At 71.1% G+C, this 109,840-nt stretch carries 109 protein-coding genes (2 of these 109 only partly in view); 40 read left to right on the top strand and 69 right to left on the bottom strand.

The features are described 5' to 3' along the window. From ASC67_RS10335 to ASC67_RS10265, 15 genes are all read right to left on the bottom strand, one after another. On the bottom strand, positions 1 to 1,355 hold the 5' portion of the coding sequence (locus ASC67_RS10335; protein ID WP_056319194.1) for a MacB family efflux pump subunit. It extends 631 nt beyond the left edge of the window; 1,355 of the gene's 1,986 nt are visible here — the first part of the coding sequence; its start codon is at positions 1,353 to 1,355; its stop codon lies beyond the left edge, outside the window. Further along, positions 1,355 to 3,091: an efflux RND transporter periplasmic adaptor subunit gene (locus tag ASC67_RS10330; protein ID WP_056319190.1), complete on the bottom strand. Its 1,737-nt coding sequence runs from the start codon at positions 3,089 to 3,091 to the stop codon at positions 1,355 to 1,357. Before ASC67_RS10330 ends, ASC67_RS10335 begins: the two co-directional genes overlap by 1 nt. Positions 3,092 to 3,324: 233 nt before the next feature. Beyond that, positions 3,325 to 3,744 (bottom strand): biopolymer transporter ExbD, encoded by a 420-nt coding sequence (locus ASC67_RS10325; RefSeq protein WP_011831293.1) that lies wholly within the window; start codon positions 3,742 to 3,744, stop codon positions 3,325 to 3,327. A 40-nt stretch (positions 3,745 to 3,784) separates the two neighbouring features. Then, positions 3,785 to 4,528, bottom strand: coding sequence for a MotA/TolQ/ExbB proton channel family protein (locus ASC67_RS10320; RefSeq protein ID WP_056320759.1), 744 nt, complete (start codon positions 4,526 to 4,528; stop codon positions 3,785 to 3,787). A gap of 23 nt (positions 4,529 to 4,551) precedes the next feature. Continuing rightward, positions 4,552 to 5,271, bottom strand: coding sequence for an energy transducer TonB (locus ASC67_RS10315; protein ID WP_056319187.1), 720 nt, complete (start codon positions 5,269 to 5,271; stop codon positions 4,552 to 4,554). A 199-nt stretch (positions 5,272 to 5,470) separates the two neighbouring features. Then, entirely contained in the window at positions 5,471 to 6,313 is an 843-nt protein-coding gene (locus tag ASC67_RS10310) for a 23S rRNA (adenine(2030)-N(6))-methyltransferase RlmJ (protein ID WP_056319184.1), read from the bottom strand. A 39-nt stretch (positions 6,314 to 6,352) separates the two neighbouring features. Further along, entirely contained in the window at positions 6,353 to 6,946 is a 594-nt protein-coding gene (locus ASC67_RS10305) for an MOSC domain-containing protein (RefSeq protein WP_056319179.1), read from the bottom strand. Next, positions 6,943 to 8,073, bottom strand: coding sequence for a molybdenum ABC transporter ATP-binding protein (gene modC, locus ASC67_RS10300; protein ID WP_056319176.1), 1,131 nt, complete (start codon positions 8,071 to 8,073; stop codon positions 6,943 to 6,945). The genes ASC67_RS10305 and modC overlap by 4 nt, the downstream gene beginning before the upstream one ends. Next, positions 8,070 to 8,756: a molybdate ABC transporter permease subunit gene (gene modB / locus ASC67_RS10295; RefSeq protein WP_056319172.1), complete on the bottom strand. Its 687-nt coding sequence runs from the start codon at positions 8,754 to 8,756 to the stop codon at positions 8,070 to 8,072. Before modB ends, modC begins: the two co-directional genes overlap by 4 nt. 81 nt (positions 8,757 to 8,837) lie before the next feature. Continuing rightward, positions 8,838 to 9,629, bottom strand: a complete 792-nt coding sequence (gene modA, locus ASC67_RS10290) for a molybdate ABC transporter substrate-binding protein (RefSeq protein WP_056319167.1) — start codon at positions 9,627 to 9,629, stop codon at positions 8,838 to 8,840. Between the two features lie 109 nt (positions 9,630 to 9,738). Beyond that, positions 9,739 to 9,963 (bottom strand): formate dehydrogenase subunit delta, encoded by a 225-nt coding sequence (locus tag ASC67_RS10285; RefSeq protein WP_056319164.1) that lies wholly within the window; start codon positions 9,961 to 9,963, stop codon positions 9,739 to 9,741. Next, entirely contained in the window at positions 9,953 to 10,822 is an 870-nt protein-coding gene (gene fdhD / locus ASC67_RS10280) for a formate dehydrogenase accessory sulfurtransferase FdhD (protein WP_056319160.1), read from the bottom strand. Before fdhD ends, ASC67_RS10285 begins: the two co-directional genes overlap by 11 nt. Before the next feature lie 4 nt (positions 10,823 to 10,826). Continuing rightward, a complete protein-coding gene (fdhF, locus tag ASC67_RS10275) occupies positions 10,827 to 13,754 on the bottom strand; it encodes a formate dehydrogenase subunit alpha (protein ID WP_056319157.1) in 2,928 nt (975 codons plus the stop codon). Positions 13,755 to 13,764: 10 nt separating this feature from the next. Further along, on the bottom strand, positions 13,765 to 15,357 hold the full coding sequence (locus tag ASC67_RS10270) for an NADH-quinone oxidoreductase subunit NuoF (protein WP_056319154.1): 1,593 nt from the start codon (positions 15,355 to 15,357) through the stop codon (positions 13,765 to 13,767). Next, on the bottom strand, positions 15,354 to 15,866 hold the full coding sequence (locus ASC67_RS10265; RefSeq protein WP_056319149.1) for a formate dehydrogenase subunit gamma: 513 nt from the start codon (positions 15,864 to 15,866) through the stop codon (positions 15,354 to 15,356). Before ASC67_RS10265 ends, ASC67_RS10270 begins: the two co-directional genes overlap by 4 nt. 183 nt (positions 15,867 to 16,049) lie before the next feature. Here ASC67_RS10265 and ASC67_RS10260 point away from each other — a divergent pair, with 183 nt between their 5' ends. Further along, positions 16,050 to 17,159: a substrate-binding domain-containing protein gene (locus tag ASC67_RS10260; protein ID WP_056319146.1), complete on the top strand. Its 1,110-nt coding sequence runs from the start codon at positions 16,050 to 16,052 to the stop codon at positions 17,157 to 17,159. Here the strand turns inward: ASC67_RS10260 and ASC67_RS10255 are convergent. Beyond that, positions 17,107 to 17,427 (bottom strand): hypothetical protein, encoded by a 321-nt coding sequence (locus tag ASC67_RS10255; RefSeq protein WP_156466727.1) that lies wholly within the window; start codon positions 17,425 to 17,427, stop codon positions 17,107 to 17,109. The genes ASC67_RS10260 and ASC67_RS10255 overlap by 53 nt on opposite strands. Positions 17,428 to 17,489: 62 nt before the next feature. Then, entirely contained in the window at positions 17,490 to 18,335 is an 846-nt protein-coding gene (locus ASC67_RS10250) for a substrate-binding domain-containing protein (protein ID WP_082535938.1), read from the bottom strand. A gap of 327 nt (positions 18,336 to 18,662) precedes the next feature. Between ASC67_RS10250 and ASC67_RS10245 the strand changes: the two genes are divergently transcribed. Beyond that, positions 18,663 to 20,540 (top strand): phosphoenolpyruvate carboxykinase (GTP), encoded by a 1,878-nt coding sequence (locus ASC67_RS10245; protein ID WP_056319135.1) that lies wholly within the window; start codon positions 18,663 to 18,665, stop codon positions 20,538 to 20,540. Between the two features lie 78 nt (positions 20,541 to 20,618). Here the strand turns inward: ASC67_RS10245 and ASC67_RS10240 are convergent, their stop codons facing one another. Beyond that, positions 20,619 to 20,831, bottom strand: coding sequence for a hypothetical protein (locus ASC67_RS10240; protein WP_056319132.1), 213 nt, complete (start codon positions 20,829 to 20,831; stop codon positions 20,619 to 20,621). 118 nt (positions 20,832 to 20,949) lie between these two features. Then, positions 20,950 to 21,348 carry a hypothetical protein gene (locus ASC67_RS20580; protein ID WP_156466726.1) on the bottom strand — a complete coding sequence of 133 codons (399 nt, stop codon included), beginning with the start codon at positions 21,346 to 21,348 and terminating at the stop codon, positions 20,950 to 20,952. Between ASC67_RS20580 and ASC67_RS10230 the strand changes: the two genes are divergently transcribed. Genes ASC67_RS10230 through ASC67_RS10220 form a run of 3 tightly spaced genes read left to right on the top strand, consistent with a single transcriptional unit; the run spans position 21,347 to position 23,415 of the window. Then, on the top strand, positions 21,347 to 22,111 hold the full coding sequence (locus ASC67_RS10230; protein ID WP_056320757.1) for a YecA family protein: 765 nt from the start codon (positions 21,347 to 21,349) through the stop codon (positions 22,109 to 22,111). The genes ASC67_RS20580 and ASC67_RS10230 overlap by 2 nt on opposite strands. Positions 22,112 to 22,160: 49 nt before the next feature. Further along, positions 22,161 to 22,940, top strand: coding sequence for a metallophosphoesterase (locus tag ASC67_RS10225; RefSeq protein WP_056319124.1), 780 nt, complete (start codon positions 22,161 to 22,163; stop codon positions 22,938 to 22,940). Positions 22,941 to 22,992: 52 nt separating this feature from the next. Continuing rightward, a complete protein-coding gene (locus tag ASC67_RS10220; RefSeq protein WP_056319121.1) occupies positions 22,993 to 23,415 on the top strand; it encodes a universal stress protein in 423 nt (140 codons plus the stop codon). Between the two features lie 10 nt (positions 23,416 to 23,425). Here the strand turns inward: ASC67_RS10220 and ASC67_RS10215 are convergent, their stop codons facing one another. Then, entirely contained in the window at positions 23,426 to 24,040 is a 615-nt protein-coding gene (locus tag ASC67_RS10215; protein WP_056319118.1) for a TetR/AcrR family transcriptional regulator, read from the bottom strand. Between the two features lie 142 nt (positions 24,041 to 24,182). On the opposite strand from ASC67_RS10215, the gene ASC67_RS10210 reads away from it, so the two are divergent. Genes ASC67_RS10210 through ASC67_RS10200 form a run of 3 tightly spaced genes read left to right on the top strand, consistent with a single transcriptional unit; the run spans position 24,183 to position 26,899 of the window. After that, complete coding sequence (locus tag ASC67_RS10210; RefSeq protein WP_162245627.1) at positions 24,183 to 25,901, top strand: thioredoxin family protein; 1,719 nt, start codon at positions 24,183 to 24,185, stop codon at positions 25,899 to 25,901. 27 nt (positions 25,902 to 25,928) lie between these two features. Beyond that, a complete protein-coding gene (locus ASC67_RS10205; RefSeq protein ID WP_082535990.1) occupies positions 25,929 to 26,396 on the top strand; it encodes a MaoC family dehydratase in 468 nt (155 codons plus the stop codon). Next, positions 26,393 to 26,899, top strand: coding sequence for a flavin reductase family protein (locus tag ASC67_RS10200; protein ID WP_056319108.1), 507 nt, complete (start codon positions 26,393 to 26,395; stop codon positions 26,897 to 26,899). The genes ASC67_RS10205 and ASC67_RS10200 overlap by 4 nt, the downstream gene beginning before the upstream one ends. Positions 26,900 to 26,972: 73 nt before the next feature. On the opposite strand, the gene ASC67_RS10195 is transcribed toward ASC67_RS10200, so the two are convergent. Together ASC67_RS10195 and ASC67_RS10190 are read right to left on the bottom strand one after the other, a co-directional pair. Further along, positions 26,973 to 27,233, bottom strand: coding sequence for a hypothetical protein (locus ASC67_RS10195; protein ID WP_056319105.1), 261 nt, complete (start codon positions 27,231 to 27,233; stop codon positions 26,973 to 26,975). 185 nt (positions 27,234 to 27,418) lie between these two features. Then, a complete protein-coding gene (locus ASC67_RS10190; protein ID WP_056319101.1) occupies positions 27,419 to 29,221 on the bottom strand; it encodes an ABC transporter substrate-binding protein in 1,803 nt (600 codons plus the stop codon). Between the two features lie 172 nt (positions 29,222 to 29,393). Between ASC67_RS10190 and ASC67_RS10185 the strand changes: the two genes are divergently transcribed. The 5 genes from ASC67_RS10185 (at position 29,394) to ASC67_RS20575 (ending at position 33,788) form a co-directional block, all read left to right on the top strand. Further along, the gene (locus tag ASC67_RS10185) at positions 29,394 to 30,332 is read left to right on the top strand and encodes an ABC transporter permease (RefSeq protein WP_056319097.1); all 939 of its coding nucleotides are present in this window, start codon (positions 29,394 to 29,396) and stop codon (positions 30,330 to 30,332) included. Further along, positions 30,329 to 31,387 carry an ABC transporter permease gene (locus ASC67_RS10180; RefSeq protein WP_056319094.1) on the top strand — a complete coding sequence of 353 codons (1,059 nt, stop codon included), beginning with the start codon at positions 30,329 to 30,331 and terminating at the stop codon, positions 31,385 to 31,387. Before ASC67_RS10185 ends, ASC67_RS10180 begins: the two co-directional genes overlap by 4 nt. Continuing rightward, a complete protein-coding gene (locus ASC67_RS10175) occupies positions 31,384 to 33,114 on the top strand; it encodes an ABC transporter ATP-binding protein (protein ID WP_056319091.1) in 1,731 nt (576 codons plus the stop codon). The genes ASC67_RS10180 and ASC67_RS10175 overlap by 4 nt, the downstream gene beginning before the upstream one ends. Positions 33,115 to 33,320: 206 nt before the next feature. Further along, positions 33,321 to 33,563, top strand: coding sequence for a hypothetical protein (locus ASC67_RS10170; RefSeq protein ID WP_056319087.1), 243 nt, complete (start codon positions 33,321 to 33,323; stop codon positions 33,561 to 33,563). A 39-nt stretch (positions 33,564 to 33,602) separates the two neighbouring features. Further along, positions 33,603 to 33,788, top strand: coding sequence for a hypothetical protein (locus tag ASC67_RS20575; RefSeq protein ID WP_156466725.1), 186 nt, complete (start codon positions 33,603 to 33,605; stop codon positions 33,786 to 33,788). 127 nt (positions 33,789 to 33,915) lie between these two features. Here ASC67_RS20575 and ASC67_RS10165 read toward each other — a convergent pair whose 3' ends face one another. Continuing rightward, the gene (locus ASC67_RS10165) at positions 33,916 to 36,414 is read right to left on the bottom strand and encodes an ATP-binding protein (protein WP_056319083.1); all 2,499 of its coding nucleotides are present in this window, start codon (positions 36,412 to 36,414) and stop codon (positions 33,916 to 33,918) included. A 164-nt stretch (positions 36,415 to 36,578) separates the two neighbouring features. Beyond that, positions 36,579 to 37,661, bottom strand: a complete 1,083-nt coding sequence (locus ASC67_RS10160) for an alkene reductase (RefSeq protein WP_156466724.1) — start codon at positions 37,659 to 37,661, stop codon at positions 36,579 to 36,581. Positions 37,662 to 37,764: 103 nt separating this feature from the next. On the opposite strand from ASC67_RS10160, the gene ASC67_RS10155 reads away from it, so the two are divergent. Then, a complete protein-coding gene (locus ASC67_RS10155; protein WP_056319075.1) occupies positions 37,765 to 38,607 on the top strand; it encodes an HDOD domain-containing protein in 843 nt (280 codons plus the stop codon). 123 nt (positions 38,608 to 38,730) lie between these two features. Further along, complete coding sequence (locus ASC67_RS10150) at positions 38,731 to 39,741, top strand: ABC transporter substrate-binding protein (protein ID WP_310731980.1); 1,011 nt, start codon at positions 38,731 to 38,733, stop codon at positions 39,739 to 39,741. A gap of 9 nt (positions 39,742 to 39,750) precedes the next feature. Here the strand turns inward: ASC67_RS10150 and ASC67_RS10145 are convergent, their stop codons facing one another. Next, positions 39,751 to 40,536 carry a response regulator gene (locus ASC67_RS10145; RefSeq protein ID WP_056319068.1) on the bottom strand — a complete coding sequence of 262 codons (786 nt, stop codon included), beginning with the start codon at positions 40,534 to 40,536 and terminating at the stop codon, positions 39,751 to 39,753. Between the two features lie 151 nt (positions 40,537 to 40,687). Here ASC67_RS10145 and ASC67_RS10140 point away from each other — a divergent pair, with 151 nt between their 5' ends. From ASC67_RS10140 to ASC67_RS10130, 3 genes are all read left to right on the top strand, one after another. Continuing rightward, complete coding sequence (locus ASC67_RS10140) at positions 40,688 to 41,179, top strand: glutathione peroxidase (protein ID WP_056319065.1); 492 nt, start codon at positions 40,688 to 40,690, stop codon at positions 41,177 to 41,179. A 112-nt stretch (positions 41,180 to 41,291) separates the two neighbouring features. Next, positions 41,292 to 42,488 carry an amino acid aminotransferase gene (locus ASC67_RS10135; RefSeq protein WP_056319061.1) on the top strand — a complete coding sequence of 399 codons (1,197 nt, stop codon included), beginning with the start codon at positions 41,292 to 41,294 and terminating at the stop codon, positions 42,486 to 42,488. A 32-nt stretch (positions 42,489 to 42,520) separates the two neighbouring features. Then, positions 42,521 to 42,946 carry a VOC family protein gene (locus tag ASC67_RS10130; protein WP_056319057.1) on the top strand — a complete coding sequence of 142 codons (426 nt, stop codon included), beginning with the start codon at positions 42,521 to 42,523 and terminating at the stop codon, positions 42,944 to 42,946. A gap of 18 nt (positions 42,947 to 42,964) precedes the next feature. Here ASC67_RS10130 and ASC67_RS10125 read toward each other — a convergent pair whose 3' ends face one another. From ASC67_RS10125 to ASC67_RS10080, 10 genes are all read right to left on the bottom strand, one after another. Continuing rightward, entirely contained in the window at positions 42,965 to 43,612 is a 648-nt protein-coding gene (locus ASC67_RS10125; protein ID WP_056319054.1) for a glutathione S-transferase family protein, read from the bottom strand. Between the two features lie 10 nt (positions 43,613 to 43,622). Then, positions 43,623 to 44,528: an EamA family transporter gene (locus tag ASC67_RS10120; RefSeq protein WP_056319049.1), complete on the bottom strand. Its 906-nt coding sequence runs from the start codon at positions 44,526 to 44,528 to the stop codon at positions 43,623 to 43,625. Between the two features lie 64 nt (positions 44,529 to 44,592). Then, complete coding sequence (locus ASC67_RS10115) at positions 44,593 to 45,315, bottom strand: enoyl-CoA hydratase/isomerase family protein (RefSeq protein WP_056319045.1); 723 nt, start codon at positions 45,313 to 45,315, stop codon at positions 44,593 to 44,595. After that, positions 45,312 to 46,484: a CaiB/BaiF CoA-transferase family protein gene (locus ASC67_RS10110; protein WP_056319042.1), complete on the bottom strand. Its 1,173-nt coding sequence runs from the start codon at positions 46,482 to 46,484 to the stop codon at positions 45,312 to 45,314. The genes ASC67_RS10115 and ASC67_RS10110 overlap by 4 nt, the downstream gene beginning before the upstream one ends. 74 nt (positions 46,485 to 46,558) lie before the next feature. Then, on the bottom strand, positions 46,559 to 47,263 hold the full coding sequence (locus ASC67_RS10105) for an ABC transporter ATP-binding protein (RefSeq protein ID WP_056319039.1): 705 nt from the start codon (positions 47,261 to 47,263) through the stop codon (positions 46,559 to 46,561). Beyond that, positions 47,253 to 49,160, bottom strand: coding sequence for an ABC transporter permease subunit (locus ASC67_RS10100; protein ID WP_056319036.1), 1,908 nt, complete (start codon positions 49,158 to 49,160; stop codon positions 47,253 to 47,255). Before ASC67_RS10100 ends, ASC67_RS10105 begins: the two co-directional genes overlap by 11 nt. Continuing rightward, positions 49,157 to 50,032, bottom strand: a complete 876-nt coding sequence (locus ASC67_RS10095; protein WP_056319033.1) for a branched-chain amino acid ABC transporter permease — start codon at positions 50,030 to 50,032, stop codon at positions 49,157 to 49,159. The genes ASC67_RS10100 and ASC67_RS10095 overlap by 4 nt, the downstream gene beginning before the upstream one ends. 108 nt (positions 50,033 to 50,140) lie before the next feature. Further along, positions 50,141 to 51,496 carry a substrate-binding protein gene (locus tag ASC67_RS10090; protein ID WP_056319029.1) on the bottom strand — a complete coding sequence of 452 codons (1,356 nt, stop codon included), beginning with the start codon at positions 51,494 to 51,496 and terminating at the stop codon, positions 50,141 to 50,143. A gap of 125 nt (positions 51,497 to 51,621) precedes the next feature. Further along, on the bottom strand, positions 51,622 to 51,795 hold the full coding sequence (locus tag ASC67_RS10085; protein WP_011831245.1) for a rubredoxin: 174 nt from the start codon (positions 51,793 to 51,795) through the stop codon (positions 51,622 to 51,624). Continuing rightward, positions 51,792 to 52,886: a Rieske 2Fe-2S domain-containing protein gene (locus ASC67_RS10080; protein ID WP_056319026.1), complete on the bottom strand. Its 1,095-nt coding sequence runs from the start codon at positions 52,884 to 52,886 to the stop codon at positions 51,792 to 51,794. The genes ASC67_RS10085 and ASC67_RS10080 overlap by 4 nt, the downstream gene beginning before the upstream one ends. Positions 52,887 to 53,229: 343 nt before the next feature. Between ASC67_RS10080 and ASC67_RS10075 the strand changes: the two genes are divergently transcribed. From ASC67_RS10075 to ASC67_RS10065, 3 genes are all read left to right on the top strand, one after another. Next, a complete protein-coding gene (locus ASC67_RS10075; protein ID WP_056319023.1) occupies positions 53,230 to 54,030 on the top strand; it encodes an IclR family transcriptional regulator in 801 nt (266 codons plus the stop codon). Positions 54,031 to 54,112: 82 nt separating this feature from the next. Next, positions 54,113 to 55,264, top strand: coding sequence for an NAD(P)/FAD-dependent oxidoreductase (locus ASC67_RS10070; RefSeq protein WP_056319020.1), 1,152 nt, complete (start codon positions 54,113 to 54,115; stop codon positions 55,262 to 55,264). Positions 55,265 to 55,394: 130 nt separating this feature from the next. Next, positions 55,395 to 56,360: a cyclase family protein gene (locus ASC67_RS10065; RefSeq protein WP_082535934.1), complete on the top strand. Its 966-nt coding sequence runs from the start codon at positions 55,395 to 55,397 to the stop codon at positions 56,358 to 56,360. Between the two features lie 35 nt (positions 56,361 to 56,395). Here ASC67_RS10065 and ASC67_RS10060 read toward each other — a convergent pair whose 3' ends face one another. From ASC67_RS10060 to glpK, 3 genes are all read right to left on the bottom strand, one after another. Next, on the bottom strand, positions 56,396 to 56,893 hold the full coding sequence (locus tag ASC67_RS10060; RefSeq protein WP_056319017.1) for a hypothetical protein: 498 nt from the start codon (positions 56,891 to 56,893) through the stop codon (positions 56,396 to 56,398). Positions 56,894 to 56,934: 41 nt separating this feature from the next. Continuing rightward, entirely contained in the window at positions 56,935 to 57,483 is a 549-nt protein-coding gene (locus tag ASC67_RS10055) for a VOC family protein (protein WP_056319014.1), read from the bottom strand. Between the two features lie 121 nt (positions 57,484 to 57,604). Beyond that, on the bottom strand, positions 57,605 to 59,104 hold the full coding sequence (gene glpK, locus ASC67_RS10050; RefSeq protein WP_056319010.1) for a glycerol kinase GlpK: 1,500 nt from the start codon (positions 59,102 to 59,104) through the stop codon (positions 57,605 to 57,607). 50 nt (positions 59,105 to 59,154) lie between these two features. Between glpK and glpD the strand changes: the two genes are divergently transcribed. Next, positions 59,155 to 60,735: a glycerol-3-phosphate dehydrogenase gene (glpD, locus tag ASC67_RS10045; RefSeq protein WP_056319005.1), complete on the top strand. Its 1,581-nt coding sequence runs from the start codon at positions 59,155 to 59,157 to the stop codon at positions 60,733 to 60,735. A 33-nt stretch (positions 60,736 to 60,768) separates the two neighbouring features. Here glpD and ASC67_RS21200 read toward each other — a convergent pair whose 3' ends face one another. The 8 genes from ASC67_RS21200 to ASC67_RS10010 form a co-directional block, all read right to left on the bottom strand. Further along, a complete protein-coding gene (locus ASC67_RS21200) occupies positions 60,769 to 61,089 on the bottom strand; it encodes a hypothetical protein (protein WP_156466722.1) in 321 nt (106 codons plus the stop codon). Between the two features lie 19 nt (positions 61,090 to 61,108). Then, positions 61,109 to 61,294: a CsbD family protein gene (locus tag ASC67_RS10040; RefSeq protein ID WP_056319002.1), complete on the bottom strand. Its 186-nt coding sequence runs from the start codon at positions 61,292 to 61,294 to the stop codon at positions 61,109 to 61,111. A gap of 167 nt (positions 61,295 to 61,461) precedes the next feature. Next, entirely contained in the window at positions 61,462 to 62,436 is a 975-nt protein-coding gene (locus ASC67_RS10035; RefSeq protein ID WP_056318998.1) for a helix-turn-helix domain-containing protein, read from the bottom strand. Between the two features lie 168 nt (positions 62,437 to 62,604). Beyond that, positions 62,605 to 63,003: a cytochrome c gene (locus ASC67_RS10030; RefSeq protein WP_056318995.1), complete on the bottom strand. Its 399-nt coding sequence runs from the start codon at positions 63,001 to 63,003 to the stop codon at positions 62,605 to 62,607. A 22-nt stretch (positions 63,004 to 63,025) separates the two neighbouring features. Beyond that, positions 63,026 to 64,693 carry a PQQ-binding-like beta-propeller repeat protein gene (locus ASC67_RS10025; protein ID WP_082535932.1) on the bottom strand — a complete coding sequence of 556 codons (1,668 nt, stop codon included), beginning with the start codon at positions 64,691 to 64,693 and terminating at the stop codon, positions 63,026 to 63,028. Between the two features lie 188 nt (positions 64,694 to 64,881). Next, entirely contained in the window at positions 64,882 to 65,316 is a 435-nt protein-coding gene (locus ASC67_RS10020) for a 2,4'-dihydroxyacetophenone dioxygenase family protein (protein ID WP_056318988.1), read from the bottom strand. Positions 65,317 to 65,522: 206 nt separating this feature from the next. Then, positions 65,523 to 66,251 carry a GntR family transcriptional regulator gene (locus tag ASC67_RS10015; protein ID WP_056318985.1) on the bottom strand — a complete coding sequence of 243 codons (729 nt, stop codon included), beginning with the start codon at positions 66,249 to 66,251 and terminating at the stop codon, positions 65,523 to 65,525. After that, positions 66,248 to 67,513: an iron-containing alcohol dehydrogenase gene (locus tag ASC67_RS10010; RefSeq protein ID WP_056318982.1), complete on the bottom strand. Its 1,266-nt coding sequence runs from the start codon at positions 67,511 to 67,513 to the stop codon at positions 66,248 to 66,250. Before ASC67_RS10010 ends, ASC67_RS10015 begins: the two co-directional genes overlap by 4 nt. Before the next feature lie 119 nt (positions 67,514 to 67,632). On the opposite strand from ASC67_RS10010, the gene ASC67_RS10005 reads away from it, so the two are divergent. From ASC67_RS10005 to ASC67_RS09975, 7 genes are all read left to right on the top strand, one after another. Next, positions 67,633 to 68,379, top strand: coding sequence for an alpha/beta fold hydrolase (locus ASC67_RS10005; protein ID WP_056318976.1), 747 nt, complete (start codon positions 67,633 to 67,635; stop codon positions 68,377 to 68,379). Positions 68,380 to 68,561: 182 nt separating this feature from the next. Then, positions 68,562 to 69,632 carry a TRAP transporter substrate-binding protein DctP gene (gene dctP / locus ASC67_RS10000; RefSeq protein ID WP_056318971.1) on the top strand — a complete coding sequence of 357 codons (1,071 nt, stop codon included), beginning with the start codon at positions 68,562 to 68,564 and terminating at the stop codon, positions 69,630 to 69,632. A gap of 70 nt (positions 69,633 to 69,702) precedes the next feature. Continuing rightward, on the top strand, positions 69,703 to 70,215 hold the full coding sequence (locus tag ASC67_RS09995) for a TRAP transporter small permease subunit (protein WP_056318967.1): 513 nt from the start codon (positions 69,703 to 69,705) through the stop codon (positions 70,213 to 70,215). Further along, positions 70,212 to 71,534 carry a TRAP transporter large permease subunit gene (locus ASC67_RS09990; RefSeq protein WP_056318964.1) on the top strand — a complete coding sequence of 441 codons (1,323 nt, stop codon included), beginning with the start codon at positions 70,212 to 70,214 and terminating at the stop codon, positions 71,532 to 71,534. The genes ASC67_RS09995 and ASC67_RS09990 overlap by 4 nt, the downstream gene beginning before the upstream one ends. Positions 71,535 to 71,539: 5 nt before the next feature. Beyond that, a complete protein-coding gene (locus ASC67_RS09985) occupies positions 71,540 to 72,862 on the top strand; it encodes an FAD-dependent oxidoreductase (RefSeq protein ID WP_056320750.1) in 1,323 nt (440 codons plus the stop codon). 108 nt (positions 72,863 to 72,970) lie between these two features. After that, positions 72,971 to 74,668 (top strand): dihydroxy-acid dehydratase, encoded by a 1,698-nt coding sequence (locus ASC67_RS09980; RefSeq protein ID WP_056318958.1) that lies wholly within the window; start codon positions 72,971 to 72,973, stop codon positions 74,666 to 74,668. A 48-nt stretch (positions 74,669 to 74,716) separates the two neighbouring features. Then, complete coding sequence (locus ASC67_RS09975; protein WP_056318954.1) at positions 74,717 to 75,571, top strand: oxaloacetate decarboxylase; 855 nt, start codon at positions 74,717 to 74,719, stop codon at positions 75,569 to 75,571. Between the two features lie 20 nt (positions 75,572 to 75,591). On the opposite strand, the gene ASC67_RS09970 is transcribed toward ASC67_RS09975, so the two are convergent. After that, positions 75,592 to 76,542 (bottom strand): recombination-associated protein RdgC, encoded by a 951-nt coding sequence (locus tag ASC67_RS09970; protein ID WP_056318950.1) that lies wholly within the window; start codon positions 76,540 to 76,542, stop codon positions 75,592 to 75,594. Between the two features lie 87 nt (positions 76,543 to 76,629). Next, a complete protein-coding gene (locus ASC67_RS09965; RefSeq protein WP_056318946.1) occupies positions 76,630 to 77,223 on the bottom strand; it encodes a YigZ family protein in 594 nt (197 codons plus the stop codon). On the opposite strand from ASC67_RS09965, the gene ASC67_RS09960 reads away from it, so the two are divergent. Continuing rightward, positions 77,222 to 78,271, top strand: coding sequence for a rhodanese-like domain-containing protein (locus ASC67_RS09960; RefSeq protein ID WP_082535988.1), 1,050 nt, complete (start codon positions 77,222 to 77,224; stop codon positions 78,269 to 78,271). The genes ASC67_RS09965 and ASC67_RS09960 overlap by 2 nt on opposite strands. A gap of 21 nt (positions 78,272 to 78,292) precedes the next feature. On the opposite strand, the gene ASC67_RS09955 is transcribed toward ASC67_RS09960, so the two are convergent. After that, the gene (locus ASC67_RS09955; protein ID WP_156466721.1) at positions 78,293 to 78,481 is read right to left on the bottom strand and encodes a hypothetical protein; all 189 of its coding nucleotides are present in this window, start codon (positions 78,479 to 78,481) and stop codon (positions 78,293 to 78,295) included. Positions 78,482 to 78,638: 157 nt separating this feature from the next. Here ASC67_RS09955 and ASC67_RS09950 point away from each other — a divergent pair, with 157 nt between their 5' ends. Then, on the top strand, positions 78,639 to 79,466 hold the full coding sequence (locus ASC67_RS09950) for an AraC family transcriptional regulator (RefSeq protein ID WP_056318932.1): 828 nt from the start codon (positions 78,639 to 78,641) through the stop codon (positions 79,464 to 79,466). Between the two features lie 34 nt (positions 79,467 to 79,500). On the opposite strand, the gene ASC67_RS09945 is transcribed toward ASC67_RS09950, so the two are convergent. Further along, on the bottom strand, positions 79,501 to 80,097 hold the full coding sequence (locus tag ASC67_RS09945; protein WP_056318928.1) for a hypothetical protein: 597 nt from the start codon (positions 80,095 to 80,097) through the stop codon (positions 79,501 to 79,503). A 183-nt stretch (positions 80,098 to 80,280) separates the two neighbouring features. Between ASC67_RS09945 and ASC67_RS09940 the strand changes: the two genes are divergently transcribed. Beyond that, a complete protein-coding gene (locus tag ASC67_RS09940; RefSeq protein ID WP_056318925.1) occupies positions 80,281 to 81,249 on the top strand; it encodes a DMT family transporter in 969 nt (322 codons plus the stop codon). Positions 81,250 to 81,295: 46 nt separating this feature from the next. Here ASC67_RS09940 and ASC67_RS09935 read toward each other — a convergent pair whose 3' ends face one another. Further along, positions 81,296 to 82,255, bottom strand: a complete 960-nt coding sequence (locus ASC67_RS09935) for an alpha/beta fold hydrolase (protein ID WP_056318921.1) — start codon at positions 82,253 to 82,255, stop codon at positions 81,296 to 81,298. A gap of 132 nt (positions 82,256 to 82,387) precedes the next feature. Here ASC67_RS09935 and ASC67_RS09930 point away from each other — a divergent pair, with 132 nt between their 5' ends. Next, positions 82,388 to 83,326, top strand: coding sequence for a LysR family transcriptional regulator (locus ASC67_RS09930; protein ID WP_056318915.1), 939 nt, complete (start codon positions 82,388 to 82,390; stop codon positions 83,324 to 83,326). Here the strand turns inward: ASC67_RS09930 and ASC67_RS09925 are convergent. From ASC67_RS09925 to ASC67_RS09875, 11 genes are all read right to left on the bottom strand, one after another. Further along, positions 83,304 to 84,419, bottom strand: a complete 1,116-nt coding sequence (locus ASC67_RS09925; protein ID WP_156466720.1) for a hypothetical protein — start codon at positions 84,417 to 84,419, stop codon at positions 83,304 to 83,306. The two genes, ASC67_RS09930 and ASC67_RS09925, sit on opposite strands and share 23 nt — an antisense overlap. 53 nt (positions 84,420 to 84,472) lie before the next feature. Further along, positions 84,473 to 85,465, bottom strand: coding sequence for a hypothetical protein (locus tag ASC67_RS09920; RefSeq protein WP_156466719.1), 993 nt, complete (start codon positions 85,463 to 85,465; stop codon positions 84,473 to 84,475). A gap of 13 nt (positions 85,466 to 85,478) precedes the next feature. Beyond that, a complete protein-coding gene (locus ASC67_RS09915; RefSeq protein ID WP_056318904.1) occupies positions 85,479 to 86,192 on the bottom strand; it encodes a hypothetical protein in 714 nt (237 codons plus the stop codon). A 66-nt stretch (positions 86,193 to 86,258) separates the two neighbouring features. After that, positions 86,259 to 87,500 carry a glycolate oxidase subunit GlcF gene (gene glcF, locus ASC67_RS09910; protein WP_056318901.1) on the bottom strand — a complete coding sequence of 414 codons (1,242 nt, stop codon included), beginning with the start codon at positions 87,498 to 87,500 and terminating at the stop codon, positions 86,259 to 86,261. Positions 87,501 to 87,514: 14 nt separating this feature from the next. Beyond that, the gene (gene glcE, locus ASC67_RS09905; protein WP_056318898.1) at positions 87,515 to 88,645 is read right to left on the bottom strand and encodes a glycolate oxidase subunit GlcE; all 1,131 of its coding nucleotides are present in this window, start codon (positions 88,643 to 88,645) and stop codon (positions 87,515 to 87,517) included. A gap of 43 nt (positions 88,646 to 88,688) precedes the next feature. Then, the gene (locus ASC67_RS09900) at positions 88,689 to 90,203 is read right to left on the bottom strand and encodes an FAD-linked oxidase C-terminal domain-containing protein (protein ID WP_056318893.1); all 1,515 of its coding nucleotides are present in this window, start codon (positions 90,201 to 90,203) and stop codon (positions 88,689 to 88,691) included. 265 nt (positions 90,204 to 90,468) lie between these two features. Beyond that, positions 90,469 to 91,047 (bottom strand): hypothetical protein, encoded by a 579-nt coding sequence (locus ASC67_RS09895; protein WP_056318890.1) that lies wholly within the window; start codon positions 91,045 to 91,047, stop codon positions 90,469 to 90,471. Between the two features lie 86 nt (positions 91,048 to 91,133). Next, positions 91,134 to 92,360: an FIST N-terminal domain-containing protein gene (locus tag ASC67_RS09890; protein ID WP_056318887.1), complete on the bottom strand. Its 1,227-nt coding sequence runs from the start codon at positions 92,358 to 92,360 to the stop codon at positions 91,134 to 91,136. Positions 92,361 to 92,380: 20 nt separating this feature from the next. Beyond that, positions 92,381 to 93,130 (bottom strand): PhaM family polyhydroxyalkanoate granule multifunctional regulatory protein, encoded by a 750-nt coding sequence (locus tag ASC67_RS09885; protein ID WP_056318882.1) that lies wholly within the window; start codon positions 93,128 to 93,130, stop codon positions 92,381 to 92,383. 113 nt (positions 93,131 to 93,243) lie between these two features. After that, positions 93,244 to 93,726, bottom strand: a complete 483-nt coding sequence (locus ASC67_RS09880) for a TIGR02281 family clan AA aspartic protease (RefSeq protein WP_056318878.1) — start codon at positions 93,724 to 93,726, stop codon at positions 93,244 to 93,246. Positions 93,727 to 93,742: 16 nt separating this feature from the next. Beyond that, on the bottom strand, positions 93,743 to 94,726 hold the full coding sequence (locus tag ASC67_RS09875) for a fumarylacetoacetate hydrolase family protein (protein ID WP_056318873.1): 984 nt from the start codon (positions 94,724 to 94,726) through the stop codon (positions 93,743 to 93,745). 146 nt (positions 94,727 to 94,872) lie between these two features. Here ASC67_RS09875 and ASC67_RS09870 point away from each other — a divergent pair, with 146 nt between their 5' ends. From ASC67_RS09870 to ASC67_RS09860, 3 genes are all read left to right on the top strand, one after another. Further along, entirely contained in the window at positions 94,873 to 95,697 is an 825-nt protein-coding gene (locus ASC67_RS09870) for an IclR family transcriptional regulator (RefSeq protein WP_056318870.1), read from the top strand. Further along, entirely contained in the window at positions 95,694 to 96,776 is a 1,083-nt protein-coding gene (locus ASC67_RS09865) for a DUF3108 domain-containing protein (RefSeq protein WP_056318866.1), read from the top strand. Before ASC67_RS09870 ends, ASC67_RS09865 begins: the two co-directional genes overlap by 4 nt. A 78-nt stretch (positions 96,777 to 96,854) precedes the next feature. Beyond that, complete coding sequence (locus tag ASC67_RS09860) at positions 96,855 to 97,133, top strand: DUF3567 domain-containing protein (RefSeq protein ID WP_056318863.1); 279 nt, start codon at positions 96,855 to 96,857, stop codon at positions 97,131 to 97,133. On the opposite strand, the gene ASC67_RS09855 is transcribed toward ASC67_RS09860, so the two are convergent. After that, positions 97,087 to 98,364 (bottom strand): putative zinc-binding metallopeptidase, encoded by a 1,278-nt coding sequence (locus tag ASC67_RS09855; protein ID WP_056318856.1) that lies wholly within the window; start codon positions 98,362 to 98,364, stop codon positions 97,087 to 97,089. The two genes, ASC67_RS09860 and ASC67_RS09855, sit on opposite strands and share 47 nt — an antisense overlap. A gap of 203 nt (positions 98,365 to 98,567) precedes the next feature. Between ASC67_RS09855 and ASC67_RS09850 the strand changes: the two genes are divergently transcribed. Genes ASC67_RS09850 through ASC67_RS09840 form a run of 3 tightly spaced genes read left to right on the top strand, consistent with a single transcriptional unit; the run spans position 98,568 to position 102,140 of the window. Continuing rightward, entirely contained in the window at positions 98,568 to 99,326 is a 759-nt protein-coding gene (locus ASC67_RS09850; RefSeq protein WP_056318851.1) for a class II glutamine amidotransferase, read from the top strand. Between the two features lie 16 nt (positions 99,327 to 99,342). Beyond that, a complete protein-coding gene (locus tag ASC67_RS09845; protein WP_056318850.1) occupies positions 99,343 to 99,852 on the top strand; it encodes a (2Fe-2S)-binding protein in 510 nt (169 codons plus the stop codon). Continuing rightward, complete coding sequence (locus ASC67_RS09840) at positions 99,849 to 102,140, top strand: molybdopterin cofactor-binding domain-containing protein (RefSeq protein ID WP_056318849.1); 2,292 nt, start codon at positions 99,849 to 99,851, stop codon at positions 102,138 to 102,140. The genes ASC67_RS09845 and ASC67_RS09840 overlap by 4 nt, the downstream gene beginning before the upstream one ends. A 30-nt stretch (positions 102,141 to 102,170) precedes the next feature. Here ASC67_RS09840 and pyrF read toward each other — a convergent pair whose 3' ends face one another. Both pyrF and purB read right to left on the bottom strand, forming a co-directional pair. Next, positions 102,171 to 103,007 carry an orotidine-5'-phosphate decarboxylase gene (pyrF, locus tag ASC67_RS09835; RefSeq protein ID WP_056318848.1) on the bottom strand — a complete coding sequence of 279 codons (837 nt, stop codon included), beginning with the start codon at positions 103,005 to 103,007 and terminating at the stop codon, positions 102,171 to 102,173. A gap of 12 nt (positions 103,008 to 103,019) precedes the next feature. Beyond that, positions 103,020 to 104,393 carry an adenylosuccinate lyase gene (gene purB / locus ASC67_RS09830; RefSeq protein WP_056318845.1) on the bottom strand — a complete coding sequence of 458 codons (1,374 nt, stop codon included), beginning with the start codon at positions 104,391 to 104,393 and terminating at the stop codon, positions 103,020 to 103,022. Between the two features lie 148 nt (positions 104,394 to 104,541). On the opposite strand from purB, the gene ASC67_RS09825 reads away from it, so the two are divergent. Beyond that, the gene (locus tag ASC67_RS09825) at positions 104,542 to 105,162 is read left to right on the top strand and encodes a glutathione S-transferase C-terminal domain-containing protein (RefSeq protein WP_056318842.1); all 621 of its coding nucleotides are present in this window, start codon (positions 104,542 to 104,544) and stop codon (positions 105,160 to 105,162) included. Between the two features lie 85 nt (positions 105,163 to 105,247). Here the strand turns inward: ASC67_RS09825 and ASC67_RS09820 are convergent, their stop codons facing one another. The 4 genes from ASC67_RS09820 to ASC67_RS09805 form a co-directional block, all read right to left on the bottom strand. Continuing rightward, positions 105,248 to 106,774: a sensor histidine kinase gene (locus tag ASC67_RS09820; RefSeq protein WP_056318840.1), complete on the bottom strand. Its 1,527-nt coding sequence runs from the start codon at positions 106,772 to 106,774 to the stop codon at positions 105,248 to 105,250. Continuing rightward, positions 106,771 to 107,508, bottom strand: coding sequence for a response regulator transcription factor (locus tag ASC67_RS09815; protein WP_056318837.1), 738 nt, complete (start codon positions 107,506 to 107,508; stop codon positions 106,771 to 106,773). The genes ASC67_RS09820 and ASC67_RS09815 overlap by 4 nt, the downstream gene beginning before the upstream one ends. Before the next feature lie 66 nt (positions 107,509 to 107,574). Next, positions 107,575 to 109,239 carry an FMN-binding glutamate synthase family protein gene (locus ASC67_RS09810; protein WP_056318834.1) on the bottom strand — a complete coding sequence of 555 codons (1,665 nt, stop codon included), beginning with the start codon at positions 109,237 to 109,239 and terminating at the stop codon, positions 107,575 to 107,577. 70 nt (positions 109,240 to 109,309) lie between these two features. After that, positions 109,310 to 109,840, bottom strand: partial view of an alpha/beta fold hydrolase gene (locus ASC67_RS09805; RefSeq protein ID WP_056318831.1) — the 3' portion only. The gene runs 375 nt beyond the window's last position; 531 of the gene's 906 nt are visible here — the last part of the coding sequence; its start codon lies beyond the right edge, outside the window; its stop codon occupies positions 109,310 to 109,312.

Genomic DNA, 109,840 nt, shown 5'->3' with positions numbered 1-109,840 from the left:
GTCATCACGCCGACCACCTGGAACAGCAGGTTGTTGACCAGCACGTACTGGCCCACCGGATCGCCGCCGTCGGGGAACAGCGCCTTCGCGACGGTCTGGCCCAGCACCGCCACGGTGGCATAGCTCGCCTCGTCCTCGGCGCTGAAGAAGCTGCCCTGGGCCACCGGCCATTGCCGTGCCAGCGGGAACTTCGACGAGGTGCCGTTGATGCTGGTGCTGTAGTCGGCGCCGCTGTAGCGCAGCGTCGCGCTGCTGTTCTGCTCGGGCACGGCGGCCAGCACGTTGGGGACCTGGTCGATCGCGGCCACGTCGGCGACCACCAGCGTCGCGGTGCTGTTGAAGCCGCGCTGGTTGGGCGCACCGGGGCGCACCAGCATCAGGTTCGAGCCCATCGCGCTGATGCGGTTGATGACCTCCTGCTTCGCGCCGTCGCCGATCGCCAGCATCGCGATCACCGAGCCGACGCCGATCACGATGCCCAGCAGCGTGAGCACCGAGCGGAACAGGTTGGCGCGCAGCGATCGCAGCGCCATCTTCGCGGCCTCCACCACGTCGGCCAGGTGCGAGCCTTCGTGCGTGACCGTCGGCGGCGCGTAGTCGGCCTGCTCCGGCGACGGCGGCGCCGAGCCGGGGTCGGCGACGATGCGGCCGTCCTTGATCTCGATCAGCCGGTCGGCGTGGTCGGCCACTTCCTTCGCGTGCGTGATCAGCAGCACCGTGTGACCACGTGCCGACAGGTCGGCCAGCAGCTTCATCACGTCGGCGCCGCTCTTGCTGTCGAGCGCGCCGGTCGGCTCGTCGGCGAGGATGATGCGGCCGCCGTTCATCAGCGCGCGCGAGATCGACACGCGCTGCTGCTGCCCGCCCGACAGCTGGTTGGGCCGGTGTTCCAGGCGGTCGGCCAGGCCCAGCTCGCCGAGCAGCGCCTTCGCACGCTCGTGCCGCTGCGCCGGCGGCAGCCCGGAGTACATGGCCGGCACCTCGACGTTCTCGGCTGCGTTGGCGGTCGCGATCAGGTTGTAGCTCTGGAACACGAAGCCGAAGTCGTCGCGCCGCAGCAGCGCGAGCTCGTCGCGGTCCAGCGAGGAGACGTCGCGGCCGAGGAAGCGGTAGCTGCCGGTGGTGGGCTTGTCGAGGCAGCCCAGGATGTTCATCAGCGTCGACTTGCCCGAGCCCGACGCGCCCATGATGGCGACGAACTCGCCCTCGTAGATCGTCAGGTCGATGCCGTGCAGCACCTGCACCGCGAGGTCGCCGTTGCGGTAGGTCTTGGTGACGCCGCGCAGCTCGATCAGCGGTGTCTCGCCGGCGCGCAGACCGGCGGTGGCGACGGCAGGTTCGGGGTCGCGCTGCATCAGCGGCCTCGCGGCGCCTGTCCCATGCCCGGCGGCATGCCGGCCGGCGCCTGCTGCAGGCCACCGCCTTGCTGCCCCGCGGCGCGCTGCGTCGAAGCCGACGTTTGCTGTTGCTTGATGCCCGCGACCACCTGCTCGCCCTCGTTCAGGCCGGACAGCACCTGCACCTGCACGCGGTTGCTCACGCCGAGCTCGACGCTGCGTTCTTCCAGCGTGCCGGCGGGCGTCAGCACCTTGACGGTCGAGCGGCGCGTGCCGCGCGGCCGTTCGATCGTCGCGAAGCCGCCGGTGGCGGGGATGGTCGGGCCGCTGGCAGCGGAGGGGGCCGCAGCGGACGCGGCGCGGGCCGCCGATGGCACCCTGGGCACCGCGGCGCGGACAGCGGACGATGGCGCGGCCGATGCGGCCGCAGCCGGTGCACGCGCGGCGTCGCCGCCGGCCCGTCCGCCCGTCGCTTGCCGTTGTTCGCGCAGGGCCTGACGTTCTTCGGGGGACATCGCCTCGAAAGCGGCACGGCGTTCTTCGCGGCTCATGTTGGCGAAACGCTCGGGCAGCGGACCGCCGCGCGACGGTGCCGAGCGGGACGCCTCTGCGGTCTCGGCGGCGCGGGTCATCGGGGCACTCGTGCTCGAGGCGCCGCGCTCGCCGACGCTGGCGCCTTCAGCCGGCGCCGAAGCGGCGCGCTCCGTCTCGCCGCGCTCGCGGCGCGCCCCACCGGCCCGTCCGGCACCGCCGCTGCTGCTGCCGATCGCCGCGACCGGCACGACCAGCGCGTCCTTGGCTTCGGCCGCGATGAAGAAGACCTGCGCGGTCATGTTGGTCATCAGCGCCTGGTTGTTGTTGGGCACGTCGAACAGCGCGTTGTAGAGCACCACGTTGTTGGTCACGGTCGGCGTCGGCTCCACCTTGCGCAGCGTGCCGTACCAGCGCCGGCCCTGGCTGCCCAGCGTCGTGAAATAGACCGTCATGTCCTGCCGCAGCTTGCTGACGTCGGCCTCCGACACCTGGGTCTGTACCGTCATCGTCGACAGGTCGGCGATGCGCAGGATGGTCGGTGCCGACTGGTTGGCGTTGAGGGTCTGGCCCTGGCGCGCGGTGACGCTCACCACCGTGCCGGCCAGCGGCGCGTAGATCTTGGCGTAGTTGAGGTTGGCCTCGTCGGCCCGCAGCGTCGACTCGGTCTGCTCGATGGTGGCCTTGATCGCGTCGATCTGCGCCTTCGCGGCACGCGACGTCGCTTCGGCCTGCTGCAGCGACTCGGTGGTGGTCGCGTCGTCCTTCATCAGGTTGCGCTGCCGGCTCAGCAGCAGCTGCGCCAGCGCGTACTGCGATTCACGCTCCGCCAGCGTCGCGCGCTGGTTGCGCAGGCCGGCGCGGCGCGCGTCGACGGTGGCGGTCAGCACCGTCGGGTCGATCTCGGCCAGCAGGTCGCCGGCCTTCACGATCGAACCGACCTCGACGTGCAGCCGTTTCAACTGTCCGGAGACCTGTGCGCCGACGTCGACATAGTCGCGCGGTTGCACGGTGCCGGTCGCCGTCACCAGATCCTGGATGTCGGCGCGCTGCACCGTCGCGAACTGGTACTGCTCGCGCAGGCTCGGCTGGCCATAGACCAGACGCCAGACCATGTAGCCGCCGCCGATGATCAGCAGCAGCGCCAGCAGCGCCCACACGGCTCGGTTCGCGAGAAAGCGGCGCCAGCGGGGGCGCGATGCGGTGTCGGGGGAGGCGGTCATGGGAAGGCGGGCCGGGGTCGTGAGGTGTCTGTGCCGCGTCCGGCGCGTGCCGGTGGCGAACGAGCCGCTAGTCTGCAGGCAGGTCGGTTAAGCAATGGGGCGCGATTGTGGCCGCTTTGTAAAGCCGAGGCGGGTGTCGGCGGCGCACGTCGTCGGCCAAGGACGATCGCGGCCCCCGACGTGACGAAGGCCGCACGCGGCGGCCTTCGTTCTCGGGCGATCGCGCTGCGCCGTCAGCGCGCGTCGGGCTCGCTGACGAAGCCGACCTTGCTGAGCCCGGCCTTCGAAGCATCCGCCAGCGTCTCCGCGACGTAGCGGTAGGCCACGGCCTGGTCGGCGCGCAGGTGCACCTCGGGCTGCGGCTGCTTCTGGCCCGCATCGGCGAAGCGCTGCGCGGCTTCCTCGCGGGTCACCGTCTCGCCGTTCCAGAAACGGACGCCGGCGCCGTCGATCGCGAACTCGATCTTGTCGGGCTTGAGCTCGTTGACCTGGCTGCTCGCCTTCGGCAGGTCGAGCTTGACGGCATGGGTGAGCAGCGGCGCGGTGACGATGAAGATCACCAGCAGCACCAGCATCACGTCGATCAGCGGCACCATGTTGATCTCGGACACCGGGGCGGACGAGGACTTGCGGTCGAAGCTGGCAAAGGCCATGGCGGGCTTGCTCCTGCGTGAATGAACGGGAAGAGGCGGCTCAGGCGCCGCGCGTGGCCGGCGTCAGCTTGCCGGGCATGGTGCGCACGTTGTCGCTGCCGTTCTTCGCGGCATCGGCCAGCGGCGAACCCATCGACAGGAAAGTCATCAGCTCGAAGGCGAAGGCGTCGAGCTTGGCATTGAGCACGCGGTTGCTGCGCGTGATGGCGTTGTAGGCCATCACCGCGGGGATCGCGACCGCGAGACCGATGCCGGTCATGATGAGCGCCTCGCCCACCGGGCCGGCCACCTTGTCGAGCGTGCCCGAGCCGCTCATGCCGATCGCCACCAGCGCGTGGTACACGCCCCAGACCGTGCCGAACAGGCCGACGAAGGGCGCAGTGGCGCCGATCGTCGCGAGCCAGGTCAGACCGTTCTCGAGCCGCGTGGTCTCCTCGTCGAGCACCTTCTTGATGGTGCGGGTGACGAAGTCCTGCGCGGTGCCCGCTTCCTCCAGCTTGGCCGCGCCGTACTTGGCGTGATGGGCCTGCGCGTTCATCGCGTGCGCGGTCAGGTGCGCGAACGGCTCCTGCACGCCATGGGTCGTGATCTCGGCGCTCACCTCCTCGAGCGAGCGCGCATTCCAGAAGAAGTTCAGGAACTTCTCGCTGCGGCGCGTGCGCAGCAGCTGGCCCAGGCCCTTGACGACGATCAGCGTCCAGGAGATCGCCGACATGGCCACCAGGATGGCCAGCAGCGACTTGCCGACGATGTCGCTCTGCGCGATGAAGTGGGCGAAGCCCATCGAAGTGTTCACGTCGGTCACGGTCATCTCTCCATTTCAAAGACCAGGGGCATCACGACCCAGAAAGGCTGGGCCACGCCGTTTTCGGTGTAGGGCTTGAAGCGCGTCGCCTTCACGGTGGCGATCGCGGCGTCGTCGAGGCGCGAGAAGCCCGAGGCGCGCTGCAGGATCATCTGGCGCGGCAGGCCCTGGTCGTCGACCAGCACGCGCACATGCACGCGGCCCGACTCGTTGAGCCGCTTCGATGCGGTCGGGTAGACCAGATTCGGTGGCGTCAGGTACTCGACCTGCGTGATCGCCACGGTGCGCGGTTGCGGCGGCGGGGCCGGTGGCGCGGGCGGGGCCGGCGGCGGTTCGACCGCCACGATGACGGGCGGCTCGGGCGGCGGCGGGGGCGCGACGAACACCGGCGGTTCCGGCGTCGGCACCCGTTCGCTGACGATGATCGGCGCGGGCGGGGGCGGCGTCTTGGGGATCGGCCGCGGCGGCGGCGGGGGGGGTGGCGGCGGGATCGGCACCGGCGGGGCCGGCGGCGCGATCAGGTCGACCATGATCGGCGCGGCCGCCTGCACCGCCTCGCGCACCGAATCGATCTGCAGCAGGCCCCAGCCGCCGGCGACGTGCGCCGCCAGCACGCCCAGCACCAGACCGCGCCGAGCGCCCGGCGTCAGGCCCTCCGACGAGGCGGTAGGCAGCGGTGGGGGCGCGACGCCGTTCGGCATAGGAGGAAAACCAGCGCTCATGAGAAGTCTTGTGGCCCGCAGGACCGGAGAAAAGGCGCCTCGGGCGGAGCCGGTGCGCTGAAGCCTCGGCGGGGGTGCCGAAGTCTGAACACGCCATTTTAATGCGAATCATTCGCATTATTCAAGAGACTTCGACGGCATTGCCGGTCTCTGCCGCCGCCCGCTGGCGGCGATCGGCGCAACGACCGCGCGACGGCGCTCAGGCCGCGCGCTGTTCGAGCAGGTGGCTCGGGGTGTCGACCTGCGCCAGCGCCTGGGCCAGGTAGGGCAGCGTGTCGCGCAGCTGAGCGTGCAGCGTCCAGGGCGGGTTGATCACCACCATGCCGCTGCCGGCCAGGCCGAAGCCCTGCACGTCGAGCGGTTGCACAGTGAGCCGCGCATGCAGCCAGCCCTTGGGCGCCAGGTTCTGCAGGCGCTTGGGCAGCTGCGCGGCCTCCAGCCGGCTGACCTGCGGGTACCAGACCAGGATCACGGCTTCCGCGAAGCGTTGCAGCGCCTCGCGCACGGTGGCGACGAGCCGGCCGTAGTCGGCCTTCAGCTCGTAGGACGGATCGATCAGCACCACTGCTCGGCGCGAAGGCGGTGGCAGCTGGCCGCGCAGGCCGGTGAAGCCATCTTCGTGGTGCACCTCGGTGTGCGGCCGGTCGGCGTGATGGGCGGCGAGTGTGCGCAGGTCGGCGGGGTGCAGTTCGAACAGGCGCAGCTCGTCGTGCGGACGCAGCAGCCGGCGTTCGAACTCGGGCGAGCCGGGGTAGCGGCCCAGGCCGCCGTCGGGGTTGAAGTCGCGCACCAGCTGCACGTAGTCGGCCACCAGCGGCGGCAGATCGCTGCGGTCCATCAGGCGCGCGATGCCGTGCTCGAACTCGCCCTTCTTCAGCGCCTCGGGCGTGCCCAGCGAGTAGCCGCCGGCACCGGCATGGGTGTCGATCAGGCGGTAGGGCTTGTCCTTCTGCGCCATGTGGCGCAGCACCTGCGTCAGCACGCTGTGTTTCAGGACGTCGGCATGGTTGCCCGCATGGAAGGCGTGTCGGTAGGCGAGCATGACCCGATTGTCGCGCGCCGGGCGACGCGCCTTCGCGCGTCAGCCGCGGCGGTGCTTTCCCATCACCGCGCGGAACAGCTCGGGAATGCCGACCTCGCGCGGACCCGGCTGCAACTCGCCCACCTCGCCGGCGGCGATCGTGCCCGGCACGCGCACCGCGAGGTAGTAACCGCAGTAGCCCGACTGCAGCATCATCTTCGTGGCCTGGTTGAAGCCCATCACCGCGTTGAATTTGTAGCAGGGCTGGCGCGGCGCGGCGACCGCCAGCTCGCAATGCGGGAAGCGCAGCACGTCGCCGATCCACACCTGGCCTTCCAGCAGGCCAGCGAGCGTGAGGTTCTCGCCCATGAAGCCGTGCGGCAGCGGCTCGTCCCACGGCGCGACGCGGGCTTGCGCACGCACCGTCTGCCAGAACGCGTAGTGCTCGCTCGGGTAGGCGTAGACGGCCTTGTCGATGCCGCCATGCACGGTGGGGTCGGCCTGCTCGTCGCCGGCGAGCCCGAGCCGGCCGACGGTCACCTCGCCGCTCACGCCGCGCTTGCCGATCGCGCTCATGACGCGGCGGTTCTCGCCGACCTCCAGCACGCGCGTCGTCGCGACGTTGACGCTCAGGACCCGCAGGGCGCTGCTCATGAGACCGGGGACTCCCTTTCCGTGTGGACCGCGGCGGCGCGCCCTTCGACCGCCACCGCCTTGAAGCTTGCCACCATCGGCTGCCCCGGCGCCACCGCAAGGGCATGCACCGAGCGCTGCGTCACCAGCGCCCACAGCCGCTCGCCCGGCGCGGCGCCCATGCTCAGCGCGAGCTCCACCGCCGCGTAGGGCGCCTCGCGCTCGATCACGCGCAGCACCGTGCCGGCGAGCTGGTTGCTGGCGCTCGACGCCAGCACCTCGCGCTGCAGCGCCACGTCGCGCGCGCGGATGCGCAGCCGCACCGCGGCGCCGGGCGTGGCGGCCACCTGCGGCACCGTCACGCGCTGGCCGGCGACCATCACGGTGGTGAGCTGCCAGTCCTCCAGTTGCTCGGCCACGGTGCCGGCCAGCACGCTGCCGGCCTCGAAACGACCGACCAGCGGGCCCAGTGTCAGGTCCGACAGCAGCTCGAGCGCCGGCCCCTCGGCGGCCACCCGGCCGTCGGCCAGCAGCACCACGCGGTCGGCCAGCCGCATCACCTCGTCCATCTGGTGCGTGACGTAGAGGATGGGCAGGTTCAGCCGCGCCGGCAGCGCGGCCAGGTAGCCGAGCAGTTCTTGCCGGCGCGGCGGGTCGAGCGAGGCGAGCGGCTCGTCCATCAGCAGCGCGCGGGGTTTGCCGAGCAGCGCGCGACCGAGCGCGACGCGCTGGCGCTCGCCGCCCGAGAGCTGGTGGGGGCGCCGCGCCAGCAGCGGCGCGAGGCCGAGCAGCGCGACCACCTCGTCGAGCGCCGGTCCGTTGGCGCTGGCCGGCGCGCGCTTGGCGCCGTAGAGCAGGTTGGCGCGCACGTCGCGGTGCGGGAACAGGCGACCGTCCTGGAACACGACGCCGAGACGCCGTGCCCCGGGGGCCAGATCGGTGCCGGACGCGGCATCGAACAGCGTCGCCCCGTCGATCGCGACGCGCCCGGTCGATGGCCGCAGCAGCCCGGCGGCCGCCTGCAGCAGCGTGCTCTTGCCGGCGCCGCTGCGTCCGATCAGCGCCGTGATGCCCTGGGGCGGCACGTCGATGCGTGCCGCCACGCCGTTGTCGCCGCGCGCCACGCTCACGTCGATCAGCAGGCTCATCGCTGCCCCAGCCAGCCGGCGACCCGCCGGTGACCCCACTGCGCCAGCGCCAGCGCGGCGAGCGCCAGCAGCACCGAGCAGGCCACCAGGCGCAGCGCGGCGGCCTCGCCGTCGGCGCTCTGCAGCGCGCTGTAGATTGCCAGCGGCAGTGTCTGTGTCTGCCCCGGCACGTTGGAGACGAAGGTGATGGTGGCGCCGAACTCGCCCAGCGAGGCCGCGAAGCCCAGCACCGCGCCCGACAGCAGCCCCGGCGCCGCCAGCGGCAGCGTCACGCTCGCGAAGGCGTCGAGCCGCGAGGCGCCGAGCGTGCGTGCGGCGTCCTCGAGGCCGCGATCCACCGCTTCGAGCGCCTGCCGCACGGCGCGCACCATCAGCGGCAGCGCCATCACCGCGGCGGCCAGCACGGCGCCGCGGAAGGTGAACACGAAGGTGATGCCGAACCAGTCGTTGAGCCAGCGGCCGAGCGGCCCGTGCCGGCCGAGGCCCACCAGCAGCGCGTAGCCGATCACCACCGGCGGCAGCACCAGCGGCAGGTTCACCGCGGCCTCGAGCAGCGCCTTGCCGCGCCAGCGGCCACGCGCCAGCGCGAGCGCGAGCAGCAGCGCCACGGGCAGCGTCAGCGCGGTCGCGCTGGCCGCGACCTGCAGGCTGAGCCACAGGGCCTGGAGTTCGAGCGGGGTCAACGGGTCGCCGCCGGCGTGGGCGGGGGCAGTCGGAACGGGCCTCGACTGTGCCAGACCGGCGCGTTCCCCAGGGCGCCGCGATCAGGGCGCCGAGAAGCCGGCGGCCTTCAGCAGCGTGCGCGCTTCGGCGCCGAACAGGTGCTCGTAGAAGCGCTGGGCAGCCGGCCCGGCGCCGGTCAGCAGCGCGGCGGGGTAGCGGATCGGCGGATGGCTGTCGGCGGGGAACAGCGCGACGACCTGTACCTTGCGCGAGGCCAACGCGTCGGTGCGGTAGGTGATGCCGAGCGGGGCCTCGCCGCGTTCCACGAAGGCGAGCGCGGAACGCACGTTGTCGGCGCGCGCGAGGCGGGGCTCGGTCTCGGCCCAGAGGCCGAGCGTGCCGAGCGCGGCCTGCGCGTACTTGCCGGCCGGCACGTGGGCCGGGTCGCCGGTGGCGATGCGGCTGTCCTGGCCGGCCAACGCGGCGCGCAGCAGGCGGGTCACCGCCTCGGCCGTCTCCGGCGGGGCCGTGGGCTCGGCGCCGCCCGGCGCCACCAGCGCCAGCCGGTTGCCGACCCAGTCGCGCCGCGTGCCGGGCAGGATGCGGCCGGCCTTGCCGACGGCGTCCATCCAGGGCTCGTCGGCGCTGACGAAGATCTGCGCGGTGGCGCCCTGCTCGATCTGCCGCGCCAGCGTCGAACTCGACGCGAACGAGAACCGGATGCCGGTGAAGCCGCCCTGCCGCGCGATCGCCTGCAGCACGTCGGTCAGGCTCGCGGCGGCGAACACCACCACCTCGTCGTCGGCCGCGCGGGCGGCGGGCGGGGCCGCGAGCAGCCAGGCGGCCAGGGCCGCGGCGAAGAAGGGGGTCAGGCGGCGGCGCAGCGAAGACATGAGGGGTCTTTCCGTTCGGAGTCGTTGGGGAAGGCGGAGCGGCGAAGCAGGGCCGAGTCTCGCCGCATGCGGGCGGGGCGTCGATGAGCAGCGGTGTGCCGAGGCGGCGTCAGTCCAGCACGGCTCGATGCCGCTCGAGCGCGACCTCGACCATCGCATTCAGCCCGTCGACGCCGTGGCGGTCGACGTGGGCCAGCAGCGCGCGCCGCATGCGCGGGTCCCAGAATTTCTTCAGGTGCTGCGCCACGTTCTCGGCCGCTTCGGTCGCGTCGGGCATGGCCTCGAAGAACTGGCCGATGCGGTTGGCCATGCGCACCAGGTTGTCAGCGTCCATCGTCGTGCTCCGTTCCCAGGTCGATCCGTTCCCGCCCGGCGTAGACCACCAGGTCCTGTCCGCGGGCAAAGCCCACCAGGCCGACCGACAGCTGCGCGGCCAGATCGATCGCCAGCGTCGTCGCCGCCGATACCGCGACCAGCAGCGGCACGCGGGCCGCCGCGGTCTTGTGCAGCATCTCGTAGCTGGCACGGCTGGTCACCGCGAAGAAGCCGTCGGTGCAGTGTGCCGCCCGGGGGCCGGCCAGCGCACCGGCCCGCGCCAGTGCGCCCACCAGCTTGTCGAGCGCGTTGTGGCGCCCCACGTCCTCGCGCAACAGCCGCACGCTGCCGTCGCTGCCGCACCAGGCGGCCGCGTGCACCGCGCCGGTGGCGTGCTGCAGCGCCTGCAGGCCGCGCAACTCGGCCTGCGCGCGCGCAAGCGCGGCACGCGGCACGGCCGGGCCGGGCGGCAGCGGTGCCAGCGGCCGGTCCAACTGGGCCAGGCTCTCGATGCCGCACAGGCCGCAGCCGGTGCGGCCGGCCAGCGCGCGGCGGCGCTCCTTCAGCCGGGCCATGCAGCGGGCGGCGATCCGCAGCTTCAGCGTGATGCCCTCGCGCGATTCGACGGTTTCAAGGCCGTGCAGCTCGCCGGGCACGTCGAGCAGGCCCTCGCCCAAGGCGAAGCCGAGCGCGAAGTCCTCCAGGTCCAGCGGCGTCGCCAGCATCACGGCCTGCGCGATGCCGTTGAACTCCAGCGCCACCGGCCGCTCCTCGGCCACCCAGTCGGGGCCCTCGAAGGCGGCACCGTGCCGCACGCCGGCCACCGGACGCAGCAGCGCACCGCCGGTGGCGTGCAGCGGGCCGTCGGGCATCTTCATCGGCTCAGGTCCTTGCGCCGGGGAGGCCGGCGGGAACGGGATCGGCCTTGCGGCGCTCGGCCAGCAGCCGCGCCTGCACCTCGCTGAAGCGGGTGTGCTCGCGCTGCCACTCCGACGGCTGCATCACCGGCAGCACCTGCACCGCGGTCACCTTGTACTCGGGGCAGTTGGTGGCCCAGTCGGAACTGTCGGTGGTGATGACGTTGGCGCCCGATTCGGGGAAGTGGAAGGTGGTGTAGACCACGCCCGGCTGCATGCGCTCGCTGACCACGGCGCGCAGCACCGTCTGGCCGGCGCGGCTCTCGATGCCGACCCAGTCGCCGTCCTTGATGCCGCGCTCCTCGGCGTCGTGCGGGTGCAGCTCCAGCCGGTCCTCGCTGTGCCAGCGGTTGTTCTCGGTGCGCCGCGTCTGCGCGCCGACGTTGTACTGCGACAGGATGCGCCCCGTGGTCAGCAGCAGCGGGAACCTGCGCGTCACCTTCTCGTCGGTCGCGACGTACTGCGTGATGAAGAACTTGCCCTTGCCGCGCACGAAGCCGCCGATGTGCATCGTCGGCGTGCCTTCGGGGGCCGCGTCGTTGCACGGCCACTGCACGCTGCCGAGGCGGTCGATCTTCTCGTAGCTGACACCGGCGAAGGTGGGCGTCAGCGCCGCGATCTCGGCCATGATCTGCTCCGGATGGGTGTAGTCCATCGGATAGCCGAGCGCGTTCGACAGCTTCACCGTCACTTCCCAGTCGCCCAGGCCGGCCTTCGGCGGCATGACCTTGCGCACGCGCGAGATGCGGCGCTCGGCATTCGTGAAGGTGCCGTCCTTCTCGAGGAATGACGAACCGGGCAGGAAGACGTGCGCGTACTTCGCGGTCTCGTTCAGGAACAGGTCCTGCACGACGATGCACTCCATCGAAGACAACGCATGCGCGACATGCTGCGTGTCCGGGTCGGACTGCACGATGTCCTCGCCCTCGCAATACAGGCCCATGAAGCTGCCCGACAGCGCGGCGTCGAACATATTGGGGATGCGCAGCCCCGGCTCGGCCTGCAGCTCGACGTTCCAGGCCTGTTCGAACAGCGCCCGCGTGGTGCTGTCCGACACGTGGCGGTAGCCCGGCATCTCGTGCGGGAAGGAGCCGATGTCGCACGAGCCCTGCACGTTGTTCTGGCCGCGCAGCGGGTTCACGCCCACGCCCTCGCGGCCGACGTTGCCGGTGGCCATCGCGAGGTTGGCGATGCCCATCACCATCGTCGAGCCCTGGCTGTGCTCGGTCACGCCCAGGCCGTAGTAGATGGCCGCGTTGGGCCGCGCCCCGCGGGCCTGGAGCGTGGCAGCCGTGCCGTCCGAGCGGCCGGTGGCGAACAGCCGGGCGGCGGCGCGCAACTCGGTGGCCGGCACGCCGGTGACGGCGGCGGTCGCCTCGGGGGAGTGGGCGTCGCGCGCCACGAACTCGCGCCACTCGCGGAAGGCCTTGTCCTCGCAGCGCGCGGCGATGTAGGCCTCGTCGAGCAGGCCCTCGGTGACGACCACGTGGGCCAGCGCAGTGATCACCGCGACGTTGGTGCCGGGGCGCAGCTGCAGGTGGTGGTCGGCCTTCACGTGCGGCGACTTCACCAGGTCGATCTTGCGCGGGTCGACGACGATCAGCTTCGCGCCTTCGCGCAGCCGCTTCTTCATGCGCGAGGCGAACACCGGGTGGCCGTCGGTCGGGTTGGCGCCGATGACCATGATCACGTCGGACTTCTCCACCGACTTGAAGGTCTGCGTGCCGGCCGATTCGCCCAGCGTCTGCTTCAGGCCATAGCCGGTCGGTGAATGGCACACGCGCGCGCAGGTGTCGACGTTGTTGTTGCCGAAGGCCGCGCGCACCAGCTTCTGGACCAGGTAGCCCTCCTCGTTGGTGCAGCGCGAGGAGACGATGCCGCCGATCGAGTCGCGGCCGTAGGTGGCCTGGATGCGCCTGAACTCGCTGGCCGCGTAGCCGATGGCCTCGTCCCAGCTCACTTCCTGCCACGGGTCGGCGATGCTCTTGCGGATCATCGGCGTGGTGATGCGGTCCTTGTGCGTCGCATAGCCCCAGGCGAAGCGGCCCTTGACGCAGGAATGGCCCTCGTTGGCCTTGCCGTCCTTCCACGGCACCATGCGCACGACCTCGTTGCCCTTCATCTCGGCCTTGAAGCCGCAGCCCACGCCGCAGTAGGCGCAGGTGGTGGTGACGCTGTGCTCGCCCTGGCCCAGCCAGATCACCGACTTCTCCTGCAGCGTGGCGGTCGGGCAGGCCTCGACGCAGGCGCCGCAGCTCACGCACTCGCTGTCCATGAAGGGCTGGTCCTGGCCCGGCGACACGCGCGACTCGAAGCCGCGGCCGCTGATCGTCAAGGCGAACGTGCCCTGCGTCTCCTCGCAGGCGCGCACGCAGCGGTTGCAGACGATGCACTTGCTCGGGTCGTAGGTGAAGTACGGGTTGGACTCATCCTTCGCGCTTTTCAGGTGGTTGGCGCCCTCGAAGCCGTAGCGCACCTCGCGCAGGCCGGTGACGCCCGCCATGTCCTGCAGCTCGCAGTTGCCGTTGGCGCTGCAGGTCAGGCAGTCGAGCGGGTGGTCGGAGATGTAGAGCTCCATCACGCCCTTGCGCAGTTCCTGCAGCTTCGGCGTCTGCGTGCGCACCTTCATGCCGGGCTCGGCGGGCGTGGTGCACGAGGCGGGGAAGCCGCGGCGTCCTTCGATCTCGACCAGACACAGGCGGCACGAGCCGAAGGGCTCCAGGCTGTCAGTCGCGCACAGCTTGGGCACCTGGATGCCGGCGTCGACGGCAGCACGCATCAGCGACGTGCCCTTGGGCACGGTGACCTGTTCGCCGTCGATCTCGAGCGTGACTTGCTCGGTCGACTCGCGCAGCGGTGTGCCGTGGTCGGTTTCTCTCAGGTGATCGAGCATCGTGGGCTCCTCAGGCGGCTTGGCGGTCGGGAGCCGCCAGGCCGAAGTCTTCCGGGTAATGGTCCAGTGCCGACAGCACCGGGTAGGGCGTCATGCCGCCCATCGCGCACAGGCTGCCGGCGAGCATCGTGTCGCACAGGTCCCGCAGCAGGGCGACCTGCTGCAGTCGATCGTTCGGCAGCTTCACCTGTGCAGGACGGTTCACGTTGGCGGTGATGCGGTCGATGACCTCCACGCCGCGTGTCGAGCCGATGCGGCAGGGCGTGCACTTGCCGCAGGACTCGATCGCGCAGAACTCCATCGCGTAGCGCGCCAGCTTCGCCATGTCAGCGGTGTCGTCGTGCACCACGATGCCGCCGTGGCCGACCACGCCGCCGAAGGCGGCATAGGCCTCGTAGTCGAGCGGCACGTCCCACTTCGACTCGGGCACATAGGTGCCGAGCGGGCCGCCGACCTGCACTGCCTTGATCGGCCGGCCCGACGCGGTGCCGCCGCCGAAGTCGTACAGCAGCTCGCGCAGCGTCACTCCGAAGGCCTTCTCGACCAGGCCGCCGTGCTTCACGTTGCCGGCCAGCTGGATCGGCAGCGTGCCCATCGAACGGCCGACGCCGTATTCGCGATAGTGCGCCGCGCCGCGCGCCAGGATCAGCGGCACCGACGCGAAGCTGATCACGTTGTTGATGACGGTCGGCTGGCCGAACAGGCCTTCGATCGCCGGCAGCGGCGGCTTCGCACGCACGATGCCGCGCCTGCCTTCCAGGCTTTCCAGCAGCGCCGTCTCCTCTCCGCACACGTAGGCGCCGGCGGCCTTGCGCACCTGCAGGTGGAAGGCGCGGCCCGAGCCAAGCACGTCGTTGCCCAGGAAGCCGGCGGCCTCGGCGCGTGCGATCGCCTCGTTCAGCGTGGCGATTGCGTGCGGGTACTCGGAGCGCACGTAGAGGTAGCCCCGGGTCGCGCCGACGGCCAGTGCGGCGATCGTCATGCCCTCGATCAGCATGTACGGGTCGCCCTCCATCGTCATGCGGTCGGAGTAGGTGCCCGAGTCGCCCTCGTCGGCGTTGCAGACGATGTACTTCTGCGCCGACGGCGTGTTCATCACCGTCTTCCACTTGATGCCGGTCGGGAAGGCTGCGCCGCCACGGCCGCGCAGGCCGGACTGCAGCACCTCGTCGACGACGGCCGCATCGGCCATCGCCAGCGCACGGCGCAGGCCGGCCCAGCCTTCGTGCGCCTCGTAGTCCGTCAGCGACAGCGGATCGGTGAGGCCCATGCGGGCGAAGCACAGTCGTTCCTGGCGGGCCAGGAAGGGGATCTGCTCGGTCGGCCCGTGGCCCAGTGCGTGCGGTGCGCCCTGCAGCAGGCCGGCGTCGAGCAAGCCCGGCACGTCCTCGGGCGTCACCGGGCCGTAGGCCACGCGGCCGGAGGCGGTACTCACCTCGACCAGCGTCTCCAGCCAGAACAGCCCTCGCGAGCCGTTGCGCACCAGGTTCAGCGCCAGGCCGCGCCGCGCGCACTCGGCCTGCAGCGTGGCGGCCACCGCGTCGGCGCCGACCGCGAGCGCGGCCGAATCGCGCGGGACGTGGACGGTGATGGCGGCGCTCATCGCGCGGCCTCCACGGTGTCTTCTTCCAGCGCGCCGATCAGGCGATCGAACGCCGCCGGGCTGACGCGCGCATGCAGGCGCTCGTCGATCACGATCGCCGGCGACGACGCGCACAGCCCCAGGCAGAACACCGGCTCCAGCGTGTAGCGGCCATCGGCGCTGGTGGCCTGGCTGCGGCAGCCGAGGCGGCGCTCGGCGTGCGCCAGCAGCGCATCGGCACCCAGCGCCTGGCAGGCTTCGGCGCGGCACACCTGGATCACATGGCGTCCGGCCGGCTCGCTGCGGAAGTGGTGGTAGTAGGTGATGACGCCGTGCACCTCGGCGCGCGACAGGTTCAGTGCGCTGGCGATCTCCGCCACCACGTCGGCCGGGATGCAGCCCAGCAGGTCCTGGACCTCGTGCAGGATCGGCAGCAGCGCGCCCGGCTCGTCGGCCCGGCGAGCGAGGACCGCCCGTACGGTGGCCTGCGGCGCGACGACGCCCGCGGTGGCCGGACCGACCCCGCTCATTGCGCCGCCGGCAGCAGCGGCGCCGGACGGGAGTGGCAGGGAAGGCGGAGAAGGAAGCAACAGAGCATATGTGGTCTCAAGCATATGGATTCGACAGCGCGCTTCACTGTATGGTGAGTGTTCGCGCGGTTCAATATGAGCCGATAGGCCGAACCCATATGCTCTGGAGCGCCGAAAGAAGCCATGCTCGAAGTCTCGATCCAGCCGCAATGGAGCATCCGCCGCGCCGGTCAGCCGGAGCTGCCGGTGCGGCTGATCCAGCTGCTCGGCGAGATCCATGAGCACGGCAGCCTGCTGCGTGCCTGCGAGGTCAACGGCGGCTCCTACCGCCATGCCTGGCAGCTGCTGCGCGAAGCAGAAGCCGCGCTCGGCCAGGCGCTGATCCGCACCGAACGTGGCCAGGGCTCGAAGCTCACGGTGTTGGCCGAGAAGCTGCTGTGGGCGGACCGCCGCATCGCCGCACGCCTGTCGCCGTTGCTGCACACGCTGGCCTCCGAACTGGAGGTCGAGCTGGGGCGGGTGGTCAGCCCGCAGGGCGCGATGCTGCGCATCCACGCCAGCCATGGCTTCGCGATCGAGAAGCTCGACGAGTTCCTGCGCGCCGATCAGGTGCCGGTCGAGCTGAAGTACTGCGGCAGCCAGGAGGCCGTGGCGTCGCTGGCGGCCGGCAGTTGCGACGTGGCGGGCTTCCACATGCCGCTCGGTGCCTTCGAGTCACTGGCGCTGGCGCACTACGCGCGCTGGTTCAAGCCGCGCGAGCAGGCGGTGGTGCACGTGGCCACGCGCAAGCAGGGCCTGATGGTCGCGCCGGGGAACCCCAAGAAGCTCTACACGCCGGCCGACCTGATGCGACCCAACGTGCGCTTCATCAACCGGCAGCCAGCCTCCGGAACGCGCTTCCTGTTCGACCTGATGCTGCAGCGAGACGGAGTCGATGCGCGGCGCATCGACGGCTACGAGCGCGTCGAGTACACGCACGCCGCCGTCGCGGCCTACGTGGCCAGCGGCATGGCCGACGTCGGCTTCGGCGTGGAGCCGCCGGCCCGGCGCTTCGGGCTGGAGTTCATTCCGCTGGAGACCGAGCGCTACCTGCTGCTGTGCGATGCGCAGGCGCTGCCGGGACCGCGGCTGCAGCAGATGCTCGTGCTGCTGCGCAGCGAGCCGTTCCGTGCGGCGGTCGACCAGCTGCCGGGTTACGACGCGCAGGGCATCGGCGCGGTTGTCGAGGTCGAGGCCCTGCTCAAGGGGCCGAAAAGCCGGCGGCCGTCAGCAGCGCCCGCGCGTCGGCGCTGAACAGGTGGTCGTGGAAGCGCCGCGCGGCAGGGCCGGCGCCGGTCCGTAGCGCAGCAGGCGCGTCACGGCCTCGGCCGTCTCCGGCCGCGAACGAGAACTTCACCTGCGTGAAGCCGCCCTGCCGTGCGATCGCCTGCAGCACGTCGGTCAGGCGGGCGGCGGCGAAGACCACCACCTCGTCATCGGCCGCGCCGGCGTTCGCCGGACCGAACAGCGCGGCCGGGATCGCGAACAGCAGCGCGGCCAGCCGGCGTCGTCGCAAGGGCATCGTGGGTTCCTGCGGACCGTCGAAGAGGCCGGCCGGTCGTCGCGCGCGCCGCATGGCCGGGGTCAAGCCGGCCGGCGGTAGCCGCGTCCGAAGCCGGCCACGACGCGGCGGCCGTTCGGGCCGGCGAGCCAGTTCACCAGCAGCTTGCCGCCGGGGTGGTTGACGCGGAACGAACGCATCACGTGGTAGCTGACTTGCAGGCGTGGGTCGCCTTCGACCAGCACCGCCAGCCCGCTGCCGGCCCCGAGCGCCGACCACAGGCCGCGTTCGACGAAGGCGTAGCCGCCGGTTTCGCGCGCCAGGGCCAGCACGGCGGTGGGTCCGGGTCCGGCAGTGCGCAACCAGGGGCCGACCGGCTGCGGTCCGGCTGCCTTCCACAGTTTCTGCTCCAGCGCGCGGGCGCCGCTCGGCTCGCTTGCGGTCACGAAGGCGGTCTCGCCCCGCTCGCCGGCCGCGACGATGCGGCCGAGGGCGGCGGCGGCGTCGCGTTCGCCGGCGATGCCGGCCGGGTCGCCTCGGGCGGGAAGCTTCTTGGTGGCCTTCAGCGGCGCGGGCCCGACCAGCACGAAATCGCTCGAGGCGATAAGACGGCGGTCGTGCACCAGGTTCTGTCGTTCCAGCGCCAGTTCGAGCTCGGGCGCCTGCGTCAGCGCGGCGTCCAGTTCTCCGCGTTCGAGCTGCGGCAGCAGCAGGCCGCTGGGGCCGGGGCGCCAGTCGATCGCCAGTCCGGTGTCGCGCGCGACCGCGGTGCGCAAGCGCGCGGCGAGGCCGGAGGCCTGCAGGTCGGCTTCGACCCCTACCGTGATCAGGCGGTCCGGGCTGCGCTGGGCCCGGACGGGCCCGACCAGTGCCGCCGCCAGGGCGCCCAGGGCAGCGCGTCGTCGCCGATCGAACACAGGGGCTTGCATCACCCCATGTTAAGGGGGGAGCCGCCGTGGACAGGGGATGCCGGCGGCCGAAGCGGGCGGCAAGATCGGCTCAGCCTCCGGCTGACGGCGCGGCTTCGGTGTTCGAGAAGCGGCCTTCGGTGGTGGGGCCGACGCGCCCAGAAAGCCCGCGCATGTGGTCATGCACAAAGTGCATATCACGCTCCTGTCACGCTGAAGTCACACCCCTACACTTTCTTTCAGCATCTCCAGAGCAGTCCCGACCAGGGTGGGATCGATGCCGCCAGTGCCCGCCCCCTCCTGCGGTTTTGCAGGCACTGACGAGATCCATTCCTTCCCGGAGACACGATGAATCACCCCGCCATGCAAGGGCTGCGCGTCGAAGCGCCTGCCCATGTGAAGAATGCCCGCCTGATCGCCTGGGTGGCCGAAATGGCCGCGCTGGCCCAGCCCGCGGCGATCCACTGGTGCGACGGCTCGCAGGCCGAGTACGACCGCCTGTGCGGCCAGCTCGTCGAGGCCGGCACCTTCCGCAAGCTCGATGAGGCCAAGCGGCCGAACAGCTACCTGGCGTGGAGCGATCCGAGCGACGTGGCGCGTGTCGAGGACCGCACCTTCATCTGCTCCGAGAAGAAGGAAGACGCCGGCCCGACCAACAACTGGACCGCGCCGGAAGAGATGCGCGCCCTGCTGCAGACCGGCCGGGCCGATGGCACGCCTGCGCTGTTTGCCGGCTGCATGCGCGGTCGCACGATGTACGTCGTGCCGTTCTCGATGGGCCCGCTGGGCTCGCCGATCGCACACATCGGTGTCGAACTGTCCGACTCGCCCTACGTCGCCGTCAACATGAAGATGATGACGCGCATGGGCAAGCCGGTGCTGGAGGTGCTGGGCAGCGACGGCGACTTCGTGCCGTGCATGCACACCGTCGGCGCGCCGCTGGTCCCGGGCCAGAAGGACGTGGCCTGGCCGTGCAACAAGACCAAGTACATCGTCCACTACCCTGAAACGCGCGAGATCTGGAGCTATGGCTCGGGCTACGGCGGCAACGCGCTGCTGGGCAAGAAATGCTTCGCGCTGCGCATCGCCTCGACGATGGGTCGCGACCAGGGCTGGCTGGCCGAGCACATGCTGGTGCTGGGCGTGAAGAACCCGCAAGGGCAGAAATTCCACGTGGCCGCCGCGTTCCCCAGCGCCTGCGGCAAGACCAACTTCGCGATGCTGATCCCGCCCGCCGGCTTCGAGGGCTGGGAGGTGACAACGATTGGCGACGACATCGCCTGGATCAAGCCCGGCGCCGATGGCCGGCTCTATGCGATCAACCCCGAGGCGGGCTACTTCGGCGTCGCCCCCGGCACCAACGACCAGACCAACCCCAACTGCATGGCTTCGCTGCGACGCGACGTGATCTTCACGAACGTCGCGCTGACCGACGACGGCGACGTCTGGTGGGAGGGCATGACCGCCGCTGCGCCGGCCCATCTGGTGGACTGGCAGGGCAAGGACTGGACCCCGGCGCTGGCCAAGGAGACCGGCGCGAAGGCCGCGCACCCCAACGCGCGCTTCACCGTCGGGGCCACCAACAACCCGGTGCTCGACGAGAACTGGGACAACCCGGCCGGCGTGGCGATCGACGCCTTCATCTTCGGCGGCCGCCGCTCGACCACCGTGCCGCTGGTGACCGAGGCGCGCGACTGGGTCGAAGGTGTCTACATGGCCGCGACCATGGGCTCGGAAACCACCGCCGCGGCCGCCGGCCAGCAGGGGGTGGTGCGTCGCGACCCGTTCGCCATGCTGCCCTTCATGGGCTACAACATGAGCGACTACTTCCAGCACTGGCTGACGCTCGGTCGCAAGCTGCAGGCCTCCGGCGCCAAGCTGCCGAAGATCTACTGCGTCAACTGGTTCCGCAAGGGGGCCGACGGCAAGTTCGTCTGGCCGGGCTACGGCGAAAACATGCGCGTGCTGAAGTGGATGCTCGAGCGGGTGCAGGGCAGCGCGCAGGGCACGGAGAACGTGTTCGGGGTCAGCCCGCGCTACGAAGATCTCGCGTGGAAGGGGCTGGACTTCACCCCGGAACAGTTCGGCAGCGTGATCGGCGTTGACCGGTCCGCGTGGCAGCAGGAGTTGCAGCTGCATGAAGAACTGTTCGCCCAGCTGGCCCACCATCTGCCGGCCGAGCTGCCGGCCACCAAGGCGAAGATCGAGCAGCGGCTCGCCGCCTGACCGGACCGACGCGGTCTTGTCGTTCCAATGAAAAGGCCGCCCGAGGGCGGCCTTTGTCATGGGGCGCGAAAGGCGTGCTCAGAGCCGCACGGTGGCGCCGCGGTACAGCGCGTCGACGGTGCGACGGGCCGCGCGCTGGTTCAGCGATGCGTCGCTGAACTGGTCGAGCCATCCTGACCGGGCGCCGCCCGCCGCTTGGCGCGGCGCGCTGCCATTGAACATTTGGAAAGCCGTGCCGACCGACCCGACCGACTCGGCGATCGCGGTGCCGAGCACTTGATAGATGTTCACGAGAAACCTCAAGGTGAATGACGGACTGCGCCGCCGATGTCTTCAATATTAAGGGTTAACCCTGAATTTCCAAATGCCGTTGCTGCATGCGGGCGGCGGGCCGTCCGCATGGCCCATATCAGGACTGCTGGGTTTCGCGTTCCCAGCGCAGGGCCGCGCCGCGCAGGTCGGCGGCCAGACCGGGGTCGACGCTCTGATATTTGTCAGCGAGTGCCCACAACTGCGGCAAGTCTTGCCGGGGATCATGGGGCTGCCGACGCTGCGCCAGACGGCCAACCGCCCATTGCCACACCGCGGCGGCGGCGCGGGCCAGGGGTTCGGCGCCACGAGGCGCCTTGCGCGGGGCGACGGCTTGGATGCTGATGGTGCTCATGACTTGAACCTTTCCGTTCGTTCGGCCGAAGCCAATGACGGGATTATAGGGAAAACCCTTAGTCCGTGCGATCGACAAGGTCGCCTTTGCCGACGTGCCGCGGCAAAGCGTGGCAGCCGACCGGCATAGGACAATGGTGGCCATGGCTGCCTCCCCCTCTTCCGCTCCCCTGAGCGACCCCGAGATCACCGAGCTCGACGATCTGCTGGCCGCGATCCCCGAACCGTTCGAACCGCTCGATGCCGTGATGCTCGACGGCTATCTGTGCGGCGTGATCGCCCAGCCCGAGCTGATCGACCCGGCGCACTGGCTACCGCCGGTGTTCGACTGGAATTTCGGCGATCCCGAGCATCCGGGCAACGGTTCCGAACTGACGGCCGATACCGCCGGCTGGCATGCCGCGAAGCACGAGCGCCTGCTCGCGCTGGTGATGCGCCATCACGCGGTGCTGGAGCGCCAACTGCGCGAGGATGCGTGGTTCGACCCGCTGGTGATGCAGCCCGACGACGACCAGGGGCGCCCGCTCGAGGGTGCCGCGGCGATCGGCCCGGCCTTCGCCCCCTGGGCGATCGGGTTCGAGCACGCGCTGAACCAGTTCGACGCGCTCGAATCGCTGAACCACCCGGACCTGCCGGATCTGCTGGCCTGCGTGCGCCGTCATCTGCCCGAGCAGACCGGCGACGAGGCGGCGTTCAAGAAGGCGCTCGACGACGAACACCCGCTGCGCGGCATGGACGAGGCGATCGAGGATCTGGTATCCAACGTGGTGGCGCTGGCCGATCTGGCCCGCGGCGAGCGGCTCAAGGTCGAGACCGTGCGGCGCGCCGGCCCCAAGGTGGGCCGCAACGACCCCTGTCCTTGCGGCAGCGGCAAGAAGTTCAAGCAGTGCCACGGCCGCGACGCGTGAGCCCGCGGCGGCAAGACGGCCGCGGCCGGGCGCACTGAAAGGCCGGTCCGTGCGACTGCAATTGCTGTCGGACCTGCATCTCGAGACCGAGGCCTACACGCCCGAGCCGGCCGCGGACGCCGAGCTGCTGGTGCTGGCGGGCGATGTGGACAGCAGCTGGGCCGGGCTGGAGCGCTTCGCGCGCTGGCCGGTGCCGGTGCTGTTCGTGGCCGGAAACCATGAGTTCGATCGGCGCGAGCTGCGCAGTGCCTGGCCGGCGCTGCGCGCGCACTGCGAGTCGCTCGGCATCACGCTGCTGGAGCGCGAGCAGCACATCCGCGTCGACAAGGCAGGTCGCCGCATCCGCTTCGTCGCGACGACACGCTGGTGCGATTTCGACCTGTTCGGTGCCGCGGGCCGCGAACGGGCGATGCGGGCCGCGGGCTACTTCATGCACGTCATGCGGGCCAGCTGCGACGGCCGGCTGTTCGACGCGGCCGCCGTGCGCGACGAGGCGCTGGCCTGCCGGGTCTGGCTGCAGCAGGCACTGGCGGAACCCGGAGACACCGATGCGACGGTCGTGATCACGCACTACGGCCCGAGTCTGCGCAGTGCCGACCCGCGCTACGGCGGCCAGCCCGGGTCGGCGAGCTTCTGCAACGCAGACGACGATCTGCTGCCGTTCGCAGACCTGTGGCTGCACGGGCACCTGCACTGCCGGCACGACTACACCGTCGAGCATCCGCCCGGCATGCCGCGGGCCTCGACCCGCGTCGTCAGCAACGCGCGCGGCCACGCCCGCAAGGGCGAGGCGGCGGGGCATGACGGTTTGCTGTGCATCAAGGTTTGAACGCCGTTGCTTGCGGCACACTGACGGCTTCATCCTGCACGAGGAGCGAACGATGAAGATCCTGGCCGCCGTCGATGGCAGCAGCTACACGAAGCGCATGCTCGGCTACCTGACGGCGCATGCCGAATGGCTGGTCGCCGGGCACGACATCACCGTGCTCACCGTCAGTGCGCCGGTGCCGCCGCGCGCGGCGTCGGCACTCGATCGTGAAACGATCCAGTCCTATTACGACGACGAGGCGGAGAAGGTGTTCAAGCCGATCCGCGCCTTCTTCGCCAAGCAGGGCGTGACCGCCACCTTCGTGCGCAAGACCGGCCACGCAGCCGAGGTGATCGGCAAGACGGCCGAGGCCGGCAAGTTCGACTTGCTGATGCTCGGCTCCCACGGCCACGGCGCGCTGGCCGGCATGGTGATGGGCTCGATCACCACCAAGGTGCTGGCCTCCTGCCGGACCCCGGCGCTGCTGATCCGCTGAGCGCGCTCGCTCAGGCTTGCGCGCCGACGAGGCCGCGAAAGCAGGTGCGCAGCAGCCACTCGACGATCTGCTCGTCGCTGTGCTGGCCTCCGGCCTTCAGCAGACCGAGGACCGGGTCGCAGGCCCGTGCGAACAGCGTGTAGAGCACCACTTCGGCCGGCAGTTGGCGGTCGATCTCGCCGTCGGCCTGCGCGGCCGTGATCCAGGCCCCCAGCCGGTCGCTGACTTCGAACAGCCGGTCGAGGTAGCCACGATTCGCCATCAGGGCATTGCGCAAGGTCGAGTTCTGCGCCGGCAGCGACGGCATCTCGCCGGCCAGCTGGACCTCGAGAGTCCAGCGCGCGACCGCCTCCAGGCGGGCGATCGACTTGAGGTTCTCATCAGCGGCGAGCTTCTCCGTGAAAGCGAGCGCCCGCTCCAGGACGCGAATCATCGCGGCCGCGGCCAGTTCTTCCTTGGACGTGAAGTGCTTGTAGAGGCTGGCCTTGGCGATGCCCACATCCGCCGCCACCTCGTCCACCGTCATCGCTTCGAAGCCCTTCTCGGCCAGCAGACGGTTGACCGAGGACACGATCGCGTCCTCGCGCGCGCGCAGCATCTGTTCACGGAACGCACTTCTCGCCATGGCGGAATTGTAGGAGTCCGCTCCCGAAGCTGTACTGACCAGTCGCACCGCTACCCTCGAGTCGCTTTGTGATACGCGCGACTGCGCCAGGGCGGCGAGGCTCTGAGACACTCCTCAGGTGTCAGCCCGGACTGTTCCCGACTTGTTGTTTCGGCCGCCGTTCAGGGCGGGGCTCTGGATCGTGGTGATCGCGCTGCTGGCGTCGGCCTGTTCGCGCCCGCAAGGCGATGCGAACACCGAGGCGCCCAGCGTCGCCACAGCGATCGAGCAGGCCGTGACGCCGGCCGTTGCCGCCGCGATCGGTGCCGGCAGTACGCATCCGTCACCGGGTGTGCGCTGGAACCGGCTGCATTCCGAGGCCGATGTGACGAGCGCATTTGCCGAGGCTCGCGAGAAGAACCTGCCGTTGTTCGCGTACTGGGGCGCGGCGTGGTGTCCGCCCTGCAACCAGGTGAAGGCGACGCTCTTCGCCCGCCCCGACTTCATTGCCCTGAGCCAGCGCTTCGTTCCGGTCTACCTCGACGGTGACCTGCCCGGCGCCCAGAAGCTGGCGGCGCGCTTCAAGGTGCGGGGCTACCCGACGATGATCCTGTTCCGGCCCGACGGGACCGAACTGACGCGGCTGCCGGGCGAGGTCGACGCCCGGAAGTACCTGCAGGTGCTCGAGTTGGGGCTGCAGGCCCCGCAGCCGGTGAAGCAGTTGTTGGCGCAGGCGCGATCGGCGCCGATGCAGTTGGATGCCGATGCGTGGCGGTTGCTGGCGTACTACGCGTGGGACACCGACGAGCAGCAGGTGTTGCCGGCGGCACAGCGAGCCACGACGCTGGCGAGGCTTGCACGCACCTGCCCCGCGGACCAGGCCGCGACCTGCAGCCGGCTGTTGCTGAAGTCTCTAGTGGCGCGGACCGATGCCGCGCCGCGCCCCATGGCGCGACGTGCGCCGGATCTTGCCGCGTCGCGCGACGAGGTGCTTGCTGTCCTGGCCGACGAGCACCTGGTGCGCGAGAACCTCGACCTGGTGACCGGTTACGCCGGCGAGATCACGCAGCTGCTGACGGCCGCCGGCACGCCGGAGCGAGAGAGGATGTCCGCCCTCTGGGCTGCGACGCTGGATCGCCTGACCGCGGATGCGCGGTTGTCCCAGGGCGATCGCATGACGGCGCTGGTCTCGCGCATCGCGCTCGCCCGGCTCGGGCGGCCGGGCGCGTCGGCCGAGCAGCCGGCGGCCCTCAGCAGCGTGCTGATCGAGCACGTGCAGCGCGAAACGGCACGGGCGGATCGCGAGGTGAGCGACGACGACGAGCGCCAGTCGGTGATTCCGGGCGCCGCCGAGGCGCTGGCGCAGGCCGGCTTGCTCGACGAGGCCGACCGGCTGCTCGAGGCGGAACTGAAACGCTCGCACAGCCCGTACTACGCGATGTTGTCGCTGGCCGCCCATGCGAAGCAGCGCGGTCACACGTCGGCCGCACTCGGCTGGTACGAACGCGCCTATGCCGCTGCGCAGGGGCCCGCGACACGCGTGCAATGGGGCGCGATCTACGTCGGCGCGCTGATCGAACTGAGCCCCGACGACTCCGCGCGCATCACCGACGCCGCCCGCCGGGTACTGGGAGAGCTGCAGGGGCAACCGGATGCGTTCTACGAACGCAACGCCCGGTCGCTGGAGCGCATGAGCGGCAAGCTGCTGGACTGGAGCCGGCGGCCGCCGGTCCGTGGCGCCGCGGTGCTCGGGCCCTTGCGCGCGCAGCGCGACACGCTGTGCGCCGCCTTGCCGCCGGCCGATCCGCAGCAGGCCACCTGCCGAGCACTGTTCGCGGCGCCCGGCGCGGCGAAGGCGCGCTCCCGCACCGTTCCGGCCTGAAGCTTCTCGATAATTCCTCCGATGACCATGAAACCTCAGCCCCGCTACTTCTGGGAAGACTTCGCCATCGGCAGCGTGCGCGAGTTCGGCACTCACACGCTCGGCCGCGACGAGATCGTGCGCTTCGCCAGCGAGTTCGATCCGCAACCCTTCCACCTCGACGAGGAGGCCGGCAAGCAGTCGTTGTTCGGTGGCCTGGCCGCCAGTGGCTGGCACACCTGCGCGCTGGTGATGCGCATGATGTGCGACGACTACCTGCTCGACTCCTCCAGCCTCGGCTCGCCCGGGCTCGAGCAGCTGAAGTGGCTCAAGCCCGTGCTGATGGGCGACACGCTGCGCGTGCGCATGACGGTGACCGACGCGCGTCCGATGACGAGCAAGCCGCACATCGGCCTGGTGCGCACGCGCTGGGAGGCGCTGAACCAGCGTGACGAGGTGGTGCTGGTGATGGAAGGCTGGAACATGTTCCGCCGCCGCGCCGACACCGCGTCATGAGCACGCCGCGCGCCCAGGCACCGAGTTTCACGGCGGCGCATTTCCGCGCCGCGCTGGGCATGTTCGCGACCGGCGTGACTATCGTGACGGCGCGCACCGTCGAAGGCCAGCGCGTGGGCCTGACGGCCAATTCCTTCAACTCGGTGTCGCTGGCGCCGCCGCTGGTGCTGTGGAGCCTGGGGCGCAGCGCCGGCACGATGCCGGCCTTCGCGCGCGGCTCGCATTACGCCATCAACATCCTGGCGGCCGACCAGCGCGAACTGGCCGAGCGCTTTGCGAGCAAGACCGCCGATCGCTTCGCCGGCGTGGCGTGGCGAGAGGGCGGCAGCGGCGCCCCGCTGATCGACGGCGCAGCCGCGGTGTTCGAGTGTTTCAACCGCAGCCAGTACGAGGAGGGCGACCACGTCATCTTCGTCGGCGAAGTCGAACGCTGCAGCGTGACCGCTGGCGCGACGCCCTTGATCTTCCACGGCGGGCGCTATTTCAGCGAGCTGCCGCTCTGAGCGACGGGTGCGGGGCGCCACCGACAAACGACAAGGCCCGCCGAAGCGGGCCTTTGCGGGATGCGAGCGGAGTTCAGTTGCGGCGGGTACGGCGGGTGACCACGAAGCCCATCACCAGGAAGGCCGCGAGCAGCTGCATGTAGGTGCCCGGCTCCGGCAGCGCGGCCAGGTCGGCCGACTCCTGCGCCGTGGAGCGATCGGACAGCGCCTGGGCGGCCTCGACCGCGGTCGTCTGCGTGGCGACGCCGGCGTGGATCGCCTCGGTGCCTGCGCTGGCTGCGCCGGTCATCAGCAGGGCAGTCGTGACGATCAGAGTCTGGAGGGCCTTGTTCATTGGGTGTGTCTCTCGCTGTGGGGTCGACCGACGCCGTTGCGTAGTCGTTGAACGAGAGTCTGTCCGGCAGGGCGCTCGGCGACAGCCCCCTCTTCGCGGGTGAGGCCCCCCGTGGTTCAGGGGGAGCGAAAGTCGCTTTCGAGGACTTGAGCCGGGTGCGCGTGAACAAGTCACGCGCCGCGCCGTCAATGCGCGGCGGGACGCTGGGCCGGATCGATGTCGACGTACTGCCACCAGTCGAGCCAGAAGGGTGCGCGCCGGTAACCGACGACCCACGGATAGGCGAGGTCGGTGAGGATGCGATGCACGTGCACGCGGTAGGGCGCGTACGCCACCAGCAGCTTGGTGGCCTGGTCGAACAGGGCCTGGCGCTCGGGCCCGTCGGGCAGTGCGTTGAGCTGCTCGTAGACCCGGTCGAACGCCGGCAGTGAAAAGCGCGCGAGATTGCCCTTGCCGACCGATGCTCCATAGGCGCGCTCCAGCGAGCCCTGACCGTCGGGCGAGCCCGCGCTGGAGCCGACGCGCCACAGCATGAAGCGCCCCGAGCGCGCCGACTTCAGGTTCTCGGGCCACTGCGCCGTCTTCAGCACGGCGCGCAGCCCCAGCGCGTCCATGTTCTTCTTCCACAGCTCGTCGAGCTGGCGCGAGGCCTGGTCCGACTGCGTCTTCATCTCCAGAACCAGCGGCTGGCCGTCGGGCCGTTCGCGCCAGCCGTCGCCGTTGCGGTCGACATAGCCGTAGAGCTCGAGCAGCGCCTTCGCGCGCGGCAGGTCGAAAGCGCTCATCTCGGTACGCAGCTCGCTGCGGTAGCCGCTGGTCAACGGCGGCATGATCGATTGCGCCGGGATCGCCTGGCCGCGCCGCACCAGCTGGATCTCGCGGCCGATGTCGGTGCCGAGCGCCATCGCGCGGCGCAGCGCCACCTTCTCCGGCGTGTAGCCACCGACCAGCGGATCTTCCATGTTGAAGACGGTCAGCGTCACATCGGCGCCGGGCACGCGGAACATCTGCAGGCCGCGCTTGGCCAGGTTGGGCGCCAGCACGCCGCCCGGCACGGCCTGGTCGACGAACTCGTTGGGCAGCCGTTCCAGCACGTCCTGCTCGCCGTTCAGGAAAGCCAGCCAGCGCGGCTGCGACTCCTCGATGACGGCGATCTCGACGCGGTCGACCATCGGCAGGCGCCGGCCCTTGAAGCGCTGCAGCAGTGCCTGGCCCTCGGCGTCGTCGGCGTTCGGCTGCGCGTCGTAGATCACCTCGCGAAAGCGCGGGTTGCGTTCGAGCACCATGCGCGAGCTGCGCCGCCATTCGGCGAGCCGGAACGGCCCGGTGCCGACCGGGTGCTCCATGATCTTGTCGCCGTAGGCCTCGACCACCTCGCGCGCCACCGCGCCGACCACGTCGGACGCCCAGCCATACACATGTCGCGGCCGCGGCTCGCGCAGCTGCACGCGGAAGGTGTAGCGGTCCAGCGCCTTCAGGCCCTCGACCTCGCGGTCGTAGTCGAACGGCTGGCCCTTCAGTGCCGCCTCGCGCAACTCGGCAAGGCCGATGATCTTCTCTTCCTCGAGCCCGGGCTGGGCCGGGCTCTTGAGCTTGGGGTCGAAGATGCGCTTGACCGCGTAGACGTAGTCCTGCGCCGTCAGCTCGCGCGGCTTGCCCTTGAAGGCCGGATCGTCGGCGAAGTAGAGGCCCGGCTTGATGCGGAAGGTGAAGCTGCGGAAATCATCCGACACCTCGGGCATCGCTGCCGCGGTCGAGGGCCGCAGCTTGAACGGCCGCGCCAGATGGTCGTAACCCAGCGGCGGCTCGAAGATGTGTGCGGTGATGATGCGCGAGTAGAGGTCGCTCACCTGCACCGGATCGAAGCCGGTCTCGGCCACCGGGAAGGCGTAGCGCAGGACCTTGGTCTCGGCCGCGGCGGCACCGGCCGCCGCGCAGCAGGTCAGCGCCGCGAGGAGCAGCGCACGCAAGGGTCGGGGGAGGCTCATGGGGCGGGGCGGGCGGCTTCCGGTCGGCGTGAGCTGCATGCTATCGCGCGCTCGGCCTTGTCCCGGCAGCGGTGGAGTTCTGCGATCAGGCTCTAGACTCGCGCCTGCACACACCCGTCGGCGGGACCGCGCAGCGCGGCCGCTTCGATCCGTTTCCTGGAGTGCTTCGGCGATGGCGGCCTACCTGATCCGGCGCCTGTGGCAAATGATCCCGACGTTGGTCGGGGTCGTGCTGCTGGTGTTCTTCCTGTTCAAGACCTTCGGGGGCGACCCGGCCGAGATCCTCGGCGGCCTGAACGCCAGCGCCGAGCAGGTCGACGCGATCCGCGAGCAGCTCGGCCTGAACAAGCCGGTGTGGCAGCAGCTGTGGATCTTCGTGCAGCAGATCGTCACCTTCGACTGGGGCAAGAGCTGGGCCACCAACGAGGCGGTCAGCTCGCTGTTCGCGAGCCGTCTGCCGGCCACGCTGACGGTGATGACGCCGATCCTGCTGCTCGACGTGCTGCTGGCGATCCCGTTCGCGCTGGCCGTCGCCTACGTGCGCGGCTCGCTGACCGACCGCGCGATCATGGTCGTCACCACCATCGCGCTGTCGATCAGCTTCCTGGTCTACGTGATCGTCGGCCAGTACCTGTTCGCGTTCCGGCTCGGCTGGTTTCCGGTCCAGGGCTGGAGCGACAGCGTGTGGACCAACCTCGCGGTCTACGCGCCGCTGCCGGTGCTGCTGGCGGTGATGGTCGGCATCTCGCCGCAGACGCGGCTCTACCGCAGCTTCTTCCTCGACGAGATCGGCCAGGACTACGTGCGCACCGCGCGGGCGAAGGGCCTGACCGAGACGCGCATCCTGCTCAAGCACGTGCTCCGCAACGCGCTGATCCCCATCCTGACCAACGTCGCGGTCGCGCTGCCGGGCATCTTCGTCGGCTCCTTCCTGATCGAGACCTTCTTCTCCATCCCCGGCCTGGGCCGCGAGGTGCTGCTGGCGGTGAACCGCAGCGACTATCCCGTCATCCAGGCCGTCACGATCTACATCGCCGTCATCACGATGCTGGTCAACCTGGCGACCGACGTGCTCTACAAGCTGGCCGACCCGCGGGTGGTGCTGAAATGAGCGCACTGCCGATCGACGCGCTGTCCGTCGCTGCCTCCGGCGTGGCACGCTCCGAGGGGGTGTGGGCCGCGGCCTGGCGTCGCCTGCGCGGCGACCGCGTCGGCATGGTGTCGCTGGCGGTGGTCGCGGCCTTCCTGCTGATGGTGCTGCTGGCCGGGGTGGGCCTGGTCGCGACGGCGTGGCAGGCCGAGGTCGGCGTGCCCAATGCGCCGCCCTCCTTCCTGGGCGCGGCGCCGAAGGTGGCCGAGACGGCGATCGCGGTGCCGACCGGACCGGTGCTGGACCTGTCCGACGTCGACCCGCTGGCACCGCGCTACGCCGAATGGGCCGAGCGCGCCAAGCAGTTCAGCAGCGTCGCGACGCCGCGCGCCGAGACGCTGCCGTTCGGCGCCGACCGCCTGGGCCGCAATGTGCTGGCCAAGGCCATCAAGGGCGCCGAGGTCTCCATTCTGGTGGGGGTCTCGGCGGCGCTGCTGGCCACGCTGATCGGCACCGTGCTCGGTGCGCTCGGCGGTTTCTTCGGCGGCAAGGTCGGCGACCTGCTGGAGTGGGTCTACAACGTCTTCACGTCCATCCCCGGCATCCTGCTGGTGTTCGCCTTCGCGGCGGTCACCGGCCGCGGCGTGACCTCGGTGGTGCTGATCCTCGGGCTGACCGGCTGGACCGGCATCTACCGGCTGGTACGGGCCGAGTTCCTGAAGCACGCGGTGCGCGAATACGTGCGCGCGGCCGAGGCGATCGGGGCCTCCACCGCGTCGCGCATGTTCCGCCACATCCTGCCCAACGTCAGCCACGTGGTGCTGGTGCAGCTGTCGATCCACGTGGTGGGCTTCATCAAGGCCGAGGTGATCCTCAGCTACCTGGGCCTGGGCGTCAGCGTCGACCAGGTCAGCTGGGGCACGATGCTGGCCGAGGCGCAGGGCGAACTGCTGCTCGGCCACTGGTGGCAGCTGGCAGCGGCGACCGGCTTCATGGCGGTGTTCGTCACGGCGTTCTCGCTGCTGACCGATGCGCTGCGCGATGCGCTCGACCCGAAGCTGCGAGGCGCCGAATGAGTGTCCTGCTGAGCATCGACCAGCTGCGCGTGAGCTTCCGTCTCGGCCGCGGCGAGGCGGCCAGCCGCATCGAGGCGGTCGGTCGCGGCGAGCAGGGCGTGAGCTTCCAGATCCCCGAGAACACCACGGTCGCGCTGGTCGGCGAATCGGGCTCGGGCAAGAGCGTCACCGCGATGGCGGTGCTGAACCTGCTGCCCGAGAACGCCGAGCGCCGCGGCTCCATCCGCTTCCGCGACCGCGAACTGCTCAGCGCCGGGCCGGCCGAACTGCGCACGCTGCGCGGCCGAGAGATCGCCTGCGTATTCCAGGACCCGATGAGCTCGCTGAACCCGGTGTTCACGGTCGGCCAGCAGCTTGTCGAGCCGCTGGTGCTGCACCTCGGGCTCGGCCGGCGTGCCGCGCGGGCGCGCGCCGAGGCGCTGCTGAACGAGGTCGGCCTGCCCGACCCGAAGCGCCGGCTCGACGCCTATCCGCACGAGCTGTCGGGCGGCCAGCAGCAGCGCGTGATGATCGCGATGGCGATCGCCTGCGAACCCCGGCTGCTGATCGCCGACGAGCCGACCACCGCGCTCGACGTCACCATCCAGCGCCAGATCCTCGAGCTGCTGGCCGGGCTGAAGGAGCGGCATCGCATGAGCATGCTGTTCATCAGCCACGACCTCGGCGTGGTCGGCGAGATCGCCGATCACGTGGTGGTGATGCGCCAGGGCACGGTGCGCGAGCAGGCCCCGGTCGCGCGCCTGTTTACCGCGCCGGAGGACCCCTACACGCAGGCGCTGCTGGCCTGCCGGCCGACGCTGGCAGCGCCGCCGGCGCGCCTGGCGGTGATCGACGACCACCTGGCCGGCCCGGCCGCCGGAGGCGCCCGCACCGCGGTGGCGAAGGACCCGGACGCGCCGGTCGTGCTGCAGGTCGAGGCGCTGAGCAAGAGCTTCTGGCTGCGCTCGGGCCTGTTCGGCCGCAAGGCCTTTCCTGCCGTCAAGGAAGTGAGCTTCGAGCTGCGGCGCGGCCACACGCTGGGCATCGTCGGCGAATCGGGGTCGGGCAAGACCACCGCCGGCCTGGCGTTGCTGCGCCTGCACGAGGCGAGCGGCGGGCCGACCGGCGGCCGGGCGGTGTTCCGCAGCGCGAAGGGTGGCGGCACGCACGAACTGCTGCAGCTCGGCAAGGCCGAATGGCTGCCGATGCGCCGGCGCCTGCAGGTGGTGTTCCAGAACCCCTATGCCTCGCTGAACCCGCGCTTCACGATCGGGCAGACGCTGGTCGAGCCGATGGCCATCCACGGCCTCGAGCGCGACGACGCGGCGCGCGAGGCCCGGGCGCATGCGCTGCTCGCCAAGGTCGGCCTCGACGCCGGCGCCTGGGGTAAGTACCCGCACGAGTTCTCCGGCGGCCAGCGCCAGCGCATCGCGATCGCGCGCTGCCTGACCGTGGACCCCGAGGTGCTGGTGCTCGACGAGGCGGTGTCGGCGCTCGATGTGTCGGTGCAGGCCCAGGTGTTGAACCTGCTGCGCGACCTGCAGGACGAACTGGGCCTGGCTTACGTCTTCATCAGCCACGATCTCGCGGTGGTGCGCTTCATGGCCGACGAGGTGCTGGTGATGAAGGACGGTGAGGTGGTGGAGCGCAACGCCGTCGAGGCCCTGCTCGGCGCACCGCGCGAGGCCTACACGCAGCGGCTGCTGGGCGCGATCCCGCGCGGCTACCAGGGCGCGGCGGTGGCCTGAGTGCGGCGGCGTGCCGGCGCCGGCAGTGACGACCCGCGCCGACCGATCGACCAAAAGCGTCGGCCGTGTAACTGCGTTGAAGCGCCGCGCTGGGTGGGCCGGCGATGGCGCGTGATGATTTGCACGGCCGCGGCCGTCCATCGCACAGCACCGCGGCTGGCACGCTAGATGCGTTGCCGACCTCCATACAGCAGGAGGAGTCCGGCATGACCCTGAGCATCAAAACAAGGCTTCGTCCCAGCCCGGCGCGCGGCGTTGCGTTCGGCGCGGTGTCCTCGCTCCTTCGCCTCGCGGCGCGCGAGCGCCAGACCCACGGCAACGCGCCGGCCTGGCTGCTGGGATTGACGCGCGCTCTGCGTGCCGGTGGCCCCGGCAGCGGTGCCCGGCCGCTGCACGCGGTGCTGGCTGGCGGCGATTGCGCACCCAGTGAGTGGCGCAGCGCTCGCTGAGCCGAGATCGTTCACAGCAAAACACACCATCACCCCGCCATGATCGCCCCGCGCTTCAAGCTTGCCGCAACCGCTGCCTACAGCGGATCGCGTGACATCGCCACCAGCGCCGAGCGACCCGGTCGGGGGCCGGTGCTGTCTGCCCGCAACGCGCCCGGTCAGCTCACGCTGCCCTGGGGCGTGGTGCCGGCAGCACCGGCACGTCAAAGGTTGCGGACCGGTTGACGTCCAAGAGGGGGCGGGCGGGTCGGGGTGGATGAGAGCGAGCCCCTGACCACCACGTCCCGCCCCCTTTCTTTTTCCATCCCCTCGACGCAGACGCCGCAGCGCATCGCTGCGCCGGCCGGCGTGGTCAGCGCGCAGGCCGCCGGGTCGCCAGATGGCGATCGAGGCAGCGCAGCAGTTCGGCCACGTCGACCGGCTTGGTGAGGTACTCGTCGAAGCCGCGTTCGAGCGCGGCGCGCACGACCTGCGGCTGCGCGTCGGCCGACAGCGCGATGCGGGGCACCTGTTCCAGCGCCTCGTCGTCGCGCAGGGCGTCCAGCACCTCGATTCCGCTCATGTCGCCCAGGTGCATGTCGATCAGCAGCAGGTCGGGCGGCTGACGGCGCGCACTCTCGATGGCCTCGCGCCCGGTGTACGCGACCCGCAGCTCGCAGCCGCTGCGCAGCAGCAGCAGTTGCTGCACCAGTTCGATGTTGAGCCGGTTGTCCTCGGCGTAGAGCACGCTGTGCGGCGCACTGCCGGACGCCGGCGCGGCGGCGTCCGGCAGCGCCTGGCCCGCGGCAGCCGGACGGGCGGGCGGCGCGGGCGCCCGGCGCAACTCGACGTTGAAGGTCGAACCGCTGCCGGGCTGGCTGTGCACGCTGATGCGACCGTCCATCAGCTCCACCAGCCGCAGCGTGATCGCCAGGCCCAGCCCGGTGCCCTCGATGCTGCTGCGCTCCGCACCGAGCCGGTTGAAGGGTTCGAACAGGTGCAGTTGCTGCGCCGGCGTCAGGCCCACGCCCGTGTCGGTCACGGCGATGCGCACGGCGTGCTCGTCGACGCCCGCGGTCTCCACCACCACCTGGCCGCCCGAACGGTTGTACTTGACTGCATTGCTCAGCAGGTTGACCAGCACCTGGCGCAGCCGCACCGGATCGGCCTGCACGTGCAGGTCGCCGCCGGCGCGCTGCACCAGCGCCACGCCCCCGGCGCGTGCCGTCGGCAGCACCAGCGCGAAGGACTCGTCGATCAGCGCGGCCAGATCGATCGCCTGCGGCGCCAGCGGCAGGCTGCCGGTCTCGATCCGCGACAGGTCGAGCACGTCGCCGATCATTGCCAGCAGGTGCTGGCCGGCGCGCTCGATGTGGCCGAGGCGCCCCCGCTGGCTGTCCTGCAGCGGCGCCGAAGGATCTCCCAGCAGCAACTGCGTGAAGCCGAGCACCGCGTTGAGCGGTGTGCGCAACTCGTGGCTCATGCGCGACAGGAACTCGGTCTTGGCCTCGTTCGCACGCGCCGCCGCCTGGGCGTTCATCAGCGCGGCGTCGGCCTGCTTGCGATCGGTGATGTCGCTGATGTAGCCGTGCCAGGTCGTGCTGCCGTCGGGCAGCCGTTCGGGCGAGCCCTGAGCTTCGACCGAGCGTCGGCCCCGGGACGGCAGATCGACCTCGAACTCGATCGCCCAGGATTCGAGCCGCTGGCCGGCACGCTCGAGCGTTTCCCACACCCGCTTGCGCTGGCCCTTGGCCACGCGTTCGATCATCAGCCGCGCGTCGTCGCGCACGGCGCCGTCGGGGTCGAGTTCGAACAGATCGCGCAGGCCGCGGCTCGCATACGGCACCCGCGCGACGCCCTGCACGTCGACGTTGAACTGCAGCAGCACGCCCGGCACCCGATCGGCCAGCTTCGTGAACAGCGCCTCTCGCTCCCGCAGCGCGGCTTCGGCACGGCGGCGCTGGTCGATGTCGAGCGCCACGGTGACGGTGTGCTGGAAGCGCCCCTGCGCGTCGAACACCGCCGTGACGGTGAGCTGCGCCCACAGGGCCGTGCCATCGGGCCGCAGGTAGCGCTTCTCGCGGTTCTCGCGCAGCACCTGCCCGGCCACCAGGCGGCGCAGCAGCGCCTCGTCGTCGGCAAGGTCATCGGGGTGCGTCAGCTCGCGGAAGCTGGCGACGAACAGCGCCTCGCGCGAGCGCCCCACGATTTCGCAGAAGCGTGCATTGACCTCGAGCAGCCGGCCGTCGGCGCCGGTCTGGGCGATGCCGGCGCCGGCCATCTCGAAGCTGTGCCGCCAGCGCTCTTCGCTGGCGCGCAACGCGGACTCGGCGGCGCGCCGCTGGCGGTCGAGCTGCACCGACGCGATGATGCCGGCCATGCTCTGGAACAGCGGATCGAGCGTGTCCAGCAAGGCCGCGTCGTAGCCCGGCTGCCGGTTCGCGAGCCCGATCATGCCGACCAGTTCGCTGCCGTAGTGCAGCGGCACGCCGAGGAAGGTGTTCAGTGCCAGATGACCGTGCGGCAGTCCACCGCCGCGGCGTGGATCGTTCGGCGCGTCGTTGGCGATCACGGGCGCGCCGGTCACCAGGGCCGCGCCGAACAGCGTCTTCAGGTTATGGAACTCCATGCCGTCGACGCGCTCGCGCTCGACCCGTTCGCGCGAGGCGGTGTCCCAGGCGATGTTGCTCAGCGTGAAGATCTTCAGGTAGGGCGCGCCGTCGGGCTGACGCCAGACCTCGGCGATGAACCCGTACTCGCTCTCGCCGAGCCGAAGCAGCTCCGGCAGCAAGGCGTCGAACACGCGGTGCGGCTCGGCACTGCGGACGAATTGCGATTGCAGCTGGCGGATGAGGGCGCCCAGTTCAGGCATGGCGGCATCGAGCGAGCTGCGACGTGGACAAGGTGCACCGATCCTAAGTCACGCCCGACGCGTGGAATATCCCAAGGCGGCCGACCCGGCCGCAGGGGGCTGGGTCGGGGATCCTCGTCGGCCTCCGGAGCAGCGGCCCGCCGCCGCCGTCCCGGAGTGCTGCCTCACGCGGCCTGGAGCGCCGGGTAGTCGGTGTAGCCCTTGGCACCTCCGCCGTACAGCGTGTCTCGGTCGAGCGGCGCGAACGGCGCGCCCACGCGCAGCCGCTGCACCAGGTCGGGGTTGCTGATGAAGGGCCGGCCGAAGGCCACGACGTCGGCCTGGCCGGAAGCCACCGCCTCGATCGCCATGTCGCGGTCGTAGCCGTTGTTCACGATCCACGGGGCCTTCACCCGGGCGCGCAAGGCGGCATAGTCGAACGGCGCCACGTCGCGCGGGCCGCCGGTCGCGCCCTCGATCACGTGCAGGAAGGCCAGCTTCAGCGGCGCCAGCTGCTCGGCCACATGGTTGAACAGCGCCTGCGGATCGGAATCGAGCGCGGCGTCGTTGGCGGGCGTCACCGGCGACAGGCGCAGCCCGGTGCGGCCGGCGCCGATCTCGGCGGTCACGGCGCGCATTACCTCGAGCAGCAGGCGCGCGCGGTTCTCGATCGAGCCGCCGTAGGCGTCGGTGCGGTGGTTGGTGCTGTCGCGCAGGAATTGCTCGAGCAGATAGCCATTGGCGCCATGCACCTCCACGCCATCGAAGCCGGCCTCGATGGCGTTGCGCGCCGCCACGCGGTACTCCTCGACGATGCCGGGCAGTTCATCGAGCGCCAGCGCGCGCGGCGCCGACACGTCCTCGAAACCGTTGCGGGTGAAGGTCTTGCTCTTGGCGGGGATCGCCGACGGCGCGACCGGCACCTCGCCCTCGGGCAGCAGCGAGACGTGCGAGATCCGTCCGACATGCCAGAGCTGCACCACGATCTTGCCGCCGCGCTCATGCACCGCGCGCGTCACCGCCTTCCAACCCTCGACCTGCTCGCGGCTGTAGATCCCCGGCGTGTCGAGGTAGCCCTGGCCCAGCGGCGAGATCTGCGTGGCCTCGGTGACGATCAGGCCGGCGTCGGCGCGCTGGCGGTAGTACTCGACGGCCAGCGGCGACGGCACGCGCCCGGCAACGGCGCGGTTGCGCGTCAGCGGCGCCATCGCGATGCGGTTGCGGAGCTCGATGTCGCCGAGGCGGATCGGATCAAACAGGCGGGTCATGTGCAAATCCTTCACGGAACAAGTTGCGTGCACTCTAGAAGCACTGCAAAAGGCGCGCTGCTGCAGGCTTACTGGATTCGTGCTTGCGCCTAGGATCGCGCACATGGCCATCGACAACGCCCTGCGCGCCCTCGACATCGACCTGCCGGCCTGCCCGCAGATCCTGGTGCAGCTGTCGCTGCTGATGCACGATGAAGACGCGAACCTGCAGTCCATCGGCGGACTGATCGAGACCGACATGGCGCTCGCCTCGGCCGTCGTCCGCACCGTCAATTCGGCGCTGTTCGGCCTGCTGCGGCGGGTCGAGTCGGTGCCCGAGGCGGTCCGCTACCTCGGCACCCGCGAGGTCGCGGCGCTGACCTTCGAGATCGGCCTGCGCGGCGCCTTCCCGCCCAGCCCGCTGCTGACCGCGCTGTGGGCGCGCGCCGGCCGCCGGGGGCTGGCGATGGGGCGCGCAGCGCCCTCGCTCGACATCGATCCCTGGCTCGCGCACACCGCGGGCCTGTTCGCCGAAAGCGGCCAGGCGGCGCTGGTGGGCCATGACGCGCCGGGCTACGAGGCCCTGGTGGCGACGACCCCGAATCCGCTGGTGCAGCTCGAGGCCGAGGTCCTGTCCTACGGCCTGAACCATGCCGCCCTGGGCGGCGCGCTGTGCCAGGCCTGGGGCCTGGCCGGCGACGTGGCGGCCAGCGTGCGGCTGCGGCCGATGGCACTGCGCAGCCTGGTCGCACCGGAGGGCGAAGACTTCGCGGCGCCGTGGCTGACCGAACCGCTGTCGGTGCAGCGCCTGCTCGCGCTGGGAGCGGCCGTCGACGCGGCGCTCGAAGGCCAGGGCGACGACATGCTGGCCCGCGCCAGCACGGCGCTCGGGCCGCTGGCCGGCCTCGACGCTGCGCTGCTACACGAAGCCGTGGCCGCCAGCGTTGCCCGGCTCGGCGACGCCTGAACCGCTCCTGATCCCGTCCCGACGCCGCTGGGTCGAGGAAACACGAGCGCCGGCGCGGCGCACCCGGTACTGGCACGATAGCGGTCCCCGCCGACCTCCATCCGCCGCCGAATGTCCGTTCCGATGAAACGCCGCTCCCTGTTGCTGGCGGCGCTGTGCGCGACCGCCGCACCCGTGCGGGCCGCCGACAAGGTGGTGTTCGCCACCAACTGGAAGGCGCAGGCTGCGCACGGCGGCTTCTACCAGGCACTGGCCGACGGCACCTACGCGAAGTACGGTCTCGACGTGCAGATCCGCCCGGGCGGTCCCCAGGTCAACAACCGGCCGCTGCTGCCGGCCGGCCGGATCGACTTCCTGATGACCGGCAACCTGCTGCACAGCTTCGACAACGTGAAGAACGGCGTGCCCACCGTGGTGGTGGCCGCGATGTTCCAGAAGGATCCGCAGGCGCTGTTCGCCCACCCCGGCCAAGGCGTGCGCGGCTTCGACGACCTGAAGAAGGCGCCGGTGGCCTGGATCGCGAAGGACGCGCAGTTCACGTGGTGGGCCTGGCTCAAGAGCGAGCACGGCTTCCGCGACGAGCAGCTGCGCCCCTATGCCTACAACCTCGGCCCCTTCCTTGCCAACCCGCAGAGCATCCAGCAGGGCTACGCGGTCGAGGAGCCGGTCTCGATCGAGAAGCAGGGCGGCTTCAGGCCGCTCACCTTCCTGCTGGCCGACCACGGCTTCTCGACCTACTCGACGCTGATCGAGACCACGGCCGAGACGGTGGCGCGCAAGCCCGAGCTGGTGCGGCGCTTCGTCGATGCGTCGATCGTCGGCTGGGTCACCTACCTGTACGGCGACCGCCGCGCGGGCGACGCGCTGATCCTGCGCGACAACCCGGACATGCGGGCCGAGACTATCGCCCGCTCGGTGGGCCTGATGAAGGAGCTGGGCGTCGTCGACTCGGGCGATGCGCAGACGCTGGGCATCGGTGCGATGAAGCCGGAGCGCATCCGCGATTTCCACGACAAGATGGTCCGCGCCGGGCTGTACCGGGCTGGCGAGGTCGATCTGGACCGCGTGGCGACCACGCACTTCGTGAACCGTGGCACCGGCGTGGCGCTGATGCGGCAGCTGCGCGGGCGCTAGCCCGGCGGTCTAGCGGGCGCGCCGCCGCCGGTTGCTGCAGGTGCGCAGCACCGTCACCAGCTCGGCGGCGTCGATCGGCTTGCCGAGGAAGCCGTCGGCGCCGGCGATCGTCGCGCGCACGCGGTCGCTGGGCGTCGACCGGGCGCTGACCAGCACCACCGTCGGTGCCCCCTTGCGGCGCTGCTTGATCTGCTGGCACAGCGCCAGGCCGTCCATGTCCTTCATCTCCACGTCGCTGAAGACGACGCGGAAGTGCGACGCCTGGAGACGCTCGATCGCGTCCGCGCCGCTCTCCGCCGTCGTGACGCGGCAGCCCAGTTTCTGCAGCTGCACCTGCAGGAGACGGCGCGCGATATCGATGTCGTCGACCACCAGCACGTCGATGTCGAAGCGCGTCTCGTCCACCGCGCGCGGGCGCCTGGCGGGGCGCGCGGCCGCCGTCTTCGGCGCGTAGGGGTCGGCCACCGCCTGGCGCGCGAGCAGCAGCGTCTCGAGTGCGCGCGCCACCTGTCGCGCGTCGATCGGGCGGTGCAGGTGCATCACCGCGCCGGCCGGCACCTGCTGGCCGATGAACACGGCAGCAGCCATGCGGGCGGCGGCGCGCACTTCCTCGACGGCGGCCGGCCGGTCGCCATCGACCACGCAGAAATCGCTGTCGGCGAGCGAGGCGGCCGGCTCGAAGGCAGGCGTCTGGCCCGCCGCCAGCCGGAAGTAGCTTTCGAGCGCCTGCTGCTCGAAGGCACTGAATCCCACCAGTGCCACGCGGTACCGCGGGGTCACGACGGGTTGGGGCATGGGAGGCGGAGCGGTTCGCGCATGGATCGCATGCTCCGCTGCGCTGGCGGGCGCGTCAATCCCACGCCGAGCGCAGTGCCGCATGTCGGCGCGCAGCGACTGGGCCTAGCATCGGTGGGGCCACCGCCGCGAGGCTTCCGGGGATTCCTGCATGACCACCACGACGATCTACGATTTCGAGGCCAGGGCCATCGATGGCCGGGCCGTCTCGCTGGCCGACTACCGCGGCAAGGTGCTGCTGATCGTCAACACCGCCAGCGCCTGCGGCTTCACGCCGCAGTTCGCCGGCCTGCAGTCGCTGTGGCAGGACTACGGCGGGCGCGGGCTGGCGGTGCTGGGCTTCCCGAGCAACGAGTTCGGCGGCCAGGATCCCGGCAGCAACGACGAGATCGCCAGCTTCTGCCAGCTGAACTACGGCGTCAGCTTCCCGATGATGGCGAAGGTCGAGGTCAACGGCGCCGGCGCCCACCCGCTCTACCGGTGGCTGACCGACGAGGCCAAGGGCCTGCTCGGTACGCGGGCGATCAAGTGGAACTTCACGAAGTTCCTGGTCGGGCGCGATGGCCGGGTCCTCGGGCGCTATGCCCCGACCGACAAGCCCGAGAGCCTGAAGCGCGACATCGAGGCCGCGCTCGCGGCCTGAGGCGCGGGCGTGTTCCACGCCGAAGCGAGGTGATGATGTTGCCTCCGGCGGGTTTCGATCGTTCGGGCTAGCCTCGATAATCCTGCCTCCTCCGACCTGACCGCCTGCCGCCATGTTCCAGCACGTCGACGCCTATCCCGGCGACCCGATCCTCAGCCTCAACGAAGACTTCCAGAAGGATCCGCGCGCGGGCAAGGTCAACCTCAGCATCGGCATCTACTTCGACGACGCCGGTCGCATCCCGGTGCTGGGCTCGGTGCAGCGCGCCGAGGCCGAGCTGCTGGCGCGCGGCGGCACCAAGTCCTACCTGCCGATCGAGGGCGCCACCAACCTGCGCACGGCCGTGCAGGCCCTGCTGTTCGGCGCCGGGCACGAGGCCGTGACCGGCCGGCGCATCGCGACGATCCAGTCGGTCGGCTCCAGCGGCGGGCTCAAGGTCGGCGCCGACTTCATCGTGCGCTACTTCCCCGGCAGCGCGGTCTGGGTCAGCGATCCGACCTGGGACAACCACCGCGCGATGTTCGAGGGCGCGGGCCTGACGGTGAACACCTACCCCTACTACGACCCGGCGACCGGGGGGCTGAAGTTCGATGCCATGCTCACCGCACTGCGCGGGCTGCCGCCCCGGAGCATCGTGCTGCTGCATGCCTGCTGCCACAACCCGACCGGCGTCGACCTGAGCGCCGCGCAGTGGGAGGCGCTGATCCCGGTGCTGCGCGAGCGGCAGCTGCTGCCCTACCTGGACCTGGCCTACCAGGGCTTCGGCGACGGCATCGAGGCCGATGCCCACGCGGTGCGGGCGCTGGCTTCGGCCGGCCTGAGCTTCTTCGTCGCCAACTCCTTCAGCAAGAGCATGAGCCTCTATGGCGAGCGGGTCGGCGCGCTGAGTGTCGTCTGCCCCGATGCGGCGCAGGCGGAGAACGTGCTCGGGCAACTCCGTGCCACGGTGCGCCGCAACTACTCCAGCCCGCCGATCCACGGCGGCCAGCTGGCCGCACTGGTGCTCGCCGAGCCCGCGCTGCGAACCCAGTGGGAAGGCGAACTCGCCGCGATGCGCGAACGCATCCTGGCGATGCGCCGTGCGCTGCACGCCGCGCTCACGGCCCGCTTGCCGGGGCGCGACTTCGGCTACTTCCTCAGCCAGCGCGGCATGTTCAGCTACACCGGCCTGAGTGCGGCCCAGGTCGACCTGCTGCGCGAGCGGCATGCCGTCTACCTGGTGCGTTCCGGTCGCGTGTGCGTGGCCGGGCTCAACACCGGCAACGTGCAGACCGTGGCCGAGGCGATGGCCGCGGTGCTGGGCGACTGAACGCAGACGGCCCGGCGCCGAAGGAGGCTGCGATGAGCGACGACAACCCGAGTGCGATCTCTCACGTCTCGATCGGCAGCAACCGTTTCGAGTCGGCGCGCGACTTCTACGACGCCGTGCTCGCCACGCTCGGCGTGCGGCGCCTGATGGAGCATCCCGGTGCGGCCGCCTACGGCAAGGTCTACCCCGAGTTCTGGCTGCAGACACCGATCGACGGTGCGCCGGCCTCGGTGGGCAACGGCAGCCACGTGGGCTTCCTGGCGGCGAGCCGTGCGCAGGTCGATGCCTTCTATGCGGCGGCGGTGGCGGCGGGCGCACGAGGCGATGGCCCGCCCGGCCCGCGCCCGCACTACGGCGCGCCCTACTACGGCTGCTTCGTGCGCGATCTCGACGGCCACAAGATCGAGGCCTCGTTCTGGGACGAGGCGCTGGCGGGCGACGGAACGCCGGGTGGCTGAGCCCCCGGCCCGCGCCGCTCAGACCCAGGGCGTCGCCAGCCCCTCGCGCTCGAACACCTGCCGCACCGCAGGCCGATCGAGCACCCGCTGGAGGTAGGCGCCCAGAGCCGGTTGCGCGCGCGCCGGATGCGCGAAATGGCGCGTCCAGCGGCACAGCATCAGCGCATAGGCATCGACCGCGCTGTAGCGCGCGCCCAGCAGCCACGGCCCGCCATGGCGCTGCAGTTCGGCCTCGAGCAGATCGAGCAGCGCGCCGGTGCGGCCTTCGGCGCAGCTCTTGAGCTCGGCCGCGCCGGCGTCGTTGCCGTCGGTGAGCCAGCGCTCCGGGTAGAAGAACACCATCAGCGTGGCCTGCAGCGTGTTCGTCAGCCACACCAGCCACTTGTAGAAGTGCGCCCGCTCGTCGCTGCCCGGCGGTGGCGCCAGAGCCGCCTGCGGATGGCGGTCGACCAGGTGCAGACAGATCGCCGCGCTCTCGTACAGCACCAGGTCGCCGTCGACCAGCACCGGCACGCGGCCGTTCGGGTTGAGCGCCAGGTAGGCCGGCGAGCGGTGCGCCTGCGCCGCGGTATCGACCGGCCGCAGCACGAAGGGCACGCCGATCTCGGTCAGCAGGATGTGCGGCGCCATCGCCGCGGTGCTGGGCGCGTGGTGGAGTTCGATCATCGTTGCAGGCTCAGGAGACGGTCTCGGTGAAGCGCCGGGTCGCGATCGCGGTGCGCGAGGCCCGGCTGGCCAGCGTGTTGAGCGCCAGGCCGCCCAGCACCAGCGCGGTCGCGCCCAGCTTCCAGCCGGGCAGACTCTCGCCGAGCAGCAGCGACGAGGCCGCCATGCCGAACACCGGCACCAGCAGCGCGGCCGGCGCCACCGTCGCGGCCGGGTGGCGCGCCAGCAGCCAGTTCCAGGCGCCGTAGCCGAACAGCGTGTTGCCCAGCGCCTGCCAGGCCACCGCGGCCCAGGCCCCCGCGCTCGCCTGCGACAGGCTCGTGGCGATGCGGGCCGGGCCCTCGATCAGCAGGCTCAGCACGGCCAGCGCCGGCGCAGCGAACACGCTGATCCAGACCATGAAGCCCAGCATGTCGACCCGGCCGACCGACCGGGCGACCATGTTGGCGCCGGCCCAGCACAAGGCGGCGGTGAGCACCAGCATCAGGCCCAGCACGGTGATGCTGTGCTGGTCGATGTGGCCGGCGATCAGCGCCATGCCGGCGACCGCCAGTCCGAGCGCCAGCGCCTGCAGCGGCCGGGGCCGCTCGCCGTCGAGCAGCATCGCCAGCACGATGGTGAAGAACACCTGCGTCTGGATCACCAGCGAGGCCAGACCCGGCGAGATGTCGGCACGCATCGCATACAGCATCAGCCCGAACAGGCCCAGGCCGTGCAGCGCACCGAAGCCGGCCAGCTTGTGCCAGGGCACGGCCGGCCGCTTGATGAACAGCAGCAGCGGGAACGCCGACAGCGCGAAGCGCAATGTCGTGAACAGCAGCGGCGGCAGCTCGGCCAGGCCCCACTTGATCACGACGAAGTTGGTGCCCCAGACCGCGACCACGGCCAGGGCGAGCAGGAGGTGTGAAAGCGGCATGGCGGCAGTTTAGGAGCCGCGGCCGGTGCCGCGCCGCGATGGGGACAAGGGCCGCCGCGTGGCCTCAGGCGCGACGATAGGCGGCCACCCGCGCATGCAGGCCGCGCCGTCCGACGCTGCGCACCAGGTCCGCGAGGTCGGCGTCGGCGGTGTCGGCATCGGTCAGCGCGAACAGCGTGCGCAGGCTGGCCGCATCGAGCTTGCGGGTCGATTCCACCAGGGCGTCGACCCGTGCCTCCGGTCCTTCGGCGTCCACGAGTTCGGTGAGCAGCCCGCAGCGCAGCGCCGCCGCGGCATCCAGCTCCTCGTTGTGCAGCAGGATGGCGCGTGCGCGCTCGGCGCCGGTGATCGTCGCGAGACGCCGCGTGCCGAGCGCGACGCCGAACTGGAAGCCGGGAAACCGGAACCGCGCCGCCGGCGTGCCGATGCGCACGGCGCACGAGCAGGCGATGTCGGCGCCGGCGCCGTAGGCCGCACCGGCCACCCAGGCGATGGTGAGGAAGCGCGCCTGGCGCAGTCGCGCGAGCAATTCGTTGATGCGCACGAAGCGCAGCAGCAGGTCGCCTTCGGACAACTGCTCGTAGCCGGTGAAATCGAAGCCCGCGCAGAAGTTCCGGCCCTCGCCGCGGATCACCAGCGCCAGCGTCTCGGGGCCGATCGCGTCGAGGCTGGCGTGCAGGTGATCGACCAGCGCCGCCGACAGCGCATTGGCCTTGTCCGGGCGATTGAGGCGCAGCGTGCGCACGCCCTCGGCGGAGGGCGGCGACAGCAGCGCGAACTCGCTCATCGCAGCCACTCCCGGGCCACCGCCTCGGTGTGCTCGCCCAGACGCGGCGGGCGGGCGTCGACCGAGAACTCGTAGCCTGCGATGTGCACCGGAAAGCCGATCGTCGGCGTCTTCAGGCCATTGGGCAGCTCGAGCTCGGCGACCCAGCCGCGCTCCTTGACGTGCGGGTCGGCCAGGATGTCGGCGAAGTCGTTGATCGGTGCGCAGGGCACGCCGCGCCGGTCGAACTCGGCCAGCCAGTCGGCCGCGCTGCGGCGCGCGAAGTGCGGCTGCAGCAGCGCGGCGAGCTCGCGCTGGTTGGCCGCGCGCAGGGTCTGCGTGACGAAACGCGGGTCGGCCTCGAGTTGCGGCTGGTCCACCGCCGCGCAGACCTCGCCCCACAGCTTGTCGTTGCCGGCGGCGATCACGAAGGGCTTGTCGCTGCCCTCGAAGGCCTGGTAGGGCGCATTGCGCGGGTGGGCCGATCCGAGCCGCTGCGGCGCCCGGCCGGTGCCGAAGTACTCGCTGATCTGCAGCGCCGAGATGCCCAGCATGCAACCGAGCATCGAGCAGTCGATCTGCGTACCGACGCCGGTGCGACGCACTTCCATGATGGCGGCGAGGATGGAATAGGCCGCATAGAGCCCGGCGGTGAAGTCGGCCACCGGCACGCCGCACTTCACCGGGATGCTGTCGTTCTCGCCGGTCACGCTCATCAGCCCGCTGATGGCCTGCACGGTGACGTCGAAGGCGCCCTTCTTGGCATAGGGGCCGGCCTGGCCGTAGCCGGTGACCGAGCAGTAGACCAGTTGCGGGCGGCGTTCGCGCAGCGCCTCGTAGCCGAGCCCGAGGCGTTGCATCACGCCCGGACGGAAGTTCTCGAGCACGATGTCGGCCACCGCGCAGAGATCGCGCACGCGGGCCACGTCGGCCGGATCCTTGAGGTTGGCCGCGATGCTGCGCTTGTTGCGGTTCAGCGAGGCGAAGTTGCCGCTGTAGGCTTCGGCGTCGGGTTCGGCGCGCATCAGCGGCGGCCACTGGCGCATGCCGTCGCCGCCGTCGGTGTTCTCGACCTTCACCACGTCGGCGCCCAGGTCCGCGAGCAGCATCCCGCAGAACGGCACGGTGACGATCTGGCCGAACTCGAGCACCTTGAGGCCCGCGAGGGGTCGAAAGGATTCAACTGACATATCCGCTCCTACTGAATCAAACATCTTTCGCTGGTCGTCGGGTCACTGGCCGGGGCGGCGGGCCGGGCTCGCCACTAGACCGACAGGTGGCGCTTCTGCGTTTCCTTGTCGTCCATCAGCGCCTTGGCCGAGCCTTCGTGGACCACCAGGCCGTTGCTGAGCAGGTAGACGCGGTCCGCCAGCGTCAGGCAGGCCTTGACGTTCTGCTCGACGATCACGATCGTCTGGCCTTCCTTCGCCAGTCGGCCGACGACTTCCATCAGTGCGCGCACGATGATCGGTGCCAGCCCCTCGAACGGCTCGTCGAGCATCAGCAGGCGTGGCGACTGGATCAGGGCCCGCGCGATCGACAGCATCTGCTGCTCGCCGCCCGACAGATGCCGGCCGTGCGACTTCTTGCGCTCGCCCAGCCGCGGGAACACCTCGTACATCGCGTCGATGGTCAGCGGCTTGGCGCAGCCCATCGCGGCGAGGACCAGGTTCTCCTCCACCGTCAGGCCGGCGAACACGCGGCGGTCTTCCGGCACCAGTTGGATGCCGGCGCGGGCACGCCCTTCCGGCGAGGCGTCGCGCAATGCACGACCGGCGTACTCGACGACGCCGGACTTCGGCTCCAGCAGGCCCATCACGGTCTTCAGCGTGGTCGTCTTGCCCGAGCCGTTGCGGCCGAGCAGCGCGACGACCTCGCCCTCGGCGACGCGCAGGTTGATGTCGTGCAGTACATGCGATTCGCCGTAGCAGGAGTTCACGTCGCGCAGCGAAAGCAGGTCAGTCGTCATCGCGGCCTCCCATGTAGGCGGTGTGGACGATCGGGTTCTCGCGGATCTCCGCCGGCGGCCCGACCGCGAGGTTGCGGCCCATGTGCAGCACCGCGATGCGGTCGGCCAGACCGAACAGCGCGTCCATGTCGTGCTCGACCACGAGTGTGGTGCGCCCGACGCTGGCCGCCTTGATGACGCCCACCACCTGCACGCGCTCCTCGGGGCTGAGGCCGGCCAGGGGCTCGTCCAGCAGCAGCACGTCGGGCTGGGTGGCCAGCGCGATGCCGATCTCGAGCCGACGCTTCTCGCCGTAGGACAGATCGGACACCGGGCCACCCAGTCGGTCGGACAGGCCCATCATCGCCAGCAACCGGTCGGCGTCCTTCATCAGCTCGCCGTCGCGCTTGACCGAGGCCATCACGTCGAAGCGGAACGCGCCGCGCTGGCGTGCCAGCAGCGGCACCAGCAGGTTCTCGCGCAGGCTCAGCTCGGGGTAGACCTGCACGATCTGGTAGCTCTTGCTGATGCCCATCGCGCAGGCCTCGCGCACGCCCACGCCGGTGATGTTCCTGCCGCGGAAATGCACTTCGCCGCTGGTGGCCGGCATCTCGCCGGTGAGGATGCGGAACAGCGTGCTCTTGCCCGCGCCGTTCGGGCCGATCAGGCCCATGATCTCGCCCTCGCGCACCGACAGGCATACATCCTCCAGCGCCACCAGGCCGCCGAACTGCTTGCGGATGTGGCGCGCCTCGATGGCGGGCACACCCTCGGCACCCGCCTGGACACGCGCCGCGCGCTCTTCGGCGGAGGTCGTGCGCGGCGCAGCCGCCAGGAAGTCGGCGGGCGTCATCGCCGGTGCGAAGGCGGCCAGCTTCTCGCTGGCGGCGGCAGCGGCCTTCGCCACGGCGAGCCGGCGCTTGTGGAAGTAGTGCTGGATCTCGCCGACGATGCCGCGCCGCATCGTCGTGACGGCCAGGATGAACAGCGCGCCGAGGATCAGCTTCCACATGCCGCCGATGCCGGGGATCTGCTGCAGGATGTCGCGCAGGTAGATCCACACCGCCGCGCCGACCAGCGGGCCGATCAGCGTGCGCACGCCACCGACGACGGTCTGCATCACCACCTGGCCCGAGGTGTCGAGCGCGAACGCATCGGGGCCGACATAGCTCTGGAAGATGCCCATCATCGTGCCCGCCAGACCAGCGTAGCCGGCCGCGACGACGAAGGCCGCCATCTTGTAGCGCTGCACGTCGTGCCCGACGGCCAGCGTGCGCTCGGGGTTGATGCGCGTGGCATTGAGCACGCGCCCGAACGGCGAGGTGACCACGCGCCGCGCGAACCAGAACGTGGCGACGAAGATCGCCGCGATCACCGCGTACATGCCCCAGCCCGAGGTCAGCTCGAAGGTCTTGTCGCCGAACTGGAACACCGGGTGCGGCACGCCGGGCAGGCCGTTGTCGCCGCCGGTCCAGCGCGACAGCACCGAGTGCTGGATGAAGAAGCACAGCTCGCCGATCGCGAAGGTGATCATCGAGAAGTAGATGCCCACGCGCTTGAGCGCCACCATCCCGACCAGCACGCTGAACAGCATCGAAGCCAGCACGCCGGCACCGATCGCCAGCAGGAAGTTGGTCACGAGGCCGCTGACCAGCAGGTAGGCGGTCACGAAGCTGCCGGTGCCGAAGAACGCCGCCTGGCCGAACGACAGCATGCCGGCGTAGCCGAACAGGATGTCGAAGCCCAGGCCGAAGATGCCCCACAGCAGGATGCGGATCGCGGTGTCGACCGAACCGCCACCCGCGAGCAGCAGGAAGGGCATCAGCGCGAGCGCCAGGACGATCCAGCATTCGGTCGGCAGCGAGACGGCCAGCCGACGCATGCCACCCGCGCGGGCGGCCAGTTGTTGCGCCGTCATTTCCGTCCCTCCACGCCCATCAGGCCGCGCGGACGGATCGCCAGGATCGCCACCATGGTCATGAACAGGGCCACGTCGCTGTAGGCGGCCTCGAAGATCGCCGTCAGCGTCTGGATCTGGCCGGCGATGAAGCCGCCGATGATGGCGCCGGGGAAGGATCCCAGGCCACCGATCACGACGACGACGAAGGACTGCACCATGAAGCGCGCGCCGACGTCGGGGTTGATCGAGACGATCGGCGCCATCACCACGCCGGCCAGTCCGACGGCCAGCACGCCGATCGCGAACACCACCGCCTTGATCTGCGCCGCACGCAGGCCCAGGATGCGGACCATCAGCGTGTCCTCGATGGCGGCGCGCACGATCAGGCCGAGCCGGGAGTGATAGAGCAGCAGGTAGAACACCAGCAGCGAGAGCGCGGCGATGCCGAACACCACCAGCCGGTACTCCGGGTAGATCACCGGGCCGATCGAGACGGCGCCGGCGGCCCATTCGGGCGCCGGCATGGCGCGGCCGACACCGCCGAAGACGGCGCGCAGGGCTTCCACGATGACGATGCCCAGGCCGAAGGTCAGCAGGATCTGGTCCTCGTGGGGCCGCTGGTAGAAGCGGCTGATCAGCCCGCGCTCGATGACGAAGCCGAAAGCGCAGGTCACGGCGGCCCCGATCACCACGGCGGCGAGGTAGGAGCCGGTCCATTCGAACGCCAGCCAGCCGGCGTAGGCGCCGATCGCGAAGAACGCGCCGTGCGCGAAGTTCACGAGGCCGAGCGTCCCGAGGATGATGGTCAGGCCGCAGCCGACGAGCGCCAGCGTGCCGCCGAGCACCAGGCCGTGGAACACCTGCGATATGACGAGAGGGAGAGGTGGCATTCGAGCCTCCATGGGCCCGCCGCGCGAGCGGCGGCGGGCAGGTCGGATTGAGCGGGCGGATCGGCAGCGGGCCTTCGGGACTCGAATGCGTCCACGCTGCCGGGATCGTCAGGTGAGTTCGCCCATCTTGCAGGTGCCCTGATCGAGCGGCGTCACCGCGTCGGCACCGGGGATCATCTTGATCACCTCGTAGTAGTCGTCCTTGGACTTCATCTCGGAGGGCTTCTTGCCGCGCATCACCGGGACCGGGCGGACCAGCTGGTGATCCTCCGGCCGGTACATCACGTCGCCCAGCGAGGACTTGATCGGCAGCTTCGACTCGAGCGCCTTGATGACCTCCGGCGGGTAGAAGGTCTTGGCACGCTCCACCGCCACGGCCCAGATCATCATCTGCGAGTAGGCGATGTGCGCGGGCCAGTACGGCTTGTACTTGTGCTTGGCCTGGAAGTCGTCGACGAAGATCTTCGCGAGCTCGTTGCTTTCGGCCAGCGACCACCAGAAGTCCATCACGCCGAGCATGTTCTGCGTCACCTCGGGGCCGAGCTGCTGCGCGAGGAAGGGCTGCAGCGTCGGGACCACCAGCGCGGCGTTCTTCATGACACCGAAGTTCTGGGCCTGCTTGATCGAGACCGAGCAGTCGTTGCCGACGGTGCAGTTCACGAACACGTCGGCGCCGCTGTTGGCGATGTTGAGCAGGTAGGTGCTGAAGTCGGCGGTGCCGATCGGACAGACCTGCTTGGACACCGTCTTCCAGCCCATCGGCTCGGTCAGTCGCGCCATCGATTCGAACTGCGTGTGGCCGAAGGTGTAGTCGGGCACCAGGTAGGCCACCTTCTTGTTCTTGCCCAGGCGCTCGGCCATCACCGGCGCCAGCGCGCGCGAGGCCATCGTCGTGCTCGGCTGCGAGCGGAAGCTGTAGCGCTGGCAGTCCTTGCCGGTCACGTCGTCCGAACCGGCCGGGCCGGCCATGTAGAGCACCTTCTCGCGCTGCGCCAGCTTGCCGAGCGCGACCGTCACCGCGCTGCTGTAGCAGCCGGTCATCAGGATCGCCTTGTTGTTGCGGATGAAGCGCGTCTGGCCCTGGATCGCCGACTCGGCCTTGCTCTCGTCGTCGATCACGCCGAAGGTGATGGTCTTGCCCAGCACGCCCTTGCCCTTGAGCTCGGGAATCTTGCCGGCCAGCTTGCCCGAATTCAGGTGCTCGAACGCCAGCTCGAAGCCGAGCTGCTGGTCCTTGCCCTCGGCGGAGTAGGCCCCGGTCAGTGGCACCGATACGCCGATGAACACCGAGCTGCCCTCCGTTCCGGCCGGAAAGTTGCCGAGCGGCGGGAAGCTCTGCGCTCGCGCGTCGCGCATCGCGCCGGGCAGCAGGCACAGCCCGCTCGCGGCCGCGGCGGAAAGCACGAGGCCCCGGCGCGTCGTGTCGGGGGTTGCGTCGAACGCGATAGGTCGCTTGTTTGTCACCTCGATCTCCTTTCGGGAAAACCACCGACAGACCTGCCCGGGCTCTGTCGGCCCGGTGCAGCGATGTCAGCCATTGATCGGCCGACTCCGGCCGACCGCTTGACGCCGCGTGCGCGGCGCCTCGATCACTCTGCGGGCACCATCTCGAACTCGTCCTTGCTGGCCCCGCAGTCGGGGCAGCTCCAGCTGTCGGGCACGTCGGCCCAGGCGGTACCGGGCGCGATGCCTTCCTCGGGCAGGCCGGCGGCCTCGTCGTAGACGAAGCCGCACAGCACGCAGCGCCACTTCAGGGAGTTCATGCAGCAACCGCCTGCGACGCCGGTTGCGATGTCGGTTGAGATTCGGCGGCCACCATGTCGCGCACGATCTCGCGAGCCTTGAGGATGCCGGTGTCCGCGCGCAGATGCATCTCGCCGAGATAGTGCGTGTCGGCCAGGTCGAGCATCTTCTGCTGCTCGGTCAGCGCCCACAGGTCCTGGGCGATCACGCCGGGGAACTTCTCGGCCACGCGCGCGACGGTCGACACGCTCGGATCGGACGGCCAGCGGTGGCCGGCCCGGCAGGCGGCGATGACGCGCCAGCGGTGGTGGCGTTCGTCGACCGGCGTGATCAGGTGCGTGAGGATGTAGCCGCGCTCGTCCTCGGTCTGCAGCCGTCCGGGCGGCGCGCAGCGCAGGTCCACGCGGATCGCCGCCGGCGAGATCATGCTGTGGGTGTGGTGGCGGTCGACCAGTTCGTAGCCGAAGAAGTCTTCCAGGTAGGGAGGGTGGCGGTAGGACTCGGCCTTGCGCACCGAGGTCACCGAACGGTTGCCCTGGACGCCTTCGTGGGAGAACTCGACCGGGATCTCGCTGTTGGCGATGTCGCCGATGTTGCCGTCGTGCAGCGGGTAGAAGTGGCTGATGTCGAGCAGGTTCTCGATCAGCAGCAGGTAGTTCGTGGGCACCTCGGCGTTCTGCACGCGGACGGTTTCCCACTCGGGGCTGGCGAGCTCGGGGATGCGCGGCGGGCGCAGCGCCGGATTCGCTTCCTCGCCCATCCAGATCCAGACCATGCCGTCCTGCTCGACGATCGGATAGGGCCGCAGCTTGGCGCGGCTCGGGATCGCGCGGCCCGGCTGCGACGGGATCTTCACGCACTTGCCGGCGCTGTCGAAGCACAGGCCGTGGTAGGCGCATTCGAGCGTGCCGTCGGCGAGCAGCTTGCCCGCGGCGAGCGGCATGCGCTTGTGGCAGCAGCGGCCGTCGAAGGCCACGACCTCGCCGCCCGCTTCCGGGCGCCACAGCACCAGCGGCAGGCCGACGATCGTCTGGCCGACCAGCTGGCCGGGCGCAAATTCGTCGCTGGTTCCGGCGACGTACCAGAGGTTTCGGATCAGGGTCTCTTTCACTTGGGTCTCCACGGAAGAGTGCAGGAGGCTCGATCGGCCGGACGCACTGCCGATCGATGCCGGCGATGTTGTTCCAAATAACAGAACGCTGTTTCGAATTATTGGAACAATGCTAGCAGTGCCTGACGCGTTGTCAACATCGGTCGGCATCCGGATATACGCGAATGGCGATCCATCAATCCGACTTTCTGAGCGCGATTTGCCGGGCAAAACTCGCGAATTCCGGACCGGTCGTTCTGTCGATCCGGCGCGTCAAACCGGTTCGGGTTCTTGACAGTCCCAGGGCACAGACCTAAGCTCACGGCACAAAGTATCAATATTCAGAACACGTAAGCACCAAAGCATGGACACCACTTTCGTGAAGGGCCTCCAGGTGATCGAGGCGCTGGCGACGCACCCCACCCTGACGGGCGTGACGGAGCTGGCGAAGCACCTGGGGCTGACCAAGAGCAATGCGCACCGCCTGCTGCAGACGCTGGTGGCCTGTGGCTATGTCCGCAACCTCGAGCAGAGCGGCAAGTACGAGCTGACGCTGAAGTTGTGGGAGCTGGGCGCCGCGGTGGTGGGTCGGCTCGACCTGAAGACGGTGGCGGTCGAGTACATGGAGCGCCTGTGCCAGTTGTCCGGTGAAACGGTTCACCTGTCGGTGCTCGAAGGCACGGAGGTGATCTACCTCGACAAGGTCGACAGCCCGCACCCGGTGCGGGCCTATTCGCGGGTCGGCGGTCGGGCCCCGGCGTACTGCGTGGCCACCGGCAAGGCGCTGCTGTCCCATGCCTCGGCTTCGCTGATCGACCAGATTTCGCTCGAGCTCAAGCCGTTCACGCCCTACACGATCACCACGCCGAACGAACTGCGCAACGAGCTCGAGAAGCAGCGCCAGCTCGGCTATGCCGTCAACCGCGGCGAATGGCGCGACGGCGTGTGCGGCATCGCGGCGCCGATCTGGAACGCTGGCGGCCATGTGTGCGCGGCGATCGGCGTCTCCGGTCCGTCCGACCGCTTCAAGCCGCGCAACCTGAAGCTGCTGGCGCCGACCGTGGTGAGCGTGGCTCAGCAGATCTCCGCCCGTCTCGGCTACCGGCCGCAGCGCGACGTCGCCGCGTTCAACGTTCCGTCGGAACTGGTGGCGAGCACGGTCTGAATGCCGACGGCCCCGGGCCGCCCGCCGGCGATGCCGGTGATCGCCCGCCCTCACTCTCACTTCGCGCCAACGGACGCCTGCAATGAACCCCATCGTCGTGATCGGAAGTGGACTGGCCGGCTACACAGTGGCCAAGGAACTGCGCAAGCTCGACCGGGAGGTGGCGGTCACGCTCGTCACCGAGGACGACGGCGCGTTCTACTCGAAGCCCATGCTGTCGAACGCCTTCGCTCTGAAGAAGGCGCCGGCGGCGCTGGCCACGGCCGCCGCCTCCCAACTGGCCGGCGACTACGGCATCGAGATCCTCGCCGGCCATGCGGTCACCCGCATCGACCGGGCGGCGCGCGCGATCGAGGTGGCGGGCCGCAAGCTCGCCTACGACCGCCTGGTGCTGGCTGTCGGAGGGTGGCCTGTCCGGCTTCGGCTGGCCGGCGATGCCGCCGACCGCGTGCTGAGCGTCAACCACCTGGCCGACTACCAGCACTTCCGCCGGCACCTGGAGAGCCATCCGCGCGTGGCCATCCTCGGCGCGGGCCTGGTCGGCTGTGAGTTCGCCAACGACCTGGCGGCGGCCGGCCATGCCGTCGACGTGATCGACATCGCGCCGCGTGCACTGCCGCGCTTCTGGCCGGACCCGATGGCGATCGAGTTCCAGGCGCGGCTGGCCGCGGCCGGCGTGCGCTGGCATCTGTCCGAGGCGGTCGAGCGCATCGACACTGCCCCGGGCGGCCTGCGGATCACGCTGGAGAGCGGCCGCACGCTGGAGGCCGACACGGTGCTGTCGGCCATCGGCCTGGCGGCGAACACGTCGCTCGCCGTGCAGGCCGGCCTGACGGTGAACCGCGGCATCGTCGTCGACCGTCATCTGCAGACGAACGACGAGCACGTCTACGCGCTGGGCGACTGCGCCGAGGTCGACGGGCTGCTGCTGCCGTTCATCATGCCCATCATGCATGCGGCGCGGGCCCTCGCACGCACGCTGAACGGCGAGCGCACGGCGGTCGTCTACCCGGCCATGCCGGTGGTGCTCAAGACGCCGGCCTGGCCGGCGGTGTTCTTTCCGCCGCTGCAGCCGGGCGGCGGCAAGTGGCATGTCGAGCGGGAAGACACGGGCATGCGGGGCTACTACCGCGCTGCCGACGGTCGTCTGCTCGGCGCCGCGCTGGGTGGCAGCTGCACGCGCGAGAAGGACGCGGTGGTGAAGCAGCTGCCCTCGCTGACAGGCAACCCCTGAGCGCGCAGCGCCAGCTGTCGCACCACGGCACATCCTTGGCGGCGCGTGCAAGGCCTGGCCGGACGGGCTATCGTCCGCGGGCATCCGGACGGCGCCCTTCGAGCGCCGCGACACCACGCAAGGAGACTCCATGGTTGAGCACAAGGCGCTGCGGCGCGGAACGGTCGCACTGTCCCTCGCCCTCGGCCTGGCCACCTGCGCGAGCCAGGCCTTCGCCCACGCCGAAGAGTGGTGCAAGTCGAAGTACGGCCCGGCCGACGAGATCGGCGCCGCCAACCTGCTGAGTCCGCAGCTCGCGCTCGACGCCGCGAAGCTGGTGAAGACCGGCAAGACCTACCGGCTCGGCGCCGAGACCAACGCCAAGTCGCCCGCCTATCCGCCGCGCGGCTGGTCGCTCACGGTCACGTCTCCGGGTCAGGCCGGCGGTGCGACCCTCGGGCCGTCCAAGACCAGCTACAACGACGACATCTACGCCGGCTGGGTGGGCGTGGGCAGCCAGATCGACGGGCTGGGCCATGTCGGCATCGACAACGTCTACTACAACTGCTTCAAGAACAGCGAGTTCGTGCAGGTCGACGGCCTGCGCAAGCTCGGCGTCGAGAAGATCCCGCCGTTCGTGACGCGCGGCGTCGTGCTCGACATGACGGCCTACTACGGCCGCGACGTCGTGCCCGAGGGCACGGCCTTCAACCGCAAGGAGATCGACGAGCAGGCCAAGCGCCAGGGCATCGAGATCCGCACCGGCGACGTGGTGCTGTTCCACACCGGCTGGCTGTCGCTGGTGGGCAAGGACGACAAGCGCTTCCTCGCCGGCGAGCCGGGGCTGGGCCGCGAGGGCGCGGCCTACCTCGCGAGCAAGCAGGTGCTCGCGATCGGCGCCGACACCTGGGGGCTGGAGACCATCCCGTTCGAGAAGGAGGCCGGCGTGTTCGAGGTGCACCAGATCCTGCTGGCGAAGAACGGCATCTACATCCTCGAGAACATGAACACCGCCGAACTGGCCCGCGACCGCGCCTGGGAATTCATGTTCGTGCTGAGCGCGGTGCGCGTCACCGGCGGCGTGCAGAGCCTCGTCAATCCGGTCGCGATCCGCTGAGGGCTGCGAGCCCACGCTCGCAGCGGCGGCAAGCCTCAGGGTGGCGGCGTCGGGGGCTCGGCGCGCCGACCGAGGCGGGGCCGCCACAGCGCCAGCGAGACGGCGGCGACGGCGAGCGCCAGGGCCGACCACGCACCAAGGCGCTCGCTGCGCAGCACGGTCGCCAGCGCGGCGGCCGTGGCGTCGGTGGGGCTGGTCAGTGCCTGCACGGCCAGCGTGCGGGCCTGCCGTGCCGCACCGTGCACCTGCGCGAGCGCGATGCCGCAGACCGCGATGCCGATCAGCAACTTGCCGATCAACCAGCGCTGCTCGATCAGTGCGGGCCGCAGCGCGAGCAGCAGCAGGCCGCTCAGCACCATCAGACCGAGCGCCGGCAGCACGACGTTGGACGACACCGACAGGGCGATGTCGCGCGCCGCCAGCAGGCGCGGCGGCGTGTCGGCGGCCACCGAGGCGATTGCGAGCTGCGCCGCCAGCGCGCCGGCGAAGCCGACGCCGCCGAGCAGGTGCAGCAGCCGGAGCAGGGTGCGCACGGCCGAAGCCCGTGAGGCCGTCACACCGCTTCCACGGTGACTCAGGGCCGCGCCGGATACCAGGCCAGCGGCTCGGGCAGCACGAAGTCGGCCGGGATGTCGAAGATCTCGATCGTGGTCGTGATCAGCCCCTCGGTGCCGAAGTAGGCGTAGGGCACGCGGCCCTGCCAGGTGCCCGACTGGATCAGCTCCAGGCCGCGCGCCAGGTAGGTGGCCACGCGCTCGGCATAGGGCAGGCCGTTGCAGCCCTGCGCCACGTGGTGGATGCCTTCACCGTGCTCGCGCAGGAAGTCCTCGTAGATGTTCGGCCCGGTGATCGGCTCGATCACCTCCCACATCATCGTGCCCGAGAACGCCAGCGCGAGCTTCATGCTGTAGCGGCCCGGCTGGCCGTGGTAGGTCATGTCGCTGCAGGTCTCCGGCCCGAACTCGTAGATGCGCCACGGGCCGATGCCCAGCTTCGCCATGCCGGCCAGCGTGCGCTGCATGTCGCGGGTGACCACGCAGGTCTGGATGGTGTCGCCCTGGAAGCTGTTGTCGAGGGCGACTTCGCTGACGACGCGGGGCGTGCTGTGGCTGCTGCTGCTCATGTCGGTGGGGCTCGGTGGTGGGCTCGCGGGCAAGGCGGATGCGGGGCGAGCGAGACGGCATCTTGCGCGACGACCCTGCGGCGCGATCTCCTGCAAAACCCGAAGCCGGCCGCGGCCCGCGTCAGGGGGCCACAGCCTGGCGCACCGCGCGTTCCCAGCGTGCCATCCGCTCCGCCGCGCGCTCGCGCGGCAGTGTCGGCAGGAAACGCCGCTCGGCCTGCCACTGCGCCGCCAGTTCGTCGGTGCCGGCGTAGAGGCCGCAGCCCAGTCCGGCCAGGCAGGCCGCGCCGAGCGCCGTGGTCTCGATCACCTGCGGCCGCACGACCGGAATGCCCAGCAGGTCGGCCTGGAACTGCATCAGCAGGTCGTTGACGCAGGCACCGCCGTCGACGCGCAGCTCGCTGACCGGTTGTCCCCCGGCGGCCACCGCGTCGCGGCTCATCGCATCGAGCAGCGCCGCGCTCTGGAACGCGATGCTCTCCAGCGCCGCGCGCGCGATGTGGGCCGCCGTGCTGCCGCGCGTCAGGCCGACGATCGCGCCGCTGGCCTCGGGCCGCCAGTAGGGCGCGCCCAGGCCGGTGAAGGCGGGCACCACCACCACGCCGCCGGCGTCGGGCACGCTCTCGGCCAGCGCCTGCACCTCGCCGCTGCCGCGGATCGCATGCAAGCCGTCGCGCAGCCACTGCACCACCGCGCCGCCGATGAACACGCTGCCTTCCAGCGCGTACTGGCGCGGCGCGCCGCCACTTAGATGCGCCGCCGCGGTGGTGATCAGGCCGTGGGTCGAGGTCTGGCGCTGCGCGCCGGTGTGCATCAGCAGGAAGCAGCCGGTGCCGTAGGTGTTCTTCGCCAGCCCGGCCTGGAAACCGGCCTGACCGAACAGCGCGGCCTGCTGGTCACCGGCGATGCCGCACACCGGCACCGCGCCACCCAGCAGTGCGGGCTCGGTGGCGCCGAAATGCGAGGCCGATGGCTGCACCGTCGGCAGCAGCGCGCGCGGGATGTCCAGCGCCGCCAGCAGCGGCTCGCTCCAGGCGCCGCGGTCGATGTCGAACACCATCGTGCGCGAGGCGTTGGTGGTGTCGGTAGCGTGCACGCGCCCGCCGGTCAGCTGCCACAGCAGCCAGCTGTCCACCGTGCCGAAGGCCAGCTCGCCACGTTCGGCCTGCGCGCGGGCGCCCGGCACGTGGTCGAGCAGCCAGGCGATCTTGCTGGCCGAGAAGTAGGGGTCGATCACCAGGCCGGTCGCGTCGCGCACCGCGTCGGCCAGGCCCTGTTCGCGCCATCGGGCGCACAGCGGCTCGGTGCGGCGGTCCTGCCAGACGATGGCGTTGGCGATCGGCCGGCCGCTCGCGCGTTCCCACAGCAACGTGGTCTCGCGCTGGTTGGTGATGCCGATGGCCGCGAGCTCGGATGCGGCCAGGCCTGCCTGGGCCAGCGCCTCGCGGGCCGTGGCGAGCTGGGTCTCCCAGATCTCCAGCGGGTCGTGCTCCACCCAGCCCGGCTGCGGGTAGATCTGGCGGAACTCGCGCTGCGCCATCGCGCGGATGCGGCCGTCGCGGTCGAACACGATGCTGCGCGAGCTGGAGGTGCCCTGGTCGAGGGCGAGCAGATAGGTCATCGGCGGCGTCCGGGGAGTCGACCTCGCCAGCCTAAGCGAAGCCCCGCAGAATGGCAGCAGTGGAACAACCCAGGCCCGACCCGTCCCGTGAGCCGCTGCACTGCGACGTGCTCGTGGTCGGCGGCGGCATCAATGGAGCGGGCATCGCGCGCGATCTGGCGGGCCGCGGCTGGCGCGTCGTGCTGTGCGAGCGCGACGACCTGGCGGCACACACCTCGTCGGCCTCCACCAAGCTGATCCACGGCGGCCTGCGCTACCTCGAGCATGGCGAGTTCGCACTGGTGCGCAAGGCGCTGCAGGAGCGCGAGCAGCTGCTGCGCAGCGCCCCGCACATCATGTGGCCGCTGTCCTTCGTGATGCCGCACGACGCGGCGATGCGGCCGGCCTGGATGATCCGCGCCGGCCTGTTCCTCTACGACCACCTCGCGCGCCGCGACTGGCTGCCCGGCTCGCGCGGCATCGACCTGCGCCGCCACCCGGCCGGCGTGCCGCTGCAGCCGCGGCTGCAGCGTGGCTTCGTCTACAGCGACGGCTGGGTCGACGACGCGCGGCTGGTGGTGCTGGCCGCGATCGACGCCCGCGACCGTGGCGCGACGGTGCTGACGCGCTGCGCCTGCACCCGTGCGCAGCGCCACGCGGACGGCTGGCGCGTCACGCTGCAGCACGCGGGCGGGGCAGCGGTGGCGTGGCAGGCCCGCGCGCTGGTCAACGCGGCCGGGCCCTGGGCCGCGAGCTTCCTGCGCGACGTGGCCGTGTCGTCGCACGGCGAATCGCTCGCCACGCGCCAGCTGCGGCTGGTGAAGGGCAGCCACATCGTCGTGCCGCGGCTGTTCGACCACTCGCAGGCTTACCTGTTCCAGAACCCGGACCGCCGCATCGTCTTCGCGATCCCCTACGAGCGCGACTTCACGCTGATCGGCACCACCGACGTCGAACTGCATGGCGAACCCGGCGACGCCGTCGCCAGCGAGGCCGAGATCGCCTACCTGTGCGAGCAGGTCAGCCGCTACTTCGCGCGGCCGGTCGTGCCGACCGACGTGCGCTGGTCCTATGCCGGTGTGCGACCCCTGCTCGACGAGGCCGACGGCGACGACGCGAGTGCGGTGACGCGTGACTACCTGCTCGAGACGCACGCCGACGGCGCGCCGCTGCTCACGGTCTGGGGCGGCAAGATCACCACCTTTCGCAAGCTGGCCGAGGAGGCGGCAGGCGCCATCGGGCGCCTGCTCGGCGACGGACGCGCCGCGTGGACCGCGTCGGCGGTGCTGCCCGGCGGGGACCTGTCGGCCTGGACCGGCATGCCGCCGGGCACGCCGGCCGAGGACTTCGAGCGCTTCGTGGGGGCGCTGGAACGTCGGCATGCCTGGCTGCCGCCGCCGCTGGCGCACCGGCTGGCGCGCGCTTACGGCACGCGCGCGGCGAGCTGGCTCGCGGACGCGCGCTGTCTGGACGACCTGGGGCCCGAGATCACCCCCGGGCTGCACGCCGCGGAGCTGGTCCATCTGCAGCGCGAAGAGTGGGCCCTGACGGCCGACGACGTGCTGTGGCGGCGCTCGAAGCTGGGGCTGCATCTCGATGCCGGCCAACGCGCGACCGTGGCGGCATGGTTCGCTGCGCGCGGCAGCGCCTGAGGCCCTGAGGACCTGGTAACGCGTCGCGCAGCCTCAGGCTGCAGCGGCCATCGGTGGCGGCATGCCTGGGGGTTCGCGCACCGGCAGCGGCACGTCGGAGGGTGGCGGATCGGTGATCTCCGGCGGCTGCACGTCCGGGCGCGGTGGCGCGGGCGGTGTCACTTCCGGAGGGGGCGGCTGCGACGCGGGCGGCGAAGGGATCTCCGCGCGCCGCAAGGAGCGGTGCGCGGTCCGATGTGCCGTGCGGAACGGCGTCAACGCCAGGCGCGGGGTGGACGCTCGCACTGTCGTCACGCCGTCGAGCGTGACGTCGCACTGCAGCGGCGCGTGAGGATGCAGGGCGTAGAGGTTCATCGTGCGCGCACCGCCGCGTTCAGGTCTTGTCGATCAGGTTCTTGGGGTCTTCCTTGGCGTCGCCATAGCTCGCCTGGGTCTTGCCGGTGACCTGGTCCACGCGCCCCTCGGTCTTGAGCTTCTCGCTGCCGACGACCTTGCCGGTGGCTTCCTTGACCTTGCCCTTGGCCTGCTCGATGCGGCCCTTCAGTTGATCGGAGTTCATTGGCGAATCCTTCCATTCAAGACAATCCGGCCGGCTGCGCCCCGCGGAATGCCGGGCGAGCGACCGATGGAAAGATGGTGCCGGGTGCTCCCGGCTCTGCCTGCCGGCGGCGCTCCCGTCGGCGTGTAGGACGGGGAGCACAGGCCGCGCCGCGCGGCGCTCGCAGTTCAGCGGCGGCAGTGTCCCGGCGGATGGCCGAAATGCTGCTTGAAGACGCGGCTGAAATGCGCCGGGTCGGTGAAGCCCCACTGGTAGGCGATGTCGGCCACGCTGTGCTCGCGGTAGGACGGGTTGGTCAGCGCCTCGCCGCAGCGCTCCAGGCGCTGCTGGCGGATGTAGGCCGACACGCTCTGACCGGTCTTGCCGAACAGCAGGTGCAGGTAACGCGGCGAGATGTGGTGCGCCTGCGCGATGCTGCCCGGCGTGAGGCTCTCGTCCTGCAGGTGATCGAGGATGTAGTCCTGCACCCGCTTGAGCTGCTGCAGCGAGAGGCCGCGCGGAGCCGGGTCGAGGCGGCAGGACATCGCCGCCGTCAGCAGCTCGACGGTGGCGCGCCGCACCGCGTTGAGTTCGCCCGCCTCCAGCTCCTCGAGCTGCGAGGCCAGCGACTCGATGTGCGAGTACAGCACCGCGCCGATGCCCGAGCGGCTGTCGAGCACCGTGCCGCGGAAGCGTTCGGCGCGCGGCAGCCGTTCCTTCACGTCGTCCCACGGCAGGATCAGCGAAACCTTGTGCAGCCGCTCGGTCACCGTGAACTCCATCGGCTGGTCGCTGGTCCAGATCACCAGGTCGCCCGGCCCGACGGCCACGCGTTCGTCGCCGGCGCGCAGCGACTCGCGCCCCGAGCGCGTGATCTGCACGCCGATGTAGGCGGCGCCTTCCTGGCTCACATGGCGCGGCAGCCGGCGCCCGCCGCAGGGGTCGCAGAGGCACTCGACCACGCGCAGCCCGGCGACGTCGCGGTGCCGCAGGCGCGCGTTGAACTCCGGCGCCACGCGGTCCGGCACCTGCCAGCGGCGGTAGTTGTCGCTGAGCGCGGCCTCCCAGGCGTCGGTGCGGTCGGCCAGGGCGACGTCCGCGGTCGACCACCAGGGCGGTTCGGGCAACGAGGCGGGGACGGCCGGCGAGGCGCTCGCTTCCATGTCGGGTCTCCTGGCGCGGCGACGGGCCGGTAGGCGCGTCGCCCCCTTCGATCCCGATCCGGCGGACGGGCCCGTTCGAGGGTGCTCCGGCGCAGCGTAGTGAGATTCCGGCCGCGGCATGAGAGGGAAACCCATGGGGCGCGAGTCCTCCGGCAGCGCTAGCAGGTCCTAGGGCTGGGCGCGCGGCTGGCCACCCAGCGAGCGGATGAAGGCCGTGATGCGCCAGATGTCGTCGTCGGACAGCGAGCCCTTCCAGGCCGGCATCACGTTCGCACCGCGCTTGCGGCCGTTGGTGATCACGTCGTGGATCTGCACCGGGTCCCAGTCGATGCGCTCGCGGAAGGGCCGGTTCTTGCCGGAGTCGCCTTCCTTGCCGTGGCAGTAGGCGCAGGTCTGGCCGAACTTCTCGCGGCCGGCCTGCACCCACTCCGGATTGCGCAGGTCCTCGGCGCTGGGAACGGCCGCCGCTTCCTGGGCCTGCACGGCCGGCAGGCCGGCGAGCAGCAAGGCCAAGGCGGCGATCCGCCAGCACCGGCCGGCGGCGGCAGGAGCTCGCGCGTTCGTCATCGGCAGGTCCTGTCCATTCGCGCTATTCCAGCGTGAAGGCGATCAGCGCCGCACCGCCGCGCACGTTCTTGAACTCCGGCCAGGGAATCGATGCGAAGCCCGGGAACAGCGAACCGAAGCCGGTCGCCGCGACGATGTACTGCTTGCCGCCAGCCGAGTAGCTGACGATGCCGCCGCGCATGCCGGAGCCGACGTTGAAGGACCACAGCGTCTTGCCGGTCTGGTCGTCGTAGGCCGACAGGATGCCGCGCGGGTCGCCGTTGAAGATCAGGCCGCCGCCGGTGGCGAGCACGTGCGCCAGGCCCGGCGCCTCGAAGTCGAGCTTCCACGCCTGCTTGCCGGTCACCGGGTCATGGGCCACCAGCCGCGCCGTCGCCTTCTTGCCTGGCGGCGGGATGATCTCCAGCTCGGCCACGTCGTAGTAGCCCTGCGAGAACGCCAACTGGTCGATCGGCTGCTGCTTCATCACGACGCGGTTGCAGATCTCGTAGGCGTTCGTGTACCAGAGCTTGGTCTTCGGGCTGTAGGCGCCTGCATTCCAGCTGCGAACACCCAGCGCGCTGGGGCAGAACACCTCACTCTGCCCGGACTTCGGCGGGTTGCGGCCGATCAGCGCGCCGGTCTTGCGGTCCACGCCCTGGATCCAGTTCAGCTCCTCGGCGATCCGCCAGACGTCCTGGATCGCACCGGTCTTGCGGTCGTAGACCGTGACGAAGCCGCCCTTGTTGAGGTGCATCATCAGTTCCTGGCCGTTCTTCTCGAACATCACGAACTCGTAGGCCGAGTCGAAGTCCCAGGCGTCGTTCGGCACCTCCTGGTGGTGCCACTTGATGCGGCCGGTGGACGGTTCGAGCGCGAGCACCGTCGCGGTGTAGAGGTTGTCGCCCGAGCGCAGCTCGGCGTTGAAGTCTGGCGCCGGGTTCGAGGTGCCGATGAAGAAGGTGTCGTTCTTCGCGTCGTACTGTCCGGGCAGCCAGGCGCCGCCGCCGCCGACCTTGATGGTGTCGCCGGGCCAGCTCTTCGGGTCGTCCTTCAGCAGCTCCATCGTCCAGGCGCGCTCGCCGGTGTCGGCCTTCAGCGCATAGAGCTTCGAGCGCTGCGCCAGGTCGCCGCCGGTCGGGCCGGCGATCAGCACGTCGCCGGCCAGGATGGGCGGCGAGGTGAAGTTGCAGCCGTGGCAGGTCTTGGGGTCGGTGAGCTTCACCTTCCACAGCTCCTTGCCGGTCTTCTGGTCGAGCGCGATCAGGTGGCCGTCCGACGCGCCGATGAAGACCTTGCCGCGACCCACCGTCACGCCGCGGTTGTAGAAGCCGAACACCGACTTCTCCTGCACCGCGTCGAGCTCGGGGATGTACTCCCAGAGCTGCCTGCCGGTGGCCGCGTCGAGCGCGAAGCTGCGGTTGTTCGATGCGCTGTAGTACAGCACGCCGTCGAGCGCGATCGGCGTGGCCTGCAGTCCCTGCGCGATCTCGCCGGGCTGGTGGATCCAGGCCACCTTCAGCTTCTTGACATTCTTCTTGTTGACCTGGTCGAGCGGGCTGTAGCGCCAGCCGCGCCAGTCGCCGTGGTAGTCGGGCCAGTTCTTGCCGGCCTCCTCGGCGCGGCCGACGCCGGCGCAGAGCAGCAGGGCGGCGGCGACGGCCAGGCCGGCGATCGATCTCGTTCGCAGAACGTCGAGCTTCGGGATCACGGGGGTCTCCTCCGTTGATTTCTTCTGGAGCATCGGGTGCCGGCCGGCGGGCGATCCGGCCCGCGCAGGGCGAAGCAGCTTAGGCTTGCGTGCGGACCGCGCGCGTCGCCAAGGTGACGTGCGAGCCGGCTCTCGGTACAAGTCCGGGGGGGCCGCGCGTGAAACGCGGCATCCCGGCACGGTTCGGCTCACGCCGCCCAGGCGCCCTGCGCGTCCTCCCAGCCGATCACGGCGATCGGCGAGCCGTCGGGCTTGATGAAGGTGAGCGGCCCGAGGAAGCTCATGTAGAACTCGCTCGGCACCGGGAACTCGGTCTTGTCGTGGCGCGCGTTGGCCGACTCGTAGCCGTAGCCCGGCGCGACGGCGGTCTCGCCACCGGCGTCCTTGCCGCCGCGCAGGTCCATCTTGCCCTTGGTCAGGAAGTACTCGCCGGGGCCGACGTGGAAATGCGGCGCGAAGGACGAGCCGGCCGGACAGTCGAAGATCGCCGTCCACGAACCCATCTCGGGGGAGACGTGCAGCAGCTTCCAGCGGATGCCGCCGGTGGAGAACGCCGCGGGAAACGGCTTCCAGTCCACCTGGTCCATCTGTACGTACTCTTCCTTGATCTTCGGCTTCAGCATGTCTCGTCTCCTGCGGGTGGCTGCGGGACCTGCAGCGGGCCGGGCGGGTCCGGTCGCTGCGGGTCGGCGTGGCAAGGCGGGATCGGTCGATCCCCGAGACGGGACGATAGCGACGCCACCGTCGAAGGCCTAGGCTCAGCGCGCAACCCGGCTTGACCGGGAGAGAAGTTCAGCGCAAACCCTAGGCGGGTTCCCCCGGACGGGCGCTAGAAATCGGTGCTGACCGTCGCCTTCGTGAAGGCTTCGTTGTGGTCGATCAGAGCTTCCATGGCCTGGGCCGCCGCGGCCTCGTCGCGCTGCGAGATCGCGCGCGCCAGCGCACCGTGCAGCTTCGCCATCAGCGGCGTGTCCGCCGCCTGGCGGTAGTGCAGGTACCAGAAGCGCCGCGACAGGCCGTGCATCAGGCCCATCGCGCCGGCCGCGAACTCGTTGCGCGAGGCGCGCAGCGACAGGTCGTTGAACTCCTTGTCGGCGCGGATGAAGCGCGTCTCGTCGTTCTGCTTGCCGGCCACGTCGAACTCCGTGGCCAGTTCCTCGAAGCGCGCCCGCTCGGCTTCGGTGGCACGCCGTGCGGCGCAGCGCACCACGAGGCGCTCGACCTCGCGGCGCGTCTCCAGCAGCCGCAGCTGGCGCTTGATGTCGATCTCCGACACCAGCACGCCGCGCTGCGGCAGGATGGACACCAGGTGCTCGCGCGCCAGCCGCTGCAGCGCCTCTCGCACCGGCGTGCGCCCGATCTGCAGCCGTGCGGACAATTCGGCCTCGGAGATCGCGGCGCCCGGCAGCAGCTCGAGCTTGACGATCATCTCCTCGATCATCTCGTAGGCGGTGGCGGTCAGGCTGCGCGGCTTGACGATGGCGCCAGAAGTGTTGGCCGCGGCGCGCGGTCGGGCCGTCGTCGTCTTGGGGGTCTTCCTGGCCGCAGTCTTCTTCATGGAGTCTCGATTCCCGACAGTTCGCCAGCATAAGCGCGCCGGACGATGGCCGCGTAGTCGGCGTCGGGGGGTTGTTGAGGAAAGGCCTTGGCCAGCCGCGCCACCGCAAGGCCGTCGTGCACCAGCTGGTCGAGCGCGCGTTCCGGTACGCCGAAAGCGGCCAGATCGACCGGCACACCGAGCTCCCGGACCAGCTCGCGCGTCTTGACGGAGGCCTGACGCGCCATCGCGTCGCTGTCGGCGCGCGGCACGCCGGCCATCGCGGCGATGTCGGCCAGCTCTTCGCGGCGCGAGGGCCGCAGCGCGTCCATCACATAGGGCAGGAGCGCGGCGTTGGTGCTGCCGTGCGAGGCGTGCGTGAGCCCGGCCAGCGCATAGGCGAGGCCGTGTACCGCGTTCAGCCCGGCCGACGCATAGGACATCGCGGCGAACAGGCTCGCGTAGGCCATGCCGGTGCGCGCCTGCAGATCGTCGGGCACGAGGTAGGCGCGGCGCAGGTGCTGGAAGCACAGCGTGATCGCTTCGCGAGCGAACATCGTCGTCAGCCGGTTGCGGCCGCTGTACGACGGGTCGGCGTCGCCGCCGGTGTCGAAGCGCGTGGCGTCCATCGTCAGATAGGACTCGATCGCGTGCGTCAGCGCATCGAGCCCGGCGTCGGCGGTGACCTTCGGCGGGCAGCTCAGCGTGAGCTCCGGGTCGATGACGGCGATCGCCGGCCGCAGCGCGTTGCCCATCACGGCCACCTTGGTGGCGCTGCTGTGCTGGAGCAGGATCGCGCCGGGCGTGATCTCCGAGCCGGTGCCCGAGGTGGTGGGCATCGCCAGCATCGGCAGCGGGTTGCCGGGGAAGCGCGTCGTGCCGACGAAGCTCGCGACCGGTCGGCGGAATGGCAGCGTGAGGCACAGCGCCTTGGCGAGGTCGATGTTGCTGCCGCCGCCGAGCGCGATGACGTGGTCGATGCGCGCGGCGCCCTCGCGTGCCAGCAGCTCGTCGGTCGCGCTGTCGCACAGCTCGGTCGACGGATCGGGCTCGCCGCCATCGAACACCAGAGCCCCCAGGCCCTCGGCCTGCAGCGAGCGCACCAGCTCGTCGACGACCGTCGTGCGGCTCGAGAAGTGACGGTCGGTGACGATCAGCGCGCAGCGCCAGCGCTGGGCGGCGCACAACGCGGCGACGCGGTGGCGTGCGCCGGCGGCCAGCAGCACGCGCGACGGCGTGCAGAAGTAGAGGGTCTCGTCGGCGCTGACTGGTGGGGTGTGCATCGGCTGGGCTCGTCGGTCGGCTGGCGCAGATCCCGTCACCGGCCGCGAGGGGCGGGTGACGCGGGAAAAACGCTGTGCAATACTAGTAAGACATTACTAATATATCAATAGGAGACACCATGCCCACGTCGTCCTCGTCACCGCTCGGCAGTCTCGACTGCCGGGTGTTCGGCCGAGGCCGGCCGCTGGTGCTGCTGCATGGCATCCAGGGCACGGCCGAAGCCTGGATGCCGGTCGCGCAGCGGCTCGCCGCCACCCATCGTTGCGTGCTGCCCAACCTGCCGGGCCGCGCCGCCTCGCCGCGCTGGCGCACGGCCGACGACGGGCCGATCGAGCGCTACTACCACCTCGACCACTACGCGGACCTGCTGCACGAGCTGCTGCAGGCGATCGGCCAGCCGGTCGCGCTGGCCGGCTGGAGCATGGGCGTCAGCGTGATCCTGCGCATGGCGGCGCTGCATGGCCTCGATGCGGTCGAGCGGCTGGTGCTGGTGTCGGGCACGATGCGCGCCGGCCCGCCCGAGGCGACCTGGTTCCACGCCGCCGACATCGAAGCGCTGCGCACCGAGGCGCAGCAACGCGCCGAACGGCTGGGCCTGACGCAGGTGGCCGACGCCGAGGCGGTGGCGTGGTCGTGGCAGTCGGCGCGCGGCCTGGATCTGGCGGCCGGGGCCGCGCGCATCCAGCGGCCCACGCTGGTGGTGCACGGCGAGACCGACGACCAGTGCCCGCTCTCGCACGGTCGTGCGCTGGCGGACGCGGTGGCCGGCTCGCACTGGCTGCCGCTGCCCGGCGTCGGGCACAACGTGCTGAGCGCCGAACCGGCGCGGCTCGCGGCCGCCATGACCGCGGAAAACCCGCGTTGACATGCATCAAAGAGATTACTAGGATTTAACTAATACATCAGTCGTATTCAAAAACCGGTGCGAAGCCCGCGGCACCAGGCTGCACCGCCTTGCCGATGGCGTCGAAAGGCGCCGTTCTTCTCTCACCACCGCACCCGATCCAGGCCGCCAGAGCCAGCGATCCAACCCCACGGAGACAAGCCATGAAGCGTCGCAATTTCGTCAACGCCACCCTGGGCAGCGCCGGCCTGTTCGCCGCGGCCGGCGCGCTCGCTCAGACCGCCGGCCCGAGCTACAACTGGAAGATGGCCACCGGCTGGGCCGGTGGCCCGATCATGGACATCGGGGCCAAGGCCTTCGCCGAGCGCATGGAGTTCTTCTCGGGCGGGCGCTTCAAGATCCAGACCTTCCCGGGTGGGGGCCTCGGCAATGCGCTCAAGGTGCCCGAGACGGTGAAGAACGGCCTGGCCGAGTGCGGCCACACCTGGATGGGCTACGACTGGGGCAAGGACCCGACGACGGTGCTGTTCGGCGGCTATGCCGGCACCTTCGACACCGAGCGCATGCTGCACTGGCTCTACGAGTCCGGTGGCGCCGACCTGCAACGTCAGTTCCGCGAGGACACCGACGGCGTGATCTCGATGCCGCTGTTCATCCGCACCGCAGAGGTCTTTCTGCACTCGCGCAAGCCGGTCAAGAGCCTGGCCGACCTGAAGGGCCTGAAGCTGCGCACCGCCGGCGCCTGGCTGGAGATGTCCAAGGATCTCGGCGCCGCACCGGTCACCACCGCCGCGGGCGACGTGTTCCCGATGCTCGAGCGCGGCGCGATCGACGCTACCGAGTGGGGCACCCCGTGGGAGAACGTGTCGCCGGGCTTCTACAAGGTCGCCAAGTACCTGAGCTATCCCGGCGTGCACCAGCCCACCGCTCCGTTCGAACTGGTGATCAACAAGGACGTGTGGGCCAAGTTGAGCCCCAACGACAAGAAGCTGATCGAGGTGGTCGCCAAGATGGTGACGATGGAGACCTACCTGCGCATCGGCGCCGAAGACGCGAAGGCGATGGAGTTCTACAAGAAGCAGGGCGTGACGCTGGTGCACCTGGACGACGAGGTCCAGTACACGGCCCGCAAGATCGGCCTCGAGTGGGCCGAGGCCACGGCCAAGGAGAACAAGCACAAGTGGTTCGCGCGCGTGCACAAGAGCCAGGTCGAGTTCGACGCGGCCTGGAAGGACGCCGACGACTGGCGCAAGGTCAAGGTCAAGCGCGCCTGATCCGGGTGCCGTCAGGCTGGAAGGGCCCGCCTGCAAGGCGGGCCCGCCCCGTTATCCACTGGAGTCGCGATTGAACCGCCTCATCGTCTTGCTGGAGCGCCTGGTCGTGGCGGTCGGCATCGCCGCCGCGATGCTGCTCGTCCCGCTGGTGCTCGCCACCACCTGGGAGGTCGTCGCGCGCTACGCGTTCGGCGCGCCCACCATCTGGGCCTACGAGGTCGGCTATCTGCTGACCGGCTCGCACTTCCTGCTGGGCCTGGCCTACACGCTGCGCCAGGGTGAGCACATCCGCATCGACGTGCTCAGCGCCCACATGGCGCCGTCCACCCGGCGTCGCATCGACGCGGCCGCCTACGCCGTCGTGCTGCCGCTGCTGGTGTGGCTGAGCGTGGCGCTCTTCAACTACTTCATGGCCGGCTACACGCGCGGCGAGACCTCCGGGCAGTCGGCGCTGAACATGCCGGTGTGGCCGTTCCGTGCGGTCTTCGTCCTGTCGTTCACGATGTTCTCGTTGCAGGTGTTCTGCGAACTGCTGAAGTCCCTGATGGCCCCGAAGAACGATCAAGAGGTTCAGCCGTCATGAGCGATTACCTGCCCTTCTTCATGCTGCCGCTGGCCTTCACGCTGATGTTCCTCGGCGTGCAGGTCGCGTTCGCGATGATGCTGACCGCGGCCGCCTTCGGGCTGGCCATCTTCGGCCCCAACGTCATCCACCAGTTCGTCGAGAAGATCGACGACCTGTCGTCGAACTTCGTGTTCGCCGCGGTGCCGCTGTTCGTCTTCATGGGCGCGATGCTCGAGAAGTCGGGCATCGCCGACCGCCTGTTCGAGGCCATCCACATCTGGACGCGCCGCCTGCCCGGCGGCCTGGCGATCGCCACGGTGCTGATGTGCATCGTGTTCGCGGCGTCGAGTGGCGTGATCGGCGCGACCGAGTCGGTGGTGGGCCTGCTCACGATCCCGATCATGCTGCGCTACGGCTACAACAAGAGCCTGATCAGCGGCACCATCTGCGCCGGCGGCTCGCTGGGCACCATCATTCCGCCGTCGGTCGTGGTGGTCGTGATGGGCCCGCTGGCCAACCTGTCGGTCGGCGACCTGATGTACGGCATGGTGCTGCCGGGCTTCCTGATGGCCGGGCTGTATCTCGTCTACATCTTCGTGCTGTGCATCGTGAAGCCGGAGATGGGACGGCGCATCCCGCCCGAGCCCGGCGATCCCACCTTCATGCAGAAGCTCGCGATCACCACCCGCAACCTGGTGCCGCCGCTGGGCATGATCGTCGCGGTGCTCGGCTCCATCCTGCTGGGCCTGGCATCTCCGACCGAGGCCGCCGCCATCGGCGCGCTCTGCTCGGTCGGGCTGACCGTGCTCTACGGCCGCTTCACCTGGCCAGGGCTCTACGAATCGCTGCTGAAGACGCTGCGCGTCACCGCGATGATCATGTTCGTGCTGCTGGGCGGCACGCTGTTCACCGGCGTCTTCATCGGCGGCGGCGGCATCAACCTCGCCAGCTCGATGATCACGCACCTGGACCTGTCGCCGTGGGCGCTGCTGGGGATGATGCTGTTCATCCTGTTCATCGCCGGCTTCTTCCTCGACTGGATCTCGATCGTGCTGATCTTCCTGCCGATCTTCACGCCGCTGGTCACTGCGGCGGGCTTCGATCCGGTGTGGTTCTGCATCCTGTTCCTGATCATGATCCAGACCAGCTACCTGACGCCGCCGATGGCGCCGGCCATCTTCTACCTGCGTGCCGTGGCACCGCCGGAGATCACGATGCGGCACATGTACTGGGGAATGATTCCCTTCATCGCGTTGCAGATCGTCACGCTGGCCTGCACGCTGATGTGGCCGCAGCTCGTGACCTGGCTGCCGAGCGTCGCGATGCAGATGAGGTGATGGCGATGGATGCAAGGCCGACGCGGCGCGTCGACGTGGACCTGCTGGTCGTCGGCGGCGGCGCCACCGGCGTGGCCGCGGCAACCGTCGCGGCCCGCGCCGGGCTGAAGACCTTGCTGGTGGAGCGCTACGGCTTCTGCGGCGGCGGCGCGGTGGCGGGCCTGTCGGGCACCGTCTGCGGACTTTACGAAGCCGAGGAGGCGCCGCGGCGACCGAAGCAGATCGTGCACGGCTTCGTCGACGACTTCATCGCCGCGATGGAGCAACGCGGCGGACTGGCCGAGCCGGTGCTATACGGCAAGACCTGGACCCGGGTGCACGAGCCGCTGGCGTGGCGCGAATCGGCCGATGCGCTGCTGGCCACGGCCGGCGTGAAGCTCGCGTACCACGCGCTGGCGATCGGCGTGCACCGCGACGGCGACCGCATCGACGGCGCGACGGTGTGGACCAAGGGCGGCCTGCTCGACGTGCGCGCCGGCCTCACCATCGACGCCAGCGGCGATGCCGACCTGGTGGCGATGGCCGGCCTCGAGACCTACTGCGGTGCCGACGGCGTGGTGCAGAACCCGACGATGATCTTCCGCCTGCAGGGCGTCGACGTGGCGCGTTTCAAGGCGGCCTACGGCAGCGACACCATCATGCCGCCCGAGGTCACGGCGCTGATCGCCGCCGCGGCCGACGCCGGTTACGCCTTGCCGCGCCAGAAGATCTGGCTGTTCGAGACCACGCGTCCCGGCGAACTGCTGTGCAACTGCACGCGCGTGCGCGGCGCCGACGGGCGCGAGCTCAACTGCATCGACGGCGACGATTTCACCGAGGCCGAGGTCGAGGGCCGGCGCCAGGTGCGCGAGTACGCCCGCTTCTTCAAGGACCAGCTGGCCGGCTGCGAGGCGAGCTGGGTCAACGACACCGCGGTGCAGGTGGGCGTGCGCCAGACCCGCCAGGCACGCGGCCTGGCGACGCTGCGCAACGAGGACGTGGTGCGGGGCAGCAAGTTCTCCGACGGCGTCGCGCGCTCGCCCTGGCCCATCGAGCTGCATGCCGGCAGCAAGCCGCGCGTGCAGTGGCTGCTGAACGACTGGTACGAGGTGCCCTGGGGCTGCTTCGTGCCCGAGCGCGGCGAGGGCCTGCTGTTCGGCGGGCGCTGCCTGTCGGCCGAACACGAGGCCGTGGCCTCGGCACGCGTCACCGCGCAATGCTTCTCCTATGGCCACGCGCTGGGCGTGGCCGCCACCGTGGCGCTGCGCGAGCGCACGCCGGTGCGGGCCATTCCGGGCAGCGTGATCCGCGAACTGCTGAACCGGCAGGGCGCGCGCCTGGACGACTGAGCGCCGACCCGGCGGCGGCTGGATGAGGACCGCCCGGCCGCCGCCGTCTTTTTCTTGACCGCCCGGGGCCTGGCCCCGGCGCAACCGACGAATCGAGCACCTGACACCATGGCCCGTTCCTTCCGCAGCAACTTCGAGCCCGGCTCCACCCGCTGGGCGGTGCGTCACGCCCAATGGAGCGCGATGGGCATCGCCGAAGCCGACTTCGACAAGCCCAAGATCGCCGTCGTCAACACCTCCAGCGGCCTGTCGGTGTGCTTCCAGCACCTCGACGGCATCGCCCGGCGCGTGGCCGAGGCGATCCGGGCCGCCGGCGGCCTGCCGTTGGAGATCCGCACCGCCGCGCCCTCCGACTTCGTCACCAGCGCAGGGCGCCAGGGCCGCTACCTGATGCCCACGCGCGACCTGATCGTCAACGACATCGAGGTGCAGGTCGAGGGTGCCGAACTCGACGGCATGCTGCTGCTGTCGAGCTGCGACAAGACCACGCCGGCCCACTTGATGGCCGCCGGCCGCCTGGACGTGCCCAGCCTGGTGCTGGCGTGCGGCTACCAGCTCGGCCGTCAGTGCGGCGAGCACCACGTCGACATCGAGGAGGTCTACAAGGCGGTCGGTACCGTCAAGGCCGGCCAGATGGGACTCGACGAGCTGCAGGGCATGTGCCGCGTCGCGATCGACGGTCCCGGCGTGTGCGCCGGCCTTGCCACCGCCAACTCGATGCACTGCCTGGCCGAGGCGCTGGGCATGGCGCTGCCCGGCAACGCGCCGATCCGCGCCGACGGGCCACGCCTGCACGCAATGGCCGCCGAGGCCGGAGCGCGCATCGTCGAGATGGTGCAGCAGGACCTGCGGCCGCGCGCCATCCTCACGCCCGGTGCCTTCCGCAACGCAGTGCGCTTCGCGGTGGCGACCGGCTGCTCGGTCAACGTGATGCGCCATCTCATCGCCATCGCGATCGAGTCCGAGTGCCCGGTCGACGTGATCGCGGAATTCGAGCTCGCCGCCGACGAGGTGCCGATGCTCACGCGCATCCGGCCCAACGGCCCGGACCGCATCGAGACCTTCGAGGCCGCCGGCGGCGTGCGCGGCGTGTTGAAGCAGCTGTCCGCGCAACTCGACCGCGACGTGCTCACCGCCACGGGCCGGCGGATGGGCGCGCTGATCGACGAGACACCGGCGCCCGACGCGGCCTGCATCCGGCCGCTGGAGGAGCCGTTCGCGCACGAGCCGGGGCTGATGATCATCCGCGGCTCGCTTGCGCCCGATGGCGCGCTGGTGAAGCTGGCCGCGGTGCCGGCGGCGATCCGCCGCTTCCGTGGCGAGGCGAAGGTGTTCGAGGACGAGGCGCTGGCGATCGAGGGCCTGAAGACCGGCGCGGTGCGCCCGGGCCAGGTGATCGTGCTGCGCATGCTGGGCCCCAAGGGCGGACCGGGGACCGTGTTCGCGGCCAGCTTCATGGCCGCACTGGTCGGCGCCGGGCTGGGCAGCGAGGTGGCGGTGGTGACCGACGGCGAGTTGTCGGGCCTGAACAGCGGCATCACGATCGGGCAGGTGATGCCGGAGGCGGCCGAGGGCGGCCCGCTGGCGGCGGTGCGCGACGGCGACGCGATCGAGATCGACCTGACGGCGCGCCGCATCGAGTTGGTCGTGCCGGCCGACGAGATCGCCCGCCGGCTCGAGGGTTTCACGCCGCCGGTGCCGAGCGGCCGCTATGGTTGGCTGCACATGTACGGCGCGCTGGTGCAGCCGCTGTCGAGGGGCGCGGTGCTGGGCGTGCGCCCGATACTCGCCGGCAAGTCGGGCTGAGGCGGTGGCCCGCCCACAAGATCCACGAAGGCGCAGGAGGTGACGACGATGACCCCGAGCGAATCCGAAGCGGCCGCGGCGCAGGCCGAGCGGGCACGCCGCCTGCGCGCGCTGCACGAGCGCGACGGCGCGTTCGTGATCCCCAACCCCTGGGACGCCGGTTCGGCGAAGCTGCTCGCCGCGATGGGCTTCGAGGCGCTGGCCACCACCAGCGCCGGCTACGCGTTCTCGATCGGCCGGCCGGACATGGAGGGCGCGGTCACGCGCGACGAGACCTTCGCCAACGCCCGCGCGATCGTCGAGGCCACCGAGCTGCCGGTGTCGGCCGACCTGGAGAACGGCTTCGGCGACGATCCGGCCTCCTGCGCCGAGACCGTGCGCATGGCCGCGCGGGCCGGCCTGGTGGGCGGCTCGATCGAGGACGCCAGCGGCCGCCGCGCCGCGCCGATCTATCCCTTCGAATTGGCCGTCGACCGTGTCCGGGCCGCGGTGAGCACGGCGCGAACGCTGCCGTTCCCGTTCGTGCTGACCGCGCGCGCGGAGAACCTGCTGCACGGCCGCATCGACCTCGCTGACACGATCCGCCGGCTCGAGGCCTACGCCGAAGCCGGTGCCGACGTGCTGTACGCGCCGGGGCTCAAGACGGCGCAGGACATCGCCGCGGTGGTGAAGGCGGTCGCGCCGCGGCCCGTCAACGTGGTGATGGGACTGGCGGGCGCGGCGCTGTCGTTCGACGAGCTCCAGCGCCTGGGCGTCAAGCGCATCAGCGTCGGCTCGTCGCTGGCGCGCGCCGCCTACGGGGCCTTCCTGCGCGCGGCGCACGAGATCCGTGCCGACGGCACCTTCACCTACGCCGAGGCCGCGGTGCCGTTCGGCGAAATCAACGCGATGTTCCGCGGCTGAGGCGCCCGCGGCGGCGGTGCTCAGGCCGCCTTCAGTTCCGGCAGCGGCTCAGGCCGCTCTGACGCGCCGGCGGTGGGATCGGCCTCGCCACCGAGCGCGTCGACCAGGTCGGGAATGAGCTGTACCAGCTCACCGGTGGCGATGGCGACATCGGCATCGAAGGCTGCGTCGGCGTCGGCGCGGCCGGGATGGGCGTCGAACACGCCGTCGAGGAAATCGAGCTTCTTGATCTGGCCCGCGTCGGTCAGCACGAAGGACACGCGGCCCTGCCAGGTCAATGCCAGCCGCGTCGGTCGCTTGCCGTCACCGATGTGCTGGCGCACCTCGTCGGTGTCGAGCCGGTGGCGGGCGTAGCGCACCACCGACTTCTGCTCGTCGTCCGATTTCAACTCGCACTCGCGGTCCACCGAGAAGGCCGGTGGCGGCTCGCCATCGGCCAGCCAGCCGGCCATCGCGGTGGCGGCCGACAGCGCGGTCTGCAGCGGCGCGACCGGCAGGCCGTCGAGCACCTTGACCAGGTGCGTCACGACGTCGCCGGCGCGCGCCGGGCTGCCGGCGTCGACGATCAGCAGCCGCCGCTGCGGGTCCAGCCAGACGCGGAACGTCGCGCGTTTCGTGAAGGCCATCGGCAGCAGCTCCAGGGCGGCCTGCTCCTTCAGCTCCTTCAGGTGCTTGCGGCCCGGTTTGCGGCCGGTGTCGTGCTCGGCGCGCTGCGCCAGTTCGTCGGTGCGGCGCTTCACCACGGAGGACGGCAGCAGCTTCTGCTCGACCATCAGCGTCGCCAGCCACTGGCCCGCGACCGACTCGACCAGCGCGCCATGCGCATGCCCGCGCGGCGGCACCCAGCCGGCCGACAGGGCCTGCGTGGCGCCGCATTCGGCGAAACGCGCCGTGGCGAGGCGCTCCTCGATCTGCGTCGCGCTGCCCGACCACTCGGGGCCGATGCGGTACACGGTCAGGTTCTTGAACAAGGCAATCCTCTTTCTGCTGAAGCATCGGGCGGCACGGCCCGGGAGGGGCGATTGTCCATGCCCGGCGTCCCCCGGCCGGAGGGCGGGTCAGTCCTGTGGCGCCACCCACACCAGCCGGCCCTGCCCACCGTCGTCGAGCCGCCGCCGCAGCGCCGCCGCCTCGCTCTCGGGCAGGCTGAACTGCAGCTCCACATGCATGCCGTGGCTGACCTGCAGCGCACCGGCGCCGGCGGCGTCGAGCTCGCGGCGCAGCCAGCCCTCGAGCGCATAGGGCAGCACGCAGCGCAAGGTCTGCAGCCGCTGCAGCGGCCGCTTGTCGGCGCCGAGCAGGGCCTGGGCTACCGCGTCGGTGTAGGCGCGCACCAGGCCACCGGCGCCGAGCTTCACGCCGCCGAAGTAGCGCACCACGGTGGCCAGCACGCCGTCGAGATCCTGGTGGCGCAGCACCTCCAGCATCGGCCGGCCCGCGGTGCCGCCGGGTTCGCCGTCGTCGACCGCGGCCGAGGCGCCACCGGCCAGCAGCGCCCAGCACACGTGCGCGGCGCCGGGGTGCAGCGCCCGCAACGCGGCCACGCGCACCAGCGCCGCGGCGCGGTCGGCCACCGGCTCGACGCAGCCGATGAAGCGGCTCTTGCGGATCAGCAGTTCGCTGTGGACGACGGTGGTCAGGGTGCTGGGCATGGGCGCGCAGCTTAGCGGCTGGCCCTGCGCCGGCGCGCAGGCACGCGCTGTGCTCGAATGCCGACTGTCCCTCTCCTCCGGAACGCACCGCGTGCAGGACCTCATCGCCCTTGTCGTCCAGCATGGCCTGATCATCGTGTTCGCTACCACGCTGGCGGCGCGCATCGGCGTGCCCGTGCCGGCCGCGCCGCTGCTGGTGGTGGCCGGAGGCCTGGCGGTGGGAGGCGCGCTGTCGCTGCCGGCGTTGCTGGCGGTCGCGGTCGTCGCCAACGTGCTGGGCGATGCTGTGTGGTTCGCCGCCGGGCGGCGCTACGGTCACCGGGTGCTCGGCCTGCTGTGCCGCATCTCGTTGTCGCCCGATTCCTGCGTGCGCCAGAGCGAGGCGCTGATCCTGCGCTGGGGCGGCAGCTCGCTGGTGGCGGCCAAGTTCGTGCCGGGCGTCTCGGTCGTCGCCGCGCCGATGGCCGGTGCGGTGGGCATGAGCGTGGCGCGTTTCGTCGGTTATGACGCGCTGGGCGGTGCCGTGTGGTCGCTGGTGTTCCTGGGCCTGGGCGCGGTGTTCAGCCTACAGATCCAGGAACTGCTCGACGCGCTGGCCCGGGCCGGCGCGGCCGCGACCGGCTTGCTGGTGCTGGGCATCGCCGGCTTCGTGCTGTGGCGCTACCTGCGGCGGCGGCGCTTCCGCGACGCCGCGGCGATGCCTCGCATCACGCAGGCCGAACTGCACGCGCTGATCGACGAGGGCGCGGCGCCGGTGATCCTCGATGTGCGCTCCAGCGCCGCCGCCGGGCTCGACGTGCGTCACATCCCCGGCGCGCGGCTGGTGGAGCTGAGCGAGGTCGCGGACCACGCGCCACGCTTGCCGCGCGACCGCGAGATCGTGCTGTACTGCAATTGTCCTAACGAGGCTTCGGCGGCGACGGCCGCGCAGGCGCTGCGGGCGGCCGGGCTGCAGCGAGTTCGGCCGCTGGCCGGCGGACTCGACGGCTGGGCGGCGACAGGTGGCGCGGTGGCCGAGGGCCGGCCGCCGCCGCTGTCGGGCCTTTGAGGCCGGAGGCGCGGCCGGGCGCTAGGAAGTCGGTGCCGCGGGCGCCATCTGCTTGCAGACGTTGCCGCCGACGATGGTCAGCCGCAGGCTGCCACCGTGCCACTCGAGCCAGTTCAGGGCCACATAGTCGGCGATGGTGCCGGCGTCGATCAGGTCGGCGCGCCGCTGCTTCAGGTGATCGACGGTCTGCCGCAGGCCATCGCGCAGCATCTCGCGCCGCGGATCGGGGCGGGCGGCCGCCGGAAGGGAGCGCCGCTTGGGCGTCGAAGGGCGTTGGAGGGCGATAAGGTTCTCCAGGAGCGGGCCTCCACAGTAACAGCAGCGGCGCGGAGGGGCCAGGCATTTCTCCGCATGCCATGATCCTGCGATGGACGGCGTTCCCTCGCATTTCGATCACCCGCTCGACGCCGTGGAGTTCCGCCGCCCGGCGCACCGCGAGGGCATCGAGCTGTACCGCGCGCACATCGTGCGCCACGCCTTCGAGCCGCACACCCACGAGGCCTTCGGCCTCGGCGCGATCGAGTCGGGCGTCGAGCGCTTCCGCTACCGCGGCAGCGACCACCTGGCACCGCCCGACTCGCTGGTGTTGATGAATCCCGACGAACTGCACACCGGACGGGCCGAGACCGACGGCGGCTGGCGCTACCGCATGGTCTACCTCGATGCCGAGGTCGTGGAGCGCGTCAGCGGCGAGCGCGGCTGGGATTTCGGCGAGGCGGTGGGCCACGACGCGCCGCGGGCGCGCCGTGTCGGCGCGCTGCTCGAGCGGCTCTGGCAGGCCGACGAGCCGCTGGCCTTCGACAGCCTGCTGCACACGCTGCTGGCCGAGTTTCGCACCCATGCCCGCGTGGCGCGCGAGAGGCCTGCCGAAGGCGCGTTGCGCTTCGCGCCGGTGGTCGACTACCTGCGCGCTTATCTGGACCGCCGCCTCACGCTCGACGAACTGGCGGCGGTGGCCGGCCTCAGCCCCTTCCATTTCCTGCGCCGCTTCAACGCGCAGTACCACGTGACGCCGCAGCAGATGCTGATGGCACTTCGGCTGTTCGAGGCCAAGCGCCTGCTGGCCGCCGGCGACCCGGCGGCGCAAGTCGCCGCGGCCACCGGTCTGGTCGATCAGGCGCACCTGACACGCGCCTTCGCGCGCCGCTACGGCGTCACGCCAGCGCGCTACCAGCGGCAGGTGCGGCGGCAGTAACCGGTCGCGGGCGGCGGACGCTGCGCGGTGCCGCTCAGGGGAAGGCTGGCACGTCCGGCTCGATGCCCTCGAAATGCGCTTCCGGATGGGTGGACTGCAACAGCGACTCGATCTCCTGCACGCGCGAGCGCGGCACGTCCAGCATCAGCAGGATCTGGCCCTGCGCGATCGCGCCCTCGAAGCGGCGCAGCCGGCCGCTCGGCGCGGCGATGCCGATCATGCTCGACGACCAGGCGCCCAGCAGGCCGCCCAGCACGGCGAGCACCGCCGCCATCGCCCACTGTGGTGAATCGAGCGCCGATCGCAGCTCGGCACCACTCCAGCTCGGCGACGAGAACACGGCGCGCAAGGCCGACAGGCCAGACTCCGAATCGCCGACGATCGGGAAGAACATCGCGGCCAGCACACCGATCACCGCCCCGCCCAGTCCGCCGATCACCAGCCCGGCCTGCGCCGAGCGCAGCACGTCGGAGGTCTGCAGGATGTTGGCGGCATGCAGCCCGGACATGTCGGCGTTCTCGCGCGCGACGAAGTGGATATGGGCCTCGCCGATGCGGGCGAGCAACAGGTCGTTCATGGTCCGCCTGGCACTCGTCAGATCGGGTAGCAGCCAATAGATGCGTCTGCGCATGGCACCCTCCTTGAGTTCCCGCCGGGATGCACCCCGCGGGGGTCGACGATTTCCTTATACGCCTGCCCATTCATGCGTCGCAAGCAGGGGCAAGGCGCGCGGGCCGCAGCGCGGAGGTTCCGCGACGGCAGCGCAAGCCGGTACAAGACGGCCGGGGTCGCGGGCGACTACGCTCGCGGAATCATGTGGATCGGAACGCTTTTCGCGCTGGCCGCCGGCCTGATGTGGGGCCTGGTGTTCATCGCGCCGACCTTGCTGGCCGACTACCCGGCGGCCCTGCTGTCGTTCGCGCGTTATCTCGCTTTCGGGCTGATCGCGCTGCCGCTGGCGTGGCTGGACCGCGCGCGCCTCCGGCAGTTCACGCGCGCCGACTGGCGCGAGGCGCTGCGCCTGTCGCTGGTCGGCAATCTGCTGTACTACCTGTGCCTCGCCGCAGCCATCCAGCGTGCCGGCGGGCCGCTGCCGACGATGATCATCGGCACGCTGCCGGTGGTGATCGCGATCACCTCGAACCTGCGCGACGCCGCGCGCGACGGCCGGCTGCCCTGGGGCCGGCTGACGCCCTCGCTGGCCCTGATCGCGGCCGGCATCGGCTGTGTCAACCAGGCCGAGATCGCCGCGCTGCGCGCCGACCCGCAGGCCGACCTGGGTCGCTACGCGGTGGGCGCGCTGCTGGCCGTGGGCGCGGTGGCGTGCTGGACGTGGTATCCGCTGCGCAACGCCGACTGGCTGCGCGCGCACGCCGACCGCAGCCCGCGCACCTGGGCCACCGCGCAGGGCGTGGCGACACTGCCGCTGGCGGCGCTGGGTTTCGTAGGCTTCTGGGTGTGGAACGCAGCGAGCGGCCAGGCCTTCGCCATGCCCTTCGGTCCGCAACCCGAGCGCTTCGTGCTGCTGATGCTCGCGGTCGGCCTGTTCGCCTCCTGGCTGGGCACGCTGTGCTGGAACGAGGCCAGCCAGCGCCTGCCGACCTCGCTGGTCGGCCAGCTGATCGTGTTCGAGACGCTGTCGGCGCTGGCCTATGCCTATGCGCTGCGCCACGAATGGCCCGGCCCGCTCACGCTCGCCGGCGTCGCGCTGCTGATCGCCGGCGTGATGTGGGCGCTGCGCGTGCGCCCCGAGCCGCTGGCGGCCGAGGCGCACGCGGCCTGAGCGCGAGCAGCGCCCGCCGCAGGCCCGGGCCGCTGGCGTTGTCGCCTCAGCCGATGAACGCGGTGATCGCCGGGATCACCGTCTGCGGCGCCTCTTCCATGAGCCAGTGGCCCGAGCCGGCGACGACTTGGCCGCGCACATCGGTGGCCACCAGCCGGGCCTGCTCGATCAGGAAGTTGCCCGAAGCCTTCTCGCCGGTCAGCACCGACAACGGCATCGTCAGCTTCGTGGCGGAGAAGGCGGCAAAGTCCTTCGCGTCCTGCTCGAAGCTCTTGAAGTACTCGAAGCCGGCCCGCATGCCGCCCGGCTGCGCATAGGCGGCGGCATAGACGCGGCGGTCGGCCTCGGGCACCGAGCGCGCCGGGTCGGCCGCGAAGTCGTTCCAGAAGTGCTCGAAGTAGATGCGCTCGCGCCCGGCCACCAGCGCCAGCGGCACCTCGCCATGGAAGTGGAAGTGCCACAGGTCGCGCAGCAGCCACACGTCCTTCCAGTTGCCGATGCCGGGCAGGAAGGCGTCCATCAGCAGCACGCGCTCGGTGGCCTGCGGGAACTGCGCCGCGTAGGCGTACGCGACCATCAGGCCGATGTCGTGGCCCACGACAGTGGCGCGCTCGTGGCCGAGCGACCGCAGCAGCGCATGCACGTCCTGCGCGAGCGTCTTCTTGTCGTAGCCGCCGGCCGGCTTGTCGGACGCGCCGGCGCCGCGCAGGTCGGGGACGATGACCGTGTGGCGTTTCGCCAGCTCGGCCATCAGCGGCCGCCACATGTGGCCGGTCTGCGTGTAGCCGTGCAGCAGCAGCACCGCGCTGCCCTGGCCACCGACACGGACGTTCAGCTGCACACCGTTGACCGGCACGCGGCGCTCGGTGAAGCCGGCGGGCAGCGCCGCCGGGCTCTTGGCGGCAGCAGCAGCGGCGATCGGCAATGCGGCGGCCGCGACGGCGGTGCCGGCGCCCAGGGCGAGGCCGAGGACCGTGCGGCGGGAGGTTGGCAGGGAGGTGTTCATCGAGGGCTCCTTCGGGGGTGTGCGGGTTGCGATGGCGGCGCCACCGATGACTGCAATTTAGGATTCATTTTTCATGTCGAACAGAGGCTGAAGATTCACAATGTGTTCAGCTTTACTGAACCAAGGATGCCGATGGACCGCCTGCGTGCCTTCGAGGTGTTCGTCGCCGTGGTGTCGAAGCAGGGCTTCGCCCGCGCCGCGGAGGCGCTCGACACCTCACCGGCCAATGTCACGCGCTACATCGCCGAGCTGGAGGCGCATCTCGGCGCGCGGCTGCTGAACCGCCACTCGCGCAAGCTGTCGCTGACCGAGAGCGGCGAGGCGCTGTACGAGCGTGCCCGGACCGTGCTCGACGACGTGGCCGAGGCCGAGGCGCTGGCGTCGACCGCCACGATGCAACCGCGCGGGCGCCTGCGCATCAATGCACCGCTGAGCTTCGGCATCCTGCATCTTGCGCCCCTGTGGCCGCAGTTCCGCCAGCGCCACCCGGAGGTCGAGCTCGACGTGGCGCTGATCGACCGCGTGGTCGATATCGTCGAAGAGGGCTACGACCTCGCGATCCGCATCTCGCGCACCGGCTCCACCGCGCACGCGGCGCGCAAGCTCGCCGCCTCGCGCAACATCGTCTGCGCCTCACCCGGCTACCTGCGCAAGCACGGCCGGCCGCGCGTGCCGGCCGACCTGGCCGCGCACGCCTGCGTCGGCTACACCTATGCGGCGACCGCCGACGAGTGGCGTTTCGTCGACGAGCGCGGCGAACCCCACGCCGTCAAGGTGAACTGCGTGATGCACACCAACAACGGCGACACCGCGCGCGCCGCCGCCCTGGCCGGCATGGGCGTGATCTGGCAGCCCAGCTTCCTGATCGGCGAGGACCTGCGCGACGGCCGGCTCGTGCCGCTGCTGCCGGGCTACCGCATGGGCGACATCGACGTGCTGGCGCTCTACCCGAGCCGGCGCCAGCTCAGCGCCAAGGTGCGCGTGATGATCGACTTCCTGGCCGAGGCCTTCGCCGGCGTGCCGCCGTGGGATCGCGACGTCGAGGTCGTTACTCGCAGGCGCCTGCGCTGAACAACTCGCCCGCCACCTGCGCGAACGATTGCTGCAGCACAGTGAGCTCGACCTCGGCGCGGGGGTTGCCCTTGCCGCCGTCCTCGACGTGCTCGGTCGTCTGCAGCTTGCTCACGGGGGCGCGCTGGCGCGGCGTCATGGTGACGTTGAGCGTCAGCTTGTGCGACGGCAGCACGCGCGGTATGCCGCGCATCTGCTCACGGACCTGGCGTTCGCAGCTGGCGCGGTCCACGCCCGGCAGCTTCAACCCGAGCGGCACGCCGCCCAGCGACAGGCCCTTCGAGCAGGACCGCAGCGCAGCCTCGAGCCGGTCGTATTCGGGGTTGTCGACCCGCGAGCGTGCCCACTCGATGACGTCGACGCCGATGCGGCAGCGTGCGCTGGCATCCTGCGCCGGCACGACCGGGTGGCCGCCCGACTCGCCCAGCCACGAGGCGACATAGGTGGTCCAGTTGGCGTTGTTGCGGCCGCGCTGCTTCACACCCTCGAGCGCGACCGGCACGCCGCGCGTGGCGGTGCGGAAGCGGTCGCCGACCAGGCGATCGATCACGTCGAAACGCAGCACGTCCACGCGGTCGTCGGCCTCGCGCACGCTCACCACGATGCCGGCGTATCGGCCGTTCGAGCGCACGATCGAGCCGCTGTCGGACTGGATGATGCGCAGCTTGTCCTCGAAGGCCAGCGTGTGCCACTGCGAGGTGCCGCCGGCCGCGCGCAACCGCACGATGGTTTCGCGTCCGCCGGGGTAGTGCCGCACCACCTCGAAGGGCGTGTTCGCGGCCGTGGCGGCGGGCGCCACCTCCGCCGCGTCGGGCCAGCGATCGTTGCAGGCCACGACGGAGCGAGCCGGCAGCTCGATCAGCGCCAGGTCTTCGGTGCGCGACGGGTTGTAGTAGATGCGCTGTCCGGTGGCCTTGCCGCCGCTGCGGTCGGTGACGGTGATGTCCGCGCCGGCTTCCGACACCACGTGTCCGGCGGTCACGATCAGGCAGCGCTCGCCGCGGCGAAAGCCGTAGCCCGAGCCGTTCGAGTCGCCCTGGCGGATGTCGACCGGTTCGGCGCCGGCAGTGGAGAGCAGGGCCGGAGCCAACAAGCAAAGCAGTCGGGCGATCGAAGGGCGCGGCATCGTGGGTGGGAGGCAAATCGTCATGAGGACGGGGAGGGCCGAAACAGCGCGGGCAACGCAACGACCGTCTGCGCCAGCGTGCCGAGCAGCAGGAGGGTGGCCGCGAACATCTGCACGAACTGCAGCGAGACGAAGCGGTTCCACCAGGTGACGGCGACGGCGCGTTGTTCGCCGCCGTGCTGCGCGATGCCGATGCGCGCAGTCGTCACGTGCAGCTTCACGTCGAGCGCGCGATCCTTGTTGTCGTAGACGATGCCGGAGGCGCTCACCGGGGCGGTGCCCAGGCAGGCGAGCTGCGCGGGCGCCTCGGCATGAGCCAGGCAGGCATGCGTGTCGACGCGGCTGCCGGCGTCCAGGGTCTCCTCGATCACCGGCACGCTGCGGTCGGTGAAGGGTTCGCGGGTGCGCGCCTCGAGCTTGCCCTCGCGCAGCAGCGGCGAGGTGGTCTGCTGCCAGCCGCCGCCATGGCGCAGCAGTTCCCCCAGCACCACGCGGCCGCTCAGCAGCAGCACGGTGCCGGACGGCTTGTCGTCCGCGTCCTGGCCCTTGCCTGCGGCGGCAGGGCGCGTCGTCCGTACGCTCAGCGCGCGAGGACCCTTCCCGGGATCCGTCGGCAGCTCCAGATGCTGGTCGTCGACCGTCACCACCACCGCAGGCTGGCCGGTCTGCGCGATGCAGCGCGCGTGCAGCGGCCCACGGGTCAGGTCGATGCGCCACAAGCCGTCGGGGCGACGCTCCAGCACCGCGCGCGCGCCGCCGCGCAGGTGCACGCTGGTGGCGCTGGCTGCTCGCGCCGGCGGTGTCGCGCCGGCCCCGAGCGCCACGGCCTCGGCCCTGCCGAGGTCCCAGACCAGTTCCTGGTCGCACAGCGGCTCGACCGACAGGACGTCGGTGTTCGCGGTCAGCGTGAATGCGGTGTCCTTCGCGGTGCGCAGGCTGAGCGGCAGTGCGATGGCGGCCGCCAGCAGCGCGAGCACCAGCATCGTTGCGACGTGAGAGACGAAATGTCTCATCGTGCGCCTGCCGTCACCAGCCGACGACCACCGGCTGCTCCAGCTCGTCGAAGCCGTCGCGACGCACCAGTGTGACCTTGCCCTTGCTGCCGACGACGCTGGACAGCGGCAGCTCGCACAGCATGTCGAAGCGCACCGTCGACTTGTCGGGCGCACGCCGGCACAGCTGGGGTTGCCTGCCCTTCACCATCACCAGCATCTCCGGTGCGCGCCGGCTGTTGACATACAGCCGCAGCGTCGCGGCCGTCGCTGTTGCGGACGGGACCTCCCAGGCCGCGACCATCGGCTGTTCGACCGACGAGCCGTTCTCGACATAGCGCACCGACACCGCGACGCGCTCGGGCGCCAGCGGATTGGGGCGCAGGCGCTTGCCGTCCTTCGGCTCCAGCTCCAGCTCGATCCATTCGCCCTCGTGGGCCTCACCCTGGAAGGCGCCGTCGCCGCGCAACCGGCCATCGGCGGTGGTGAGGCTCACGCGCACCTGCCCGCTGAACGGCGCCTTGGCGCGGGCGTACAGGAATTGCGCGCCGATCTGCGACTGCACGCCGACCAGGGCCGTGCCCACCACCGCCTGGCCCTGCACCTGCGTCGGGGGGTCGATCACCTCGCGGTACTCCTGGCCCGTCACGGGGGTGAAGGGCCCGGCCAGCACCTCGCCAACCGCGATCAGCGCGAACAGGCCGGCACCGCGTGCGCGCCAACGGCCGCGCCCGTCATGAACTCCCATGGTCCCCCCTTGCAGTCGCCGGTATGCTAGTCAGCAATCTGCGAGAGAACAAGCGCGGCAAGGACCTCAGCCCAGCGCCTCGTCCAGCACCTCCACCCAGTGCTTCACCGGCGTCGGCGTGCCGCTCTGCAGGTGCTGGATGCAGCCGATGTTGGCCGACACGATGGCCTGCGCGCCCACCGGCGCGAGCGCGGCGAGCTTGCGGTCGCGCAGCTGGTAGGCCAGCGTCGGCTGCAGCACCGAGTAGGTGCCGGCCGAGCCGCAGCACAGGTGGCTGTCGGTCGGTGTCAGCGTGACGTCGAAGCCGAGTTCGCGCAGGCCACCCTCGACGCCGCCGCGCAACTGCTGGCCGTGCTGCAGCGTGCAGGGCGGGTGGAAGGCGAGCTTGGGTGTCTTGCCACGCAGCCGCGGCTTGAGTCTGGGCACCAGGTCGGGCAGCAGTTCGCTCAGGTCCCGGGTCAGTGCCGAGATCTTGGCTGCGCGCTCGGCATACGCCGGGTCGTGCTTCAGGTGGCGGGCGTAGTCCTTGACGGTCACGCCGCAGCCGGAGGCGTTCATCACGATCGCCTCGACGGCGCCCTGGCCGGTCAGGCCCTCGACCAGCGGCCACCAGGCGTCAACGTTGCGGCGCATGTCGGCCAGACCACCGTCGTGGTCGCCGAGGTGGTCGCGGATGGCACCGCAGCAGCCGGCGTCGTCGGCCACCAGGGTCTGGATGCCGGCGGCGTCGAGCACGCGCGCGGTGGCGCTGTTGATGTTCGGCGCCATCGCCGGCTGCACGCAGCCCAGCAGCATCAGCACCTTGCGCGGGTGGCTGCGGGTGGGCCAGCGGTGGGCGCTGGCGGGTGCCTTCGGCGGCACCTTGGCCTTCAGCGACGCGGGCACCAGCGGACGGAACAGCTGGCCGAGCTTCATCGCCGGCGCGAACAGCGGCGAGGTCAGGCCTTCCTTCAGCGCCGTGCGAGCGGCGCGCTCGCCGGCCGGGCGCTCGACCTTGGCATCGACCACACGGCGGCCGATGTCGACCAGCGCGCCGTACTGCACGCCCGACGGGCAGGTGGTCTCGCAGTTGCGGCAGGTCAGGCAGCGATCCAGGTGCAGCTGGGTCTTGCGCGTCGGCTCGGCGCCCTCGAGCACCTGCTTGATCAGGTAGATGCGGCCGCGCGGGCCGTCGAGCTCGTCGCCCAGCAGCTGGTAGGTCGGGCAGGTGGCGGTGCAGAAGCCGCAGTGCACGCACTTGCGCAGGATCGCTTCGGCGTCGGCGCCGTCGGCGCTGCCCTGGTATTCGGGGGCAAGGGTGGTTTGCATCGTGCGGGGTCAGCTCACAGATCGGGGTAGAGGCGGCCGCGGTTGAACACGCCGGCCGGGTCGAACTCGCGCTTGAGCTCGCGCTGGATGCGTGTCAGCGGCGCACTCAGCGGCGTGAACACGCCGGCCGCCTTGTCGCCGCCGCGGAACAGCGTGGCGTGGCCGCCGGCGCGCTGGGCCGCTTCGCGGACCGTGGCCGCACTGGCGGCGGTGCACCACCAGCGCTGCGCGCCGCCCCATTCGATCAGCTGCTCGCCGGGCAGCGAGACCGGCGCGGCGGTCTGCGGCACCGACAGGCGCCACAGGGCGGCGCCGGTGTTCGACTCGACCGCGGTGCGGGCCTTGATGAAGAACTCGTCCTCGTGGTCGCGCAGGCCGTCCCAGAACGGCGTGGCCATGCCGTCGTCGACGCCCTCGCCGCGGTGCTTGGTGAGCAGGGTGTCGACGGCGGCGTTGACCGCGGCGCGTGCGCCGCGCAGCCGCAGCAGCAGCATGCCGGACCACCACGCGCTGGCGCTGATCGGCAACGGCTGGCCGCCCCAGGCGTTGAGCTGCGCCAGCGCCGCGGCCTCGTCGAGCTCGAAGCGCAGCGTGGCCGTGGCCGGCTGCACCGGCAGCACCTTCAGCGACACCTCGAGCACGATGCCCAGCACGCCCATCGAGCCGCACAGCAGGCGCGACACGTCGTAGCCGGCCACGTTCTTCATCACCTGGCCGCCGAAGCTCAGCACCTCGGCGCGACCGTTCAGCAGCGTGGCGCCGAGCACGTGGTCGCGCACCGCGCCCACGCTGGCGCGACTGGGCCCGCTCAGGCCGGCCGCGACCAGCCCGCCCACCGTGCCCTTGGCGACCGAGCCGATGCGAAAGCGCGGCGGCTCGAATGGCAGGCACTGGCCCTGCTCGGCGAGTGCCGCCTCCAGCTCGGCGATCGGCGTGCCGGCGCGCGCGCTCACCACCAGCTCGGTGGGCTCGTAGCTGGAGATGCCGGTGAGCCCGGTGGTGTACAGCGCCTCGCCGTGGCGCGGGCCGCCGTAGAAGGCCTTGGAGCCGTGGCCGGCGATCTCGAGCGCGCTGCCGTCGGCCTGCGCGGCGCGCACGCGTTCCACGAGCGCGCGCAATGCGGGGTCGTCGTCGGGAGGGGTCATCGTCGTGGCTCTTCTTCTCGAACGAATGGAGGACAGGCCGGCGTCAGAACCGCGGCAGGTCGGGGAAGGGCAGCAGGCCCTTCTTCACGTGCATCTTTCCGTACTCGGCGCAGCGGTGCAGCGTCGGGATCACCTTGCCGGGGTTCAGCAGGCCGGCCGCGTCGAAGGCGCGCTTGAGGCCCAGCATCTGCTCGCGCTCGGCCGGCGTGAACTGCACGCACATCGAGCTGAGCTTCTCGATGCCCACGCCGTGTTCGCCGGTCACGGTGCCACCGAGCATCACGCTGGTCTCCAGGATGTCGGCGCCGAACAGCTCGGCACGGTGCAGCTGGTCGGGGTCGTTGGCGTCGAACAGGATCAGCGGGTGCAGGTTGCCGTCGCCGGCATGGAAGACGTTGCAGCAGCGCAGGCCGTACTTCGTCTCCATCTCGGTGATGCGGGTCAAGATCTCGGCCAGCTTCTTGCGCGGGATGGTCGAGTCCATGCACATGTAGTCGGGGCTGATGCGGCCGCTGGCCGGAAAGGCGTTCATGCGCCCGCTCCAGAACTTCAGCCGTTCGGCCTCGCTGGTGCTGATGTCGAAGCGCGTCGCGCCGGCGCCCTCCATCACCGCCACCATGCGCGCGATCTCCTCCTCCACCTCCTCGGGCGTGCCATCGCTCTCGCAGATCAGGATGGCGTATGCGTCGAGGTCGTAGCCGGCGTGCACGAAGTCCTCGACCGCGGCGGTCATCGGCTTGTCCATCATCTCCAGGCCGGCCGGGATGATGCCGGCGCCGATCAGCGCGGCCACCGCGTTGCCGGCCTTGCGCACGTCGTCGAAGCTGGCCAGGATGGCGCGCGCCAGCAGCGGCTTGGGCACCAGCTTCACCGTGACCTCGAGCGTCACCGCGAGCATGCCCTCGGAGCCGATCACCGCCGACAGCAGGTCCAGGCCCGGCGCGTCGAGCGCCTCGGAGCCGAACTCGACCGGCTCGCCCTCGACGGAGAATCCGCGCACCCGCAGCACGTTGTGGATCGTCAGGCCGTACTTCAGGCAGTGCATGCCGCCGGAGTTCTCGGCCACGTTGCCGCCGATCGTGCAGGCGATCTTGCTGCTCGGATCGGGCGCGTAGTACAGGCCGTGCGGCGAGGCTGCCTCGCTGATCGCCGCGTTGCGCACGCCGGTCTGCACGACGGCGGTGCGGCTGAGCGGATCGACCTTCAGGATCCTGTTGAACTTGGCGAGCGAGAGCGTCACGCCCAGCTCGTGCGGCATCGCGCCGCCCGACAGGCCGGTGCCGGCGCCGCGCGCCACCACTGGCACCGCGAGGCGGTGGCAGGCCTTCAGCACCGCGGCGACCTGGGCCTCGGTCTCCGGCAGCGCGACGACCAGCGGCATCGCGCGGTAGGCGGTCAGGCCGTCGCACTCATAGGGGATGGTGTCCTCGCGATGCCACAGCAGCGCATGGGCCGGCAACAGCGGCGCCAGCGCGGCCACGACCTCGGCCTGGCGGCGGCTGCGTTCTTCGCGGGACAGGGCGGCAGGCAGCGCGGTCGCGGCGAGGGGTGCGTTCATCGATGTCTCCTGGCGTGGCCGCCGATCCCCACGGATGGCGACGGCCGCACTCAACGCGTGAGCTTAAGCGCTGGCGACCCCGCCGGCCATGCGCTCGGGTTCTGGCGGTTTTGACGCGGACGAGGGCAATGGGCGTGTCGCGAAGGGGGGTGGCGCGCGCTGGACCCGACCCCCTCACCCCGGCCCTCTCCCCCGTGGCCGGTGGAGAGGGAGCAAGGCCCCCGGCCCTCTCCCGCTTTGCGGGAGAGGGCCGGGGTGAGGGTCTTCAGTGCTCGACCAAGGTGCCCGGCGGCGGCGTGGCGCCCGGACGGGGCGGGACCTTGGGGCCGGGCCGCTCCGGTGGGCGGGGCTCGGGCGGGCGCACCGTCGGCGGCGGGCGCGGGCGCACCGGCCGGTGCGGGATCACCACCACCGGTGGCGGCGCTTCCGCCTCGACGCGTGCGCGGGCCGCCTCGCGCTCGGCCTCGGCCTGCGCCGCCTTCGCGCGGGCCAGCTCGACCTCCTGGTCGCGCTCTCGCTGCTGCTCGATCTGGCGTCCGATGCGTTCGCTGACCGCGGCCGATTCGCGCTGCGACGCGGCGCGGCGCGCGTCGGCCTCGGCCGGGTCTTCGGGCGTCGTGGTCCAGCGGCGTTCGGTCTTCGCGCCCGGCTGCGGCCGGTCGGTGAAGATCACGCGCCCGTCGGGCAGGCGCTGCTGCACGATCTCGCGCGCAGCAGGCGCCGCGGGTGCTGCGGCCGAGGCCGCCGACGCCGGCGTGGCGGCCGGGGTCGGCTGGGCAGGCGCCGACGCGTGCAGGGCCAGCGCCATCAGGCCCGCGACGGTCGGAAGCGGAAGGACGCGCATGGCGGTCAGACCGCGCCGTTGTCCGCCGGTTCCCCGAGCCGTGGCGGTGGCCGCGAGGCCCGGCAGCGCTTCTGGCATGTATGTCATCACGCCGGCGCGGTGAACACCGTCAGCACGCCGGTGTAGCCGTAGAGATGGCGGTGGCCGATCTCGCCCGCGGCGAAGAAGCCGACCAGCGGCACGTCGCCGAGCGCATGGCGCAGCAGCTGCAGCTCGGCCGACGGCGCGCCGAAGTGCGGGCCGCCGCGGCCGGTGCAGCTCACGTAGAGCGCGCCGACGATCTGTCGCCCACCGGTCACGGCCGCGCCGCCGTCCGGCAGGTCGTCGGGTTCGAGCGCGCTGCGGATCTCGGTGGCGATGCGCACCAGGTCGCGCCGGGCCGCGTCGGTGTCGCGATGGCAGAAGGCGAGTTGCTGGCCGGCGAGTGCGGTGTCGGCGATCGCGATGCCGCGGCGCTGCGGGTCGATGCCGATCAGGTGGCGCACCCGCGTCTCGGTGCCGAAGGCATGGCCGCGCGCCGCAGTGACGAACTCGCCCGGCCGCGGCGCCGCGGTGTCGCTCAGCCCGACCAGCGTGCTGCGCATGCGGGGCAGCGCCTCGCGCGGCGCCTGCTCGTCGACGGCCAGATCGCCCAGCAGGCAGTCGAGCGCGGGACGGTCGTCGAGCTCGTAGACCACGTTGCGCTCGATCCGCGTGATCGCCCGCACCGGGCCCACCGGCTGGCAGCCCTGGGTGATGCGCGAGACGATCGCCACATCGGCGGTGAACGCCACGCCCGACAGGCCGCCGGTGAACACGCCGCCCTCGCCGGCATCCGCGCCGCCGGGGGCGGCGATCGTCAGCACGCGGTTGCGCGCCGAGCCGAGGCCGCCGAACAGGTAGCCGCTGTCGACCCGCTCGCTCAGCTCGCCGACCAGCTCCGACAGCTCGGGCGTCGACGGGTCGGCGTGCACCAGCGCCGTGTGCGGCTGGAAACCGGCGTCGCCCTGCAGCGGCCGGCGCCCGGAGAACACGCGGAACTGTTCGCGCGGCATCGCCGCCAGCATCACCGCGAGCCCGGGCTCGTCGAAGTACTCGACACCGCTCGCGCAGATGCCGATGCCGACGCTGCCGACCCAGGCGGTGCCCGGATAGCGCTCGCGCAACTCGGCCAGCAGGGCCTCGGCGGCCGGTGCGTGGTGGTCGGTCAGGTAACACCAGCCCAGCGTCGGCGCGGGGCGGTCGGCGAGCTGGGCGTCGAGTTGCGCGCACACCAGCCCGAGGGCCAGCCGGGCGTCGGGGTGGGTGGCGTGGGCGTGGGCGAAGGCTTGCATCGAGTCCGGCGCGGGAAGAATCAGCGCCGGCGGGCCGCCGCCTTGCGTGCCGGGGCGGCCTTCTTCTTCGCCGCCGCGGGCTTGGTGGCCGACTTGCCGGAGGCGGCCGCGCGAGCGGCACGGTTGGCCACGCCGCCGGCCATCTCGGCCGCCTTGCGGGCCGGCGCCATGCCGACCTTGATGGTCTGCTCGGCGGCATCGAAGCTCTGCTTCACCAGGTTGCCCGCGAGCTGCTTCGCGGAGTCGGACGCCACGTCCTTCATGGTGCTGGCGGCCAGTTGCGTGAACTGCTTGGTCAGCGCACCCCACCACTGGGTCGGGTCGACGATACCGGTCACCGGCGCGGCGGCCGGTTTGGCCTTCGCGCGCGATGCGGCAGGCTTCTTCGCGGCCGGTGTCTCGGCCGGCTCGTCGTCGTCATCGTCCTCGACGTCGGGCGCCGCGGCTGCGGCGGGTTCGTCATCGGGCAGCTTGATGCGCAGCGACTCGCGCAGGTCGGCCACCTGCACGTTCATGGTCTTCAGCGTCGACAGCGTCATGCGCTGCACTTCCAGCGCCTGGATCGTGGCACCCAGCATGCGCGCGTTCTGTTCGAGCCAGAACTGCACCGTGCGCAACTCCTCGATGCGCTTCTCCAGCTCCTCGGGGTTCAGCGTCGGCGCGACCCACTGGCCGATGTTGGGCAGCACCGAACCGGCGTTCTTGACCAGGCCCTGCAGGAAGTCGAAGCCCGGAACCATTTTCGCGAAGTCGGGGGTGGCGGCATTCATCGGCGGTCTCCTGTTGTTGTGGTCGGTGCGGCCAGCCATTGTGCGGCGCCGCGCCGCGCTTGTGCGCGGTTCGCGCTAGGCAAGAACCCGCCTCGAAGCGAACGACGACGACCTCAGGGGCCAGCCTCGATGCGCAGCACGCCGCCCTGCTGCTGCCAGCGCAGCCGGCCCAGCACGTCCATCCCGAGCAGAGGCTTGTCGCCGAGCGCGGGCAGCACCACCAGCGGCAGGCGCTCGACGCGCACGCCGCCGTCGAGCACCAGGTCGGCCCGCGCGACGTGGCCGCGCACCATGCCGCCGGCGGTGCTGGAGTCGACGCGGCCGATCGCCTCGAGCTTGAGCTCGTCGGCCAGTGCCGCCGAGATCGCGCTGCGCGTGGCGCCGGTGTCGACCAGGAAGTCGACCTCGCGGCCGTTCAGCCGTGCCGGCCAGTGGTAATGGCCGTCGTCGCCGCGTCGGATCTCGATCACGCCGCCCTCGTGCGAGAAGCGCGAGCGCTGCTGCTGCGCCTCCAGCGCACGAAAGCCGAGGAAGACCGCCAGGCCCAGCAGCAGCCAGACGGTGGCGATCTTCAGCGTGCGGGGGAACTCGGTCATGCGCGGCGTGGATGCATCAGCCCGGCGCCGCCACCGTCTGCTCGATCGCACCGAACACGCTCAGGCCGTCGCTGCCCTTCATCTCGATGCGCACCGTGTCGCCGTACTGCATGAACTCGGTGACCGGCGCGCCGCCTTCGAGGGTCTCGATCGCGCGCTTCTCGGCGATGCAGCTGTAGCCCTTGGACCAGTCCTTGTTGCTGACCGTGCCGCTGCCGACGATGCTGCCGGCGCGCACCCGGCGCGTCTTCGCGAGGTGGGCGATCAGCTGGCCGAAATGGAAGGTCATCTCGGGCCCGGCCTCGCACAGCCCGACCTTCCTGCCGTTCCACTGGGTCTGCAGCGTGAGGTGCACGCGGCCGCCCTGCCAGGCGGCGCCCAGCTCGTCGGGAGTGACGGCGACCGGGCTGAAGGCGGTGGCCGGCTTGCTCTGCAGGAAGCCGAAGCCCTTGGCCAGCTCGGCGGGAATGAGGTGGCGCAGGCTCACGTCGTTGGCCAGCATCAGCAGGCGGATGCCGTCGATCGCCGCTTCGGGCGACACGCCCATCGGCAGGTCGCCGGTGATCACCGCGACCTCGCTCTCGAAGTCGATGCCCATCTTCTCGCTCGGCACGACGATGTCGTCGCGCGGGCCGAGCAGGTCGTCGCTGCCGCCCTGGTACATCAGCGGGTCGGTGTAGAAGCTCTCGGGCACCTCGGCGCCGCGCGCCTTGCGCACCAGCTCCACGTGGTTGATGTAGGCCGAACCGTCGGCCCACTGGCAGGCGCGCGGCAGCGGTGCCATGCACTGCGCCGGCTCGAACGCGAAGGCGTGGCGCGTCTTGCCCTGGTTCAGCGTCTCGTACAGGTCCTGCAGCTGCGGCGACAGGAAGTTCCAGTCGTCGAGCACCTGCTGCAGGCGGCTGGCGATGCCGCTCGCATAATGGGCCGTGGTCAGGTCGTGCGAGACGACGACCAGCTGGCCATCGCGCGAGCCGTCCTTGTAGGTGGCGAGTTTCATCGGGGTCGGGCTCCTCGGCGGGACCGCAGCCCCGTTGGCGAAATTTCGATACAGTGAATCGGTTTCGTCATTGTAAATTTGCCGTCGTGTCCACGCGCTCTCCTTCCGCCGCGGTCGAAGCGGCCTCGTCGTCGCAGCAGGCGGCCATGATGCCCGGGCGGGCCGGCATCCAGTCGGTCGAGGTCGGCTATGCCCTGCTCGACGCGCTGGCGGCCACACCCGACGCGATGATGCTGCGCGATCTGTCCGCCGTCTGTGCGATGAGCGCGGCCAAGGCCCACCGCTATCTCGTGAGTTTCCAGCGCGTCGGGCTCGTGGTGCAGGATCCGGCGACCAGCCGCTACGACCTCGGTCCGATGGCGCGGCGCCTCGGGCTCGCCAGCCTGGCGCGGCTCGACGGGCTGGCGGTCGCGCGTGCGGCGGCGGCACGCCTGTGCGAGGCGATCGGCCACACGACGGCGCTGGCCGTGTGGAGCGAGCGCGGTCCCATCATCGTGCACTGCGAGACCCCTTCGTGTCAGCCGCTCACCGCCGGCCTGCGTTTGGGAAGCGTGATGCCCTTGTCGAGTTCCGCGACCGGCCGCTGTTTCGCCGCCTGGTTGCCGCGTGAGCAGACCGCGCCCTTGCTGGCGAGCGAACTCGGCGCCAGGCCGCCGCGCCCTCTGGCGCGGCTCGCCACCGCGTCCGGTTGGGCCGCCTGGGCCGCGGCGGTCCGCGCGCGCGGGGCCGGCACGGCCGATGGCGATCTGCAGCGCGGCGTCGCGACCCTGTGCCACCCGGTGTTCGATGCCGCGGGCCGCCTCACGCTGGGCCTGGTCACGCTCGGCCCGAGCACGGCCTTCGACGGTCGGGCCGGCGGGGCGATCGACAAGGCCGCGCAATCGGCGGCGGCCGCGCTGTCGCGCGAATTCGGGAGCGCGAGCGACGGCCGGGCGCCCACGGTGGCCCGGCCCGCGAGGCGCGGCCGATGAGGCGGCACAGCGCGCTGGGGCTTGCCGGCCTGGGTGCGGCGGTGCTGTTGCTGCACGTCTGGGTGCTCGATGACCTCGGGGTCGCGCGTCCCGAAGCGCCGTCGGCCGCAACCGGCCCGGTGCGATCGGTCTGGGCGCTCGGTTCGCCGGCCGTGGCGCCGCTCGCACCGTCCGTGCTGCTGGCCAGCGCCGACACCACCGTGTCGCTGCCCGCGCTCGAGGCACTGGCGGCGGCACGGGCCGCGCCGCCGCTGCCCGGCCTCCGGCCTGTCGACGTGGCGCCGGCTGCTGCGCCCCGCCGTCGCGCCAGGGCCGATGCCGAATCCTCGGCGGTGCAGGTGGCAGAAGATGCCGCGTCCGCCGCACTGCCCGACGACCTGCTGCTGGCGGCTGCGACCACCGCACCGGCCGCGGCGGCCACCGGTGGCGACGCTGTGCCGCCGACCTACCGCACCCGCATCCCGGCCGCGGCCAAGGTCGACTACCGCCTCAGCCGGGGTGCCATCACCGGCAGCGGCGAGATCGACTGGCGGCCACAGGGCGGCGGCTACGTGCTGCGGCTCGAGGGCCGCGTGCCGATCGTCGGCACGCTGATCACGCAGACCAGCCGCGGCGGCTTCGACGCCGCCGGCCTGGCCCCGGAGCGCTACACCGACAAGCGACTGCGTCGTGCCGAGCAGGCAGCCAGCTTCCAGCGCGGCGCCGGGGTGATCAGCTTCTCGGGGCAGAGCCCGGAGCAGCCGATGACGCCCGGCGTGCAGGACCGCCTGAGCGTGATGCTGCAGCTCGCGGCCATCGCCAACGCCTGGGCCAAGCCGCCGCCGGCTGGCGAACACTTCCTGATCCGGGTGATCGGGGCGCGCGGCGACTCACACGTCTGGTCGTTGCGCTTCGAGGGCCTGCAGGCAGTCGACACGCCGGGCGGCAGCGTGCGCGCGCTGCGCTTCCTGCGCGAGCCCGAGGGCCCGCAGGACACGCGCGCCGAGTTCTGGCTCGACCCGGCCCGCCAGTACCTGCCGGTGCGCGCCCGCCTCACCGACGGCAGCAGCGACGCGTTTGAACTGCTGCGCTTGAATTGAATCGAACCTTGCAAGCAAGGTGGACTCTGGCTTGAAATTTGCGTCTGCCTCACCACCTGGCTCTCAAAGGGGAAGTCCATGCAGATGCTCTACAACTCCGACAGCTTTGCCGTGGTGCAGTTCGAGGTGGCGTCCGAGGAGCCGGATGTCCGCGAAGGCGTGCCCGGGCTGACGCGGGGCGGCTACGAGATCGTCGACAAGTTCGCGCGCAAGGAAATCTTCCTCGAGGGTGCGCTGGCCGCGAGCTTCCGCGAGGGCGTGGACGCGTTGATCGAGACCTCGCCGTCCGAAGAGGAGATCGACGCCTATGTCAGCCGCTACGCGGCGCTGATGCAGCAGCCGCTGGTGCTGCACTGACGGCGGGCGCCTCCGGCACCTCGGCAGCATCGGCATCGGCATCAACCGCCGCAGCCGGGGCTGCGCGGTCCGGCTCGGCGGCGGCGGCCTGCACCACCAGGTGCATGAATTGCAACTTGGCCACCACCGGCCGCGGCAGCACGAAGGGGTAGAAGTCGTGCTGGCCCATGCTGCGCGACAGCTCGTTGAGCACGCTGGTCAGCGCGACCCACTCGTTGACGAAGCTCACGAAGCGGGCGGCGCCGGGGTCGTCGGGGCGCCACAGCACGTCGGTCTCGAAGGGCTCGATCTCGATCGCCACCGCACGTGCGTCCAGGCCGAAGCTGAGCGCGGTGTCGTGCGTGTCGACCACGTGCAGGTAGTGCGCCCAGGTCTCCGCCCAATCCTCCCACGGGTGGGTGCTCGCGTAGCTGCTCACGTGGCGCTGGGCCCAGTCCGGCGCCGGGCCGTTGGCATAGTGGCGCTGTAGCGCGGCCGCGTAGTCGTCGCGCTCGTCGCCGAACAGCTCGCGGAAGCCTTCCAGCCAGGGGGTGCCGGCCACCAGCCGGTCCCAGTAGTAGTGGCCCACCTCGTGGCGGAAGTGCCCCAGCAGCGTGCGGTAGGGTTCGCGCATCGCGGCGCGGATGCGTTCGCGCACCGCGTCGTCGGCCTCGTTGAGGTTCAGCGTGATCAAGCCGCAGGCATGTCCCGTCATCACCGCGGGCGCACCCGGCAGCGGGGCCAGCACGTCGAACATCAGGCCGCGCTCGGCGTCCTGGTCGTCGCCGGCCACGCGCGAGGCGACCGGCAGGCCCAGCGAGATCAGCTGCGACACCAGCCGCCGCTTGGCCAACTCGATGCGGCGCCACAGCTCGGCGTGGTCGGGTTGCGTCAGGTCGGGGATGGTGCGGTTGAGCCGGCAGGCCTGGCACAGCGGCTGGAAGCTGCCGTCGGCCGAGGCCGGCACCAGCCAGTTGCAGCCGGCGATGGTGTCGAAGTTGCCGCAGCGCCGGTACAGGGTCTGCGCGTCGCCGTCCACGTGCCAGGTGTTCTCCTCGGGGCCGGGATCGAGGGCCAGCATCTGACCGCGCAGCGCTTCGTAGCCCAGCGCGGCGCCGCAGCCGTGGCACAGGCTGTTGCGGAAGAACACCGGCCGGCCGCAGCGGCAGCGGTAGCTGCGCGTCACGCGCGGCGTCGGCGTCGGCAGGCCGGCATCGGCGGGCTTCAGCGGCAGATCGGACACATCGGTCATCGGGGAGGGCTCCGCGGCTGCAGGCGCGCCGCTTCGATCGAGTCTGCCATGCAGCGGCGCTTTCGGTGCCGGCTGTGCATGGCCTTGCACGCCGAAGCGATTTGTTGCACGGCGGCCCGCGAACGGGTGCGGCCGTGGCCGCGGCGGCGTCAGAGGCTGATACTGTCCGTCCGCGTCTCCACTCCATCCTCCCTCCGCATCCCATGTGCCAGCTGCTCGGCATGAACGGCAACACGCCGACCGACATCGTGTTCAGCTTCACCGGCTTCGCGACGCGCGCGGTCGAGCACAAGGACGGCTTCGGCATCGCCTTCTTCGAAGGCCCCGGCGTGCGCTGCTTCGTCGACCACCACAGCGCCAGCGATTCGCCGGTGGCCGAGATGGTCCGCCGCTACCCGATCCGCAGCCGGCACGTCATCTCGCACATCCGCAAGGCCACGCAGGGCGGCGTGGCGCTGCAGAACACCCACCCCTTCGTGCGCGAGCTGTGGGGTCGCTACTGGGTGTTCGCGCACAACGGCGACCTGAAGGACTTCCACCCCAAGCTGCACGCCGCCTTCCATCCGGTCGGCGACACCGACAGCGAGCGCGCCTTCTGCTGGCTGCTGCAGGAGCTGGCGAAGAACCATGCGTCGGTGCCGAGCGTGCGCGACCTGACCGAGACGCTGCGCGAGCTGGCCGCGCCGGTCGCGCGCCACGGCAGCTTCAACTTCCTGCTCAGCAACGGCGACGCGCTGTGGGCGCACGGTGCGACGCGGCTGCACTGGCTGGTGCGCCAGCACCCGTTCCGCCACGCGCGGCTGCAGGACCAGGACCTGACGGTGAACTTCGCCGAGCACACCACGCCGAACGACCGCGTCGCGGTCGTCGTCACCGAGCCGCTGACGGCCGACGAGGACTGGCAGGCTTTCGCGCCCGGCGAGCTCCGGGTGTTCCAGGACGGACAGGCGCTCGACGCCTGAAGAGGACCACCGCACGATGGATCTGCTGATCAATGGCCGCTTCGTGCCGCTGCCCGACGACGCCGTCGATCCGGCGATGCCGCTGCTGTGGGTGCTGCGCGATGTGCTGCAGCTCACCGGCAGCAAGTACGGTTGCGGCATCGGCGCCTGCGGCGCCTGCACCGTGCGCGTCGACGGCGTGCCTGCGCGGTCCTGCGTCACGCCGCTGTCTGCCGTCGGCGGCAAGGCGGTCCAGACCATCGAGGGCCTGGGCAGCGCCGAGCGGCCGCATGCGTTGCAGCGCGCCTGGGTGCAGCACCAGGTGCCGCAGTGCGGCTACTGCCAGAGCGGCCTGCTGATGGCCGCCGCGGCGCTGCTCGAACGCCAGCCCAAGCCGAGCGATGCCGACATCGACGCGGCCATCACCAACCTCTGCCGCTGCGGCACCTACCCGCGCGTGCGGGCCGCCATCCACAGTGCCGCGGCCGCGCTGGCCCCGCCGGCCGCGCCACGCGTGGCGCCGCCGCCATCGAAGCCCGCGCCATGAAGCGCCGCACGCTGCTGCTCGGCGCGGCGGCCACCGGTGGCGGCCTGCTGCTCGGCTGGGCGCTGCTGCCGCCGCGCTCGCGGCTGGGCGATCGCGCGCTGCTGGCGCTGCAGGCCGGCGAGGTGGCGTTCAACGGCTGGATCAAGATCGCCGCCGACGGCGGCGTGGCGCTGGCGATGAACCGCAGCGAGATGGGCCAGGGCGTGCACACCGCGCTGCCGATGCTGGTGGCCGAGGAGCTCGACATCGGCCTCGACCGCGTGCGCCTGGTGCAAGCCGGCGCCGACGCGGTCTACGGCAACGTGGCCACCTTCGTCGCGTCGCTGCCCTTCCACCCGCGCGACAGCGAGCCGGGCCGCAGGACGGCGGCCGTGAAGGGCGGCGAGTGGGTCGTCGCCAAGCTGGCGCGCGAGCTCGGCATCAACATGACGGGGGCGTCGACCAGCATCGTCGACGCCTGGGAGCCGCTGCGGCTGGCCGCGGCTACCGTGCGGGCCCAGCTGGTCGGTGCCGCCTCGCTGCGCTGGCGCCTGCCCAAGGAGGAGATCGTGGTGCACGGCGGCGTCGTGTCGCACGCCTCCGGCAAGCGTGCGCACTTCGGCGAACTCGCCACCGCGGCCGCCGGCACGCCGGCCGGTGATGTGACGCTGAAGCCGCGCGCCGCCTGGACGCTGATCGGCCGCGACACACCGCGCACCGACGTCGTCGCCAAGAGCAACGGCAGCGCGGTCTACGGCCTCGACGTTCGGCCCGAGGGCCTGCTGTTCGCCGCGGTGCGCATGTGCCCGGTGCTCGGCGGCGCGCCGCAGCGCGTCGGCAACGAGGACGAGGTGCTGCGCCGCCCCGGCGTGCAGCGGCTGGTGCGCCTGCCGCCGCGGGCCGGCGCGACCGCCGGCGTCGCCGTGGTGGCGCGCAGCAGCTGGCATGCGCGCCAGGCGGTGGAGGCGCTGGCGATCGACTGGGCACCACCGCCGGCCGGCACGGTCGATTCGAAGGCCATCGCCGCATCGCTGGAGGCCACGGCGCGCGACGCGCTCGCACAGGACGGCGGCCTCGCCTACTACCGCAGTGGCGGCGACGCGGCGGCGGCCGAGCGCGAGGCCGGCGCGCGGGTCGTCGAGGCGCTCTACCGCGCGCCCTACCTCGCGCACGCCGCGCTCGAACCGATCAACTGCACCGCGCAGGTCCGCGACGGCCACGTCACCGTGTGGGCGCCGACCCAGGTGCCCGGCATCGCCCGCGCACATGCGGCGCGCGCCGCCGGCGTCGACGAGAGCGTGGTGACGCTGCACGTCACGCTGCTGGGCGGCGGCTTCGGCCGCCGGCTCGATGCCGACTTCGTGGCGCAGGCCGTCGCGGTGGCGCAGGAGACCGGCGGCCGGCCGGTGCAGCTGCTGTGGTCGCGCGAGGAGGACACCACGCACGACTACTACCGCCCGGCCGCGGCCGCGGCGCTGAAGGCGGTGCTGGGAGCCGATGGCCGGCCGCTGTCGTTGCGCATCGCGAGCGCCGGCGACGCCATCACGCCGCGCTGGATGGAGCGCGGCCTGCCGTGGCTGGCCGGCCCGGTCGACCTGCCCGACAAGACCACCGCCGAGGGCCTGTTCGACCAGCCCTATGCCATCGCGCACCAGCGCATCGCGCACGTCGCCACGCGCAGCGGCGTGCCGGTCGGCTACTGGCGCTCGGTCGGCCATTCGCACAATGCCTTCTTCATCGAGAGCTTCATCGACGAGCTGGCGCACGCGGCGCAGCAGAACCCGGTGGCCTACCGGCTCGCGCTGCTGGCCGACAGCCCGCGCCATGCGGCGGTGCTGCAGCTCGCGGCCGTGCAGGCCGGTTGGGGAAGCCCGCTGCCGTCCGGCCGGGCGCGCGGTGTCGCGCTGCACGAGAGCTTCGGCTCCATCGTCGCGCAGGTGGCCGAGGTGTCGCTGGCGGCCGACGGCGTGCCGCGCGTGCACCGCGTGGTCTGCGCCGTCGATTGCGGCACCGTGGTCAACCCCGGCATCGCGCGGCAGCAGATGGAGGGCGGCATCGTGTTCGGCCTGACGGCGGCGCTGCATGGCGGCATCGACATCGTGGCCGGCGTGGTGCAGCAGAAGAATTTTCCCGAGCAGCCGCTGCTGACGCTGGCCGAGTCGCCGCGGATCGAGACCTACCTCATGGCCAGCGAGCACCCCCCCGGCGGGGTCGGCGAGCCCGGCACGCCGCCGATCGCGCCGGCGGTGGCGAATGCGCTGTTCGTGTTGACCGGGGTGCGGCGGCGGGTGTTGCCCTTGCGGGGCTGAGAGGCGCTCGGTGAGGGGGCTGCTGCTTCCTCAGCGCGCCGCGTTCAGCGCTGCCCGCGTGGCCAGCGCCACCTGGCGCGCCGCGCTCGCGAACTCGGCGTCGCCGCCGGCGTACAGCACCGCGCGCGAGGAGTTCACGATGATCGGCGCGCTCGTCGCCGCCTTGTCGCCGCGCCAGGCCGCCTTCACCGTGGCCGCCGCGTCGCCGCCCTGCGCGCCGACGCCGGGGATCAGCAGCGGCAGCGTCGGCGCCAGCGTGCGCACGCGCGCCAGCTCCTCGGGGAAGGTCGCGCCCACCACCAGGCCGAGCTGGCCGTTGGTGTTCCATGGCCCCTGCGCGAGCTGCGCCAGGTGCTCGTACAGCCGCGGGCTGCCGTCCACGTCGGCCAGCCGCTGGTTCTGCAGGTCGCCGCCGCCGGGATTGGAGGTGCGGCACAGCAGGATCGCGCCCTTGCCGGGCCAGCGCAGGTAGGGCTCGACCGAGTCGAAGCCCATGAAGGGCGACAGCGTCACCGCGTCGGCCTGGTAGCGCTCGAAGGCCTCGCGCGCGTACTGCTCGGCGGTGCTGCCGATGTCGCCGCGCTTGGCGTCCAGGATCACCGGCACGTCGGGCGCCACGCGGCGGATGTGCGCCATCAGCCGCTCCAGCTGGTCTTCGGCCCGGTGCGCGGCGAAGTAGGCGATCTGCGGCTTGAAGGCGATCACCAGGTCCTTGGTGGCATCGACGATGCGGGCGCAGAAGTCGAAGATGCGCGCCGCGTCGCCGGTCCACGGCGCCGGGAACTTGGACGGCTCGGGGTCCAGCCCCACGCACAGCAGCGAATCGTTCAGCCGCTCGGCGGCCAGCAGGCGGGCGCGAAAGCTCATGTCGTGCGCGCCTCAGCCGCCGATGCGCTGCGCCAGCTCGGCCGCCTTGCCGGTGTAGTTGCCCGGCGTCAGCGCGCGCAGGCGCTGCTTCTCGGCCTCGGGCAGCTCCAGCGTCTCGATGAAGGCGGTGATCGACTCGCGCGTGATCGCCTTGCCGCGCGTCAGCTCCTTGAGCCGTTCGTAGGGATTGGGCAGGCCGTGGCGGCGCATCACCGTCTGGATGGGCTCGGCCAGCACCTCCCAGGCGGCGTCGAGGTCGGCCGCGAGCGCGGCCTCGTTGACCTCGAGCTTGCCCAGGCCGCGCGCCAGCGAGTCCCAGCCCAGCAGCGCGTAGCCCAGCGCCACGCCCATGTTGCGCAGCACGGTCGAGTCGGTCAGGTCGCGCTGCCAGCGGCTGATCGGCAGCTTCTGGCTCAGGTGCGCGAGCAGCGCGTTGGCCAGGCCCAGGTTGCCCTCGGCGTTCTCGAAGTCGATCGGGTTGACCTTGTGCGGCATCGTGCTCGAGCCGATCTCGCCGGCCTTGAGCTTCTGCTTGAAGTAGCCCAGGCTGATGTAGCCCCAGACGTCGCGCGACCAGTCGATCAGGATGGTGTTGGTGCGCGTCACCGCGTCGAACAGCTCGGCCATGTAGTCGTGCGGCTCGATCTGGATCGTGTAGGGGTTGAACGCCAGGCCGAGCTGCTGCTCCACCACGCGGCGGCTGAAGGCCTCCCAGTCCACGTCGGGGTAGGCCGACAGGTGGGCGTTGTAGTTGCCCACCGCGCCGTTCATCTTGGCCAGCAGCGGCACCGCGGCGATGCGCTGGCGCGCGGTGGCCAGGCGCGCCACCACGTTGGCGATCTCCTTGCCCACGGTGGTGGGGCTGGCGGTCTGGCCGTGGGTGCGGCTCAGCATCGGCAGGTCGGCGAACTGGTTCGCCATGCGCGTCAGGGTGGCCACCAGGCCGTCGAGCGACGGCAGCACCACGCCCTCGCGCGCCGCGCCCAGCATCAGCGCATGGCTGGTGTTGTTGATGTCCTCGCTGGTGCAGGCGAAGTGCACGAACTCGCCCGCCACCTGCAGCTCCGCGTGGCCGGCGAACTTCGACTTCAGCCAGTACTCGACCGCCTTCACGTCGTGGTTGGTGGTCTTCTCGATGTCCTTGATGGCCTGCGCGTCGGCCTCCGCGAAGCCGCTGACCAGCGCGCGCAGGTGAGCGCGGGCTTCGCTGCCGAGCGGCGCCAGCTCAGGCAGGCCCGCGTCGCTGAGCGCGATGAACCACTCCACCTCCACCTGCACGCGACGGTGCATCAGCCCGAACTCGCTGAGCAGCGGCCGCAGCGCGGCGAGCCTGGCGGCATAGCGGCCGTCGAGCGGCGAGAGGGCGGTGAGGGCGGTCAGTTCCATGGGGAGCGGTCGGTCGTGCGGGCGCGCCACGGGGCGTGGCAGGGAGCTTGCAATTGTAGGAGGGGGTCCGCGCCACACCCTCTCGGAAGGCCGCGGTCCGGCCGGGGCGGCTGGCTAGAATCGTTTCGCAGCCCACACCCCACCTCCCATGAAACTCATCGGTTCGCTCGCCAGCCCCTATGTCCGCAAGGTCCGTGTCGTGATGGCCGAGAAAAAGCTCGAGTACAAGTTCGTGCTCGACGACGTGTGGGGACCGGAGACCACGATCTCCGAATCCAACCCGCTCGGCAAGGTGCCCTGCCTCGTGATGGAGGGCGGCGAGGCGGTGTTCGACTCGCGCGTCATCGTCGAGTACCTCGACATGCTGTCGCCGGTCGGCAAGCTCATCCCGCCGTCGGGCCGCGAGCGCATCGAGGTGCGCACCTGGGAGGCGCTGGCCGACGGCCTGCTCGACGCAGCCATCTCGGCGCGCCTCGAGCGCCACTGGGCCGGCCGCAGCGAGGCCGAACGCAGCAACGCCTGGATCGACCGGCAGATGGCCAAGGTCGACGCCAGCCTGCAGGCGATGAGCCAGGGCCTGGGCGATCGCCCGTGGTGCGGCGGCAACCACTTCACGCTGGCCGACATCGCCGTCGGCTGCGCGCTCGGCTGGCTGTCGTTCCGCTTCCCGCAGATCCCGTGGCGCGACGATCACCCGTCGCTGGCCAAGCTGCTCGACAAGCTGAACCAGCGGCAGAGCTTCGCCGACACGGCGCCGCCGGTGGCCTGAGAAACCGCGCCCTCACCCCGGCCCTCTCCCGCCCGCGGGAGAGGGAGAAATGCCGGAGATGAGGTGCTTGCGCCCTCGCCCCCGCTCAGCCCGCCGCCGCTCCCGGCAGCGGCAACTCCAGCGTCACCGCCCAACCCTCCGGGTGCGGGCCGCTGTCGAGCCGGGCCGACAGCGCCGTCGCGCGCCGCTGCATGTTGGCCAGGCCGCGGCCGCCGTGCACGATGGACGGCGGCACGAACAGCGGCATGTCGACCTGGGCCTCGCTCATGCGCTGCTGCAGGCCGTTGTCCACCACCGCCAGCGCCAGCCGCTGCGTGCCGCGCGCCTCGAGGCGCAGCCACACCACGGTGGCGTGGGCGTGCTTGATCACGTTGGTCAGCGCCTCGCGCACGATGCGCAGCACGTGCAGCGTCTCGGCGGCCGGCAGCTCCACCTCGCTCGCCGCGTCGTCCAGCTGCCAGACCAGCCGCACGCCGGCCGCGCGCAGCGAGGGCTCGACGCGGAAGCGCAGCTCGGCCAGCGCCTCGATCAGCGGGCGCTGGTCGGTCTCCAGCGAGTCGAGCGCGAGCCGCAGCTCGACCAGGCAGTCGTCGAGCGTGAGCTTCAGGTCGCGCAGCGGCTCGTCGACGCTGCGCGGCTCGCCGCCCGGCGGTGGCAGCGACTGGCGCTCCACCTGCGAGGTCAGCGCCATCGCCGCCACCAGCCGGCCGCCCAGGCCGTCGTGCATCTCGCGCAGGATGCGGTCGCGCTCGGCCAGCACCGCCTGCTGCTGATCGCGCAGCCGCGTGCCCTCGAACGCCATCTGCAGGTCGCGCTCCTTCTGCGCCACGCGGTCCAGCAGGTCGCGGTTCAGCGCGCGCAGCTCGGCGCTGGAGCGCGTGAACTCGTCCACCAGCAGCCAGGCCGCCACCGCGATCAGCAGCAGCACCGTGTAGCGGCTCCAGGCCACCACCGCGTCGCCGACCTCCGGCTGGCCGAACACCCACAGGTCGCGCAGGCCGATCGCCAGGCCGATCACGGCGGTCACGGTCAGCAGCAGTGCGGGGGTGCTGCGCTGCTGCCGCGCCGCGGTCGCCAGCACCCACAGCACGCCCATCGCCATCGCCAGCGTGCCGGCCCGCAGCAGCGTGCCGAGCATCGGCGCCGGCAGCAGCACCGCGCCGGCCGCCAGCGCCAACGCCACCGCGGCCCAGCCGCCCAGCACGAGGCGGGTGCGCGGCGTGTCGCGTCCCACCACGTTCATCGCATACAGCGCGCCCAGCACCGCGATCCATGCGAAGCCGGCCTGGTGCAGCACCGCGGTCGAAGGCATCGCGTCGGCGCCCGGGCCGCCGGGCAGCGTGGCCTCGCGCAGCGCCCACAGCAGGCTCGCGGCACCGAACCAGCCATAGCCCGAGCGCCGCGCGCGGCCGGCCAGCAGCAGCGCCAGCACGCCCAGCGCGCCGGCCGCGCCGGCGATCCACGGGCTGCGCAGGCCGCTCGCGTCCACGGCGATCAGCGGCGCGGCGCTGCAGCCGCTGCCCAGCAGCCCGCTCGCAGCCAGCGCCAGCAGCTCCCGCCAGCGCGGTGCGCAGCGGGCGGCACGCCCTGGCGCGGGCCGGGCCGGCTTCACGCCCAGCCGGGACGGGACTGCGCCTGCACGGTGGCGCGGGCGCGCTGCCCCAACTGCAGCTTGCGGTAGACGTTGCGCACCGCGGTGGCCACGGCGCTCGGCGTGGTCAGCAGGCGTTCGGCGATCTCCTCGCTGACATAGCCCTGGGCCACCAGCCGCAGCACCTCGTGCTCGCGCGCGCTGACCTCGTGGTCACGGCGCGAGGGCTCGTCGAGATCCATCATGCCGGTGTCGGACCCGCCGCCGCTGTTGCCGAACTCCGAGAAGCCCGAGTCGCGAAAGCTCGTGTCGCTGAAGCCGTCCTCGCGGAAGCGCTTGAGCAGGTGGCGTGCGATCGCCGGCGAGATGGGCGACTCGCCGCGCGCGGCCTGCTCGACGGCCCGCACCAGCTCTTCCGAGGTGCAGCCCTTCAGGAAGTAGCCGTCGGCGCCGGCCTCGATGGCCTGGATCACGCGCGCCTCGTCGCCGAACACCGAGAACACCAGGATGTGCGGATGCCATACGCCGTCGATCGCGGGCGCGTGGCTCAGCTCGCCGATCAGCTCGGTGCCGTCGCCGTCGGGCAGGCCCAGGTCGGACAGCAGCACGTCGGGGCGGCACTGCGGCAGGTCGATGCGCGCGATGCCCAGCCGGTTGGCGTGGCCGACGCAGCGGATGCCCGGCGCGTCGTTCAGCGTGTCCAGCACATGCTGGGCCACCAGCGGATCGTCTTCGACGAGATAAACCTTCAGCACGCTTGTCGTCTCCTGGGGACCGTTACTCTGGGGCGTTCGGGGGCCGCCTGCCGTCAGCTTAGTCGCTCAGGCCGCCGCTGTCGCCAGCGGATCAGGTTGGTGCAAGAAGGAATGCGCACTCGCGCGCGGCCAGTAGAGCCGGAACACCTGGTGCGGCCAGTCGATCTCGCCGCGCTCGGCGGCCAGCAGCGCGCCCGGCTTCACGAACGGCAGCAGCGTCGCCAGCAGCTTCACCTCGTGGTCGGCCACGCGCCGCACGATGTGCGCGGCAGTGATCTCGCGCGGGTGCTGCAGCCCGGCGGCCTGCACCAGTTCCTTCAGCGCGCGCAGCGTCTCCTGGTGGAACATGAACACGCGGTCGGCCTTGGTCGGCACCACCAGCGCCTTCTGGCGCATCGGATCCTGCGTGGTCACGCCGGTCGGGCAGTGGCCGGTGTGGCAGGCCTGGGCCTGGATGCAGCCCAGCGCGAACATGAAGCCGCGCCCCGCGTTGCACCAGTCGGCGCCCAGCGCCATCAGCCGCGCGATGTCGAAGGCGCTCACCACCTTGCCGGCGCAGCCGAGCTGGATGCGATCGCGCAGGCCGATGCCGGTCAGCGTGTTGTGCACCAGCAGCAGCCCTTCCTGCAGCGGCGCGCCCACATGGTCGGTGAACTCCAGCGGCGCCGCGCCGGTGCCGCCCTCGGCGCCGTCGACGACGATGAAGTCCGGCAGCAGCTTGGTCTCGCGCATCGCCTTGGCGATCGCGAACCACTCCCACGGGTGGCCGATGCACAGCTTGAAGCCCACCGGCTTGCCGCCCGACAGCGTGCGCAGCTTGTCGATGAACTGCAGCATGCCCACCGGCGAGTCGAAGGCGGCGTGCCGCGACGGCGACACGCAGTCCACGCCCACCGCCACGCCGCGTGCCGCGGCGATCTCCGGCGTCACCTTCGGGCCCGGCAGCACGCCGCCGTGGCCGGGCTTGGCGCCCTGGCTCAGCTTGAGCTCGATCATCTTCACCTGCGGATCGCGCGCGGTCTCGGCGAAGCGCTCCTCGCTGAACGAGCCGTCGTCGTGGCGGCAGCCGAAGTAGCCCGAGCCGATCTCCCAGATCAGGTCGCCGCCGTGCTCACGGTGGTAGCGGCTGATCGAGCCTTCGCCGGTGTCGTGCGCGAAGCCGCCGCGCTTGGCGCCGGCATTCAGCGCGAGGATGGCGTTCGCGCTCAGCGCACCGAAGCTCATCGCCGAGATGTTGAAGATCGACGCGCTGTACGGCTGTGCGCGCTCACCGCCCACCGTGATGCGGAAGTCGTGGCTGGACAGCGTGGTGGGTGCGATCGAATGGTTGATCCATTCGTAGCCCTCGGCGCCCACATCGTGCTGCGTGCCGAACGGTCGCTTGTCGGGCTCGCCCTTGGCGCGCTGGTAGACCAGCGAGCGCTGCTGGCGCGAGAACGGCGCGGCCTCGTTGTCGCCCTCGATGAAGTACTGCCGCATCTCCGGGCGGATGAACTCGAAGAAGAAGCGCAGGTGGCCGATCACCGGGTAGTTGCGCAGCACCGAGTGGCGCGACTGCCGTACGTCGTGCACGCCGGTGCCCACCAGCGCCACGAACACCAGCACCAGCAGGCCGCCGCTGCCGGTCGCCACCCACACCAACGCGCTCAGCAGCGCCCCCACCGCGCAGGCCAGCCAGACGAAGTAGCGGATCGGGAAGTGTTCGTTCAGGCGCAACAGCCAGGCGGGCATGACGGTTCCTCGGATCGCGGCGACCGGCGGATGCTAGCCGGGCCGGGTGTCAGCGGCCATCCGAGCTTTCTCAGTCGCCCCCGAAGAAGTTCTGCAACTCCGTCGCCGTCAGCGCTGGCAGCTCCTCGGGAATGAAGTGCCCGGCCGGCACCGCGTAGCCGCTCACCGCGCCGCTGCACGCGGCCTGCCAGTCGGCGATCGGCTGGAACTGTTTGGCCACCACGCCGCGTGCCCCCCACAGCACGTGCAGGTCGCAGGCCACGCGCTGGCCGGCCTTGCGGCTGGCGCGGTCGTGCTCGAGGTCGATGCCGGCGGCCGCGCGGTAGTCCTCGCACGCGCCGTGCACGCCCTCGGGGGTGCAGTAGCCGCGGTCGTAGTCGGCCAGCGCCTCCGGTTCGATGTAGCCGATACCCTTGCTGCCCCAGCCGCCCAGCGTGTGGCGCAGGTACCAGCCCGGGTCGGCGCCGATCTGCTTCTCGGGCAGCGGCGCCGGCTGGATCAGGTAGAACCAGTGGTAGTAGGCCTGCGCGAAAGCCATGTCGGTGCGCTCGTACATCGTCAGCGTCGGCACGATGTCCAGCACGCACAGCTTGCGCACCGC

The organism is Methylibium sp. Root1272 (assembly GCF_001425905.1).
GTDB lineage: Bacteria > Pseudomonadota > Gammaproteobacteria > Burkholderiales > Burkholderiaceae_C > Methylibium.
This window is presented reverse-complemented; position numbering and strand designations above follow the sequence as displayed.

Bases quoted from the DNA above. Each gene is read 5' to 3' on its own strand.
- ASC67_RS20575 (WP_156466725.1), top strand. From the start codon at position 33,603: ATGATCGCCCCGCGCTTCAAGCTTGCCGCAACCGCTGCCTACAGCGGA.
- ASC67_RS10325 (WP_011831293.1), bottom strand. From the start codon at position 3,744: ATGGCCTTTGCCAGCTTCGACCGCAAGTCCTCGTCCGCCCCGGTGTCC.
- ASC67_RS09930 (WP_056318915.1), top strand. From the start codon at position 82,388: ATGGACCGCCTGCGTGCCTTCGAGGTGTTCGTCGCCGTGGTGTCGAAG.
- ASC67_RS10070 (WP_056319020.1), top strand. From the start codon at position 54,113: ATGAACCCCATCGTCGTGATCGGAAGTGGACTGGCCGGCTACACAGTG.
- ASC67_RS10145 (WP_056319068.1), bottom strand. From the start codon at position 40,536: ATGCCCCAACCCGTCGTGACCCCGCGGTACCGCGTGGCACTGGTGGGA.
- ASC67_RS09870 (WP_056318870.1), top strand. From the start codon at position 94,873: ATGATGCCCGGGCGGGCCGGCATCCAGTCGGTCGAGGTCGGCTATGCC.
- ASC67_RS10190 (WP_056319101.1), bottom strand. From the start codon at position 29,221: ATGAGCCTCCCCCGACCCTTGCGTGCGCTGCTCCTCGCGGCGCTGACC.
- ASC67_RS20580 (WP_156466726.1), bottom strand. From the start codon at position 21,348: ATGGCCACCATTGTCCTATGCCGGTCGGCTGCCACGCTTTGCCGCGGC.
- ASC67_RS10165 (WP_056319083.1), bottom strand. From the start codon at position 36,414: ATGCCTGAACTGGGCGCCCTCATCCGCCAGCTGCAATCGCAATTCGTC.
- ASC67_RS10030 (WP_056318995.1), bottom strand. From the start codon at position 63,003: ATGACGAACGCGCGAGCTCCTGCCGCCGCCGGCCGGTGCTGGCGGATC.
- ASC67_RS10250 (WP_082535938.1), bottom strand. From the start codon at position 18,335: ATGCAAGCCCCTGTGTTCGATCGGCGACGACGCGCTGCCCTGGGCGCC.
- ASC67_RS09895 (WP_056318890.1), bottom strand. From the start codon at position 91,047: ATGCGCGTCCTTCCGCTTCCGACCGTCGCGGGCCTGATGGCGCTGGCC.
- ASC67_RS09900 (WP_056318893.1), bottom strand. From the start codon at position 90,203: ATGAACGCACCCCTCGCCGCGACCGCGCTGCCTGCCGCCCTGTCCCGC.
- ASC67_RS10200 (WP_056319108.1), top strand. From the start codon at position 26,393: ATGAGCACGCCGCGCGCCCAGGCACCGAGTTTCACGGCGGCGCATTTC.
- glcF (WP_056318901.1), bottom strand. From the start codon at position 87,500: ATGCAAACCACCCTTGCCCCCGAATACCAGGGCAGCGCCGACGGCGCC.
- ASC67_RS10260 (WP_056319146.1), top strand. From the start codon at position 16,050: ATGCTCGAAGTCTCGATCCAGCCGCAATGGAGCATCCGCCGCGCCGGT.
- ASC67_RS10125 (WP_056319054.1), bottom strand. From the start codon at position 43,612: ATGATCGAACTCCACCACGCGCCCAGCACCGCGGCGATGGCGCCGCAC.
- pyrF (WP_056318848.1), bottom strand. From the start codon at position 103,007: ATGAGCTTTCGCGCCCGCCTGCTGGCCGCCGAGCGGCTGAACGATTCG.
- ASC67_RS09825 (WP_056318842.1), top strand. From the start codon at position 104,542: ATGAAACTCATCGGTTCGCTCGCCAGCCCCTATGTCCGCAAGGTCCGT.
- ASC67_RS10110 (WP_056319042.1), bottom strand. From the start codon at position 46,484: ATGTCAGTTGAATCCTTTCGACCCCTCGCGGGCCTCAAGGTGCTCGAG.
- glcE (WP_056318898.1), bottom strand. From the start codon at position 88,645: ATGACCCCTCCCGACGACGACCCCGCATTGCGCGCGCTCGTGGAACGC.
- ASC67_RS10220 (WP_056319121.1), top strand. From the start codon at position 22,993: ATGAAGATCCTGGCCGCCGTCGATGGCAGCAGCTACACGAAGCGCATG.
- ASC67_RS09850 (WP_056318851.1), top strand. From the start codon at position 98,568: ATGTGCCAGCTGCTCGGCATGAACGGCAACACGCCGACCGACATCGTG.
- ASC67_RS10205 (WP_082535990.1), top strand. From the start codon at position 25,929: ATGAAACCTCAGCCCCGCTACTTCTGGGAAGACTTCGCCATCGGCAGC.
- ASC67_RS09915 (WP_056318904.1), bottom strand. From the start codon at position 86,192: ATGGGAGTTCATGACGGGCGCGGCCGTTGGCGCGCACGCGGTGCCGGC.
- ASC67_RS10095 (WP_056319033.1), bottom strand. From the start codon at position 50,032: ATGCCACCTCTCCCTCTCGTCATATCGCAGGTGTTCCACGGCCTGGTG.
- ASC67_RS09810 (WP_056318834.1), bottom strand. From the start codon at position 109,239: ATGCCCGCCTGGCTGTTGCGCCTGAACGAACACTTCCCGATCCGCTAC.
- ASC67_RS09865 (WP_056318866.1), top strand. From the start codon at position 95,694: ATGAGGCGGCACAGCGCGCTGGGGCTTGCCGGCCTGGGTGCGGCGGTG.
- ASC67_RS10315 (WP_056319187.1), bottom strand. From the start codon at position 5,271: ATGAGCGCTGGTTTTCCTCCTATGCCGAACGGCGTCGCGCCCCCACCG.
- ASC67_RS10320 (WP_056320759.1), bottom strand. From the start codon at position 4,528: ATGGGCTTCGCCCACTTCATCGCGCAGAGCGACATCGTCGGCAAGTCG.
- ASC67_RS09860 (WP_056318863.1), top strand. From the start codon at position 96,855: ATGCAGATGCTCTACAACTCCGACAGCTTTGCCGTGGTGCAGTTCGAG.
- ASC67_RS10285 (WP_056319164.1), bottom strand. From the start codon at position 9,963: ATGGACGCTGACAACCTGGTGCGCATGGCCAACCGCATCGGCCAGTTC.
- ASC67_RS10040 (WP_056319002.1), bottom strand. From the start codon at position 61,294: ATGAACTCCGATCAACTGAAGGGCCGCATCGAGCAGGCCAAGGGCAAG.
- ASC67_RS10035 (WP_056318998.1), bottom strand. From the start codon at position 62,436: ATGGAAGCGAGCGCCTCGCCGGCCGTCCCCGCCTCGTTGCCCGAACCG.
- ASC67_RS09950 (WP_056318932.1), top strand. From the start codon at position 78,639: ATGGACGGCGTTCCCTCGCATTTCGATCACCCGCTCGACGCCGTGGAG.
- ASC67_RS10245 (WP_056319135.1), top strand. From the start codon at position 18,663: ATGAATCACCCCGCCATGCAAGGGCTGCGCGTCGAAGCGCCTGCCCAT.
- ASC67_RS09845 (WP_056318850.1), top strand. From the start codon at position 99,343: ATGGATCTGCTGATCAATGGCCGCTTCGTGCCGCTGCCCGACGACGCC.
- ASC67_RS10180 (WP_056319094.1), top strand. From the start codon at position 30,329: ATGAGCGCACTGCCGATCGACGCGCTGTCCGTCGCTGCCTCCGGCGTG.
- ASC67_RS10230 (WP_056320757.1), top strand. From the start codon at position 21,347: ATGGCTGCCTCCCCCTCTTCCGCTCCCCTGAGCGACCCCGAGATCACC.
- ASC67_RS09965 (WP_056318946.1), bottom strand. From the start codon at position 77,223: ATGCCCAGCACCCTGACCACCGTCGTCCACAGCGAACTGCTGATCCGC.
- ASC67_RS09985 (WP_056320750.1), top strand. From the start codon at position 71,540: ATGGATGCAAGGCCGACGCGGCGCGTCGACGTGGACCTGCTGGTCGTC.
- ASC67_RS10130 (WP_056319057.1), top strand. From the start codon at position 42,521: ATGAGCGACGACAACCCGAGTGCGATCTCTCACGTCTCGATCGGCAGC.
- ASC67_RS10215 (WP_056319118.1), bottom strand. From the start codon at position 24,040: ATGGCGAGAAGTGCGTTCCGTGAACAGATGCTGCGCGCGCGCGAGGAC.
- ASC67_RS10185 (WP_056319097.1), top strand. From the start codon at position 29,394: ATGGCGGCCTACCTGATCCGGCGCCTGTGGCAAATGATCCCGACGTTG.
- ASC67_RS09920 (WP_156466719.1), bottom strand. From the start codon at position 85,465: ATGAGACATTTCGTCTCTCACGTCGCAACGATGCTGGTGCTCGCGCTG.
- ASC67_RS10270 (WP_056319154.1), bottom strand. From the start codon at position 15,357: ATGAGCGCCGCCATCACCGTCCACGTCCCGCGCGATTCGGCCGCGCTC.
- ASC67_RS10085 (WP_011831245.1), bottom strand. From the start codon at position 51,795: ATGAACTCCCTGAAGTGGCGCTGCGTGCTGTGCGGCTTCGTCTACGAC.
- ASC67_RS09880 (WP_056318878.1), bottom strand. From the start codon at position 93,726: ATGACCGAGTTCCCCCGCACGCTGAAGATCGCCACCGTCTGGCTGCTG.
- ASC67_RS10115 (WP_056319045.1), bottom strand. From the start codon at position 45,315: ATGAGCGAGTTCGCGCTGCTGTCGCCGCCCTCCGCCGAGGGCGTGCGC.
- fdhD (WP_056319160.1), bottom strand. From the start codon at position 10,822: ATGAAGATGCCCGACGGCCCGCTGCACGCCACCGGCGGTGCGCTGCTG.
- ASC67_RS10100 (WP_056319036.1), bottom strand. From the start codon at position 49,160: ATGACGGCGCAACAACTGGCCGCCCGCGCGGGTGGCATGCGTCGGCTG.
- ASC67_RS10120 (WP_056319049.1), bottom strand. From the start codon at position 44,528: ATGCCGCTTTCACACCTCCTGCTCGCCCTGGCCGTGGTCGCGGTCTGG.
- ASC67_RS10255 (WP_156466727.1), bottom strand. From the start codon at position 17,427: ATGCCCTTGCGACGACGCCGGCTGGCCGCGCTGCTGTTCGCGATCCCG.
- ASC67_RS10135 (WP_056319061.1), top strand. From the start codon at position 41,292: ATGTTCCAGCACGTCGACGCCTATCCCGGCGACCCGATCCTCAGCCTC.
- glpD (WP_056319005.1), top strand. From the start codon at position 59,155: ATGGCAGCAGTGGAACAACCCAGGCCCGACCCGTCCCGTGAGCCGCTG.
- ASC67_RS09840 (WP_056318849.1), top strand. From the start codon at position 99,849: ATGAAGCGCCGCACGCTGCTGCTCGGCGCGGCGGCCACCGGTGGCGGC.
- ASC67_RS10150 (WP_310731980.1), top strand. From the start codon at position 38,731: ATGAAACGCCGCTCCCTGTTGCTGGCGGCGCTGTGCGCGACCGCCGCA.
- ASC67_RS21200 (WP_156466722.1), bottom strand. From the start codon at position 61,089: ATGAACCTCTACGCCCTGCATCCTCACGCGCCGCTGCAGTGCGACGTC.
- ASC67_RS10330 (WP_056319190.1), bottom strand. From the start codon at position 3,091: ATGACCGCCTCCCCCGACACCGCATCGCGCCCCCGCTGGCGCCGCTTT.
- ASC67_RS09990 (WP_056318964.1), top strand. From the start codon at position 70,212: ATGAGCGATTACCTGCCCTTCTTCATGCTGCCGCTGGCCTTCACGCTG.
- ASC67_RS10065 (WP_082535934.1), top strand. From the start codon at position 55,395: ATGGTTGAGCACAAGGCGCTGCGGCGCGGAACGGTCGCACTGTCCCTC.
- ASC67_RS09960 (WP_082535988.1), top strand. From the start codon at position 77,222: ATGGGCGCGCAGCTTAGCGGCTGGCCCTGCGCCGGCGCGCAGGCACGC.
- modC (WP_056319176.1), bottom strand. From the start codon at position 8,073: ATGAGCCTGCTGATCGACGTGAGCGTGGCGCGCGGCGACAACGGCGTG.
- ASC67_RS10265 (WP_056319149.1), bottom strand. From the start codon at position 15,866: ATGAGCGGGGTCGGTCCGGCCACCGCGGGCGTCGTCGCGCCGCAGGCC.
- ASC67_RS09855 (WP_056318856.1), bottom strand. From the start codon at position 98,364: ATGACCGATGTGTCCGATCTGCCGCTGAAGCCCGCCGATGCCGGCCTG.
- purB (WP_056318845.1), bottom strand. From the start codon at position 104,393: ATGGAACTGACCGCCCTCACCGCCCTCTCGCCGCTCGACGGCCGCTAT.
- ASC67_RS09885 (WP_056318882.1), bottom strand. From the start codon at position 93,130: ATGAATGCCGCCACCCCCGACTTCGCGAAAATGGTTCCGGGCTTCGAC.
- ASC67_RS10170 (WP_056319087.1), top strand. From the start codon at position 33,321: ATGACCCTGAGCATCAAAACAAGGCTTCGTCCCAGCCCGGCGCGCGGC.
- ASC67_RS10155 (WP_056319075.1), top strand. From the start codon at position 37,765: ATGGCCATCGACAACGCCCTGCGCGCCCTCGACATCGACCTGCCGGCC.
- glpK (WP_056319010.1), bottom strand. From the start codon at position 59,104: ATGACCTATCTGCTCGCCCTCGACCAGGGCACCTCCAGCTCGCGCAGC.
- ASC67_RS09980 (WP_056318958.1), top strand. From the start codon at position 72,971: ATGGCCCGTTCCTTCCGCAGCAACTTCGAGCCCGGCTCCACCCGCTGG.
- modA (WP_056319167.1), bottom strand. From the start codon at position 9,629: ATGTCTTCGCTGCGCCGCCGCCTGACCCCCTTCTTCGCCGCGGCCCTG.
- ASC67_RS10310 (WP_056319184.1), bottom strand. From the start codon at position 6,313: ATGCTCGCCTACCGACACGCCTTCCATGCGGGCAACCATGCCGACGTC.
- ASC67_RS09940 (WP_056318925.1), top strand. From the start codon at position 80,281: ATGTGGATCGGAACGCTTTTCGCGCTGGCCGCCGGCCTGATGTGGGGC.
- ASC67_RS09875 (WP_056318873.1), bottom strand. From the start codon at position 94,726: ATGAAACTCGCCACCTACAAGGACGGCTCGCGCGATGGCCAGCTGGTC.
- ASC67_RS10015 (WP_056318985.1), bottom strand. From the start codon at position 66,251: ATGAAGAAGACTGCGGCCAGGAAGACCCCCAAGACGACGACGGCCCGA.
- ASC67_RS10305 (WP_056319179.1), bottom strand. From the start codon at position 6,946: ATGAGCAGCGCCCTGCGGGTCCTGAGCGTCAACGTCGCGACGACGCGC.
- ASC67_RS09955 (WP_156466721.1), bottom strand. From the start codon at position 78,481: ATGCTGCGCGATGGCCTGCGGCAGACCGTCGATCACCTGAAGCAGCGG.
- ASC67_RS10175 (WP_056319091.1), top strand. From the start codon at position 31,384: ATGAGTGTCCTGCTGAGCATCGACCAGCTGCGCGTGAGCTTCCGTCTC.
- dctP (WP_056318971.1), top strand. From the start codon at position 68,562: ATGAAGCGTCGCAATTTCGTCAACGCCACCCTGGGCAGCGCCGGCCTG.
- ASC67_RS10140 (WP_056319065.1), top strand. From the start codon at position 40,688: ATGACCACCACGACGATCTACGATTTCGAGGCCAGGGCCATCGATGGC.
- ASC67_RS10105 (WP_056319039.1), bottom strand. From the start codon at position 47,263: ATGACGACTGACCTGCTTTCGCTGCGCGACGTGAACTCCTGCTACGGC.
- ASC67_RS10195 (WP_056319105.1), bottom strand. From the start codon at position 27,233: ATGAACAAGGCCCTCCAGACTCTGATCGTCACGACTGCCCTGCTGATG.
- ASC67_RS09945 (WP_056318928.1), bottom strand. From the start codon at position 80,097: ATGCGCAGACGCATCTATTGGCTGCTACCCGATCTGACGAGTGCCAGG.
- ASC67_RS10075 (WP_056319023.1), top strand. From the start codon at position 53,230: ATGGACACCACTTTCGTGAAGGGCCTCCAGGTGATCGAGGCGCTGGCG.
- ASC67_RS10160 (WP_156466724.1), bottom strand. From the start codon at position 37,661: ATGACCCGCCTGTTTGATCCGATCCGCCTCGGCGACATCGAGCTCCGC.
- ASC67_RS10010 (WP_056318982.1), bottom strand. From the start codon at position 67,513: ATGCACACCCCACCAGTCAGCGCCGACGAGACCCTCTACTTCTGCACG.
- ASC67_RS10005 (WP_056318976.1), top strand. From the start codon at position 67,633: ATGCCCACGTCGTCCTCGTCACCGCTCGGCAGTCTCGACTGCCGGGTG.
- ASC67_RS09890 (WP_056318887.1), bottom strand. From the start codon at position 92,360: ATGCAAGCCTTCGCCCACGCCCACGCCACCCACCCCGACGCCCGGCTG.
- ASC67_RS09935 (WP_056318921.1), bottom strand. From the start codon at position 82,255: ATGAACACCTCCCTGCCAACCTCCCGCCGCACGGTCCTCGGCCTCGCC.
- fdhF (WP_056319157.1), bottom strand. From the start codon at position 13,754: ATGCTCGATCACCTGAGAGAAACCGACCACGGCACACCGCTGCGCGAG.
- ASC67_RS09975 (WP_056318954.1), top strand. From the start codon at position 74,717: ATGACCCCGAGCGAATCCGAAGCGGCCGCGGCGCAGGCCGAGCGGGCA.
- ASC67_RS10020 (WP_056318988.1), bottom strand. From the start codon at position 65,316: ATGCTGAAGCCGAAGATCAAGGAAGAGTACGTACAGATGGACCAGGTG.
- ASC67_RS10055 (WP_056319014.1), bottom strand. From the start codon at position 57,483: ATGAGCAGCAGCAGCCACAGCACGCCCCGCGTCGTCAGCGAAGTCGCC.